Source organism: Salmonella sp. SAL04196 (assembly GCF_046550835.1).
GTDB lineage: Bacteria > Pseudomonadota > Gammaproteobacteria > Enterobacterales > Enterobacteriaceae > Salmonella > Salmonella enterica.
The window spans coordinates 1-104,182 of the sequence record NZ_JBGDXE010000009.1; the positions used below are offsets into that span (position 1 = coordinate 1).

The 104,182-nt window shown below is 53.4% G+C and carries 101 protein-coding genes and 1 tRNA gene; 57 read left to right on the forward strand and 45 right to left on the reverse strand.

The features are described from left to right. The coding region (locus ACLJPE_RS20950) for a hypothetical protein (protein WP_212568286.1) at positions 1–344 on the forward strand (344 nt) is incomplete at its 5' end. A 518-nt stretch (positions 345–862) separates the two neighbouring features. On the opposite strand, the gene ACLJPE_RS20955 is transcribed toward ACLJPE_RS20950, so the two are convergent. From ACLJPE_RS20955 to ACLJPE_RS20965, 3 genes are all read right to left on the reverse strand, one after another. After that, positions 863–1,084, reverse strand: coding sequence for a membrane protein (locus ACLJPE_RS20955; RefSeq protein ID WP_000825645.1), 222 nt, complete (start codon positions 1,082–1,084; stop codon positions 863–865). A 235-nt stretch (positions 1,085–1,319) separates the two neighbouring features. Beyond that, the gene (locus ACLJPE_RS20960; protein ID WP_001273283.1) at positions 1,320–4,433 is read right to left on the reverse strand and encodes an efflux RND transporter permease subunit; all 3,114 of its coding nucleotides are present in this window, start codon (positions 4,431–4,433) and stop codon (positions 1,320–1,322) included. Positions 4,434–4,444: 11 nt separating this feature from the next. Next, positions 4,445–5,602: an efflux RND transporter periplasmic adaptor subunit gene (locus tag ACLJPE_RS20965; protein ID WP_000160383.1), complete on the reverse strand. Its 1,158-nt coding sequence runs from the start codon at positions 5,600–5,602 to the stop codon at positions 4,445–4,447. Positions 5,603–6,014: 412 nt separating this feature from the next. On the opposite strand from ACLJPE_RS20965, the gene envR reads away from it, so the two are divergent. Beyond that, on the forward strand, positions 6,015–6,677 hold the full coding sequence (envR, locus tag ACLJPE_RS20970) for an acrEF/envCD operon transcriptional regulator (RefSeq protein ID WP_001085721.1): 663 nt from the start codon (positions 6,015–6,017) through the stop codon (positions 6,675–6,677). 2 nt (positions 6,678–6,679) lie between these two features. On the opposite strand, the gene ACLJPE_RS20975 is transcribed toward envR, so the two are convergent. The 13 genes from ACLJPE_RS20975 to ACLJPE_RS21035 all read right to left on the reverse strand — a co-directional run bounded on the left by ACLJPE_RS20975 (position 6,680) and on the right by ACLJPE_RS21035 (position 19,694). After that, on the reverse strand, positions 6,680–8,779 hold the full coding sequence (locus ACLJPE_RS20975; RefSeq protein WP_023214450.1) for a putative bifunctional diguanylate cyclase/phosphodiesterase: 2,100 nt from the start codon (positions 8,777–8,779) through the stop codon (positions 6,680–6,682). A gap of 150 nt (positions 8,780–8,929) precedes the next feature. After that, positions 8,930–9,094, reverse strand: a complete 165-nt coding sequence (locus ACLJPE_RS20980; protein ID WP_000620015.1) for a DUF2556 family protein — start codon at positions 9,092–9,094, stop codon at positions 8,930–8,932. Positions 9,095–9,176: 82 nt separating this feature from the next. Further along, positions 9,177–10,061, reverse strand: coding sequence for an adenine-specific DNA-methyltransferase (yhdJ, locus tag ACLJPE_RS20985; RefSeq protein ID WP_000642611.1), 885 nt, complete (start codon positions 10,059–10,061; stop codon positions 9,177–9,179). Positions 10,062–10,146: 85 nt separating this feature from the next. Then, positions 10,147–10,443 carry a DNA-binding transcriptional regulator Fis gene (gene fis / locus ACLJPE_RS20990; protein ID WP_000462905.1) on the reverse strand — a complete coding sequence of 99 codons (297 nt, stop codon included), beginning with the start codon at positions 10,441–10,443 and terminating at the stop codon, positions 10,147–10,149. Between the two features lie 25 nt (positions 10,444–10,468). Next, positions 10,469–11,434 (reverse strand): tRNA dihydrouridine synthase DusB, encoded by a 966-nt coding sequence (dusB, locus tag ACLJPE_RS20995; RefSeq protein WP_031602129.1) that lies wholly within the window; start codon positions 11,432–11,434, stop codon positions 10,469–10,471. A gap of 660 nt (positions 11,435–12,094) precedes the next feature. Continuing rightward, positions 12,095–12,976 (reverse strand): 50S ribosomal protein L11 methyltransferase, encoded by an 882-nt coding sequence (gene prmA / locus ACLJPE_RS21000; protein WP_001145853.1) that lies wholly within the window; start codon positions 12,974–12,976, stop codon positions 12,095–12,097. 11 nt (positions 12,977–12,987) lie between these two features. Then, on the reverse strand, positions 12,988–14,439 hold the full coding sequence (gene panF / locus ACLJPE_RS21005; protein WP_001175682.1) for a sodium/pantothenate symporter: 1,452 nt from the start codon (positions 14,437–14,439) through the stop codon (positions 12,988–12,990). After that, a complete protein-coding gene (locus ACLJPE_RS21010; RefSeq protein WP_000340018.1) occupies positions 14,429–14,671 on the reverse strand; it encodes a YhdT family protein in 243 nt (80 codons plus the stop codon). Before ACLJPE_RS21010 ends, panF begins: the two co-directional genes overlap by 11 nt. 108 nt (positions 14,672–14,779) lie before the next feature. Beyond that, entirely contained in the window at positions 14,780–16,129 is a 1,350-nt protein-coding gene (gene accC, locus ACLJPE_RS21015) for an acetyl-CoA carboxylase biotin carboxylase subunit (RefSeq protein ID WP_000884627.1), read from the reverse strand. Between the two features lie 10 nt (positions 16,130–16,139). Beyond that, positions 16,140–16,610, reverse strand: a complete 471-nt coding sequence (gene accB / locus ACLJPE_RS21020) for an acetyl-CoA carboxylase biotin carboxyl carrier protein (RefSeq protein ID WP_000354628.1) — start codon at positions 16,608–16,610, stop codon at positions 16,140–16,142. 392 nt (positions 16,611–17,002) lie between these two features. Further along, on the reverse strand, positions 17,003–17,602 hold the full coding sequence (gene msrQ / locus ACLJPE_RS21025; protein ID WP_001529296.1) for a protein-methionine-sulfoxide reductase heme-binding subunit MsrQ: 600 nt from the start codon (positions 17,600–17,602) through the stop codon (positions 17,003–17,005). Further along, positions 17,603–18,607, reverse strand: coding sequence for a protein-methionine-sulfoxide reductase catalytic subunit MsrP (msrP, locus tag ACLJPE_RS21030; protein WP_000723877.1), 1,005 nt, complete (start codon positions 18,605–18,607; stop codon positions 17,603–17,605). It lies immediately after the preceding gene. Positions 18,608–18,719: 112 nt separating this feature from the next. Next, the gene (locus ACLJPE_RS21035) at positions 18,720–19,694 is read right to left on the reverse strand and encodes an MDR family oxidoreductase (RefSeq protein ID WP_001148254.1); all 975 of its coding nucleotides are present in this window, start codon (positions 19,692–19,694) and stop codon (positions 18,720–18,722) included. 203 nt (positions 19,695–19,897) lie between these two features. On the opposite strand from ACLJPE_RS21035, the gene csrD reads away from it, so the two are divergent. From csrD to tldD, 8 genes are all read left to right on the forward strand, one after another. Then, entirely contained in the window at positions 19,898–21,838 is a 1,941-nt protein-coding gene (gene csrD, locus ACLJPE_RS21040) for an RNase E specificity factor CsrD (protein ID WP_001241381.1), read from the forward strand. A 307-nt stretch (positions 21,839–22,145) separates the two neighbouring features. After that, a complete protein-coding gene (gene mreB, locus ACLJPE_RS21045) occupies positions 22,146–23,189 on the forward strand; it encodes a rod shape-determining protein MreB (RefSeq protein WP_000913396.1) in 1,044 nt (347 codons plus the stop codon). Between the two features lie 64 nt (positions 23,190–23,253). Continuing rightward, positions 23,254–24,306, forward strand: coding sequence for a rod shape-determining protein MreC (gene mreC / locus ACLJPE_RS21050; protein WP_000802538.1), 1,053 nt, complete (start codon positions 23,254–23,256; stop codon positions 24,304–24,306). 2 nt (positions 24,307–24,308) lie between these two features. Then, positions 24,309–24,797: a rod shape-determining protein MreD gene (mreD, locus tag ACLJPE_RS21055; protein ID WP_000179403.1), complete on the forward strand. Its 489-nt coding sequence runs from the start codon at positions 24,309–24,311 to the stop codon at positions 24,795–24,797. An 8-nt stretch (positions 24,798–24,805) separates the two neighbouring features. Further along, positions 24,806–25,399 carry a Maf family protein gene (locus ACLJPE_RS21060; protein WP_000210306.1) on the forward strand — a complete coding sequence of 198 codons (594 nt, stop codon included), beginning with the start codon at positions 24,806–24,808 and terminating at the stop codon, positions 25,397–25,399. Then, positions 25,389–26,858, forward strand: coding sequence for a ribonuclease G (gene rng, locus ACLJPE_RS21065; RefSeq protein ID WP_000123188.1), 1,470 nt, complete (start codon positions 25,389–25,391; stop codon positions 26,856–26,858). Before ACLJPE_RS21060 ends, rng begins: the two co-directional genes overlap by 11 nt. Positions 26,859–26,968: 110 nt before the next feature. Further along, the gene (gene yhdP, locus ACLJPE_RS21070) at positions 26,969–30,769 is read left to right on the forward strand and encodes an AsmA2 domain-containing protein YhdP (protein ID WP_001253503.1); all 3,801 of its coding nucleotides are present in this window, start codon (positions 26,969–26,971) and stop codon (positions 30,767–30,769) included. 144 nt (positions 30,770–30,913) lie between these two features. Continuing rightward, on the forward strand, positions 30,914–32,359 hold the full coding sequence (gene tldD / locus ACLJPE_RS21075; RefSeq protein ID WP_000055936.1) for a metalloprotease TldD: 1,446 nt from the start codon (positions 30,914–30,916) through the stop codon (positions 32,357–32,359). A gap of 121 nt (positions 32,360–32,480) precedes the next feature. Here the strand turns inward: tldD and aaeR are convergent, their stop codons facing one another. Next, positions 32,481–33,410 (reverse strand): HTH-type transcriptional activator AaeR, encoded by a 930-nt coding sequence (gene aaeR / locus ACLJPE_RS21080; RefSeq protein WP_000440300.1) that lies wholly within the window; start codon positions 33,408–33,410, stop codon positions 32,481–32,483. Between the two features lie 181 nt (positions 33,411–33,591). On the opposite strand from aaeR, the gene aaeX reads away from it, so the two are divergent. From aaeX to ACLJPE_RS21100, 4 genes are all read left to right on the forward strand, one after another. After that, positions 33,592–33,795: a p-hydroxybenzoic acid efflux pump operon protein AaeX gene (gene aaeX, locus ACLJPE_RS21085; protein ID WP_000051840.1), complete on the forward strand. Its 204-nt coding sequence runs from the start codon at positions 33,592–33,594 to the stop codon at positions 33,793–33,795. Between the two features lie 7 nt (positions 33,796–33,802). Then, positions 33,803–34,735, forward strand: a complete 933-nt coding sequence (gene aaeA, locus ACLJPE_RS21090; protein ID WP_024155350.1) for a p-hydroxybenzoic acid efflux pump subunit AaeA — start codon at positions 33,803–33,805, stop codon at positions 34,733–34,735. A gap of 5 nt (positions 34,736–34,740) precedes the next feature. After that, positions 34,741–36,708: a p-hydroxybenzoic acid efflux pump subunit AaeB gene (aaeB, locus tag ACLJPE_RS21095; protein WP_000510913.1), complete on the forward strand. Its 1,968-nt coding sequence runs from the start codon at positions 34,741–34,743 to the stop codon at positions 36,706–36,708. Between the two features lie 171 nt (positions 36,709–36,879). Then, complete coding sequence (locus ACLJPE_RS21100) at positions 36,880–37,152, forward strand: hypothetical protein (RefSeq protein WP_001103887.1); 273 nt, start codon at positions 36,880–36,882, stop codon at positions 37,150–37,152. Between the two features lie 59 nt (positions 37,153–37,211). Here the strand turns inward: ACLJPE_RS21100 and yhcN-B are convergent, their stop codons facing one another. From yhcN-B to argR, 3 genes are all read right to left on the reverse strand, one after another. After that, complete coding sequence (gene yhcN-B / locus ACLJPE_RS21105; RefSeq protein ID WP_000853277.1) at positions 37,212–37,478, reverse strand: DUF1471 family stress response protein YhcN-B; 267 nt, start codon at positions 37,476–37,478, stop codon at positions 37,212–37,214. A gap of 103 nt (positions 37,479–37,581) precedes the next feature. Continuing rightward, the gene (gene yhcN, locus ACLJPE_RS21110; protein WP_001022820.1) at positions 37,582–37,845 is read right to left on the reverse strand and encodes a peroxide/acid stress response protein YhcN; all 264 of its coding nucleotides are present in this window, start codon (positions 37,843–37,845) and stop codon (positions 37,582–37,584) included. A gap of 364 nt (positions 37,846–38,209) precedes the next feature. Continuing rightward, the gene (gene argR / locus ACLJPE_RS21115; protein ID WP_001257852.1) at positions 38,210–38,680 is read right to left on the reverse strand and encodes a transcriptional regulator ArgR; all 471 of its coding nucleotides are present in this window, start codon (positions 38,678–38,680) and stop codon (positions 38,210–38,212) included. Positions 38,681–39,094: 414 nt separating this feature from the next. On the opposite strand from argR, the gene mdh reads away from it, so the two are divergent. The 10 genes from mdh to ACLJPE_RS21165 all read left to right on the forward strand — a co-directional run bounded on the left by mdh (position 39,095) and on the right by ACLJPE_RS21165 (position 48,711). Next, positions 39,095–40,033 carry a malate dehydrogenase gene (gene mdh / locus ACLJPE_RS21120; RefSeq protein WP_000861586.1) on the forward strand — a complete coding sequence of 313 codons (939 nt, stop codon included), beginning with the start codon at positions 39,095–39,097 and terminating at the stop codon, positions 40,031–40,033. A gap of 119 nt (positions 40,034–40,152) precedes the next feature. Continuing rightward, entirely contained in the window at positions 40,153–40,782 is a 630-nt protein-coding gene (locus tag ACLJPE_RS21125; protein ID WP_000723776.1) for a GntR family transcriptional regulator, read from the forward strand. Further along, positions 40,769–41,434, forward strand: coding sequence for a GntR family transcriptional regulator (locus tag ACLJPE_RS21130; protein WP_001171581.1), 666 nt, complete (start codon positions 40,769–40,771; stop codon positions 41,432–41,434). The genes ACLJPE_RS21125 and ACLJPE_RS21130 overlap by 14 nt, the downstream gene beginning before the upstream one ends. 210 nt (positions 41,435–41,644) lie before the next feature. Next, the gene (locus ACLJPE_RS21135; RefSeq protein WP_000433390.1) at positions 41,645–42,913 is read left to right on the forward strand and encodes an SLC13 family permease; all 1,269 of its coding nucleotides are present in this window, start codon (positions 41,645–41,647) and stop codon (positions 42,911–42,913) included. A gap of 32 nt (positions 42,914–42,945) precedes the next feature. Next, a complete protein-coding gene (gene ttdA / locus ACLJPE_RS21140) occupies positions 42,946–43,845 on the forward strand; it encodes a L(+)-tartrate dehydratase subunit alpha (protein WP_000045349.1) in 900 nt (299 codons plus the stop codon). Next, positions 43,845–44,462 carry a L(+)-tartrate dehydratase subunit beta gene (gene ttdB, locus ACLJPE_RS21145; protein ID WP_000162405.1) on the forward strand — a complete coding sequence of 206 codons (618 nt, stop codon included), beginning with the start codon at positions 43,845–43,847 and terminating at the stop codon, positions 44,460–44,462. Before ttdA ends, ttdB begins: the two co-directional genes overlap by 1 nt. 156 nt (positions 44,463–44,618) lie before the next feature. Beyond that, positions 44,619–44,861 carry an oxaloacetate decarboxylase subunit gamma gene (locus tag ACLJPE_RS21150; RefSeq protein WP_000128598.1) on the forward strand — a complete coding sequence of 81 codons (243 nt, stop codon included), beginning with the start codon at positions 44,619–44,621 and terminating at the stop codon, positions 44,859–44,861. Between the two features lie 15 nt (positions 44,862–44,876). Beyond that, positions 44,877–46,646, forward strand: coding sequence for a sodium-extruding oxaloacetate decarboxylase subunit alpha (gene oadA, locus ACLJPE_RS21155; RefSeq protein ID WP_052905118.1), 1,770 nt, complete (start codon positions 44,877–44,879; stop codon positions 46,644–46,646). Positions 46,647–46,658: 12 nt separating this feature from the next. Further along, a complete protein-coding gene (locus ACLJPE_RS21160; RefSeq protein WP_000444868.1) occupies positions 46,659–47,960 on the forward strand; it encodes an oxalacetate decarboxylase subunit beta in 1,302 nt (433 codons plus the stop codon). A gap of 19 nt (positions 47,961–47,979) precedes the next feature. Continuing rightward, the gene (locus tag ACLJPE_RS21165) at positions 47,980–48,711 is read left to right on the forward strand and encodes a triphosphoribosyl-dephospho-CoA synthase (RefSeq protein WP_000602024.1); all 732 of its coding nucleotides are present in this window, start codon (positions 47,980–47,982) and stop codon (positions 48,709–48,711) included. A 33-nt stretch (positions 48,712–48,744) separates the two neighbouring features. Here the strand turns inward: ACLJPE_RS21165 and degS are convergent, their stop codons facing one another. From degS to zapG, 3 genes are all read right to left on the reverse strand, one after another. Continuing rightward, entirely contained in the window at positions 48,745–49,815 is a 1,071-nt protein-coding gene (degS, locus tag ACLJPE_RS21170) for an outer membrane-stress sensor serine endopeptidase DegS (protein WP_000497705.1), read from the reverse strand. Positions 49,816–49,907: 92 nt separating this feature from the next. Continuing rightward, the gene (degQ, locus tag ACLJPE_RS21175) at positions 49,908–51,275 is read right to left on the reverse strand and encodes a serine endoprotease DegQ (protein WP_023208355.1); all 1,368 of its coding nucleotides are present in this window, start codon (positions 51,273–51,275) and stop codon (positions 49,908–49,910) included. A gap of 156 nt (positions 51,276–51,431) precedes the next feature. Next, positions 51,432–51,830: a Z-ring associated protein ZapG gene (gene zapG, locus ACLJPE_RS21180; RefSeq protein ID WP_001519074.1), complete on the reverse strand. Its 399-nt coding sequence runs from the start codon at positions 51,828–51,830 to the stop codon at positions 51,432–51,434. A gap of 192 nt (positions 51,831–52,022) precedes the next feature. On the opposite strand from zapG, the gene zapE reads away from it, so the two are divergent. From zapE to rpsI, 3 genes are all read left to right on the forward strand, one after another. Then, entirely contained in the window at positions 52,023–53,147 is a 1,125-nt protein-coding gene (gene zapE, locus ACLJPE_RS21185) for a cell division protein ZapE (RefSeq protein WP_031602201.1), read from the forward strand. A gap of 301 nt (positions 53,148–53,448) precedes the next feature. Then, entirely contained in the window at positions 53,449–53,877 is a 429-nt protein-coding gene (gene rplM, locus ACLJPE_RS21190) for a 50S ribosomal protein L13 (protein WP_000847559.1), read from the forward strand. 15 nt (positions 53,878–53,892) lie between these two features. Continuing rightward, positions 53,893–54,285, forward strand: a complete 393-nt coding sequence (gene rpsI / locus ACLJPE_RS21195; protein ID WP_000829815.1) for a 30S ribosomal protein S9 — start codon at positions 53,893–53,895, stop codon at positions 54,283–54,285. Between the two features lie 26 nt (positions 54,286–54,311). Here the strand turns inward: rpsI and ACLJPE_RS21200 are convergent, their stop codons facing one another. Continuing rightward, entirely contained in the window at positions 54,312–54,485 is a 174-nt protein-coding gene (locus ACLJPE_RS21200; protein WP_001518027.1) for a hypothetical protein, read from the reverse strand. 114 nt (positions 54,486–54,599) lie between these two features. Between ACLJPE_RS21200 and sspA the strand changes: the two genes are divergently transcribed. The 8 genes from sspA (at position 54,600) to nanQ (ending at position 61,349) form a co-directional block, all read left to right on the forward strand. Continuing rightward, the gene (gene sspA, locus ACLJPE_RS21205) at positions 54,600–55,238 is read left to right on the forward strand and encodes a stringent starvation protein SspA (protein ID WP_000257298.1); all 639 of its coding nucleotides are present in this window, start codon (positions 54,600–54,602) and stop codon (positions 55,236–55,238) included. Positions 55,239–55,243: 5 nt separating this feature from the next. Then, positions 55,244–55,744: a ClpXP protease specificity-enhancing factor gene (gene sspB, locus ACLJPE_RS21210; protein ID WP_039514255.1), complete on the forward strand. Its 501-nt coding sequence runs from the start codon at positions 55,244–55,246 to the stop codon at positions 55,742–55,744. Positions 55,745–55,852: 108 nt separating this feature from the next. Next, entirely contained in the window at positions 55,853–56,644 is a 792-nt protein-coding gene (gene nanR / locus ACLJPE_RS21215) for a transcriptional regulator NanR (RefSeq protein WP_000382926.1), read from the forward strand. A 134-nt stretch (positions 56,645–56,778) separates the two neighbouring features. Next, the gene (nanA, locus tag ACLJPE_RS21220; RefSeq protein ID WP_031602202.1) at positions 56,779–57,672 is read left to right on the forward strand and encodes an N-acetylneuraminate lyase; all 894 of its coding nucleotides are present in this window, start codon (positions 56,779–56,781) and stop codon (positions 57,670–57,672) included. Between the two features lie 115 nt (positions 57,673–57,787). Further along, complete coding sequence (gene nanT, locus ACLJPE_RS21225; RefSeq protein WP_000108071.1) at positions 57,788–59,278, forward strand: sialic acid transporter NanT; 1,491 nt, start codon at positions 57,788–57,790, stop codon at positions 59,276–59,278. Between the two features lie 45 nt (positions 59,279–59,323). Then, positions 59,324–60,013: an N-acetylmannosamine-6-phosphate 2-epimerase gene (locus ACLJPE_RS21230; protein ID WP_000054449.1), complete on the forward strand. Its 690-nt coding sequence runs from the start codon at positions 59,324–59,326 to the stop codon at positions 60,011–60,013. Next, the gene (gene nanK / locus ACLJPE_RS21235) at positions 60,010–60,885 is read left to right on the forward strand and encodes an N-acetylmannosamine kinase (protein WP_000208968.1); all 876 of its coding nucleotides are present in this window, start codon (positions 60,010–60,012) and stop codon (positions 60,883–60,885) included. Before ACLJPE_RS21230 ends, nanK begins: the two co-directional genes overlap by 4 nt. After that, positions 60,882–61,349, forward strand: a complete 468-nt coding sequence (gene nanQ / locus ACLJPE_RS21240) for an N-acetylneuraminate anomerase (protein WP_000979901.1) — start codon at positions 60,882–60,884, stop codon at positions 61,347–61,349. The genes nanK and nanQ overlap by 4 nt, the downstream gene beginning before the upstream one ends. A gap of 81 nt (positions 61,350–61,430) precedes the next feature. Here the strand turns inward: nanQ and ACLJPE_RS21245 are convergent, their stop codons facing one another. From ACLJPE_RS21245 to gltB, 5 genes are all read right to left on the reverse strand, one after another. Further along, positions 61,431–62,711 (reverse strand): cytosine deaminase, encoded by a 1,281-nt coding sequence (locus ACLJPE_RS21245; protein ID WP_001180677.1) that lies wholly within the window; start codon positions 62,709–62,711, stop codon positions 61,431–61,433. Then, positions 62,698–63,951 (reverse strand): cytosine permease, encoded by a 1,254-nt coding sequence (codB, locus tag ACLJPE_RS21250; RefSeq protein ID WP_001542969.1) that lies wholly within the window; start codon positions 63,949–63,951, stop codon positions 62,698–62,700. The genes ACLJPE_RS21245 and codB overlap by 14 nt, the downstream gene beginning before the upstream one ends. 115 nt (positions 63,952–64,066) lie before the next feature. Then, positions 64,067–65,170 carry a YhcG family protein gene (locus ACLJPE_RS21255; protein WP_000184316.1) on the reverse strand — a complete coding sequence of 368 codons (1,104 nt, stop codon included), beginning with the start codon at positions 65,168–65,170 and terminating at the stop codon, positions 64,067–64,069. A 207-nt stretch (positions 65,171–65,377) separates the two neighbouring features. Beyond that, positions 65,378–66,796, reverse strand: coding sequence for a glutamate synthase subunit GltD (gene gltD, locus ACLJPE_RS21260; protein ID WP_000081633.1), 1,419 nt, complete (start codon positions 66,794–66,796; stop codon positions 65,378–65,380). Between the two features lie 9 nt (positions 66,797–66,805). Then, complete coding sequence (gene gltB / locus ACLJPE_RS21265) at positions 66,806–71,266, reverse strand: glutamate synthase large subunit (RefSeq protein WP_023233443.1); 4,461 nt, start codon at positions 71,264–71,266, stop codon at positions 66,806–66,808. A 671-nt stretch (positions 71,267–71,937) separates the two neighbouring features. On the opposite strand from gltB, the gene ACLJPE_RS21270 reads away from it, so the two are divergent. The 4 genes from ACLJPE_RS21270 (at position 71,938) to mtgA (ending at position 76,902) form a co-directional block, all read left to right on the forward strand. After that, the gene (locus ACLJPE_RS21270; RefSeq protein WP_001176881.1) at positions 71,938–72,867 is read left to right on the forward strand and encodes a TIGR01212 family radical SAM protein; all 930 of its coding nucleotides are present in this window, start codon (positions 71,938–71,940) and stop codon (positions 72,865–72,867) included. Positions 72,868–72,960: 93 nt separating this feature from the next. After that, positions 72,961–75,297, forward strand: a complete 2,337-nt coding sequence (gene arcB, locus ACLJPE_RS21275) for an aerobic respiration two-component sensor histidine kinase ArcB (protein WP_000809807.1) — start codon at positions 72,961–72,963, stop codon at positions 75,295–75,297. Positions 75,298–75,523: 226 nt separating this feature from the next. Beyond that, the gene (gene elbB / locus ACLJPE_RS21280; RefSeq protein WP_000719811.1) at positions 75,524–76,177 is read left to right on the forward strand and encodes an isoprenoid biosynthesis glyoxalase ElbB; all 654 of its coding nucleotides are present in this window, start codon (positions 75,524–75,526) and stop codon (positions 76,175–76,177) included. Then, positions 76,174–76,902, forward strand: a complete 729-nt coding sequence (gene mtgA, locus ACLJPE_RS21285; protein ID WP_001646420.1) for a monofunctional biosynthetic peptidoglycan transglycosylase — start codon at positions 76,174–76,176, stop codon at positions 76,900–76,902. The genes elbB and mtgA overlap by 4 nt, the downstream gene beginning before the upstream one ends. Before the next feature lie 74 nt (positions 76,903–76,976). Here mtgA and yrbL read toward each other — a convergent pair whose 3' ends face one another. The 12 genes from yrbL to ACLJPE_RS21345 all read right to left on the reverse strand — a co-directional run bounded on the left by yrbL (position 76,977) and on the right by ACLJPE_RS21345 (position 85,819). Further along, positions 76,977–77,609, reverse strand: coding sequence for a PhoP regulatory network protein YrbL (gene yrbL / locus ACLJPE_RS21290; protein WP_000576801.1), 633 nt, complete (start codon positions 77,607–77,609; stop codon positions 76,977–76,979). A gap of 249 nt (positions 77,610–77,858) precedes the next feature. Continuing rightward, positions 77,859–78,131: a PTS phosphocarrier protein NPr gene (npr, locus tag ACLJPE_RS21295; protein WP_000216797.1), complete on the reverse strand. Its 273-nt coding sequence runs from the start codon at positions 78,129–78,131 to the stop codon at positions 77,859–77,861. Continuing rightward, positions 78,128–78,982 carry an RNase adapter RapZ gene (gene rapZ, locus ACLJPE_RS21300; RefSeq protein ID WP_000243749.1) on the reverse strand — a complete coding sequence of 285 codons (855 nt, stop codon included), beginning with the start codon at positions 78,980–78,982 and terminating at the stop codon, positions 78,128–78,130. The genes npr and rapZ overlap by 4 nt, the downstream gene beginning before the upstream one ends. Before the next feature lie 45 nt (positions 78,983–79,027). Continuing rightward, positions 79,028–79,519 carry a PTS IIA-like nitrogen regulatory protein PtsN gene (ptsN, locus tag ACLJPE_RS21305; protein ID WP_000609332.1) on the reverse strand — a complete coding sequence of 164 codons (492 nt, stop codon included), beginning with the start codon at positions 79,517–79,519 and terminating at the stop codon, positions 79,028–79,030. A 117-nt stretch (positions 79,520–79,636) separates the two neighbouring features. After that, complete coding sequence (gene hpf / locus ACLJPE_RS21310) at positions 79,637–79,924, reverse strand: ribosome hibernation promoting factor (protein ID WP_001176589.1); 288 nt, start codon at positions 79,922–79,924, stop codon at positions 79,637–79,639. Between the two features lie 22 nt (positions 79,925–79,946). Continuing rightward, the gene (gene rpoN / locus ACLJPE_RS21315) at positions 79,947–81,380 is read right to left on the reverse strand and encodes an RNA polymerase factor sigma-54 (RefSeq protein ID WP_000809020.1); all 1,434 of its coding nucleotides are present in this window, start codon (positions 81,378–81,380) and stop codon (positions 79,947–79,949) included. A 47-nt stretch (positions 81,381–81,427) separates the two neighbouring features. After that, positions 81,428–82,153, reverse strand: coding sequence for an LPS export ABC transporter ATP-binding protein (lptB, locus tag ACLJPE_RS21320; protein WP_000224104.1), 726 nt, complete (start codon positions 82,151–82,153; stop codon positions 81,428–81,430). Between the two features lie 6 nt (positions 82,154–82,159). Beyond that, a complete protein-coding gene (gene lptA / locus ACLJPE_RS21325) occupies positions 82,160–82,714 on the reverse strand; it encodes a lipopolysaccharide ABC transporter substrate-binding protein LptA (RefSeq protein WP_000669770.1) in 555 nt (184 codons plus the stop codon). Beyond that, positions 82,683–83,258 carry an LPS export ABC transporter periplasmic protein LptC gene (gene lptC / locus ACLJPE_RS21330; protein ID WP_000047845.1) on the reverse strand — a complete coding sequence of 192 codons (576 nt, stop codon included), beginning with the start codon at positions 83,256–83,258 and terminating at the stop codon, positions 82,683–82,685. Before lptC ends, lptA begins: the two co-directional genes overlap by 32 nt. Next, positions 83,255–83,821, reverse strand: coding sequence for a 3-deoxy-manno-octulosonate-8-phosphatase KdsC (gene kdsC, locus ACLJPE_RS21335; RefSeq protein ID WP_000030029.1), 567 nt, complete (start codon positions 83,819–83,821; stop codon positions 83,255–83,257). Before kdsC ends, lptC begins: the two co-directional genes overlap by 4 nt. A 20-nt stretch (positions 83,822–83,841) precedes the next feature. Next, positions 83,842–84,828, reverse strand: a complete 987-nt coding sequence (gene kdsD, locus ACLJPE_RS21340) for an arabinose-5-phosphate isomerase KdsD (protein WP_000018617.1) — start codon at positions 84,826–84,828, stop codon at positions 83,842–83,844. Positions 84,829–84,841: 13 nt separating this feature from the next. After that, the gene (locus ACLJPE_RS21345; RefSeq protein WP_000922742.1) at positions 84,842–85,819 is read right to left on the reverse strand and encodes a calcium/sodium antiporter; all 978 of its coding nucleotides are present in this window, start codon (positions 85,817–85,819) and stop codon (positions 84,842–84,844) included. 212 nt (positions 85,820–86,031) lie between these two features. Between ACLJPE_RS21345 and mlaF the strand changes: the two genes are divergently transcribed. From mlaF to murA, 7 genes are all read left to right on the forward strand, one after another. Continuing rightward, positions 86,032–86,844: a phospholipid ABC transporter ATP-binding protein MlaF gene (mlaF, locus tag ACLJPE_RS21350; protein WP_000531566.1), complete on the forward strand. Its 813-nt coding sequence runs from the start codon at positions 86,032–86,034 to the stop codon at positions 86,842–86,844. A gap of 7 nt (positions 86,845–86,851) precedes the next feature. Continuing rightward, the gene (gene mlaE, locus ACLJPE_RS21355) at positions 86,852–87,634 is read left to right on the forward strand and encodes a lipid asymmetry maintenance ABC transporter permease subunit MlaE (RefSeq protein ID WP_000925786.1); all 783 of its coding nucleotides are present in this window, start codon (positions 86,852–86,854) and stop codon (positions 87,632–87,634) included. A gap of 4 nt (positions 87,635–87,638) precedes the next feature. Further along, positions 87,639–88,190, forward strand: a complete 552-nt coding sequence (gene mlaD / locus ACLJPE_RS21360) for an outer membrane lipid asymmetry maintenance protein MlaD (protein ID WP_001193591.1) — start codon at positions 87,639–87,641, stop codon at positions 88,188–88,190. A gap of 18 nt (positions 88,191–88,208) precedes the next feature. Further along, positions 88,209–88,844 (forward strand): phospholipid-binding protein MlaC, encoded by a 636-nt coding sequence (mlaC, locus tag ACLJPE_RS21365; protein ID WP_000476475.1) that lies wholly within the window; start codon positions 88,209–88,211, stop codon positions 88,842–88,844. Next, positions 88,844–89,140 (forward strand): lipid asymmetry maintenance protein MlaB, encoded by a 297-nt coding sequence (gene mlaB, locus ACLJPE_RS21370; protein ID WP_000188843.1) that lies wholly within the window; start codon positions 88,844–88,846, stop codon positions 89,138–89,140. The genes mlaC and mlaB overlap by 1 nt, the downstream gene beginning before the upstream one ends. 187 nt (positions 89,141–89,327) lie before the next feature. Next, positions 89,328–89,582, forward strand: coding sequence for a BolA family iron metabolism protein IbaG (gene ibaG / locus ACLJPE_RS21375; protein ID WP_001518349.1), 255 nt, complete (start codon positions 89,328–89,330; stop codon positions 89,580–89,582). A gap of 53 nt (positions 89,583–89,635) precedes the next feature. Continuing rightward, positions 89,636–90,895, forward strand: a complete 1,260-nt coding sequence (gene murA / locus ACLJPE_RS21380) for a UDP-N-acetylglucosamine 1-carboxyvinyltransferase (protein ID WP_000357288.1) — start codon at positions 89,636–89,638, stop codon at positions 90,893–90,895. A gap of 57 nt (positions 90,896–90,952) precedes the next feature. Here the strand turns inward: murA and sfsB are convergent, their stop codons facing one another. Together sfsB and ispB are read right to left on the reverse strand one after the other, a co-directional pair. Further along, positions 90,953–91,240 carry a DNA-binding transcriptional regulator SfsB gene (sfsB, locus tag ACLJPE_RS21385; protein ID WP_000444168.1) on the reverse strand — a complete coding sequence of 96 codons (288 nt, stop codon included), beginning with the start codon at positions 91,238–91,240 and terminating at the stop codon, positions 90,953–90,955. A gap of 232 nt (positions 91,241–91,472) precedes the next feature. Continuing rightward, positions 91,473–92,444 carry an octaprenyl diphosphate synthase gene (gene ispB / locus ACLJPE_RS21390; RefSeq protein ID WP_001047354.1) on the reverse strand — a complete coding sequence of 324 codons (972 nt, stop codon included), beginning with the start codon at positions 92,442–92,444 and terminating at the stop codon, positions 91,473–91,475. 257 nt (positions 92,445–92,701) lie between these two features. On the opposite strand from ispB, the gene rplU reads away from it, so the two are divergent. The 4 genes from rplU to cgtA all read left to right on the forward strand — a co-directional run bounded on the left by rplU (position 92,702) and on the right by cgtA (position 95,573). Further along, complete coding sequence (gene rplU / locus ACLJPE_RS21395; protein ID WP_000271398.1) at positions 92,702–93,013, forward strand: 50S ribosomal protein L21; 312 nt, start codon at positions 92,702–92,704, stop codon at positions 93,011–93,013. A 19-nt stretch (positions 93,014–93,032) separates the two neighbouring features. Continuing rightward, on the forward strand, positions 93,033–93,290 hold the full coding sequence (gene rpmA / locus ACLJPE_RS21400; RefSeq protein ID WP_000940593.1) for a 50S ribosomal protein L27: 258 nt from the start codon (positions 93,033–93,035) through the stop codon (positions 93,288–93,290). 129 nt (positions 93,291–93,419) lie between these two features. Beyond that, a complete protein-coding gene (locus ACLJPE_RS21405) occupies positions 93,420–94,385 on the forward strand; it encodes a DMT family transporter (RefSeq protein WP_000813052.1) in 966 nt (321 codons plus the stop codon). Positions 94,386–94,400: 15 nt separating this feature from the next. Further along, on the forward strand, positions 94,401–95,573 hold the full coding sequence (gene cgtA / locus ACLJPE_RS21410; RefSeq protein ID WP_000673556.1) for an Obg family GTPase CgtA: 1,173 nt from the start codon (positions 94,401–94,403) through the stop codon (positions 95,571–95,573). Positions 95,574–95,706: 133 nt separating this feature from the next. Here cgtA and dacB read toward each other — a convergent pair whose 3' ends face one another. Then, positions 95,707–97,140, reverse strand: coding sequence for a serine-type D-Ala-D-Ala carboxypeptidase (gene dacB, locus ACLJPE_RS21415; protein ID WP_023219999.1), 1,434 nt, complete (start codon positions 97,138–97,140; stop codon positions 95,707–95,709). Between the two features lie 247 nt (positions 97,141–97,387). Between dacB and greA the strand changes: the two genes are divergently transcribed. Further along, positions 97,388–97,864, forward strand: coding sequence for a transcription elongation factor GreA (gene greA, locus ACLJPE_RS21420; protein ID WP_001148008.1), 477 nt, complete (start codon positions 97,388–97,390; stop codon positions 97,862–97,864). 155 nt (positions 97,865–98,019) lie between these two features. Here the strand turns inward: greA and yhbY are convergent, their stop codons facing one another. Beyond that, positions 98,020–98,313: a ribosome assembly RNA-binding protein YhbY gene (yhbY, locus tag ACLJPE_RS21425; protein ID WP_001592995.1), complete on the reverse strand. Its 294-nt coding sequence runs from the start codon at positions 98,311–98,313 to the stop codon at positions 98,020–98,022. A 126-nt stretch (positions 98,314–98,439) separates the two neighbouring features. Between yhbY and rlmE the strand changes: the two genes are divergently transcribed. The 6 genes from rlmE (at position 98,440) to ACLJPE_RS21455 (ending at position 104,034) form a co-directional block, all read left to right on the forward strand. After that, positions 98,440–99,066: a 23S rRNA (uridine(2552)-2'-O)-methyltransferase RlmE gene (gene rlmE / locus ACLJPE_RS21430; protein ID WP_000145974.1), complete on the forward strand. Its 627-nt coding sequence runs from the start codon at positions 98,440–98,442 to the stop codon at positions 99,064–99,066. Between the two features lie 103 nt (positions 99,067–99,169). After that, positions 99,170–101,104: an ATP-dependent zinc metalloprotease FtsH gene (gene ftsH, locus ACLJPE_RS21435; RefSeq protein WP_023137153.1), complete on the forward strand. Its 1,935-nt coding sequence runs from the start codon at positions 99,170–99,172 to the stop codon at positions 101,102–101,104. A gap of 104 nt (positions 101,105–101,208) precedes the next feature. Further along, positions 101,209–102,057, forward strand: a complete 849-nt coding sequence (gene folP, locus ACLJPE_RS21440; protein ID WP_000764711.1) for a dihydropteroate synthase — start codon at positions 101,209–101,211, stop codon at positions 102,055–102,057. Further along, positions 102,050–103,387: a phosphoglucosamine mutase gene (gene glmM, locus ACLJPE_RS21445; protein WP_000071169.1), complete on the forward strand. Its 1,338-nt coding sequence runs from the start codon at positions 102,050–102,052 to the stop codon at positions 103,385–103,387. Before folP ends, glmM begins: the two co-directional genes overlap by 8 nt. Positions 103,388–103,601: 214 nt before the next feature. Beyond that, a complete protein-coding gene (secG, locus tag ACLJPE_RS21450; protein WP_000272680.1) occupies positions 103,602–103,934 on the forward strand; it encodes a preprotein translocase subunit SecG in 333 nt (110 codons plus the stop codon). A 13-nt stretch (positions 103,935–103,947) separates the two neighbouring features. Continuing rightward, a tRNA-Leu gene (locus ACLJPE_RS21455) sits at positions 103,948–104,034 on the forward strand. Positions 104,035–104,182: the final 148 nt, after the last annotated feature.

The following is a 104,182-nucleotide window of genomic DNA, read 5'->3' on the forward strand; positions in this document are numbered from 1 at the left end:
TGCCGAACTCAGAAGTGAAACGCCGTAGCGCCGATGGTAGTGTGGGGTCTCCCCATGCGAGAGTAGGGAACTGCCAGACATCAAATAAAACAAAAGGCTCAGTCGAAAGACTGGGCCTTTTGTTTTATCTGTTGTTTGTCGGTGGGCACTCTCCTGAGGAGGAGAAATCCGCCGGGAGCGGATTTGAACGTTGCGCAGCAACGGCCCGTAGGGTGGCGGGCAGGACGCCCGCCATAAACTGCCAGACATCAAATAAAGCAAAGGGCCCAATCGAAAGACTGGGCCTTTTTGCATTTATCTTTCTATGGAAAAAGTTATCGGGTAATGACGCCGACGCGTTTTAAACATCTTCGTAGAGTGGATAAAAACCGTTTTAGTAAACGTGATTTCCCGCCATATATCCGCCTGAACCATCGAATGTGAACCGTGCTGAAGTAGATGTACAAACGGCTTTTACTTACGCCACTAATAAGCAATAGAGATATTCGCTGAGGACTGAGAATCTGGCCTATTTGGCTATTTTATTTGCCAGTTTGGCCCTGGGACAGTGCTCAAAATCCTCATGTATTACGTGTATGCTCCGGTTTATATCCAGACTGTCTGTAATAATTACGCCTAATGACCACGCTCTAAGTCTTACTGTATAAAGCCTGTTTGTAATGCGGCTTACGATGCTATCAAGCTACAATTTTGTTTGCATCGGACAAGGAATAGAATAAATACCATCGGGATGGGCGAGTAAGAAAAGAGAGCGTTTTATCGTGTTAACTTTCGGGGGACAGGCTGAACAGATTACGTCGCTGAGTATCCTTACGACCTTTATATTATTACTGAAAGCGCGGCATTGCCGCGCCTGCATGTATCATTTAGAAAGCGCAATGATACCCATCGTCAACCCTGCTACCGCCGCAGCGCCGCCAGCAATAGCGCCTGCTGTCTCCCAGTTATCCTGCGTAGTACCTTTCATACATGTATTGGTATGAACCAGCCGCCCTTGATCGTCATAAACCGGTACGCAGGGAGAATCATGTGCACAACCTGCCAATAAGGTGGTAAGCAATGCAACTGGAATTAGTCTTTTCATGGTGTTACCTCATTAATCAGCGTTTCGCGAAGTACAGCAACGTAAATGCTGGCTCTAACCGCTGCGAAAACGAGAGTTATTTTACCACCACAGAAAAAATGGCCGACATGAGGAATCATCTCAATTCATGTGAATTGTAAAAACTATGGAGAATGCAGAGGTAAGCGGAGAGGGGAATAGCGGAGATAAAGATGTACCGTTTAAAAAGGCGTCCGAAGACGCCTCTGTTTACCGGTTAATCATGATGGCGATTAAATCGGCGTTTTACAACAACGAAGAATACTGGCACGAAGAAGATAGCTAATAAGGTTGCGGTTAACATTCCCCCCATAACCCCTGTGCCTACTGCGTTCTGTGCACCACTACCTGCGCCACGACTGATAACTAACGGCATTACCCCGAGAATAAAGGCCAGCGAGGTCATTAGAATAGGACGTAAACGCATACGGGATGCTTCCAGCGTCGCTTCAATCAATCCACGTCCTTCTTTTTCCATGAGATCTTTGGCGAACTCGACAATCAGGATGGCGTTTTTAGCAGAAAGGCCAATTGTGGTTAACAAGCCAACCTGGAAGTAAACGTCATTGTTCAGACCGCGCAATGACGCTGCAAGCAGAGCGCCAACCACGCCGAGCGGTACGACCAGCATTACCGAGAACGGAATTGACCAGCTTTCATACAGAGCGGCAAGGCAGAGGAAAACGACAATGAGTGAGATTGCGTACAGCGCCGGCGCCTGGTTACCTGACAACCGTTCCTGATACGACATACCTGTCCAGTCATAGCCAATACCGTTTGGCAGCTGTGAAGCCAGGTTTTCCATTAACGACATGGCTTCACCGGTGCTTCGTCCGGGTGCTGCTTCGCCGAGCAGTTCCATTGACGGCATCCCGTTATAGCGTTCCAGGCGTGGCGAACCATAAATCCACCGTGCTGAGCTAAAGGTAGAGAAGGGCACCATCTCGCCATTAGCGCTGCGAACATAAAGATTGTTGATATCTCCCGGCAGCATACGGAACTGAGCGTCAGCCTGAACGTATACTTTTTTCACTCGTCCGCGATCGATAAAGTCGTTAACGTAATAGCCGCCCAACGCCGCGGAGATGGTTTCGTTGATATCAGACAGCGAAACACCGAGCGCCTGCGCTTTTTCTTGATCGACATCCAGCTTGAACTGTGGCGTGTCTTCCAGCCCGTTCGGGCGTACGCGCACTAATAGGTCAGGATGCTTCGCGACCATACCCAGGAGTTGATTACGCGCTTTTGTTAACGCATCGTGACCGAGTCCTCCCTGATCAATCAGCTCAAAGTCGAAACCTGTCGCGGTACCTAACTCGACAATTGCCGGCATGTTGAAGGGGAACACCAACCCGTCGCGAATCTGGCTAAAGGCGCGTGTCGCTCTGGCGATAACGGCTTCGACGCTATTTTCTTCACCGTTACGCTCTTCCCAGGGTTTAAGGCTGACAAATGCCATCCCTGAGTTTTGTCCCTGACCGCTAAAGCTAAAGCCGTTTACGGTAAACACACTTTCGACGTTCGCTTTTTCATTATTCAGGTAGTAATGAGTGACTTGATCCAGCACTTTCTGCGTACGTTCTTGTGTAGCGCCAGAGGGGAGCTGAATCATGGTCAGGAATACCCCCTGATCTTCTTCCGGCAGGAAGGAGGTCGGGAGGCGTAAAAACAGAACCGCCATTCCGACTACAATAAGTAGATAGATAATGAGATAGCGACCCGTATTACGCACGATACCGCTTACGCTGTTAGTATAGTGGTTAACGCTGTGATCAAACCTGGTATTGAACCAGCCAAAGAAGCCACTTTTTTTCTCGTGATGTTCAGCAGATACGGGTTTAAGTAGCGTAGCGCACAGCGCTGGCGTCAGAATCAACGCAACCAGAACGGATAGCGCCATTGCTGAAACAATAGTAATAGAGAACTGGCGATAAATTGCCCCGGTCGAGCCGCCAAAAAAGGCCATCGGGATAAATACCGCAGACAGTACCATCGCGATACCTACCAGCGCTCCCTGAATCTGCGACATGGATTTTTCCGTCGCCTCTCGGGGAGAAAGGTTATCCTCCATCATTACACGTTCAACGTTTTCTACGACCACTATCGCATCGTCAACCAATAGCCCTATCGCCAGTACCATACCAAACATCGTCAGGGTATTGATGGAGTAGCCAAAGGCGGCGAGTACCGCAAAAGTGCCTAGCAACACGACAGGAACAGCAATGGTAGGAATCAGAGTTGCCCGGATATTCTGTAAGAACAGATACATTACCAGGAACACCAGAATAATCGCTTCAAACAGCGTTTTTACCACTTCGTGGATAGATATTTTTACGAAGGGCGTTGTGTCATAAGGATAAACTACCTTCATTCCCTGAGGGAAGAAAGGCTGCAGTTCCGCCAGTTTTGCTTTGATTGCGGTTGCGGTATCCAGCGCGTTAGCGCCGGTCGCCAGTTTAATACCGAGACCGGAGGCCGGTTTACCGTTAATGCGCGCTACAACGTTATAGTTTTCACCGCCAAGCTCAATACGCGCGACATCTTTGAGATGGACGACAGAGCCGTCGGTATTGACGCGCAACGTAACTTTGCCGAACTCTTCCGGATCTTTCAGACGCGTTTGGGCGATGATTGAGGCGTTAAGCTGCTGGCCCGGTAATGCTGGCGTGCCGCCCAGTTGGCCTGCCGCAATCTGGTCGTTCTGTACTTTTAACTGGTTGATGACATCAACTGGCGTGAGCTGGTATTTATTTAGCAGATTCGCATCCAGCCAGATACGCATGGCGTACTGTGCGCCAAATAGCTGAACGTCGCCCACACCATTCAGACGGCTGATAGAATCCTTAATGTTAGAGGCGACATAGTCAGAGATGTCGTCCTGGGTAGTGTTCGGATTATCCGAGACGAACCCGGCGACCATCAAAAAGCTGCTGCTGGACTTTTCAACGCTAATCCCCTGCTGCTGGACTTCTTGCGGCAGTAAAGGCGTGGCGAGCTGCAATTTATTTTGCACCTGAACCTGCGCGATATCCGGATCGGTTCCGGACTGGAAGGTCAGGGTGATGGTCACGCTACCAGCAGAGTCGCTGGTAGAGGACATATACATCAGGTTATCGATACCGTTCATATTTTGTTCGATAACCTGAGTAACCGTATCCTGTACCGTCTGCGCATCCGCGCCAGGATAGGTTGCAGAAATAGAAACCGCTGGCGGCGCAATGGTTGGATACTGCGCAACGGGAAGTTGCATTATTGCCAGTGCGCCAGCCATCATCAGGATAATGGCCAGAACCCAGGCGAAAATAGGACGTCTAATAAAAAAGTTTGCCATGTACGGTTACCTTATTGCGCCGTTTTCGCTGCAGGAGCATCGGTAGTGGCTTTCACCTGGACGCCTGGTCGCGCTTTTTGTAAGCCGCTGACGATGACCTTATCGCCCGGTTTTAACCCTTCGCTGATGAGCCATTTATCGCCAATAGCCTGAGCCGCCACGACATTGCGGGCTTCAACCTGGCTTTTATCGTTAACCACCATCACCATTGCGTCGCCGCGCGGCGTGCGGGTTACGCCCTGCTGGGGGACAAGGATGGCATTGGGCTGGACGCCTTCATCAATGCGGGCGCGCACAAACATACCGGGAAGCAGACTGTGTTGCGGGTTAGGGAAAACTGCCCTGAGCGTGATAGAGCCGGTGCTTTCATCTACGGTAACGTCGGAAAATTGCAGCGTGCCTTTAATCGGGTAGACCTGACCATTTTCCATTACCAGTTGAACCGTGCTACTGGCGCTGTCTTTATGCAGGTTACCTTGTTCGACGGATTGCTTGAGTCGCATAAAGTCGTTGCTTGATTGCGTCACGTCGACATAAATCGGGTCGAGTTGTTGCACGGTAGCCAGTTCAGTTGACTGACCATTAGTCACCAGCGCGCCTTCAGTCACATTAGATTTTCCTATACGCCCGCTGATGGGCGAGGTGACTTTGGTATACGCAAGGTTAATACGCGCGCTTTCAACAGCGGCTTTTGCCGCCACAACGGCGGCATCGGCCTGGCGGGCGTCGGCAATCGCCTGATCATATTCCTGTTGGCTGATATATTTTGTGCCGACCAGTGGAACATAGCGTTTGACCGTCAGGTGCGCGATAGCCGCAGCCGCTTCGCTTTTAGCAAGTTCGCCTTTAGCGCTGTCATAATCGGCCTGATAGGTGGCAGGATCGATCTGATAAAGCGACTGCCCGGCCTCTACATCGCTACCTTCGGTGAAGTTTCTTTTAAGCACGATCCCGCTCACCTGGGGGCGAACTTCCGCAATGCGAAATGCGGACGTACGTCCGGGAAGTTCGGTCGTTACGGCTAGCGGCGCTGTTTCGACCACATGGACGGTGACTTGCGGCTCGCCGGCATGAGCCTGGGTATCTCCCTGGTCATTACAACCGGCCAGCAGCGCAGCAGAGAATATGATGAATGAGGGCAGGAGTGAAAACCTGGCATGTTTCGTCATTACTGTTCCTTAAAAAACCGAAAGCTCGTTATTCACCGGATAACGGTAAGGCGTTAACGCGCGAAAAATAGAATAGCAGTGGGGTATCCTACAAATTATTAGCTTGTGATGTAAGCAATACTTATTTTGGGATGGGGTTCACGGCACATAAAAGCAAAAAAAAGAACTATTCCCTGTCGTTTCATAATGTTCCGATTAGTAAAATCATGATGTTGAATAACATGATTCGAAATATATATTTTATATGAATGTGTTTTATTAATTTATTTGTTTTTATTATTGATTTGGCGGTGTTGTGCGAAATAAAAATAGCTGTCTCTCGTCTGACTAAAAAGGACATGGTAAAGTTGTTTTTTATGCTGAGTATTTTATCAGCGTATTTATCGTTTTTATGGTCCAGGATATCTTAATTATGGCGAAGAAAACGAAGGCGGATGCGCTTAAAACGCGGCAACACTTGATTGAAACCGCTATTGCGCAGTTCGCTTTGCGCGGCGTTGCCAACACGACGCTGAATGATATCGCTGATGCCGCTGATGTCACGCGGGGCGCCATCTACTGGCACTTTGAGAATAAAACGCAGTTGTTTAATGAGGTTTGGTTACAGCAACCACCTTTACGCGAACTTATTCAGGATAGGCTTACGGGATGCTGGAATGATAATCCTTTACAGGATCTACGAGAGAAATTTATTGCAGCCTTACAATATATTGCGGCAGTGCCTCGTCAGCAGGCATTAATGCAGATTTTATATCATAAATGTGAATTCCATAATGGTATGATATCGGAACAGGCCATTCGGGAGAAGATTGGTTTCCATCATCAGTCGCTGCTTGAAGTATTACAGCGATGTATGGATAAAAAGCTGATCTCAGGCAGTCTTGATCTGGATGTCATATTAATTATTCTGCATGGTAGTTTTAGCGGAATAGTAAAGAACTGGTTAATGAATCCCACAAGTTATGATCTTTATAAGCAGGCGCCTGCATTAGTCGATAATGTATTAAAAATGCTAAGCCCGGATGGCAGTGTGAGGCAATTAATGCCAAATGAACAACAGGCGGAAGAAGCCTGAGATTATTTTGAGTTGATATTATATATTGACCTTGTGAATATATTGGCAGGGTCCCGAATATCGCGAGCAATTTCCTCTGCCGTACGCGGCTTGCCAAGCAGGAACCCCTGAAGTGTATGGCATCCTAACTGGGTCAAAAATTGTTGCTGCGTTTCATTTTCTACCCCTTCTGCCACAATTTGCAGATTTAACGCTTTCGCCAGCGCGACAATAGCCGCAACAATGGTCGCGCCGTCGCTTGCCTCGCTGAGTTCATGTACGAAAGCGCGATCAATTTTTAGTTCGCACGCCGGAAGACGTTTCAGATAGAGAAGGCTGGAATAACCGGTGCCAAAGTCGTCAATAGAGGCCTTAACCCCCATTTCCGTTAATCTGGTGAGTATAGCGACGCTTTGCTCTGGCTTGTTCATCGCCGTGGTTTCGGTGATTTCCAGAATCAATAAATCGGGACGGATACTGTGTCGGGCCAGGCTCCGCGTAATGGTGTCCACAAGGCCGGGCTGCTCAAATTGTAAGGCGGAAAGATTTACCGCCACTGACCATAAGGCGTATCCCTGTAAGTGCCACTCGCGTAGCTGTCGACACGCCTCGTCTATCACCCAGCTACCGATAGTGACGATAAGACCCGTTTTTTCCGCCAGCGGTAAAAACTGGTCAGGATTCAGTACGCCTTGTTTTGGATGATACCAGCGCAACAGGGCCTCAAATCCTACAATGGGGCCGGCAGGAGCCTGAAATTTAGGCTGATACACCAGCCTGAGCTCTTGTCTTTCCAGCGCCAGCCACAGATCATTCATTAGCTGAAGCTGGGTTTGCGCCAACATATTCATTGATGGCTGAAAGAAATGGTATCCGTTACGCCCTGTATGCTTCGTGTGGTACATCGCGGCATCGGCGTTGAACATCAGTTCCCGTTCGTTTTTTCCGTCCAGCGGATAGAGCGCTATTCCCACGCTAAGGGTGACGACCAGTTCATACGGATCTATCGTAAAGGGCGCATCTATCGAATGTACCAGCGCGCTGGCAAGGGAAGCCGCTTCGTCAGGCGCGCTGACTTCTGCAAGCAGCACAAATTCGTCGCCGCCAATCCGCGCCAGGGTAAACTGACCGCTCAGCGGGTGGTTCAGACGATGCGTGACCGCTACCAGTAGCTTATCGCCAATATCATGACCATAAGCGTCATTAACGGCTTTAAAGCCATCCAGATCCATAAACAGTAGCGCGAAAGACGTGCCTTCCCGATTCGCTTTGCTGATGGCCTGTTCCAGACGATCCTCAAGGAGTACCCGGTTTGGTAAACGGGTGAGCGTATCATGCAGCGCCAACTGCGCCAGTTCCTGGTTCGCCTGCGCCAGTGAAGAGGCAAGTAGTGCGGTACGGGCCTGAAGCCGGGCGTCAAATAAAGAAACCAGCAGAGTAATGCCCAGGATAGTCAGCGCGACCACGCTGACAAGAACAGCCAGCCAGTTGCTATCGACGCCACGATGCTCCATCGGCCAGTTTTGGGGAAAGTGTGCGGCCTTCATACCGGCGTAATGCATGCCGGCGATAGCTATCCCCATTAATACCGCGGCGCCTGCTCGCCTCAGGGCGACATCTGTTCCCTCATGACGCAGGCGGAACGTGAGCCACAGCGCGCCGCAGGACGCCAGTAGCGCGATAATGATAGAGAGGGCAACCCACGCGCTATTCCAGACGATAATGGAAGCAAATTGCAGCGCCGCCATCCCGGTATAATGCATTGCGCTGATGCCCAGTCCCATCACCAGCGCGCCCGGCAGTAAACGGCGCAGGCGCAGTTTTTCAGCGCTGACCAGCCATAGCGCAAACAGGGAGGAGCCGATCGCGATCAGCATGGAGAGGCCGGTGAGGAACGGATCGAAGCGCATGTTCATCGCGTGATCCATCGCCAGCATCCCGACAAAATGCATCGCCCAAATACCGACGCCCAGCGCGAAGCCGCCGCCCATTAGCCATATTCTGGCGTTTGATCGGGCGCTTCCGGCTACGCGTCCGGCCATATTTAATGCGGTATAGGACGCAAAAATAGCGACAGCAAATGAAACCGCCACAAGGATGTGGTTGTACTCACTAACCGGCATGTATCATTAGCTCATTGGTTATGCAGGAAAAGAAAAGGACGAGACAGTATCACCCCTTCTTTTATCCTCAACGTGTTTTAATTCCCTGTTTTTATAAGGGATAAAAGAAATCCGGGTGATAAATAATCATAGGTTAAATCGCCCGGTTCGCTACTCCAGATCGGTACAATTGATCAATTTGAGAGGGTTAACCGAATCCATGTTTCGGCACTTATCCTGTTCAGTTGCCATCAATTCGATCCATTGCATCAAAAGCGCATCAAAAAGAAAAACGGAGACGGCAAAAACAACCAGCCACCAATACTTACGTATCATCGTCAAATCCTGTGTATTCATGCCCATGCGTGCTGGGAATATACATGAAATTTTGACGCTGAAAAGCGGACTTACAATGCTTTTACTTCTCTGAAGATAGCGCGTTTATCCCGACATTTCGCTGCTTTTTGGACAGGTTTTGTGTTTTTCTCTTTTTGACTTTTGCAAGTTCATTTTCTGAATAATGCGAAGTGACGCTCAATCTTCTGAGCCCCATTTTTACGTACTCATTATTGAGTTCAATACCGATAAACTTACGACCTGACGCCGCTGCGACAGCGCCTGTGGTGAAACTGCCCGCGAAAGGGTCCAATACGGTATCGCTCGGGTTAGAAGAGGCCAGTATGATCCGTTTTAACAGCGCGCTGGGCTTTTGCGTAGGATGGTTTTCATATTCATCCATCAGATAACGTACGCGAGGAAATGACCAGACGTTGCCCGGCACTTTTTTCTGATTGTATGGTTGGGGCGGGTTTTTTCGATAATCGATTAGCGCGCGCTTAGCGCCCGTGGTGGTCTCGACCAGAATCGCGTCACGGTTAAAGGTATAGCTTTTCGGGTTCTTTACCATCATCAGGATCGGTTCATACATAGAACCAAAGTATTTTTTCGCCTGCACCCCGGAACTATCATAGGACCAGACGATACGGCTTTTGATGGTAAAAAGCGTTCGGCATTTGAGATCGATATACGGCATATTTTCTGTGCTATTCATGATGTACATGGTGCCGTGTTTCTTCAGTACGCGGTGGCACTCATCAATGCATTCATACAGCCAGGCCAGAAAAGACGCTTCGTCCCAGGATTCGACCATACCGTCGAAATCTTTTCCGATATTGTAAGGCGGATCGGCAAAAATTAAGTCAATGCTTTCAGAAGGCAGTTTTTTAAGTTCTGTTAGCGCGTCACCGTGAATAATCTTCTTCGATTCATCGCCAAAGTACTGAGGTTCACATTCCGCTTTCATGACCAAATTCCATGTGATGCGTATAAAAAAGGCGCTTCCCCATGCCGAGTAGCGCCTTTTTAAACAAGCAGTTAGCTAATCGAAATTAGTTCATGCCGTATTTTTTTAATTTTTTACGCAGCGTACCACGGTTGATGCCCATCATCAGAGCAGCACGGGTCTGGTTACCACGGGTGTATTGCATCACCATGTCCAACAGGGGCTGTTCTACTTCAGCCAGTACCAGCTCATACAGGTCATTAACGTCCTGACCATTCAGTTGAGCAAAATAGTTCTTCAGTGCCTGTTTAACCGAGTCACGCAGGGGTTTTTGGGTTACCTGATCCTGAGAGTTAACGGTAGAAACGGTCAGTACGTCAGAATTTACGCGTTGTTCGAACATAGTTCTGTCAGCTCTTTATTTCTGTTTACGCAAAATTTTCGAAGTATGCCTCCAACGCCTCCAGCTGTTCGCTGGCGTCCTCAATAGCGTTGAATGTGCGCCGAAACTGGTCGTCTGGAGCGTGCTCCTGGAGATACCAGGAGACGTGTTTACGCGCGATTCGGTACCCTTTTGCCTGACCGTAAAAGTCATGCAGTTCCCGAACATGCGTGCAAAGCAAGCGCTTTACCTCTGTCAGCGGCAGCGGCGGAAGCAGCTCCCCAGTGTCCAGATAATGCTGGATTTCCCGAAAGATCCAGGGTCTTCCCTGAGCTGCGCGGCCTATCATCAGGGCATCCGCCCCTGTATAGTCGAGAACAGCTCTGGCTTTATGCGGGTTAGTAATGTCGCCATTCGCGATAATCGGAATGGAAACTTTCTGCTTAACTGCCCGAATACTGTCGTATTCAGCTTCTCCGTTGAACAAACAGGCGCGGGTGCGGCCATGGATGGTCAGAGCCTGAATACCACAATCTTCAGCCAGTTGGGCAATCTCTACGCAGTTACGGTGTTCCGGCGCCCAGCCGGTGCGAATCTTGAGAGTCACAGGAACGTCCACCGCGTTTACGACCCCGATGAGTATAGACTTCACTAAATCCGGGTACTGCAAGAGGGCTGAACCTGCCAGCTTACGATTCACTTTCTTCGCCGGGCACCCCATATTGATATCAATAATCTGGGCGCCGCTTTCCACGTTAATACGTGCGGCATCGGCCATCTCAACAGGGTCGCTACCGGCAATTTGCACCGTGCGAATTCCTGGCTCATCAACGTGCACCATCCGTAAACGAGATTTATCGCTTTCCCACACTTGCGGGTTAGAAGACATCATCTCGGATACTGTCAATCCTGCTCCCATCTCATAGCACAGCGTCCGGAAAGGTCTGTCAGTAATGCCAGCCATGGGCGCTGCGATCAGGCGATTTCTGAGCTGATATTGTCCGATGCGCATGAGTTAAGAAATGACCATACTGTGACTGCAAGGCGGCGTATATTACGCATTTTTTGCACGAGATGAAAGGCCAAACTTTGAACAATCCACTGTTGTAGATCAATGAATCGTGCTTAAAAACAGCAAAATAAATTTATAATTCAGTAAAATCATAGAGTTATTTATTGTCGGCGGTTTTGTACGCGCTTACAAATTCCCGTAACTTCTCTCTATTTCTTCGACCAGAAACAAGATAAACGGAATAATCTGCTTTTTTTATAAGCTAATTACCCCAAATGAATGGGATCGCCGTCTCGTTTCAGGACAAGATCACTTCCCGCTGCGCGTGACTTTTCTCCATTGCCAGTCGGAAGGGGGCACACAGATGCGCTTTTGTGTTCATGAATGGCACGCATAAATTTTTCCAGCTGTGCTGAAGAGCGCGTTAGCGGATGCTGCAGAACAACCCGGACAGCATTACTAAGTACGAGGGCGATGGCTGCGACCCGTTAAAACGCCAGTACCTTTTGTCCGCTGGTAGCAGCTGTTTATCCAGACGGATAGTGACAAAGAAGTCATTTCAGGCATTCATTTGATGAATTTAATGATGTCTCGGTGCCTGAAAGGCGTTAAGGCAGTTGTGTGGAGAAAAGCGTGGCCGGGCGACCACGCTGACAAGAATTATTTCTTACGGCCAGTAATGCGGCACCACTCTTCTTTTTCGACGACCGGGTCGAGAGTAAAAAGCTCGGCGTAAGCATCGCAGACGCTTTCCGCCTGGCTGGCGAGAATACCTGAAAGCCCCAGCAGACCGCCCTCAACGGGCAGTACGCTGATTAACGGAGCCAGTTCGCGTAATGGGCCTGCCAGGATGTTAGCGACGACCACGTCGGCTTTCATGGCTTCTGGCTGGTCTTTCGGCAGGTACAGCTCCAGCCGGTCAGACACGCCGTTGCGTTCGGCATTATCGCGACTGGCCTGAATAGCTTGCGGATCGATATCAATACCAATCGCCTTTGCCGCTCCCAGCTTCAGCGCGGCAATCGCCAGAATGCCTGAACCGCAGCCAAAGTCGATCACGGTTTTGCCGTTGAGATCGAGCCCGTCCAGCCATTGCAGACATAAAGAAGTGGTGGGGTGCGTACCCGTACCGAACGCCAGTCCCGGGTCGAGCATCACGTTGACGGCATTCTCGTCCGGAATGTCACGCCAGCTGGGACAAATCCACAGACGCTCGCCAAAACGCATCGGATGGAAATTATCCATCCATTCGCGTTCCCAGTCTTTATCTTCCAGTTGTTCGATTTTATGGGCAAATCCGGCACCCAGCAGCGGATGTTGCTCCAGAATCGCGACAACTTCTTTCATGTCGGTTTCGGCGTCGAACAGACCGATCACATCGGTATCGCCCCACAGACGGGTTTCGCCCGGCAACGGCTCAAAAACCGGCGTATCGTGCGTATCCTGAAAGGTAATGGAAACGGCGCCCGCTTCCATCAGCGCATCACTCAGCTCTTCAGCATTCGCGCCGGTGGTATTCAGTTTCAATTGGATCCATGGCATGGCAAAACTCTTTATTTATCAGTAGACAATACGGTGGCTTGCGAAGCGGAAGAGCCGAATCGGTTTCCGATCAGAAAAGCCAATAAACTTAACAGTAACGCGGGCACAATCGGATGAAAGCCCAGGTACTGAATATTAAATGTGGCAAGTAGGGCATATAGCACGCCGCCCACGATCATGGCGCTTAGCGCGCCTGCCGCGTTTGCCCGCTCCCAGTAAAGGCCCAATACCAGCGGCCATAAGAACACCGCTTCCAGGCCGCCAAACGCCAGCAGGTTGAGCCAAATGATCATCTCTGGCGGTTTCCATGCGGCCAGCAGCAACAGCGCGCCTAGCAGTAAAGTAATCGCTGCCGACATACGCTTCAGCCGGATCTCATTTTGCATCTGATCGGGGCGTAGATTGAGATAGAGATCTTTAATGATCGTCGCGGAACTTTGCAGCAGTTGGGCGTTAATTGTTGACATGATCGCCGCCATTGGCGCAGCGAGGAAGATCCCGGCGGCAAACGGCGGCAAAACTTTCACCATTAGCGTTGGGATCACCAGATCCGGCACCGTCAGATCCGGAAGCACCGCGCGACCCAGCGCGCCGGCAAGGTGCATCCCGAACATTAAAATCGCCACGACAATCGTACCGATAATAATGCCCCGGTGTACCGCTTTACTGTCTTTATAGGAGATGCAGCGCACCGCCGTATGCGGCAGGCCAATCACACCAAAACAGACCAGTACCCAAAAAGAGGTCATAAAGGCGGGAGAAAGTATGTCATCGGCGCCCTGCGGCGTTACCAGTTTGGGGTCGAGAGCGTGCAGCGTGTCAACGGCCTGACTTAGACCGCCCGCCGCATGGATCACGCCCACCAGCAGCACTATCGTGCCGACCAGCATCACCAGGCCCTGTAGCGTATCGTTAAGTACGCTGGCGCGAAAGCCGCCAAACGCCGTATAGAGTGCGATACTGACGCCAAATATCAGCAGGCCGGTTTCGTAGGGAATTCCCGCCGCAGTTTCCAGCAGTCGCGCGCCGCCGATAAATTGTACGGTCATTGCGCCAATAAACGCGACCAATAAACTCAGGCTTGCCAACCACACCAGCAGGCGGCTTTGGTAACGAGCGAATAGCATATCGTTAAGCGTGACGGCATTATAGCGACGCGCCAGGATAGCGAATTTTTTACCCAGAATACCCAGTGAAAGCCAGACGGCGGGAAGCTGGATCATCGCCAGCAAGACCCAGCCCAGACCGTATTTATAAGCCGCGCCGGGACCGCCGATAAATGAACTGGCGCTAATATAGGTGGCGGTAAGCGTCATCGCGAGCACGATCCCGCCCATCGAACGGCTGCCAAGAAAATATTCGTTTAAAAAGGTGCCGGCGGTACGCTTGCGCATAGCGTAAATCGAGACCCCGAAGACCACGATCAGATAGGCTACCAGCGGTAGAATGACCTCAAGCTGCATCGTCATCCTCCAGCGAAATATCGCGATAAATGAATTTCACCATCGCCCAGCACAGCAAAATAAAGACCAGCGGCGTCAATAAGCAGGCCATCTCGAACCAGTGCGGCAGACCGGTAATTCCCGGCGAGTCTCCAGGTAAGTAAGCAGCCACTAACCATGCTGCCAGATAGCAAAGGGTCAGCCACAGCGCCCAGCGCGCCTCTTTATGGGCCTGAACAAAACGAGCGTCCATTTTTTGTCCCTTATGGGTGAAGAAAGCGGGAATTGTACATGATGGGGCATCGCTATCCCCAGAAATAAAAAAGGCCGGATTCACCGGCCTTTTGAGATTAACGTGCGATTACTTTTCCTGAAGACCGAGTTTTTTCTCCAGATAGTGGATGTTAGTTCCACCGTGCTGGAAGTGTTCGTCATTCATGATGCGGGTCTGCAGATCGATATTGGTTTTGATACCATCGATAATCAGTTCCTGCAGGGCATTTTTCATACGGGCAATCGCCACGTCGCGGTTTTCACCGTAGCAGATGAGTTTGCCGATCATGGAATCATAGTACGGCGGCACCGTGTAGCCCGCGTAGATATGAGATTCCCAGCGAACGCCAAAGCCGCCAGGCGCATGGAAGCGCGTGATTTTGCCAGGGCTTGGCAGGAAGGTGTTCGGATCTTCGGCATTGATACGGCATTCTACCGCATGGCCTCGAACGACAACTTCGTCCTGTGTGATCGACAGCGGCTGACCCGCCGCGATGCGCAACTGCTCTTTGATCAAATCGACGCCGGTAATCATTTCAGTCACCGGGTGTTCAACCTGAATACGGGTGTTCATTTCGATGAAATAGAACTCGCCGTTTTCGAACAGGAATTCGAACGTCCCTGCGCCGCGATAGCCGATGTCTACGCACGCTTTCGCGCAGCGTTCGCCGATATAGCGACGCAGTTCCGGCGTAATGCCTGGCGCCGGGGCTTCTTCAACCACTTTCTGGTGGCGACGCTGCATGGAACAGTCGCGTTCCGCCAGATAGATAGCGTTGCCCTGGCCGTCCGCCAGCACCTGAATTTCGATGTGGCGTGGATTTTCCAGGTATTTTTCCATGTATACCATGTCGTTGCTGAAAGCCGCTTTCGCTTCCGCTTTGGTCATGGAGATGGACTGCGCCAGTTCAGCATCGCTACGAACCACGCGCATACCGCGGCCGCCGCCGCCGCCGGACGCTTTGATGATCACCGGATAGCCAATACGTTTGGCATGAGCGCGGTTCGCATTCATATCGTCGCCCAGCGGGCCGTCAGATCCTGGTACGGTCGGCACGCCCGCTTTTTTCATCGCGGTAATCGCGGACACTTTATCGCCCATCAGGCGGATGGTGTCCGCTTTCGGGCCGATAAAGATAAAGCCGGAGCGTTCAACCTGCTCGGCAAAATTGGCGTTCTCAGAAAGGAAGCCGTAACCCGGGTGGATTGCCACCGCGCCGGTGATTTCAGCGGCGCTAATGATAGCCGGGATGTTCAGATAACTTTTTACGGACGGTGCCGGGCCAATACAGACCGTCTCATCCGCCAGCAATACGTGTTTTAAATCGCGATCCGCGCTTGAGTGCACAGCGACGGTCTTGATGCCGAGTTCTTTACAGGCTCGAAGAATACGTAGTGCGATCTCGCCGCGGTTGGCGATGACAATTTTATCCAACATGTTCGCCTCGTTACTCGATGACGACCAGTGGCTCGTCAAATTCTACCGGTTGACCACTTTCGACCAGAATCGCTTTCACAGTACCTGCTTTGTCTGCTTCGATCTGGTTCATCATTTTCATGGCTTCAACGATGCACAGGGTATCGCCCACGTTCACTTTCTGGCCCACTTCGATGAACGCTTTCGCGTCCGGGCTTGGGGTGCGGTAGAAAGTACCAACCATTGGGGAGCGTACGATGTGACCACTGATTTCCGCTGCGGCAGGCGCTTCCATTGCTGGAGTAGCCGTTGGCGCGACAGCGTTAGACAGAGCGGGTTGCTGCATCATCGGCGCCGCATAAGCCTGCTGCATCACCGGAAAACCGGCGTTTGCCGTTGTGCGGCTGATGCGAACAGATTCTTCGCCTTCAGAAATTTCCAGTTCGGAGATACCTGATTCTTCAACCAGCTCGATCAGTTTTTTAATCTTACGAATATCCATGAGTGGGTTCCGTACTCTTTGTTTAGTGTGATTGTGACAGGCGTTTTAGCGCCGTCTGTAAAGCATGTGAATGACTGCCGCGGGTAAAATACCGCGCATCTTTGATTTGCCTGTTATGCCGTAGCACCCGAAGGTGAAATTCATGATTTGCCAGTCATTGTGTGGCTATCTTCTGCCATTTTCGGGCAAAAAACAAAATATACCTTCATTGCACGATTGTCACCCTTTCTGCGAACGAAAATCGCCGTTGGGCAATGTAAAGTCGCACATTATAACTATTTCGTCGCAATTGGCAGCTAAATACTGGTCTTATCAGGGAAGATAATCAACCCGAAACATAAAAAGGACATTACCTGTTTTGCGTTTTGCAATCGACCGCACAGTTCACCAAACTAGCGCCACCACTGGCGAAACTTCCGGTAACGCAAAGCTAAAAGGGCTAACGCTAATGCCGCGTAGATGACCGGTTGCGGTGATAAAATCTTTACCGACCACAGGTAATGTATGGGAGCCAGGATCGCGACAAGATAGACGACGTTATGCAATGTTTGCCAGCGTTTGCCCAATTTACGCTGCGCAAATTGCGTTGAGGTCAACGTCAGCGCCAATAACACCAGCCAGCTAATGATCCCAAGCGTCAAATAAGGGCGTGAAATCAACTCGCTTCCTAACAGCGCCAGGTTATGTATCCCCAGTTCCAGTAAGGCATAGCTGGTTAAATGCAGCGTAGCCCAAACGAAACACCATAACCCCAACAGGCGGCGTGTGCGTATCAATAATGGCTGTTTAGCGTAGCGCGCCAGCGGTGAAACCAGCAAGGTGGCGAGCAAAAATTTGAGTGCGGTTCTGCCGGTAAAGTGTTGGATATCCTTTACCGGGTCTGCGCTGAGTCCACCGTGATTTATCGCCCAAAAGAGCCACAGAAGCGGCAAAAAACCGGCAAGATGCAGACAAAATTTTAGCCAGGTTATCTGTTTTGCTGTCAGACGCACTTAAAAATTCTCCCGCAAATTGAGACCGCGATACAGCGAAGCGACTTCATTGGCGTAGCCGTTAAACAGCAGCGTCGGCTGCCTTTGCACATCAAGGATACCGCCTGAACCAATAAAGCGTTCGGTAGCCTGAGACCAGCGTGGATGATCCACATGCGGGTTCACATTGGCGTAAAAACCATATTCGTTGGGAGCCGACAAATTCCAGGTGGTTGGCGGACGTTCGCGGGTGAGTTTAATGCTAACAACAGATTTAATACCTTTGAAACCATACTTCCATGGAACGATGAGTCGAATGGGCGCGCCGTTTTGCGGGGGTAACGCCTTACCATAGACGCCAACGGTCATCAGAGTCAGCGGATGCATGGCTTCGTCCAGACGTAGCCCTTCGACATAAGGGTATTTCAGTCCGCCGCCAATAAAGCGATCTTTCTGTCCAGGCATATCATCCGGCGCGTATAGCGTTTCGAATGCCACATATTTAGCGTGGCTGGTGGGCTGTGCCTGCGCGAGTAGCTTATATAAAGGGAAACCAATCCACGGCACGACCATGGACCACGCTTCGACGCAGCGCATTCGATAGATACGCTCTTCTAATGGAAAACGATGTGTTAAATCGTCGTAATCCAGCGTAAATGGCTTCGCGACTTCCCCGCTGATTTTCAACGTCCACGGTTCGGTTTTCAGACTTCCGGCATTGGCCGCCGGGTCGGCTTTATCAAGGCCAAACTCATAGAAATTGTTGTAGCCCGTCACCTTATCTTCCGGCGTTAACGCTAAATCGCTTCGCCAGGCGGCAGGCTGACTAAACTCAAGCGGTTTACCGGCAGGCGCTTTCGGACGATCGTTGCCTTTAAACCAACTGAAGAGATCGGCCTGCGCCGTTGAGGGTAAGGATAAGGCGGCCGCGCTGATGCCTAATGCTTTTAGCACCTGTCGGCGCTGCATAAAAAAAGCCGATTCCGCAGTCACATCGGCTTCTGTTAATGGACGTATCTTTTTCATCACAGACTCCCGGTCTACCCACCACAACATGGCGTGTAGTGAATATGACAGGGAGTGTGTCAATGTGTAAAAATAAATAGTTAATTAAGTGTAAATTTTTTTATACGTGACGTTATTTTATCTTCACCAGCGTACGGCCCTGAACCTGATTATTGATGATGGCATCGGCGAACTTCGGCGCATCCGCCAGCGTAATCTCTGTGGCGGCCTGAGCATAGAACGATTCCGGCAGATCCTTAACCAAACGCGCCCAGGCTTCTGCGCGACGTGCCGGTGGGGTCATCACCGAGTCCACCCCTTGCAAACGCACATTACGCAGAATGAATGGCATAACGGTGGTCGGCAGTGCGAAGCCGCCCGCCAGGCCGCAGGCGGCCACGCAACCGCCATAGTTCATCTGTGCCAGCACTTTCGCCAGCACTTTATCGCCAACGGTATCAATTGCACCGGCCCACAGCTGTTTTTCCAACGGGCGAGATTCAGCAAACTCATCGCGGCTGAGAATACGGTTAGCTCCCAGGCTCTTAAGATAGCCGTGGGTGCTTTCACGTCCTGATACTGCTGCAACCTGATAGCCCAGCTTATGCAGTAATGCAACGGCAGTGCTGCCCACGCCTCCGCTGGCGCCGGTGACGACAATCTCACCGTCTTGCGGGCGAATACCTGCATCTTCAAGCGCCATGACGCACAGCATGGCGGTAAAACCGGCGGTGCCGATGATCATGGCGTTACGGCTGCTCAGTCCCGCAGGCAGCGCGACCAGCCAGTCGCCTTTAACGCGTGCGCGTTCGGCCAGGCCGCCCCAGTGGTTTTCGCCCACGCCCCAGCCAGTCAGTAGTACTTCCTGGCCTGCATGAAAGCGAGGATCTTCGCTTGCGTGAACGGTGCCGGCGAAATCAATACCAGGAATCATCGGAAAATGACGGATAATTTTCCCTGTTCCGGTGATAGCCAGAGCATCTTTATAATTCAGGCTGGACCAGTGGACATCCACCGTCACATCACCTGCCGGCAGTTGACTCTCTTCGAGATGTTGCACGGATGCGAGGGTTTTACCGTCCTGCTGTTCTAAGATCAACGCCTGCATAACCTGTCCTCACTTTACATGGTAGATTGGAAAAATAGCTACGAAGACTATACTCGCTAATTAAAACGTGATGCCGATGCAACGCAATAAATTGCCAGATAGATCCATTTTGGTAGTATGCCTGCTTCATTGCGCGCCGTGGCGAATTCCGCCTTCAGATTCGCTTTTTCATACTGTTTATAACCGTCGGAGTTAACTCAAGGATGCGATTAACGACGAAATTCTCAGCTTTTATCACGCTGCTCACGGGGTTAACGATCTTCGTGACTCTGATAGGTTGCTCGCTAAGCTTTTATAACGCCGTACAGTATAAGTATGTCAGCCGTGTGCAGGCGACGGCGACAGCCATTGATACGCACCTGGTGACCCATGATATTGTCTCGCTGACGCCGCAAATCGACGAACTCATGATCGCTTCCGATATTGTGCGTGTCGATCTGTTGCAGGGGGAGCGCAGCGTCTACAGCCATTCTCGTGCCAGAGGTTATCGGCCAGCCGGCACCAGCGACATGTATCGCGAGCTGGTCGTACCGCTGATAAAACATCCAGGAATGTCGCTACGTCTGGTTTATCAGGACCCGATGGGTAACTATTTTCACTCACTGATCACCACGGCGCCGCTGACGCTGGCGATCGGTTTTATCGTTCTGATTTTGTTTTTATCGGTGCGCTGGCTGCAGCGGCAGCTTTCCGGGCAAGAGCTTCTGGAAATTCGCTCAACGCGCATTCTGAACGGCGAACGCGGGGCGAATGTCCGCGGTTCTGTTTACGAATGGCCAGCGCGCACCAGTAGCGCGCTTGATGTATTGCTTTCCGAAATTCAGTTTGCTCACGAACAGCGTAGCCGCCTGGACACCCTCATTCGCTCCTACGCCGCGCAGGACACCAAAACCGGACTCGGTAACCGTCTGTTCTTTGATAACCAACTGGCGACGCTGCTGGAAGATCAGGAAAAAGTGGGAGTGCATGGCGTGGTGATGATGATCCGCTTGCCAGACTTCAATCTTCTGCGCGACAGCCTGGGAGGCAATCAGGCGGAAGAGCAGATGTTTATGCTTATCAATCTGCTATCGACATTTATTATGCGTTACCCAGGCTCGCTGCTGGCGCGTTATCACCGCAGCGACTTTGCCGTGCTGCTACCGCATCGAACGCTGAAAGAAGCGGAAAGTATTGCCGGACAACTTTTAAAAGCTGTCGATGCGCTACCGGCTAACAAAATGCTCGATCGTGACGATATGGTACATATCGGCATTTGCGCCTGGCGCAGCGGACAGTCCACCGAGCAGGTGATGGAACATGCTGAAGCCGCGGCGCGGAATGCCGCCCTGCAGGGGGGAAATAGCTGGGCTATTTACGACGACACTCTGCCGGAAAAAGGGCGCGGCAATGTGCGCTGGCGCACATTGATTGAGCAGATGCTGAACCGGGGCGGACCGCGACTTTATCAAAAACCAGCGGTCACGCGAGAAGGTCGCGTACATCATCGGGAATTGATGTGTCGCATCTATGACGGTAAAGAAGAGGTGAGCTCGGCGGAGTATATGCCGATGGTGTTGCAATTTGGTTTATCGGAAGAGTATGACAGATTACAAATTAGCCGCCTGATTACGTTGCTGGGCTACTGGCCGGATGAAAATCTGGCAATGCAGTTGACGGTTGAGTCGCTGATTCGTCCGCGTTTTCAGCGCTGGTTGCGCGATACGTTAATGCAGTGTGAAAAATCACAGCGAAATCGCATAATTATTGAACTTGCGGAGGCAGATGTTTGTCAACACATCAGCCGGTTACAACCCATCCTTCGCTTAGTCAATGCGCTTGGCGTTCGGGTGGCGGTGACACAGGCGGGTTTGACGCTGGTTAGCACGAGCTGGATTAAAGCGCTCAATGTGGAATTACTCAAGCTGCATCCGAGTCTGGTCAGAAACATTGAGAAGCGAACGGAAAACCAGCTTCTGGTTCAAAGTCTGGTAGAGGCCTGCGCGGGTACGCCTACGCAGGTTTACGCGACGGGCGTCCGTTCGCGCGGCGAGTGGCAGACGCTGACAAAACGCGGCGTGGCTGGCGGGCAGGGTGATTTTTTTGCCTCCTCCCAACTACTTGACACAAACGTGAAAAAATATTCGCAAAGATACTCGGTTTAACCTGCCGTTTAATTTGTTTTCACGTAGAATAACGCGCGCTGCGCCTCATGGGGGTGTGCTTGTCTGCTCGCCAGATTGTTGCAGCAAATATGCAGGTGAATGACCTTTGACAGGTTGCAAACGAAGGCGAGGATTGCTGCTGATTTTTTCAGCCCTGAGGGACTCAGGCCGAGATTTGTAACAAAGGAAACGAACTGCACTAATTTTCACCGTAGCAGATGATTTTTGCGCCTTGTCGCTGCTGCGTGTGGTTGGTAAAGTAAGCGGATTTTGTTTTCCGCCCCAGCTTTCAGGATTATCCCTTAGTATGTTGAAAAAATTTCGTGGCATGTTTTCCAATGACCTGTCCATTGACCTGGGTACCGCGAATACCCTCATTTATGTAAAAGGACAAGGCATCGTATTGAATGAGCCTTCCGTTGTGGCCATTCGTCAGGATCGTGCCGGTTCGCCGAAAAGCGTGGCTGCAGTCGGTCATGATGCGAAGCAGATGCTGGGCCGTACGCCGGGCAATATCGCTGCGATCCGTCCGATGAAAGATGGCGTTATCGCTGACTTCTTTGTGACCGAAAAAATGCTCCAGCACTTTATTAAACAAGTGCATAGCAACAGCTTTATGCGCCCAAGCCCGCGCGTACTGGTATGCGTGCCGGTCGGCGCGACGCAGGTAGAACGCCGCGCGATTCGTGAATCCGCTCAGGGCGCAGGCGCCCGTGAAGTCTTTTTGATCGAAGAGCCGATGGCGGCCGCGATCGGCGCAGGTCTGCCAGTTTCTGAAGCAACCGGTTCAATGGTTGTGGATATCGGTGGTGGTACCACTGAAGTTGCCGTTATCTCCCTGAACGGCGTGGTTTACTCTTCTTCTGTCCGTATTGGTGGTGATCGCTTCGACGAAGCCATCATTAATTACGTTCGTCGTAACTACGGTTCTCTGATCGGTGAAGCCACCGCAGAACGTATTAAACACGAAATCGGTTCCGCTTATCCGGGCGACGAAGTCCGCGAGATCGAAGTGCGTGGCCGTAACCTGGCGGAAGGCGTTCCACGCGGCTTTACCCTGAACTCAAACGAGATTCTGGAAGCGTTGCAGGAACCGTTGACCGGTATCGTCAGCGCGGTAATGGTGGCGCTGGAACAGTGTCCGCCGGAGCTGGCGTCAGACATCTCCGAGCGCGGTATGGTGCTCACCGGCGGCGGCGCGCTGCTGCGTAACCTTGACCGTCTGTTAATGGAAGAGACGGGCATTCCTGTCGTGGTTGCTGAAGATCCGCTGACCTGTGTGGCGCGCGGCGGCGGCAAGGCGCTGGAAATGATCGATATGCACGGCGGCGACCTGTTCAGCGAAGAGTAGTTGGATACGGGCAGGATTATCCCTGGATTGTCCTGCCTCTCCGACGCGAGAATACGCATAGCCTATGAAGCCAATTTTTAGCCGTGGCCCGTCGCTACAGATTCGCCTTATTCTGGCGGTGCTGGTGGCGCTCGGCGTTATCATTGCCGACAGCCGCCTGGGGACGTTCAGTCAAATCCGAACGTACATGGACACTGCCGTCAGTCCTTTCTATTTTATTTCAAACGGCCCTCGTGAACTGCTCGACAGCGTGTCACAAACGCTGGCTTCTCGCGACCAGCTTGAACTGGAAAACCGGGCGCTGCGCCAGGAATTACTGCTAAAAAACAGCGACCTGCTGATGCTGGGGCAGTACAAACAGGAGAACGCGCGGTTGCGCGAGCTGCTGGGGTCTCCGCTGCGTCAGGACGAGCAGAAAATGGTGACTCAGGTTATTTCAACGGTTAACGATCCTTACAGCGATCAGGTCGTTATCGATAAAGGCAGCGTTAATGGCGTATATGAAGGTCAACCGGTCATTAGCGACAAAGGCGTCGTAGGGCAGGTTGTCGCCGTGGCGAAACTGACCAGCCGCGTACTGCTGATTTGCGATGCGACTCATGCGCTGCCGATTCAGGTACTGCGCAATGACATCCGCGTGATTGCCGCCGGTAACGGCTGTACTGACGATCTTCAGCTTGAACATCTGCCCGCCAATACCGATATTCGCGTCGGCGATGTGCTGGTAACGTCCGGACTTGGTGGGCGTTTCCCGGAAGGGTATCCGGTGGCGGTGGTCTCCTCCGTCAAGCTGGATACTCAGCGTGCCTATACCGTCATTCAGGCACGTCCAACCGCGGGTTTGCAGCGTTTACGCTATCTGCTGCTGTTGTGGGGAGCCGATCGTAACGGCGCCAATCCGATGACGCCGGAAGAGGTTCACCGCGTCGCCAATGAGCGCCTGATGCAGATGATGCCGCAGGTGTTGCCTTCTCCGGATGCGATGGGGCCGCCGGCGCCAGTGCCGGACCCGGCGACGGGGATTACTCAGCCATCTGCGGGCCAGACTGCGCCGGTATCAACGCAACCATCGCCTTCGGGCGCGACCACGCCGCCTGCGCGTGCGCCGGGAGGGTAATGGTGGCGAGCTATCGTAGCCAGGGGCGCTGGGTTATCTGGCTCTCGTTTCTTATTGCGCTGTTGCTGCAAATCATGCCCTGGCCGGACGACATCATTGTTTTCCGGCCAAACTGGGTTTTGCTCATCTTACTGTACTGGATTCTGGCCCTGCCGCACCGCGTAAATGTGGGGACGGGATTTGTGATGGGTGCCATACTTGATCTCATCAGCGGTTCCACACTTGGCGTGCGCGCTCTGTCGATGAGTATTGTCGCCTATCTGGTCGCTCTGAAATTCCAGCTCTTCCGTAACCTGGCGCTCTGGCAGCAGGCGCTGGTGGTAATGTTGCTTTCACTGGCCGTGGACATTATTGTTTTCTGGGCCGAGTTTTTAGTGATCAACGTCTCTTTCAGACCGGAAGTGTTCTGGAGTAGTGTAGTCAATGGCGTGCTGTGGCCCTGGCTCTTTTTGCTGATGCGTAAAGTACGCCAGCAGTTTGCTGTGCAATAAAGGTCGATATGACAACTCTGTATCTTGCTTCCGGTTCCCCGCGTCGCCAGGAATTATTGACTCAACTTGGATTTTCATTCGAGCAGGTCGTGCCTGGTATTGAAGAGCAACGGCGTGCTCAGGAAAGCGCGCAGCAGTATGTTGTTCGGCTGGCGCGCGAAAAGGCGCAGGCTGGCGTGGCGCTGGTTCCCCGTGATCTGCCGGTGTTGGGCGCGGATACGATAGTCGTGTTAAACGGCGAGGTGCTGGAAAAGCCGCGCGACGCCGCTCATGCCGCAGAAATGCTGCGTTTGCTTTCCGGAAATACGCATCAGGTGATGACTGCTGTTGCGCTTGCGGACTCGCAGCAGACGCTGGATTGTCTGGTGGTAACGGAGGTGACTTTCCGCACGCTTTCTGCGCAGGATATTACTGGCTATGTCGCCAGCGGCGAGCCTTTAGATAAAGCAGGTGCATACGGTATTCAGGGGCGGGGTGGCTGTTTTGTCAGGAAGATAAATGGCAGCTATCACGCCGTGGTCGGCTTACCGCTGGTTGAAACGTATGAGTTGTTGAGTCATTTTAACGCACTGCGTGATAAAAGGGATAAACATGACGGCTGAATTGTTGGTAAACGTAACGCCATCGGAAACGCGCGTGGCGTACATTGATGGCGGTATTCTTCAGGAAATCCATATTGAGCGCGAAGCGCGACGCGGAATCGTAGGCAATATCTACAAAGGTCGTGTAAGTCGTGTACTTCCAGGTATGCAGGCGGCTTTTGTAGATATTGGGCTGGATAAAGCCGCATTTCTTCACGCTTCCGACATTATGCCGCATACCGAATGCGTGGCGGGCGACGAGCAAAAACAGTTTACCGTGCGCGATATCTCCGAACTGGTGCGTCAGGGACAGGATCTGATGGTGCAGGTAGTGAAAGATCCGCTCGGCACGAAAGGCGCGCGTTTGACCACGGACATCACGTTGCCCTCCCGTTACCTTGTTTTTATGCCCGGCGCGTCACACGTTGGCGTTTCCCAGCGTATCGAAAGCGAAAGTGAACGCGAGCGCCTGAAAAAGGTGGTGGCGGAATACTGCGACGAACAGGGCGGGTTTATTATCCGCACCGCGGCGGAAGGCGTGTGTGAAGAGGATCTCGCGTCTGACGCCGCCTATCTCAAGCGCGTCTGGACGAAAGTCATGGAGCGCAAAAAGCGTCCGCAAACGCGCTACCAGATGTATGGCGAACTGGCGCTGGCGCAGCGCGTGCTGCGCGATTTCGCCGATGCGCAGTTGGACCGAATTCGCGTCGACTCACGTCTGACCTATGAGTCGCTGCTGGAGTTTACCGCAGAATACATCCCGGAAATGACCAGTAAGCTGGAGCATTACAGTGGCCATCAGCCGATCTTCGATCTTTATGACGTGGAAAATGAAATCCAGCGCGCGCTGGAGCGTAAGGTTGAACTCAAGTCCGGCGGTTATCTGATTATTGACCAAACCGAAGCGATGACGACGGTAGATATCAATACCGGCGCGTTTGTCGGACACCGTAATCTCGACGACACCATTTTTAATACCAATATTGAAGCGACTCAGGCCATTGCCCGCCAGCTACGCCTGCGTAATCTGGGCGGCATTATCATTATCGATTTTATCGACATGAATAATGAAGATCATCGCCGCCGGGTGCTGCATTCGCTGGAACAGGCGTTAAGTAAGGATCGCGTGAAAACCAGTATTAACGGTTTTTCGCCGCTGGGGCTGGTGGAAATGACCCGTAAACGGACTCGTGAAAGCGTGGAACATGTGCTTTGTAACGAGTGTCCAACCTGTCATGGCCGCGGGACGGTAAAAACGGTGGAAACCGTCTGCTATGAGATCATGCGTGAAATTGTACGTGTTCATCACGCTTATGACTCCGATCGCTTCCTGGTTTATGCTTCTCCTGCGGTGGCGGAAGCGCTGAAAGGCGAAGAATCACACGCGCTGGCGGAAGTCGAAATCTTTGTCGGCAAACAGGTTAAAGTTCAGGTCGAACCGCTTTATAACCAGGAGCAGTTTGACGTCGTAATGATGTAATTGAGTAGTAGCACCAGCGCATGTAGGCCGGATAAGGCGCAAGCGCCGCCATCCGGCAATATACCTTCAAGGGGTGTGAGTCGTATTTTTTGGCAGACAAGGAGAGACGCGTGAGGCGATTGCCGGGGATTTTATTGCTCACTGGAGCCGCGCTCATCGTCATTGCAGCGCTGCTGGTTAGCGGGTTGCGCCTGGCGTTGCCTCATCTTGACGCCTGGCGTCCAGCTATCCTGAATAAAATTGAGTCTGTGACCGGCGTGCCGGTGGCCGCTAGCCAACTCTCCGCAAGCTGGCAAAATTTTGGCCCTACGCTGGAAGCGCATAATATTCATGCCGCCCTGAAAGATGGCGGCGAACTGTCGATAAAACGCGTTACGTTGGCGCTGGACGTCTGGCAAAGCCTGTTGCATATGCGCTGGCAGTTTCGCGACCTGACCTTCTGGCAACTCAATTTCCGCACCAACACGCCTCTTCAAAGCAGCGACGGCGAAGGCATCGAAACCAGCCGTTTAAGCGATCTTTTCCTGCGTCAGTTCGATCATTTCGATCTGCGCGATAGCCAAATCAGTTTTCTGACGCTTTCCGGACAACGCGCGGAGCTGGCGATCCCACAGCTTACCTGGCTAAACGGCAAAGAGCGGCACCGCGCCGAAGGCGAGGTCAGTCTCTCCAGCCTGACCGGGCAGCACGGCGTGATGCAGGTGCGGATGGATTTACGCGATGACGACGGTTTGCTGAATAACGGCAGAGTCTGGTTACAGGCCGACGATATTGACGTCAAGCCGTGGCTGGGCAAATGGATGCAGGATAATGTGGCGCTCCAGACGGCGCGTTTCAGTCTGGAAGGCTGGATGACGCTCAGCAAAGGCGAAATCGCCGGAGGAGACGTCTGGCTGAAACAGGGCGGCGCAAGCTGGCTGGGTGATAACACGACGCACACGCTGTCTGTCGATAACCTGACGGCGCAGATTAGCCGCGAGCAGCCGGGCTGGCAGTTTTATATTCCGGACACACGGATTACGCTTGATGGTAAACCCTGGCCGAGCGGAGCCTTAACCGTGGCCTGGCTCCCGCAGCAGGATGTCGGCGGCGAGAATCACACACGTAGCGATGAACTACGCATTCGCGCCAGTAATCTTGAACTGGCGGGGCTGGAAGCATTACGGCCGCTGGCGGCTAAACTGTCGCCTGTGCTGGGCGAAATATGGCAGGCTACGCAGCCGAGCGGAAAGATCGCCACACTGGCGTTGGATATTCCGCTACAGGCGACCGAAAAAACGCGTTTTCAGGCATCGTGGGAAAATCTTGCCTGGAAACAGTGGAAGCTGTTGCCCGGCGCGGAACATTTTTCCGGTACGCTGGCGGGAAGCGTAGAAGACGGGCAGATGAAGGTTGCGATGCAGCAGGCTAAAATGCCCTATGAAACCGTTTTTCGCGCGCCGCTGGAAATTGAAAACGGCGTCGCGACGCTTAGTTGGTTGAAGAATGAGAACGGCTTTCAGCTTGATGGCCGCGACATTGACGTCAAAGCAAAGGCGGTACATGCGCGCGGCGGGTTCCGCTATCTGCAACCGACGGGCGACGAACCGTGGCTGGGTATTCTGGCCGGAATCAGTACCGACGATGGATCTCAGGCGTGGCGCTATTTTCCGGAAAACCTGATGGGCAAAGCGCTGGTCGATTACCTTAGCGGCGCGATTCAGGGCGGCGAGGCGGATAACGCCACGTTGGTTTACGGTGGTAACCCGCACCTCTTTCCCTATAAGCATAACGAAGGTCAGTTTGAAGTGCTGGTGCCGCTACGCAATGCGACGTTTGCTTTTCAACCCGACTGGCCGGCGCTAAAAAATCTCAACATTGAACTGGATTTCCTGAACGACGGCCTGTGGATGCGTTCGGATAGCGTCGATTTGGGCGGGGTGAAGGCCAGCAAACTCGCGGCGGCGATTCCGGATTATTCCAAAGAGAAACTGCTCATTGATGCCGATATTAACGGGCCGGGAAAAGCCGTTGGGCCTTATTTCGACGAGACGCCACTAAAAGACTCGCTTGGCTCGACGCTGGCGGAGCTCCAATTAGATGGCGATGTGAATGCTCGCTTACATCTTGATATTCCGCTGGATGGCGAACAGGTTACCGCTGAGGGCGATGTCTCGTTGCGTAATAACAGTCTGTTTATTAAGCCGCTAAACAGCACGCTCAAAAATCTGAACGGTAAATTCAGCTTTGTGAATGGCGCGCTAAAAAGCGGGCCGCTGACGGCAAACTGGTTTAATCAGCCGCTTAACCTGGATTTCAGTACGACGGAAGGGGCAAAAGCCTATCAGGTCGCCGTCAACCTGAACGGTAACTGGCAGCCAACGCGTATGGGCGTCTTACCGCCGCAACTGAATGACGCCCTGAGCGGCAGCGTGACGTGGAATGGTAAAGTCGGCATCGATCTTCCGTATCACGCTGACACCACTTATCACATCGAGCTGAACGGCGATCTGAGAAATGTGAGCAGTCACTTACCTTCTCCGCTAAATAAACCCGCAGGCGAAGCCATTCCGGTGAACATTCAGGCTGACGGCAACCTGAAAAGTTTTGCGCTAACGGGGAGCGCAGGGAGTAAAAATCACTTTAACAGCCGCTGGTTATTAAATCAGAAGCTGACGTTGGATCGGGCTATCTGGACGACGGACAGCCGGACGATTCCGCCATTACCTGCTCAACAAGGCGTTGAGCTCAATCTGCCGGCGCTGGATGGCGCGCAGTGGCTGGCGTTATTCCAGAAAGGCGCGGCGGATAACGTGAGCAGTTCGGCCGAGTTTCCTCAACGCGTCACGTTGCGTACTCCCGCGCTATCGCTGGGCGGCCAGCAGTGGAACAATTTGAGCGTCGTTTCAGCCCCCTCGCTGAACGGAACAAAAATTGAAGCGCAGGGCCGTGAGGTGAACGCCACGCTGCTCATGCGCAACCATGCGCCGTGGCTGGCGAACATTAAGTACCTTTACTACAACCCTGGCGTCGCAAAAACGCACGCCTCGTCACCCACGCCGACATCGCCGTTGGCTTCGGCGAACACGATTAGCTTCCGCGGCTGGCCGGACTTACAGCTTCGCTGCGAAGAGTGCTGGCTGTGGGGGCAAAAATATGGGCGTATTGATGGCGATTTCGCCATCAAAGGCAATACGCTGACTCTGGCGAATGGCCTGATCGATACCGGATTCGCCCGTTTGAAAGCGAACGGCGAGTGGGTGAATGCGCCGGGTAATGAACGAACCTCGCTGAAAGGTAGTCTGCATGGTAGTAACCTCGACACGGCAGCCGGGTTCTTCGGTATCTCGACGCCAATCCAGAACGCGTCTTTTAACGTAGATTACGATCTGCACTGGCGAAACCCGCCCTGGCAACCTGAGGAAGCCACGCTCAACGGGATTTTACGTACGCGTCTGGGCAAAGGCGAGTTTACTGATCTCAGTAGCGGTCATGCCGGACAGCTACTGCGGCTGCTCAGTTTTGATGCGTTGCTGCGTAAGCTGCGGTTTGACTTCAGAGATACCTTTAGCGAGGGCTTCTATTTCGACTCTATTCATAGTACCGCGTGGATTAAAGATGGCGTCCTGCATACTGACGATACGCTGGTGGATGGGCTGGAAGCGGATATTGCAATGAAAGGTTCTGTTGATCTGGTGCGTCGTCGTCTTGATATGGAGGCCGTTGTCGCGCCGGAAATTTCCGCCACCGTGGGCGTCGCTGCCGCGTTTGCCGTTAACCCGATTGTCGGCGCGGCGGTATTTGCCGCCAGTAAAGTGTTGGGGCCGCTATGGAGCAAGGTCTCCATTTTGCGTTATCGCATTACCGGTCCGGTCGATGCGCCGCAGATCAACGAAGTTCTGCGCCAACCGAGAAAAGAAAGCCAGCAATGATTTGACGGGGGCGAGGAATTGCCCCACTCTCAGTAAATAGTCATGCCGGACGGCGCTGCGTTTATCCGGTTTGTACAATCTAACAACGTAGTCCGGATAAGGCGTGAACCGCCATCCGGCAGAAATCAACGAGTAGCAAAAACGATGAGTCTGAACCTGGTAAGTGAACAATTGCTAGCGGCGAATGGCCTGAACCATCAGGATCTGTTCGCTATTTTGGGCCAACTGGCCGAACGCCGTCTTGATTATGGCGACCTCTATTTTCAGTCGAGCTATCACGAATCCTGGGTTTTAGAAGACCGCATCATTAAAGATGGTTCATATAATATCGACCAGGGCGTTGGCGTTCGCGCCATTAGCGGCGAAAAAACCGGTTTTGCTTATGCTGACCAGATAAGCCTCCTGGCGCTGGAGCAGAGTGCGCAGGCAGCGCGAACCATTGTACGCGAGAACGGCGAAGGCAAGGTAAAAACGCTCGCCGCCGTAGCGCATCAGCCGCTCTACACCACCCTTGATCCGCTGCAAAGTATGAGCCGCGAAGAGAAGCTGGATATCCTCAGACGCGTTGATAAAGCGGCGCGAGAAGCCGATAAACGCGTGCAGGAAGTTAACGCCAGCCTGACCGGCGTATATGAATTAATCCTCGTGGCGGCGACCGACGGGACGCTGGCGGCGGATGTCCGTCCACTGGTGCGGTTGTCCGTTAGCGTGCAGGTGGAAGAAGACGGTAAACGCGAGCGCGGCGCCAGCGGCGGCGGCGGTCGCTTTGGTTATGAGTATTTTCTTGCCGATCTCGACGGCGAGGTTCGCGCCGACGCGTGGGCGAAAGAAGCGGTACGCATGGCGCTGGTTAATCTCTCCGCGGTCGCTGCGCCAGCGGGGACGTTACCGGTGGTTCTGGGCGCCGGGTGGCCGGGCGTATTGCTGCACGAAGCGGTCGGGCACGGGCTGGAAGGTGATTTCAACCGTCGTGGGACGTCTGTGTTTAGCGGTCAGATCGGCGAGCAGGTTGCCTCCGCGCTTTGCACCGTAGTGGATGACGGCACAATGATGAACCGTCGTGGCTCCGTTGCTATCGATGATGAAGGTACGCCAGGCCAGTACAACGTATTGATTGAAAATGGCGTGCTGAAAGGATACATGCAGGACAAGCTGAACGCGCGCCTGATGGGCGCTGCGCCGACCGGTAACGGGCGTCGCGAATCTTACGCGCATCTGCCAATGCCGCGTATGACGAATACCTATATGTTGGCGGGGCAGTCAACGCCGCAGGAAATTATCGAATCCGTTGAATACGGCATCTATGCGCCTAACTTTGGCGGTGGTCAGGTGGATATCACCTCCGGCAAGTTTGTGTTCTCTACCTCGGAAGCGTATCTGATTGAAAACGGCAAAGTCACGACGCCGGTGAAGGGCGCGACGTTGATTGGATCAGGCATTGAAACGATGCAACAGATCTCCATGGTCGGCAACGACCTTAAGCTGGATAACGGGGTGGGGGTTTGCGGTAAAGAGGGTCAAAGTCTGCCGGTAGGCGTAGGCCAGCCGACGCTGAAAGTCGATAACCTGACGGTTGGCGGCACCGCATAACTGTCCGCCTTATCAGGCCTGCGGTGTGTGCCGCCCAGGCCTGATAAGCGCAGCGCCATCAGGCAATGTCTGCGTCGGGTGGCATCTGGCTACAATCGTCTTCAGCAATTACCCGGTGTTTTTATTTTTCTTTCCCTCGCCCGTGCATCCCCTGAAACAGGTGTGCGACATCGACAAAATAGTCAGTTAACGCGTTAATCACTACCTGCACTTTAAGCGGCAGCTTATCTTTTTCGGTGTACAGCGCGTACACCGGACGGGGATCGGACTGATAGCGAGGCAGCAGGATCTCCAGATCGCCACGATTGATCTCATCGATCACCCACATCAGCGGCACATAGGCGATTCCGGTTCCGGCGGTCAGCCAGCGTACCAGCGTCATCGGATCGTTAGTGACGAACCGCCCCTGTGGAATCAATCGGGTAGAAATTCCTTCCGGCGCGATAAGTTCAAACTCATTATCCGGGCGCACGCTATATTCCAGCCAGGAATGGCTACTGAGATCGGCGGGTTTTTCCGGGACGCCGTACTGAGCGAGGTAGGGCTTGGCGGCGCACACAACCATCGGCATCGCGCCGAGTCGACGGGAAAACAGGCTGGAGTCTTGCAGCGCGCCCACGCGGATCACCACGTCCAGCCCGTCGGCAATTAAATCCGGAGCCGGAATTCCTGTCACCAGATTGACCGCCAGACCGGGATACTCTTTTAATAATTTTGCGGTAAGCCCGGCCAGCACATTTTGCGCCATGGTTGAAGAACAGCCGATACGCAATGTACCGATAGGCGTGTTATTAAAAGCGTAAAGCTGCTCATGAACATCCTGCACTTCATGCAGCATACGACGACAGCCCTGATAATAGATTTTTCCAGCTTCGGTGAGCCCAATGCTGCGTGTGCTGCGGTTGAGCAATTTAACCTGAAGCTCATCTTCCAGTTTCGCCACAGTCTGGCTGATGGACGATACGCTCATTTGCAGCTGTCTGGCTGCGGCGGTAAAAGAGCCAAACTCGACAACTTTGGCGAATACCGACATTCGTTTTAATCGTTCCATTATTCACTCTGGCTTAAAAGTGATTTAGATCACATAATATAGATAACAGCATAACAATTACGTTAATATACTATTATTCGAATAAGAGCTATGTCGCTCTCGCCTGGCGTCTCTTGCCCTTCTCTGCGGCGATGTAGCTTAACAATCTATCGCCTGCTCTCTCTCAGAAATCAAGGTCAACATGAGTCTGTTTCCCGTTATCGTGGTGTTTGGTCTTTCCTTCCCACCGATATTTTTCGAATTGCTTTTGTCACTGGCTATTTTTTGGCTGGTGCGTCGGATGCTTGTGCCGACGGGTATCTATGATTTTGTCTGGCATCCGGCTTTGTTCAATACCGCGCTGTATTGTTGTCTGTTTTATTTAATATCGCGCCTGTTCGTTTGAGGTTGAAGTGAAAACACTAACAAGAAAACTCTCCCGTACGGCCATTACCCTCGTACTGGTTATTCTGGCCTTTATCGCCATTTTCCGCGCCTGGGTGTATTACACCGAATCTCCCTGGACGCGCGACGCGCGTTTTAGCGCCGATGTCGTCGCTATTGCCCCGGATGTCGCGGGCCTGATTACCCATGTAAACGTGCATGATAACCAACTGGTGAAAAAGGATCAGGTCCTGTTTACCATCGATCAGCCACGCTATCAAAAAGCGCTGGCGGAAGCGGAAGCTGATGTAGCCTATTATCAGGTCCTGGCGCAGGAAAAACGCCAGGAAGCCGGTCGCCGTAATCGCCTCGGCGTACAGGCGATGTCCCGGGAAGAGATCGATCAGGCGAACAATGTTTTGCAGACTGTACTGCATCAACTGGCTAAAGCCCAGGCGACGCGCGATCTGGCTAAACTCGATCTGGAACGCACCGTCATTCGCGCGCCTGCCGACGGCTGGGTGACTAACCTCAATGTTTATGCCGGTGAATTTATTACCCGCGGTTCCACAGCCGTCGCCCTGGTGAAAAAGAACTCTTTTTACGTGCAGGCCTATATGGAAGAGACCAAGCTGGAAGGCGTGCGTCCGGGATATCGTGCCGAAATCACGCCGCTTGGCAGCAACCGGGTATTAAAAGGTACCGTCGATAGCGTGGCGGCAGGGGTAACGAATGCCAGCAGTACCAGCGATGCGAAAGGGATGGCGACGATAGACTCTAACCTCGAATGGGTGCGTCTGGCCCAGCGTGTTCCGGTGCGCATCCGGCTTGACGAGCAGCAGGGAAATTTGTGGCCTGCCGGTACGACGGCAACCGTCGTGATCACCGGTAAGCAGGATCGTGACGCAAGCCAGGACTCCTTCTTCCGTAAAATGGCGCACCGGCTGCGCGAATTCGGTTAATTGTCATGGGCATTTTCTCCATTGCCAACCAGCACATTCGTTTTGCGGTAAAGCTGGCGTGCGCCATTGTGCTGGCATTGTTTATCGGCTTCCATTTTCAACTGGAGACGCCGCGTTGGGCGGTGCTGACCGCCGCGATCGTGGCGGCAGGCCCGGCATTTGCCGCCGGCGGGGAACCCTATTCCGGCGCTATCCGTTATCGCGGAATGTTGCGTATTATCGGGACGTTTATTGGCTGTATCGCCGCGCTTATCATTATTATCTCTATGATCCGCGCGCCGCTATTGATGATTCTGGTGTGCTGTGTCTGGGCCGGTTTTTGTACCTGGATCTCCTCTTTAGTACGGATCGAAAACTCTTATGCGTGGGGACTGTCAGGTTATACTGCGCTGATCATTGTGATTACCATTCAGACGGAGCCGCTGCTCACGCCGCAATTTGCGCTTGAGCGCTGTAGCGAAATCGTCATCGGCATTGGCTGCGCTATTTTAGCGGATCTGCTTTTCTCGCCGCGATCGATAAAGCAGGAGGTTGATCGCGAACTGGACAGTTTACTGGTAGCGCAATATCAGCTAATGCAACTTTGTATTAAGCATGGCGACAGCGAAGAAGTCGACAACGCCTGGGGCGATCTGGTGCGACGCACGGCGGCGCTGGAGGGGATGCGAAGTAATCTGAATATGGAATCTTCGCGCTGGGTACGCGCTAACCGCCGCCTGAAAGCGTTGAATACGCTTTCGCTCACGCTGATTACGCAATCCTGTGAAACTTATCTTATTCAAAACACGCGGCCGGAACTGATTACCGATACATTCCGGGAACTGTTCGAGACGCCGGTTGAAACGGTACAGGACGTCCACAGGCAGTTAAAACGGATGCGGCGTGTCATTGTCTGGACCGGCGAGCGCGAAACGCCCGTCACGCTTTATAGCTGGGTAGGCGCTGCGACGCGCTATCTGCTGCTTAAACGCGGCGTGATCAGCAACACCAAAATCAGCGCGACGGAAGAAGAGATCCTGCAAGGCGAACCCGTAGTTAAAGTGGAATCCGCTGAACGCCACCATGCGATGGTGAACTTCTGGCGCACCACGCTTTCCTGCATACTGGGGACATTATTCTGGCTATGGACCGGCTGGACATCGGGTAATGGCGCGATGGTGATGATTGCCGTGGTGACCTCGCTGGCGATGCGTTTACCCAATCCGCGCATGGTCTGCATTGATTTTATTTATGGCACTCTGGCGGCGTTGCCGCTGGGATTGCTCTATTTCCTGGTGATTATTCCCAATACGCAGCAAAGTATGCTGTTGTTATGTTTGAGCCTGGCGGTATTGGGGTTCTTTATCGGCATTGAGGTCCAGAAACGACGTCTGGGGTCGATGGGGGCGCTGGCCAGTACGATTAACATTATTGTGTTGGATAATCCGATGACGTTCCATTTCAGCCAGTTCCTCGACAGCGCGTTGGGGCAAATTGTCGGCTGTATGCTGGCGTTTATCGTCATCCTGCTGGTGCGTGATAAATCCAAAGATCGAACCGGTCGCGTGCTGCTTAATCAGTTTGTTTCCGCTGCGGTCTCGGCAATGACGACCAACGTGGTTCGTCGTAAAGAAAACCGTCTGCCTGCGTTATATCAGCAACTCTTTTTGCTGATGAATAAATTCCCTGGCGATTTGCCGAAGTTTCGCCTGGCGCTAACGATGATCATTGCTCATCAACGTCTGCGCGACGCGCCGATACCGGTTAATGAAGACCTGTCAGTGTTCCACCGCCAGCTTCGTCGTACCGCAGACCATGTTATTTCCGCCGGAAGCGATGATAAACGGCGACGCTACTTTGGTCAGTTGCTGGATGAGCTGGATATCTATCAGGAGAAATTACGTATCTGGGAGGCGCCGCCGCAGGTGACGGAACCGGTTAAACGCCTGACGGGCATGTTACATAAATACCAGAACGCGCTTACCGATAGCTAACCCACAAGAACCGATGCCAAAAGCGTCGGTTTTTTTATGACTATACTTATTTGAGATACAAAAACAGCGCAAGAGTGCTCCGGGGCTAAAAGCGTTTCTGGAAGTGAAACCTCTGCATAATGATGCTTAGTAGTAAAACAGACAATTGTCTGTCGGGGATGGTGGCTGGCTATGAATGTCTATACTTTTGATTTTAATGATATTAAAAACCAAAGCGATTTTTATCGCGAGTTTACGCAGACGTTTGGTCTTGCCAGTGAGAAAGTAAGCGATCTTGATACATTATGGGATGCGGTAATGAGCGATATCTTACCTCTACCGCTAGAGATTGAGTTCGTTCACCTGCCTGATAAACTGCGCAGGCGCTACGGGGCGCTGATTTTACTCTTTGATGAAGCGGAAGAAGAGCTGGAGGGGCGGCTACGGTTTAATGTCCGGCATTGAAAAAGCATAAAAAAGCCCCCGGCAGGCGGGGGCAAGTCGTCGGGTTAGACGACGAGGGTTTACTTATACAACTCGGCGGTGGCGTGCCAGTTATCACCTTCTTTTAATTCGATGATGCGATAGCTATTAGCGCCTGCTTTTTCGGCTTTAGCGACGATCTCCTGGCGCATATCCATTGGCGTACTGCCAATCTGCGAGACGGAAATGGTGCCCATCGGTTGCAGATTCTGCGCCTGTTCCGCGTTGACCTGGTGTACTGCGGCATTTGCGCCGAAAGAGAGCAGAGTGGCCAGGCCGAGTGATGCGATAATGTATTTCGTTTTCATGGTCTTTTATTCCTTTATAGGGTCAACCTCGCGGATTAATGGGCTTTTCTTATGCGATATCTCCGCGAAGTAACGACACGTTATATGCGATGGCAGGTGAATTTTATTTGTACAGTTCGGCAGTGGCGTGCCAGTTGCTGCCGCTACGCGCTTCGGTAATGTGGTAGGCCGTAGCGCCTTGTTCATCCGCTTTTTTGCTCAGCATGGCGTTCATATCCATAGGCGATGAGCCGATAGCGCTGACTGAAACCGATCCGATTGCTTCACGATTTTGCGCTTGCTCTGCGCTGATAGGTTCTGCGGCGAAAGCGCCAAAAGAGAGAACGGACAGAACACTTAATGTTGCAACAGTGGTTTTGATATTCATGATTTTTACCTCGTCGAATTCCTTTACTGGGGTCTTTGTTTCGTGACCCTCATCACAAAATTAAGTATACACTAATCACGCGATTAATTAATACCACGCTAATTGTTTCTGCTTTTTAAAGACATTAAAAATTTTATTTTTTATAACGTTATGGAATTAAAATTGCTGTTTTTCGCCGCTGTCTTTTAAAAAATAAAAGAAAATCAATTGGTTAAGAAATTTGGCATTTTGTGCGTTTTTTTGATTTGTCATTCACGTGGTGAATGTTTAAGGGCATGATTTGCCAAATGATAGCCGTACAGGAAAGCGGCGAGGGGAGAGGACAAAAAGGTGCCTCCGCCGTACGACGACGGAGGAAGTGGGACTAGAGCTCTTGTTCAAAAAGTTCCAGAATGGCTTCGTACAGATCTCTTACGGAAAATCCGCTGGCAGGCGTAGTGAAGATAGTATCGTCGCCGGCAATCGTGCCGAGAATACCTTCTGCTTTCCCCAGTGAATCCAGCAGGCGCGCAATGAGTTGTGCCGCGCCGGGGCTGGTATGAATCACCACGACAGCGTCGTTATAGTCGATATCCAGCACCAGATTTTTCAACGGACTGGATGTTGTTGGGACGCCCAGTTCAGCCGGAAGACAGTACACCATTTCCATTTTTGCGTTACGTGTACGCACTGCGCCGAACTTAGTCAACATGCGCGAGACCTTGGACTGATTGATATTTTCAAAGCCCTGATCCTGCAACGCGAGGACGATTTCGCCCTGTGAGCTGAATTTTTCTTCTTTGAGGAGCGCTTTAAACGCTCTTACTAGTTCTTCTTGTTTAGCCGAGCTTCGCATAAGTCACCCGTAATATGGCGGTAGAAACAACATTATTGTGCATACAGATGAATTTTTATGCAAACAGTCTGCCTTGTTTAAGGCTGAAATAATGTTATGAAAGAGCGGAATTTTATCAAATTTCGTTATCAAGAAACATGCCTGTGTCACGCCTCGCAAATAAGATTAAAAGTAAATTAATTGTTATCAAAATGATGTTGTTTTGAGAGGATAGTAGGGTATATTGTCACCACCTGTAGGAACGTTGCTCTCTGGTTGCAGTCGATCCGGATTACGCAAATTAAATGCATAAAAGCCAAAATTGCGCGACTCCGCATTCTTGATGAGTGAGGATTGTAATCATTGAATTTGTGAATTAAGGTCGCCGCCGCGGAGCAATAGACACTTAGCTAATCATATAATAAGGAGTTTAGGATGAAAGTCGCAGTCCTCGGCGCTGCTGGTGGTATCGGTCAGGCGCTGGCATTACTTTTAAAAAACCAACTGCCTTCAGGTTCAGAACTCTCCCTGTACGACATCGCTCCAGTGACTCCCGGTGTGGCCGTTGATTTGAGCCATATCCCCACCGCTGTAAAAATCAAAGGTTTCTCCGGTGAAGACGCAACCCCGGCGCTTGAAGGCGCTGACGTAGTACTGATTTCTGCGGGTGTGGCGCGTAAGCCGGGTATGGACCGTTCCGACCTGTTTAACGTTAACGCCGGCATCGTGAAAAACCTGGTGCAGCAGATCGCTAAAACCTGCCCGAAAGCGTGCGTGGGCATTATCACCAACCCGGTGAACACCACCGTTGCGATTGCGGCGGAAGTGCTGAAAAAAGCAGGCGTATACGACAAAAACAAACTGTTTGGCGTCACCACGCTGGATATCATCCGCTCTAATACCTTTGTTGCAGAGCTGAAAGGTAAGCTGCCAACGGAAGTTGAAGTCCCGGTGATTGGCGGGCACTCCGGCGTGACGATTCTGCCGCTGCTGTCGCAGATTCCAGGCGTAAGTTTTACCGAACAAGAAGCGGCCGAGCTGACTAAACGTATTCAGAACGCCGGTACTGAAGTCGTCGAGGCGAAAGCCGGCGGCGGATCGGCAACCCTCTCTATGGGTCAGGCTGCCGCACGTTTCGGTCTTTCTCTGGTTCGCGCTCTGCAGGGCGAAAAAGGCGTGGTGGAATGCGCCTATGTGGAAGGCGACGGTCAGTATGCCCGTTTCTTCTCTCAGCCGCTGCTGCTGGGTAAAAACGGTGTAGAAGAGCGTAAATCCATCGGCACACTGAGCGCTTTTGAGCAACATTCGCTGGACGCTATGCTGGATACGCTGAAAAAAGATATTCAGTTGGGTGAAGATTTTATTAATAAATAAGCTGTTCCTGCCCGATGCCGGGGCTTTTGCTCCGGCTTCTTTGACTGTAAACAAGCCACGAAATCAAGTACTAAATCTGCTAAACTCCTCACGTCTTATCGGTTATTAACGAGAACGTCGTGAAAAAGATCCAAAGAACGCAAACCCGCGATCACATTACGCAAATGCTTCGCTATGAAATTCTTTCCGGCAATATAAAAGCGGGAGAAGAACTCGCGCAGGAAAGTATTGCGGAGCAGCTTGGTCTTTCACGAATGCCGGTTCGAGAAGCGCTACAGTCACTCGAACAGGAAGGTTTTTTAATCCGACTGCCCAACAGGCACATGCAGGTCGCGCATCTTGAGGCCGATCGCGTGAGTCATATTTTTCGCGTAATTGCCGCGATGGCCGCCGAAATGTTTTCGCTGATACCCAGCGAAGTAGGCGATGCCCTTCTGATACGTGCGCAAGCGCTGGCTGTCGCAGAAGACAAATCCTGCGAACTGGAGTGTCATGCGATGCTGATTTCTTATGTGAATAACCGCTATCTGGAAAAGGTGTATCAGCAGTTCCTGGACGGCTATGTTTCTTATGTTATTTTGCATCTGAAAAAAGATAATCAGGAGTCGGCGCAGCTTTTCGCTGAACTGGCTGACGTCATACGCCAGGGGCGGCGTGATGAGATTGGGCAAGTTATGCAGCGTTATTTCCTCTCTTTAGCAGAAATAATGCGTCAACATATGAAGGATTGGGAAAGTGCAGAAGCCTAAATTAGGGAAGATTAAGCTTCTTTCAGCGAAAGAACAGGTCGCGGCGGTGCTGCGTAAAGCGATTCTTTCGAGGGAGTTAGTGGAAGGGCAGGAGATTACGTTAGAAGGCATTGCCGGAATGGTCGGCGTGTCCAGTATGCCAGTGCGCGAGGCGTTTCAGATTCTGGCGGCGGATGGGCTGATAAAAGTGCGCCCTAATAAAGGGGCGGTGGTGTTGGGCATCAATGAACAAACGATCCGTGAACACTATGAAATTCGCGCGCTGTTAGAAAGTGAGGCGGTGGCTAAAGCTTCTCGTCCCGGCACCGATATCTCGCGGATAGCCCAGGTGCATTATGCCGCTGAAAAGGCTCTCGCGGAAAATAACTCGGCGGAATACTCCGACCTGAATCAGGCATTTCATATGGAAATCTGGAATGTTGCTGGCAACGAAAAAATGAAAATGTTGCTCTGTAATATGTGGAACGGCCTTTCGATGGGCCATAAGGTCACCGAAGAAGAGTATGCCGTGATTTCCATTCAGGAACATAAAAGTATTCTGCAAGCTCTTGAACTTCATGATGAAACATTGGCACGCCAGCGCATGCGCGAACACATTATTCGCTCGATGGAGAATATGCTGACCCGCTATGTTGGTGACCCTTCTGCCTGATCTTTTCGCCTGCGTGAGCATCGCAGGCGCTTCAACCAATTCTTCAATTCTATTAATCACGTCCAGTAACGATCTAACCACGATCTTGATGTAGATCCCACTCCTGCATCTTTCCTGAGAAACGATTTGACTTAGTTTTTGTATGGGAATAATTTCTCCCTGTCAATATTGGATACAATATCATATATCATTGATTGGATAATTATAAATATGGAACCCATTACCCTTACCCTATGTTTATTGGTGTTCGCTATCGTCATGTTTGTATGGGAAAAAGTGCCGCTGGCCGTCACTTCCATGATTGTCTGCGTGGCCTTAGTTATCACCGGCGTTCTGAATATCAAACAGGCCTTTGCTGGCTTTATCGACACTAACGTCATCCTCTTTGTCGCGATGTTTATCGTGGGCGGTGCGTTGTTCGAGACCGGTATGGCAAACAAAGTGGGCGGCGTCATCACGCGCTTCGCGAAAACAGAAAAACAGCTGATCTTCACCATTATGGTGGTGGTGGGTTTGATGTCTGGCGTCCTCTCTAACACCGGTACCGCTGCGGTTTTGATTCCGGTGGTGATCGGCGTGGCGGCAAAATCGGGCTTCTCGCGTTCTCGTCTACTGATGCCGCTGGTTTTCGCCGCTGCGTTGGGCGGTAACCTGTCGTTAATTGGCGCGCCGGGAAATCTTATCGCGCAGTCTGCGCTACAGAATATTGGCGGCGGCTTTGGCTTTTTTGAATACGCAAAAATCGGTCTCCCGATGCTCATCTGCGGCATTCTCTACTTCCTGACTATTGGCTATCGCTTTCTGCCGAATAATGCGACCGGCGGTGAGGTGGGGAGCGTCGGGGAGCAACGTGACTACAGCCATGTTCCACAGTGGAAACAACGGCTCTCACTCGTGGTGTTGATCGCAACGATCCTCGGCATGATCTTTGAGAAGAAGATCGGTGTCAGCCTGGCCGTGACCGGTTGTATTGGCGCTCTGGTGCTGGTAGTAAGCGGCGTACTCACGGAAAAACAGGCCTATAAAGCCATTGATTCACAGACTATTTTTATCTTTGGCGGCACCCTGGCGCTGGCAAAAGCGCTGGAAATGACCGGGGCAGGCAAGCTGGTTGCGGACTATGTAATCGGCATGCTGGGGCAAAACTCCTCACCGTTCATGTTGCTGATCGCCGTTTTCGCCTTATCCGTTGTGATGACCAACTTTATGTCCAATACCGCAACGACAGCGCTGTTGGTGCCGGTGAGTTTGTCCATTGCCGCAGGTATGGGGGCCGACCCGCGTGCGGTTCTGATGGCGACGGTCATTGGCGGTTCCTGCGCCTACGCAACCCCTATCGGTATGCCTGCCAACATGATGGTGCTCTCTGCGGGTGGCTATAAATTTGTCGACTACGCTAAGGCCGGTATCCCCCTGATTATCGTTTCAACCATTGTCAGCTTGATCCTGCTGCCAATCCTTTTCCCTTTTCATCCGTAATTAACGGAAGCTGTTCTGACTAAGGAGCATTTATGAGCAAAAGTGAACAGATATCCCATATGACCGACGTTATGGCCAAGTTTGTGGGATATACCGGCAAAGTTTTGCCTGATGATGTCACTGCAAAACTGGAAGATTTGCATAAGAAAGAGACCAGTAAACTGGCCGACGTCATCTTTACTACCATGATTGAGAACCAGCGTCTGGCGAAAGAGCTGGATCGACCTTCCTGCCAGGACACCGGTGTCATTCAGTTTCTGGTGGAGTGCGGGACGAACTTTCCGCTGATTGGCGAGCTGGAAGCGTTGTTGCGTGAGGCGGTGATCAAAGCAACTGTAGATTCTCCGCTGCGCCACAACAGCGTAGAAACTTTTGATGAATACAACACCGGTAAAAACGTGGGTAAAGGTACGCCGACGGTCTTCTGGGAGATCGTTCCCAACTCCGATCAGTGCAGCATTTATACCTATATGGCGGGCGGTGGTTGTTCTCTGCCGGGGAAAGCGATGGTGCTGATGCCGGGTGCAGGCTATGAAGGTGTGACCCGCTTTGTACTGGATGTGATGACCAGCTACGGCCTCAACGCTTGTCCGCCGCTGCTGGTTGGCGTGGGCGTAGCGACCTCTGTTGAAACGGCGGCACTGCTATCGAAAAAAGCGCTGATGCGTCCGATCGGTTCGCATAACGAGAATGAGCGTGCAGCCTCGCTGGAAAAAATGCTGGAAGACGGCATTAACAAAATTGGCCTGGGGCCGCAGGGGATGTCCGGTAATACCTCCGTTATGGGCGTGAACATTGAAAACACCGCGCGTCATCCTTCTACCATCGGCGTAGCGGTAAACGTCGGCTGCTGGTCGCACCGTAAAGGGCACATCGTTTTCGATAAAGATTTGAATTACACCATTACGTCTCACAGCGGAGTGAATTTCTGATGACTAAAAAAATCCTGACTACGCCAATTAAAGATGAAGATTTAGCGGATATTAAGGCTGGCGATATTATTTATCTCAACGGTCATATTGTTACCTGCCGTGACGTAGCTCATCGCCGTTTAATTGAAGGTGGTCGCGAACTTCCGGTAGATGTTCGCGGCGGCGCTATTTTACACGCTGGCCCAATTGTCCGCCCAATTAAAGGCGAAGACGATAAGTTTGAAATGGTCTCCGTTGGACCAACCACCAGCATGCGTATGGAGAAATTCGAAAAAGAATTTATTGCGCAGACCGGCGTGAAATTAATTGTGGGTAAAGGCGGTATGGGTAAAGGTACCGAAGAGGGCTGTGCTGAACACAAAGCGCTGCACTGCGTATTCCCTGCCGGTTGTGCGGTTGTAGCCGCCGTGTGCGTGGAAGAAATTGAAGATGCCCAATGGCGCGATCTGGGGATGCCGGAAACGCTGTGGGTCTGCCGGGTTAAAGAGTTTGGCCCGCTGATTGTTTCTATTGATACCCATGGGAATAATCTGTTTGAACAGAACAAAATTATTTTTAATCAGCGTAAAGAGATCGTCGCTGATGAAATATGCCAGAACGTAAGTTTCATCAAATAAACCTGATTACGTAAATTGCACGATAATGGTGGTAATACGTTATGACGATAATAATAACCAAGGGCTCTGGCCGGGGGCGGCTCAGGGAAATCCACCCTTATTATTTCATCGTCATAAATAGCACCATTATCGTGCCTCCTGCCTGAAGGCTATTTTATGACTGATGCAGCTCTGCTATTAGGTGAAGGCTTCACCCTGATGTTCCTCGGCATGGGGTTCGTGCTGGCGTTTCTGTTCCTGCTGATTTTCGCCATCCGCGGCATGTCCGCCGCCGTCAACCGCTTCTTCCCCGAACCGGTCGCCGCACCCGCACCGCGCGCCGTTCCCGTCGTGGACGACTTCACCCGCTTAAAGCCGGTGATTGCCGCCGCCATTCACCATCACCGCCTTAACGCTTAATTTCCGGAGGGATCCATGACTATTGCCATTACCGATGTCGTCCTGCGCGACGCCCACCAGTCTCTGTTCGCCACCCGCCTGCGCCTTGACGATATGCTGCCGATTGCCACTCAGCTTGACGATGTCGGCTACGGCTCCCTCGAATGCTGGGGCGGCGCCACCTTTGACGCCTGCATTCGCTTTCTCGGCGAAGACCCGTGGCTGCGCCTGCACGAACTCAAAAAAGCCATGCCCAAAACCCCGCTGCAGATGCTGCTGCGTGGCCAGAACCTGCTCGGCTACCGCCACTACGCCGATGACGTGGTGGAGCGTTTTGTCGAACGCGCGGTGAAAAACGGCATGGACGTGTTCCGCGTGTTTGATGCCATGAACGACCCGCGCAATATGAAAGCCGCCCTGCAGGCGGTGCGCAGCCACGGCGCACACGCCCAGGGCACGCTCTCTTACACCACCAGCCCGGCGCACACCCTGCAGACCTGGCTGGATTTAACGGAGCAACTGCTGGAAACCGGCGTTGACTCGATTGCCATCAAGGATATGTCCGGCATCCTGACGCCGATGGTCGCCTTTGAGCTGGTCAGTGAAATCAAAAAACGTTTTGAGGTGCGCCTGCACCTGCACTGTCACGCCACCACCGGGATGGCGGAGATGGCGCTGCTGAAGGCCATCGAGGCGGGCGTTGACGGCGTCGACACGGCGATTTCCTCCATGAGCGCCACCTACGGCCACCCGGCCACCGAGGCGCTGGTGGCGACGTTGGCAGGTACTGAGCACGACACCGGGCTGGATATCCTGAAACTGGAAAACATCGCCGCGTACTTCCGCGAGGTGCGCAAGAAATACCACGCCTTTGAAGGCCAGCTGAAGGGCTACGACAGCCGCATTCTGGTGGCGCAGGTGCCGGGCGGAATGCTGACCAACCTCGAAAGCCAGCTGAAGCAGCAGAACGCGGCGGACAAACTCGACCAGGTGCTGGCGGAAATCCCCCGCGTGCGCGAGGACCTCGGTTTTATCCCGCTGGTGACCCCCACCTCGCAGATTGTCGGCACCCAGGCGGTGCTCAACGTCCTGACCGGCGAACGCTACAAAACCATTGCCAAAGAAACGGCGGGCATTCTGAAAGGCGAATACGGCCACACCCCGGTGCCGGTTAACGCCGCGTTACAGGCCCGCGTGCTGGAAGGGGCAGCCCCGGTGACCTGCCGTCCGGCGGACCTGCTGAAGCCGGAACTGGCTGAACTGGAAGCGGACGTCAGGCGCCAGGCGCAGGAGAAGGGCATCCAGCTTGCGGGAAACGCCATCGACGACGTGCTCACCGTGGCGCTGTTCCCGCAACCCGGCCTCAAATTCCTTGAGAACCGCCACAACCCGGCGGCGTTTGAGCCACTGCCGCAGGCGGAAGCCGCGCAGCCGGTGGCAAAAGCAGAGAAGCCTGCCGCCTCCGGTATCTACACCGTGGAAGTGGAAGGCAAAGCCTTTGTGGTGAAGGTCAGCGACGGCGGCGATATCAGCCAGCTCACTGCTGCCACCCCGTCTTCCGCACCGGTTCAGGCAGCCGCCCCGGCGGGCGCAGGCACACCGGTCACCGCGCCGCTGGCGGGCAACATCTGGAAGGTGATTGCCACCGAGGGCCAGACGGTGGCCGAAGGCGACGTGCTGCTGATTCTGGAAGCCATGAAGATGGAGACCGAAATCCGCGCCGCGCAGGCCGGGACGGTACGCGGTATTGCGGTGAAGTCCGGGGACGCGGTTTCCGTCGGCGACACCCTGATGACGCTGGCGTAACGGAGAACTGAAATGGAAAGTCTGAACGCCCTGCTTCAGGGCATGGGGCTGATGCACCTTGGCGCAGGCCAGGCCATCATGCTGCTGGTCAGCCTGCTGCTGCTGTGGCTGGCGATTGCGAAAAAGTTCGAGCCGCTGCTGCTGCTGCCGATTGGCTTCGGCGGCCTGCTCTCCAACATCCCGGAAGCGGGCATGGCGCTGACCGCGCTGGAAAGCCTGCTGGCACATCACGACGCCGGGCAGCTGGCGGTGATTGCCGCGAAGCTGAACTGCGCGCCGGACGTGCACGCGATTAAAGAGGCATTAGCGCTGGCGCTGCCCTCCGTCCAGAGCCAGATGGAGAACCTGGCGGTGGACATGGGCTACACGCCGGGGGTGCTGGCGCTGTTCTATAAAGTGGCGATTGGCTCCGGCGTCGCGCCGCTGGTCATCTTTATGGGCGTCGGGGCGATGACCGACTTTGGCCCGCTGCTGGCCAACCCGCGCACCCTGCTGCTGGGGGCGGCGGCGCAGTTCGGCATCTTCGCCACCGTGCTGGGGGCGCTGACGCTGAACTACTTCGGCCTGATTTCCTTCACCCTGCCGCAGGCGGCGGCGATAGGCATTATCGGCGGCGCGGACGGTCCGACGGCCATTTACCTGTCGGGCAAGCTGGCGCCGGAGCTGCTGGGGGCCATCGCGGTGGCGGCGTACTCATATATGGCGCTGGTGCCGTTAATCCAGCCGCCGATTATGAAAGCGCTGACCACGGAGAAGGAGCGGAAAATCCGCATGGTGCAGCTGCGCACGGTGAGCAAGCGGGAGAAGATTCTGTTCCCGGCGGTGCTGTTGCTGCTGGTGGCGCTGCTGCTGCCGGACGCCGCCCCGCTGCTGGGGATGTTCTGCTTCGGCAACCTGATGCGCGAGAGCGGGGTGGTGGAGCGTCTGAGCGACACGGTGCAGAACGGGCTGATTAATATCGTGACCATTTTCCTCGGATTGTCCGTTGGCGCGAAGCTGGTGGCGGACAAGTTCCTGCAGCCGCAGACGCTGGGCATCCTGGTGCTGGGGGTGATTGCCTTTGGTATCGGGACGGCGGCCGGGGTACTGATGGCGAAGCTGCTGAACCTGTGCAGTAAGAACAAAATCAACCCGCTTATCGGTTCGGCGGGGGTGTCGGCGGTGCCGATGGCGGCCCGCGTATCGAACAAGGTGGGGCTGGAGTCGGACGCACAGAACTTCCTGCTGATGCACGCGATGGGCCCGAACGTGGCGGGTGTTATCGGTTCGGCGATTGCGGCGGGCGTGATGCTCAAGTACGTGCTGGCGATGTAATCCAATCTAATCGGGAGCAGTGATTCTGCTCCCGCAAAATGAGGACACAGTAATGAGTGAAATGGTTGCGTTTCGGCAAGGTACATCCATGCCATCCAGAGAAACCATCTTGCATTATGTTGTTGAGACGGTGAATCAGATAACTGAGCTTGAGCCAGCGCTGCATTTGCTGCCGTGGTCTGGCGTCAACTCAGCAATATATGAGCAACGTTTTGCACAGTGTTACGACGAGGGGCTTTGTGCCGCACAGACGTCGGCACCGAATGTTCCGCAGGGGATTCTGCCATCGACCGATTGGGCTCAGGGTATCGGGTTACTCTGTTTTGCCGCAGGGTATATGAGCGCAGGCGAGCGGCCATTAACACACAATCAGTTATGCGATTTCGTCAAACAGGCGGCTGTTGGTTTATCGCCGATTGAGGAGGAAGCGGCGAGCGGTTTCTCGACGGTACGTAGTATTGCATTACCCGTATTCAGGCGATTACAACGCGATGGTCACGCGTCTCGGATCCTGCTGTTACAAACGTTGCTGCATCTGGTTGCCTGGAAAAGCGCATCGCAGTATGCGCGTCAACAGGCGCAACGACTGCTCTGGATGGGCGGCATTCTGGGGGAAGGAGGCGAGTCTGGCTTATTGGCACTCGATAAGGCGCTGCGTGAAGAGGCCGTCGGGGAGAAAAGTCTCCCCGCTCTGCTGATTTTCACGAGTTTCCTGGCACATTTTCCGGCAGGGCCAGTCTTTATTGACTAGCCGTCGAACGACGCGGGCAAAAGCCGCGTCGTTTTAGTTCGACGCCGGGTATTCCTGCACCGTCACCTGGAACGTGAGCTGCTTATCATCCCGCATTACCACGACCGGAATGACGGAGCCCGGACGGATTTCCGCCACCTGATCCATCGTTTCCAGTGCGGACACAGCGGGTTTATTATTGACCGAAATAATCAAATCATTAACCTGAATACCGGCAAGCGCGGCGGGGCCGTTTGGCGTCACTTCATTAACGACAATGCCCTGAATCGGGTCCATGCCGCTACCCTGCTGCGCGTGCAGCGGCGCGATTTCTCGTCCGCCAATACCGATATAGCCGCGAATCACGCGACCGTCGCGGATAAGCTTATCCATAATTTTCGTGGCTAGCTGGAAGGGAATCGCAAAACCAAGGCCTTCCGGCGTTTCGCCATCGTTACTCTTATCAAAAGAGAGGGTGTTGATCCCCATCAGTTCGCCTAACGAGTTGACCAGCGCGCCGCCGGAATTACCGTGGTTAATCGAGGCGTCGGTCTGGAGAAAATTCTGTCGCCCCGTCGGGTTCAGGCCGATACGACCCGTTGCGCTGATGATCCCCTGGGTGATGGTCTGTCCCAGATTATATGGGTTGCCGATAGCCAGTACGACGTCGCCAATATGCGGTGTACGCTTTGTATTAATCGGGATGGTAGGCAGCCCGCCAGTGGCGTTGATCTTCAGCACCGCCAGATCGGTAAGCGAATCGGAGCCAACCAGTAGCGCTTCAAAGACGCGGCCATCCTGTAGCGCGACGATAATCTGATCGGCATCGTTAATCACGTGCTTGTTGGTAATAATATAACCGCGTTGATCCATGATCACGCCGGAACCCAGCGTGCGGATCTCCAGTTGATTATGCGCGGTACTGTTCATACTGCGGTTATAGACATTGACGACGGCAGGCGCGGCGCGGCGAACCGCAAAATTATAACTGGCTGGCGTCTCATCGGTACTGTCGAATTGCGGGACGGCGATAGGATTAATTTTGCGCAAAGAAGGCATGACGGCCAACAGAATAGCGCCGACAATTAAACCTATTGCGACCGAACGTAAGAGCTTCACAAACATGATGGAGGCGTCGTTAAAAAAGGGAACGGCAGCAGCATACCATGAGTTAACCGGACATCACATCGCAGGCTGATGCCCGGTTTAAGACAGGATTAGCGCAGCAATAGATAAATGTTCTCGTTGCCGCGTACTACCTGAAGAGCAATGATGGACGGTTTTGCCGCCATCACTTTGCGCATTTCGGCGATAGAACTGATACGATCGCGGTTAACGCCGATGATAACATCATCTTTTTGCAAACCGGCCTGCGCGGCAGGACTGCTTTTTTCGACGCTATCAACCTTAACGCCTTTCGTCCCGTCTTTCAGCTGGCCGTCACTCAACGTCGCGCCTTGCAACGCCGGGGCGATCATTTCGGCGCTGGCGGAAGAAGAGGTATTGGAATCCAGCGTGACTTCCACCTCCAGCGGCTTACCATCGCGCAGCAGGCCCAGCTTCACTTTCGTGCCCGGTTCGGTGGTGGCGATACGTGAACGCAGTTCGGCAAAGCTATTCAGCGGCTTACCGTTAAGACTGATAATCACGTCTCCGGATTTCACCCCGGCCTTCGCCGAACCTGAATTGGGTAAAACCTCGCTGACAAAAGCGCCACGCTGAACGTTCAGTTTGAATGCCTTGGCGATATCAGCGGTCATTTCAGTGCCTTTAATTCCCAGCAATCCGCGTTTGATTTCGCCGAACTGAATCAACTGCTGCGCCAGCGTCTGCGCCATATTGGAAGGAATAGCAAAGCCAATGCCGATACTCCCGCCACCTGGCGCGAGGATCGCGGTATTAATCCCGATCAGCTCGCCGTTCAGGTTAAGCAGCGCGCCGCCGGAGTTGCCGCGGTTAATAGAGGCATCGGTTTGAATAAAGTTCTCAAGCCCTTCCAGATTAAGCCCGCTGCGTCCCAGCGCTGAAATAATCCCGGAGGTGGCGGTTTGCCCAAGACCAAACGGATTACCGACCGCTACGGCGAAATCGCCGACGCGGAGTTTGTCGGAATCGGCGATGGTAATTTGCGTTAACTTGCTGGGATTCTGAATTTGTAACAGAGCGATATCGCTCTGGTCGTCGCCGCCGATCAGCTTCGCGTCGAATTCGCGTCCGTCATTCAGTTGAATGCTGATCTTTTGTGCCTGATTAATCACATGATTATTGGTTAATACATAGCCTTTCGCGGCATCGATAATCACCCCCGAACCGAGTCCTTCAAACGGCTGGGACGGCTGGTCTGGCAGATCCTCGCCAAAGAATTTTTTAAACTCCTCCGGCACTTTTTGGCTCTGGGCGGCGGTTCCCTCGACTTTTACGCTGACGACAGCAGGCAGCACTTTCTCCAGCATAGGGGCAAGGCTTGGCAGCGTCGCCTGGCCTGGCACCTGGCCTGGTATCGATGCAAGGGCTGGAAACGGCGCCGAAAGAGTTAACCCGACACTTAACGCTAATGCACTTAACAGCTGGGTGTGTTTTTTCATGGATGCTGCTCTCGTACCTTGGATGAACGGATAGACAATTCAAAACAGATTGATGTTATTGAATTTTCAGCCTGGTAACAATGATAATAGCTGGGACAGGAAAGATAGAGAGAGGGCGCAAGCGATGCGCCCGATAAATTTCTTAACGGCGTGCGATTAATCGCGCTTTGCGCCGCTACGTAACAGGCCAGACGCGCCTTCAGAATAATCACGTGGCATTTGTACTGGCGCCTGATCGTTGCTCGCCTCAGACTCCGCCAGACGGTTACGGAACGGATTCGACTCCGCAGACATTTCCGGCAGCAGGCTGCTGGAGCTTTTCGCCATATGCTGATACAGCTGGCGGTAATCATGCGCCATGGTATCCAGCAGTTCCGCGCTGCGGGCAAAGTGGCTAACCAGCTCTTCACGGTACTCTTCCAGCTCAGCTTTGTTTTTTTCCAGTTCGTACTGCAATGCCTGCTGTTGACGTAACTTACGATTACCAAAACGCATGGCCACGGCACCAATGATGATACCGACGACTAATCCAATTAGCGCATATTCCCAGGTCATGAACATCTCCCGTTGTCTTATGTTTCCGTAGGGTGTTGGCTCCAGGCTCCATGCCCGCGCCTGATTATGCCACTATAACCGCTAATTCCGTAGAAGTGGAATCCCGACAGCATATCGCGTAGTGTAGAACGGCCTTTTTTTCGTCAGCCGTGAACGACGGCACATCGATTTTCAAGGAATAACAATAACATTATGCAAAGCCTTTCCCCTACATCGCGTTATCTCCAGGCACTCAACGAAGGCACCCATCAGCCTGACGACGTACAGAAAGAGGCGGTCGACCGTCTGGAAACCCTTTATCAAGCGCTCACCGCGAAAAAATCGTCGGCTACGCCACCCGGCGGACTGATAGCGCGACTGGGGAAATTATTAGGCAAAAACGAACCGGACGCGCAAATACCGGTTCGCGGGCTGTATATGTGGGGGGGCGTGGGGCGCGGCAAAACATGGCTCATGGATCTCTTCTACCACAGCCTGCCGGGCGAGCGAAAACTACGCCTGCATTTTCATCGGTTTATGCTGCGCGTGCATGAAGAACTTACTGCGCTACAGGGACAGATCGATCCGTTAGACATTATTGCCGATCGGTTTAAAACCGAGACGGACGTACTGTGTTTCGATGAGTTTTTCGTCACCGATATTACCGACGCCATGCTGCTGGGCGGTTTAATGAAGGCGCTGTTTGCACGCGGCATTACGCTGGTCGCGACCTCCAATATTCCGCCGGATGAACTCTACCGCAACGGTTTGCAACGCGCCCGCTTCCTGCCGGCTATCGATGCCATTAAACAGCACTGCGATATTATGAATGTGGACGCCGGCGTCGATTACCGACTGCGGACGCTGACGCAGGCCCATTTATGGCTAACGCCGCTTAATGATGAAACCCGGCGGCAAATGGATAAACTGTGGCTGGCGTTAGCAGGGGCCGCGCGCGCGCGCGCTCCGACGCTGGAAATCAATCATCGTCCTTTATCCACCCTGGGCGTTGAAAACCAAACGCTAGCGGTCTCTTTCGCTACGCTGTGCGTCGAGGCCCGCAGCCAGCATGATTACATTGCGCTCTCAAGGTTATTTCACACGGTTCTGCTGTTTGACGTGCCGGTCATGACGCCGCTGATGGAGAACGAAGCGCGCCGCTTTATTGCGCTGGTGGATGAGTTTTACGAGCGCCACGTTAAGTTGGTGGTCAGCGCCGCCGCGCCGTTATATGAGATTTATCAGGGGGAGCGGCTCAAGTTTGAATTTCAGCGCTGTCTGTCGCGCCTGCAAGAGATGCAGAGTGCGGAGTACCTCAAGCGGAAGCATATGCCGTAAGCCGGACAAGCGCAGCGCCCCGGCATTGTGCGGTATTATATCTGTGCAACCTCCCCGACCGAGGGGGAACCAGGCCTGAACAAAACCCGCGGCAAATCGCAAAAAGGGGTCGATCTTTGACCTGGACTTCTCTATAATCCTGCGACCCCACGTTACAAGAGAGTTTTTTCCCAAACTTTCTCTGTGCCGGCCAAACATATCCGAGGGGGTAGGTTTACCGGACTTTGTCGTGTGAACCTCAACTATTTAAAACGTTTGGGTGTTCACCAACGTGTAACTTATTTATTTGGGTAAGCTTTTAATGAAAACTTTTACAGCTAAACCAGAAACCGTAAAACGCGACTGGTATGTTGTTGACGCGACCGGTAAAACTCTGGGCCGTCTGGCTACTGAACTGGCTCGTCGCCTGCGCGGTAAGCACAAAGCGGAATACACTCCGCACGTAGATACCGGTGATTACATCATCGTTCTGAACGCTGACAAAGTTGCTGTAACCGGCAACAAGCGTACTGACAAAGTGTACTATCACCACACCGGCCACATCGGTGGTATCAAACAAGCGACCTTTGAAGAGATGATTGCCCGCCGTCCTGAGCGTGTGATTGAAATCGCGGTTAAAGGCATGCTGCCAAAAGGCCCGCTGGGTCGTGCTATGTTCCGTAAACTGAAAGTTTACGCGGGCAACGAGCACAACCACGCGGCACAGCAACCGCAAGTTCTTGACATCTAATCGGGATTATAGGCAATGGCTGAAAATCAATACTACGGCACTGGTCGCCGCAAAAGTTCCGCAGCTCGCGTTTTCATCAAACCGGGCAACGGTAAAATCGTTATCAACCAACGTTCTCTGGAACAGTACTTCGGTCGTGAAACTGCCCGCATGGTAGTTCGTCAGCCGCTGGAACTGGTCGACATGGTTGAGAAACTGGATCTGTACATCACTGTTAAAGGTGGTGGTATCTCTGGTCAGGCTGGTGCGATCCGTCACGGTATCACCCGCGCTCTGATGGAGTACGACGAGTCCCTGCGTGGCGAACTGCGTAAAGCTGGCTTCGTTACTCGTGACGCTCGTCAGGTTGAACGTAAGAAAGTCGGCCTGCGTAAAGCACGTCGTCGTCCGCAGTTCTCCAAACGTTAATGGGTTTCTGCTTCGGCAGACAACTGTTAGCGAAAAAACCCGCTTCGGCGGGTTTTTTTATGGGCAATGCATTTATCTGTCACAATGAAATGCGGATTGTTGTCTCTTTTTCCCCAATTCCAGAATCGACTCACCACAAAGGTCACAAAATCTGGTAAACTATCATCCAATTTTCTGCCCAAATAGCGGGGAATGTTCATTTTTTGTCTCGTTTCTGAGCAATGATGGCTTTTTTCGCCCTGGGTGACATAACATCTGGCTGGTCACATTGTGGCTGGTAGCAGTAAAAATTCTGAATATACCTGGAGGTTTTCATGGCTGTCGCTGCCAACAAACGTTCGGTAATGACGCTGTTTTCTGGTCCTACTGACATCTATAGCCATCAGGTCCGCATTGTGTTGGCTGAAAAGGGTGTTAGTTTTGAGATCGAACATGTGGAAAAGGACAATCCACCTCAGGATCTGATTGACCTCAACCCGAATCAAAGCGTTCCGACACTGGTGGATCGTGAGCTGACCCTGTGGGAATCTCGCATCATTATGGAATATCTGGATGAGCGTTTCCCTCATCCGCCGCTGATGCCGGTTTATCCGGTCGCGCGCGGTGAAAGCCGTCTGTACATGCACCGTATTGAAAAAGACTGGTATACGCTGATGAACGTCATCGTAAACGGGTCTGCTTCCGAGGCCGACTCTGCGCGTAAACAACTGCGTGAAGAGCTGCTGGCGATTGCGCCGGTATTTGGTCAGAAACCGTATTTCCTGAGCGACGAATTCAGCCTGGTTGATTGCTACCTGGCGCCTCTCCTGTGGCGTTTACCGCAGTTGGGTATTGAATTCAGTGGCGCAGGGGCGAAAGAGCTGAAAGGCTATATGACCCGCGTCTTTGAACGTGATTCTTTCCTGGCTTCTTTAACCGAAGCTGAACGTGAAATGCGCCTCGGTCGGGGTTAACCTGTATGGATTTGTCACAGTTGACGCCGCGTCGTCCCTATCTGTTGCGTGCTTTCTACGAGTGGTTGCTGGATAACCAGTTGACCCCGCATCTGGTGGTGGATGTGATGCTGCCTGGCGTGCATGTCCCTATGGAATATGCGCGCGATGGGCAAATCGTCCTCAATATTGCGCCGCGGGCGGTAGGTAATCTGGAGCTGTCTAATGATGAAGTGCGTTTTAATGCGCGCTTCGGCGGCGTTCCCCGTCAGGTTTCTGTGCCTTTGGCTGCGGTGCTGGCGATTTACGCCCGTGAAAACGGCGCAGGCACCATGTTTGAGCCTGAAGCCGCCTATGATGAAGACGTTGTCAGCTTAAATGGTGATGACAATACCGCAGGCGCGGAAAGCGAGACCGTGATGTCCGTCATTGATGGCGATAAGCCCGACCACGATGACGACAGTAGTCCTGATGACGAGCCGCCTCCGCCGCGTGGCGGACGTCCGGCGCTACGCGTAGTAAAATAATCAACAGGCCCGGAAGGGCCTGTTTTGTTTGGTCTCCTCGCGGGTTCACCCTGCTTTTGAAGCTGTGTTACGATAAGCTTGCTATTATTTGCCACCGACCACTCATGAATGGACGTTATGAACGCATTTGATTCGCAAGCAGAAGATTCACCGACATCCCTCGGGCGTAGTTTGCGCCGCCGTCCGCTGGCGCGTAAAAAACTGTCTGAAATGGTTGAGGAAGAGCTGGAGCAGATGATCCGCCGTCATGAGTTTGGCGAGGGAGAACAGCTACCGTCTGAACGTGAATTAATGGCCTTCTTCAATGTGGGACGTCCCTCTGTGCGTGAAGCGTTAGCTGCGCTGAAGCGTAAAGGCCTGGTGCAAATCAATAACGGCGAACGCGCCCGCGTCTCGCGCCCCTCTGCTGATACCATCATCAGCGAACTGTCGGGTATGGCGAAAGATTTTCTTACTCATCCTGGCGGCATCGCTCACTTTGAACAGCTACGGCTTTTCTTTGAATCCAGCCTGGTACGCTATGCGGCGGAACATGCCACCGACGAGCAGATCGCGTTGTTAACGAAAGCGCTGGAAATTAATAGCCAGTCGCTGGATGACAACGCGCTGTTTATTCGTTCGGATGTCGAGTTTCACCGGGTGCTGGCTGAAATTCCCGGCAATCCGATCTTTATGGCTATTCATGTTGCTCTGCTGGACTGGCTAATCGCCGCTCGCCCAAGCGTTCCCGATCGTGAGCTGCATGAACATAATAACGTGAGTTATCAACAGCATATTGTGATTGTTGATGCCATTCGCCAGCGAGATCCCGATAAAGCGGATCGCGCTCTGCAAACCCACCTCAATAGCGTTTCCGCTACCTGGCACGCGCTCGGTAAAAAAAGTCAAAAAATGCGGTAGCGATCGCACCTCCGATCCCGGTTTAGTGAAGCAGATCGCACTATAAGCGTTCTGTATTATTTGCTGCTTATTTAGTCTGGTATAACAGGTATAAAGGTAGGTAGTTAATATATTCATCATCCGTAGAGGTAGGTATGGCAAAAGCATTGCAAGGCGTAATGGCGGCGTTGTTGACCCCATTTGATCATCAGCAGCAACTGGATAGCGAAAGCCTGCGCCGTCTGGTGCGTTTTAACATCGGGCAGGGTATCGACGGGCTGTACGTTGGCGGTTCCACCGGGGAAGCATTCGTACAGAGCCTTGCTGAAAGAGAGCAGGTACTGGAGATTGTCGCCGAAGAGGCGAAGGGAAAAATCACGCTGATCGCCCATGTCGGGACGGTAAGCACCGCAGAAAGCCAGCAGCTTGCCAGCACCGCAAAGCGTTACGGTTTTGATGCGGTCTCTGCGGTGACGCCTTTTTATTACCCTTTCAGTTTTGAAGAGCACTGTGACCATTATCGGGCAATCATTGATTCCGCAGATGGATTGCCGATGGTGGTATACAACATTCCGGCGTTAAGCGGTGTAAAACTTACCCTCGATCAGATCAATACGCTGGTGACATTACCGGGCGTGAGCGCGCTGAAGCAAACCTCCGGCGATCTCTTCCAGATGGAGCAGATCCGCCGCGCGCATCCGGATCTGGTGCTGTACAACGGTTATGACGAAATCTTCGCTTCCGGCCTGCTGGCGGGCGCGGACGGCGGTATCGGCAGCACATACAACATTATGGGCTGGCGTTATCAGGGGATTGTGCAGGCATTACGTGAGGGCGATGTGGCGAAAGCGCAGCGTCTGCAAACCGAGTGCAATAAGGTTATTGATTTACTGATTAAAACCGGCGTATTCCGCGGCCTGAAAACGGTCCTGCATTATATGGACGTGGTATCGGTGCCGCTGTGTCGTAAACCGTTCGCGCCTGTTGATGAAAAATACCTGCCGGTGCTCAAGGCGCTGGCTCAACAACTGATGGAAGAAAAGGCGTAACAGCATAATGCCGGGGGCGCTACGCTTGCCCGGCCTACAACAGTGTGAGCGGTAGGCCGGATAAGGCGGAGCCGCCATTCGGCATAACGACAACAAAAATCGTCGGGAGAGTAAAATGAGTACTTCTACCCAGAACATCCCGTGGTATCGCCATCTCAACCGGGCGCAGTGGCGGGCATTTTCCGCTGCCTGGCTGGGATATCTGCTTGATGGTTTTGATTTTGTGTTGATTGCTCTTGTACTGACTGAGGTACAAAGCGAATTTGGGCTGACGACAGTACAGGCGGCAAGCCTGATTTCTGCGGCTTTTATCTCTCGCTGGTTCGGCGGGTTATTACTGGGCGCGATGGGCGATCGCTATGGGCGTCGTCTGGCGATGGTCAGCAGCATCATCCTGTTTTCAGTGGGAACCCTGGCCTGCGGGTTTGCGCCCGGTTACACCACCATGTTCATCGCCCGACTGGTGATTGGTATGGGCATGGCGGGCGAATATGGTTCCAGCGCGACCTATGTGATTGAAAGCTGGCCAAAACATTTACGCAATAAAGCCAGCGGTTTTCTGATTTCCGGCTTCTCCGTCGGTGCGGTCGTTGCCGCGCAGGTGTACAGCCTGGTGGTGCCTGTCTGGGGCTGGCGCGCGCTGTTTTTCATTGGCATCTTGCCAATTATCTTCGCCCTCTGGCTGCGGAAAAACATTCCGGAAGCGGAAGACTGGAAAGAGAAACACGCGGGTAAAGCGCCGGTACGCACGATGGTTGACATTCTTTATCGGGGCGAACATCGCATCATCAACATTTTAATGACCTTCGCCGCCGCTGCTGCGCTGTGGTTCTGCTTTGCCGGTAACCTACAAAATGCTGCGATTGTGGCGGGGCTGGGACTACTGTGCGCGGTTATCTTTATCAGTTTTATGGTGCAGAGCAGCGGTAAACGCTGGCCCACTGGCGTCATGCTGATGCTGGTGGTACTGTTTGCTTTCCTCTATTCCTGGCCGATTCAGGCGCTATTACCTACTTATCTGAAAACCGAGCTGGCCTACGATCCGCATACGGTGGCGAATGTCCTGTTCTTTAGCGGATTTGGCGCGGCGGTTGGTTGCTGCGTAGGCGGTTTTCTTGGCGACTGGCTGGGAACGCGTAAAGCCTATGTCTGTAGCCTGCTGGCCTCGCAAATCCTCATTATTCCGGTCTTTGCGATTGGCGGCACAAACGTCTGGGTTCTGGGTCTGCTACTGTTTTTCCAACAGATGTTGGGGCAGGGGATTGCCGGGATTCTGCCGAAACTGATCGGCGGTTACTTCGATACCGATCAGCGCGCGGCGGGGCTGGGCTTTACTTATAACGTCGGCGCGCTCGGCGGCGCGTTGGCGCCGATCCTGGGAGCGCTGATCGCTCAACGTCTGGATCTGGGTACTGCGCTGGCATCGCTCTCTTTCAGCCTGACGTTTGTCGTGATCCTGCTTATTGGGCTTGATATGCCGTCTCGCGTACAGCGTTGGCTACGTCCGGAAGCGTTACGCACCCACGATGCTATCGACGACAAACCGTTCAGCGGAGCCGTACCGCTTGGCAGTGGCAAAGGTGCCTTTGTAAAAACGAAAAGTTAATCCGCTTGCCCGGTTTTAAACCGGGCATATTTGTAAGGGAGTAGTATGTCGTTACTTGAACAACTGGATAAAAATATTGCCGCTTCTGGCGGCCTGATTGTCTCCTGCCAGCCCGTTCCGGGCAGTCCGCTGGATAAGCCGGAGATTGTAGCGGCAATGGCGTTGGCGGCGGAACAGGCGGGCGCGGTTGCGGTGCGTATTGAAGGCATAGACAACCTGCGTGTGGCCCGCTCGCTCGTTTCGGTACCCATTATCGGCATTATCAAACGCGACCTGGATGAGTCTCCAGTGCGCATTACCCCTTTTCTCGACGATGTAGATGCGCTGGCGCAGGCCGGCGCAAATATTATCGCCGTTGATGGAACCGCTCGGCAACGGCCGGTAGCCGTTGAGGCGTTGTTGACGCGCATTCATCACCACCATCTACTGGCGATGGCCGACTGCTCATCCGTGGACGATGGTCTCGCCTGTCAACGGTTGGGCGCGGACATTATCGGCACGACAATGTCCGGCTACACCACCCCCGATACGCCGGAGGAACCCGATCTGCCCTTAGTCAAAGCGTTGCATGACGCCGGATGCCGGGTAATAGCCGAAGGGCGCTATAACTCGCCAGCACTGGCGGCGGAGGCGATCCGTTATGGCGCATGGGCGGTGACGGTGGGGTCCGCCATTACCCGTCTGGAACATATCTGTGGATGGTATAACGACGCATTAAAAAAGGCGGCGTCATGACTACGTTAGCAATCGATATTGGCGGTACTAAACTTGCCGCCGCGCTCATCGACAAAAACTTGCGCATTAGCCAGCGTCGCGAGCTGCCGACCCCCGCAAGCAAAACGCCGGATGCGTTACGTGAAGCATTAAAGGCGCTGGTTGAACCACTACGGGCAGAGGCGCGTCAGGTAGCGATAGCTTCTACCGGGATCATTCAGGAAGGGATGCTGCTGGCGCTAAACCCCCATAATCTGGGCGGCTTGCTACACTTTCCGTTAGTACAAACACTGGAAACGATAGCAGGCCTGCCGACGCTGGCGGTGAACGACGCGCAGGCGGCGGCCTGGGCGGAGTATCACGCGCTCCCTGATGATATTCGCGATATGGTATTTATCACCGTTTCAACCGGCGTTGGCGGCGGCGTTGTCTGCGACGGCAAGCTCCTTACCGGAAAAGGCGGTCTGGCCGGGCACCTGGGACACACCCTGGCGGACCCACACGGGCCCGTATGCGGCTGTGGACGCGTTGGCTGCGTAGAGGCCATCGCCTCCGGACGAGGGATGGCCGCGGCGGCGCGGGACGATCTGGCGGGATGCGACGCCAAAACCCTATTTATTCGCGCTGGCGAAGGTCATCAGCAGGCGCAACATCTGGTAAGCCAATCCGCGCAGGTAATAGCGCGAATGATCGCCGATGTGAAAGCGATTACCGACTGCCAGTGTGTGGTCATTGGCGGCAGCGTAGGGTTAGCTGAGGGTTACCTGGAGCAGGTTCGCGCGTTTTTGATGCAAGAGCCTGCGCCTTATCACGTGGCGCTGAGCGCCGCTCGCTATCGGCATGACGCAGGATTATTAGGCGCTGCTTTGTTAGCTCAAGGAGACACATTATGATGATGGGGGAAGTACAGTCGTTGCCTTCTTGCGGGTTGCATCCGCGACTGCTGGATGCCTTGACTCTCGCGCTGGCGGCAAGGCCGCAGGAGAAAGCGCCGGGGCGCTATGAATTGCAGGGCGACAATATCTTTATGAATGTAATGCAGTTAACGACGCAAATGCCGGCCGAGAAGAAAGCGGAATTGCATGAACAATACATTGATATTCAGCTACTACTAACCGGCGTCGAGCGTATTGCGTTTGGGATGTCCGGTGCCGCTCGCCAGTGCGAGGAGATGCACGTTGAAGAGGATTACCAGCTTTGTAGTCAAATTGTCGACGAGCAGACTATTACGCTGCAAGCGGGGATGTTTGCTGTGTTTATGCCGGGAGAACCGCATAAACCGGGATGTGCAGTGGGTGAGCCGGATGACATCAAGAAAGTGGTAGTGAAAGTACGCGCCAGTCTGCTGGCGGCCTGAATCTCTTGCCGGAGCAGTCTTCCGAACGCAGCCCCTTACGGGCTGCGTGGTGAATGTGCCGGAGAGCGCGGGTATGACGGGTTAACGCTTAAACGTCACGGCTTCCGGCTGGGGCAGGTGCAGCGTCGTCTGGCTCGGCACCGTCTCGGCAATTACCCGCCCGTGGCGAATCGAGTAACGGGCAGGCGTCTGGCGACGTACCGCATCGAATCCATTCTCAGCGGGTAAGATAACCAGATTCGCGGCATTGCCGACGCTCAGACTGTAGTCCTGTAAATGCAGGGTTTTTGCGCTGTGGGTAGTGATCAGATTTAACCCATCGTTGATTTGCCCATACCCCATCAACTGGCAAACGTGTAACCCCATATGCAGCACCTGCAGCATATTTGCCGTGCCTAATGGATACCACGGATCGAAGACGTCATCATGGCCAAAGCAGACGTTGATCCCCGCTTCCAGCATCTCTTTCACTCGCGTGACGCCACGACGTTTCGGGTAAGTATCAAACCGCCCTTGCAGATGAATATTCACCAGCGGGTTGGCGACGAAGTTAATCCCCGACATTTTCAACAGGCGGAACAGGCGTGACGCATACGCGCCGTTGTACGAGTGCATAGCCGTGGTGTGGCTGGCGGTCACGCGCGACCCCATGCCATCACGATGCGCCAGCGCCGCGACCGTTTCGACAAAGCGAGACTGCTCGTCATCAATTTCGTCGCAGTGCACATCGATCAAGCGATCGTATTTCTGCGCCAGGGCGAAGGTTTTGTGCAGCGATTCAACGCCATATTCCCGCGTGAACTCAAAGTGCGGAATGGCGCCAATAACGTCAGCGCCCAAACGCACGGCTTCCTCTAACAGCGCTTCACCGTTGGGATAAGACAGAATACCTTCTTGCGGAAAGGCGACAATTTGCAGGTCTACCCACGGCGCAACCTCTTGCTTCACTTCCAGCATGGCTTTCAGCGCGGTGAGCGTAGGATCTGAAACGTCAACGTGAGTACGAACGTACTGGATGCCGTTAGCCATCTGCCATTTCAGGGTCTGCATCGCGCGCGCTTTCACATCTTCATGCGTGAGCATTGCTTTACGTTCTGCCCAGCGCTCAATCCCTTCAAACAGTGTGCCGGACTGGTTCCAGCTCGGTTCACCCGCCGTTTGCGTGGTATCCAGGTGGATATGTGGCTCAACAAACGGTGGAATAGCCAGACCGCCTTCGGCATCAAGCACTTCGCCCTGCGGTAACGATGCGGCTTCTTGAGGCTCAATCCGGCTAAAGCGCCCGTTTTCAATCGTAATCTGCCATAATCCTTCGTGTCCCTGCAGACGCGCCTGACGAATGGTGATGTTATTGTTCTGCATGGCTGACCTCTGGTGATTTAGCAAGGCTGCGGTTGAAAAGTGGATTCAGCAGGATATAGCTGAAGACGCCGCCGAGTACGGCGTTGACGGGCACAATACCAGGAACATAATGTCCGGCGGCGATGCCCAGCGCGACGGAAAGAATAGCAATCCAGTTAACGGGAATAAAGCGCACGGTGTTGAAGTCAGCATAGCGGCGGCGGTTCAACAGATAGTCGGCAATAATCACTCCGCCAATCGGTGGGATGGCAGATGACAGGAACGTCAGCCAGCCGACAAAATTATTATAAAGCCACAGCGCGCACACGGTACCGATAATCCCGTTCACCACCGACAGCGTGCGGCTGGAAAGACCGGTAATATTGGCGAAGCCCAGACCCGATGCGTACAGCGCGTTATCGTTGGTAGTCCAGATATTCAGGCCGAGCACCACAATCGCGGGCAGCAGCAGCCCCTGCGCTATCATCACGTCAGAGATATCCGCCTGACCGACGGCGGCAGCGCCTGCCGCGCCAAAGATAAACATCAGCGAGTTGCCGAGGAAAAAAGCGACCATCGCAATCAGTACGGCGCTTTTGGCATGACGCCCGAAGCGGACGAAGTCGGCGGTTAATGTACCGGCGCTGACAAACGAGCCCACCACCAGCGCCAGCGCGCTGGAAAAATCCAGCGGCGTCTGCGGCACTATCGTTTTTAAATGCTCCAGCCCACCCACGCCGCTGACCGCCAGCCAGACGGAGTAGCTGCCCAGAATCACGATCGCGGGTACGGCAATGATAGACAAAATGGTCAACGCCGAGATGCCGAAAAAAATGGTCAGGGTCATCAGCAGACCCGAAACGGCAATCAGAATATTGGCATCAATGCCCGTCGCTTTACTGACCGGAATAGCGAACATCGCTACGCCAACGCCAAACCAGCCTACCTGTGTGCCGCCAAGCAGCAAGGAGGGAAGCCATGAGCCTTTAACGCCAAAGGAGTAACGTGCAAGGAGGTGGGTGGAGAGTCCGGTTTTTGCGCCGATGTAACCAAGAAATGCAGTGTAGATACCGAGGAGGAGATTACCGAAGAGAACTGCGAGGAAGAAATCGTGATAGGTAAGACCGGTGCCGAGTGTCCCTCCGGTCCACATACTGGCGGAAAAAAACGTTAAACCCAACATGACAAACGTCAGTGGAATCACGCCCTTCCGCGCCGCCAGAGGGACGGGGCCCTGGCTATAATTGTTGTCCTGCGACACAACGCCTCCATGAATTTTGCCCAAAAAATCCGCCGCATAATATACAGTTCTCAGAATAAAGCAAACGTTTTCGTGTGATATTTTTTTGATAATCATTCATGACACTAATGGTTCGCTAGTTTTTCTCCGTTGTCCGTGAACCACCGCGAGTGAGTTGAGTTTCCAGCATGGTTTGCGAACGAATAAGTTCGTCTGTGAGTAATTTTTCGTCGGGCAACTGCACTTTGTACTCGCTCGCCATGATGGTGTTTGGCAGGCCAGTCAGCGCGTAATGCGCTTCCCCCGCGCCTTTCCCTGCGCACAAAACCAAGCCGACTGGCGGGTTTTCTCCAGGCATTGTCCAGTGCTCTTTGGCATAGTTCAGGTACATATTCATCTGCCCGGCATCCGCATAACCGAATTTGCCTACCTTCAGGTCAACGAGCAACAGGCAGCGCAAGCGACGATGGAAGAACAGCAGATCGACGCGGAACCAGCTATCGTCTATGCGTAGTCGGCGTTGACGGCCAACAAAAGCAAAATCGTCACCGAGCTCCAGCATAAAGTCCATCAGGTGGCTGAGCAGCGCGTCTTCGAGATCTGATTCGGAATACTCGTCCTTCAGGTTAAGAAATTCCAGAATGAACGGGTCGCGTATGGCTTGCTCCGGCAAAACGTTTGGCTCGGCGGGTGCAGGCTGCTGCAACATGGCGGATTTGTCGTGGGACAGTAGCGTTCGTTCGTAAAACTGCGTCGCGATTTGCCTGTCGAGCTGCCTAACTGACCAGCCGTTACGTAGCGTCTCTTTCTCGTAAAAAGTGCGGGCATTGGGATTTTTTACCGACAAGAGGCGGACATACGCCGACCAGGGGAGTGGGAAAGATTTAGCCAGTTGCGCCAAATGGAGAGATTCTCCAGACACTGTCTGGAGAATCTCAATTTTTTGAAAATAAAGATAAAACTTTTTAAATTGCCATAGATTACTGGCAGAAAAACCTCGTTTATATCTTTGGCTTAAATCCTGTGATAAACGATCAATTAGCTGTTCACCATAAGCAGCTCTGGCTTCACCGCCTTGTTCAAATTCAACAATGCGTCGACCCATTTCCCAATAGGTTGCTGTCATGATGGTGTTGATGCTGCGAACGGTTTGTGTCCGCGCTGTATCCAGCAGTTGAACAATTCCGTTATGAATTTGCTGATATTCATCAGACTGTGGCGCTAAAGTTGGATTCGTCATGTCATCCCTTACGTGATAGTTTCATTGTGAAATTAGAACGCTATCAATACGCTTCAGGCGTAAACGGATCAATCCATGAACGGATTTTACATGGCATTACATCTCGATTTACGAGCGGGTTTCCAGAATCGGCAGGAGAGATATTGAGGAGAGGAATATCGGCTCCCCAGCCATCAGCACAAGGCATTAACCGGGGAGCCGGAAGGGTTATACTTCGAGGTAGTTCATAATCCCGTCAGCCGCTTTACGGCCTTCCGCAATCGCCGTCACCACCAGATCGGAACCGCGCACGATGTCGCCACCGGCGAAGATTTTCGGGTTGCTGGTCTGGAAAGCATTATCGCTGCGTTCCGGCGCGATAATTCGTCCCTGCGAGTCCAGTTCCACGCTGTGTTTCGCCAGCCATTCCATGCTGTGTGGACGAAAACCAAACGCCATCACCACCGCATCAGCCGGAACCACATGCTCGGAACCGGCGACGATCTCCGCCCGCCGACGGCCTTTGGCATCCGGTTCGCCCATTTCAGTGCGCACCATTTTTACGCCGCTCACTTTGCCGTTGGCATTGACTTCAATGCCCAGCGGTTGAACGTTAAACTGAAATTCGACACCTTCCTCGCGCGCATTTTTCACTTCGCGTCTGGAACCCGGCATGTTCTCTTCATCACGACGATAAGCACAGGTTACGTGCGTTGCGCCCTGACGAATGGAGGTACGTACGCAGTCCATTGCGGTATCGCCGCCGCCCAGCACCACCACGCGTTTGCCTTCCATGCTGACATATGGTTCGTCGCTGGTTTCGCCAAACCCCATGATCTGCTTCGTATTGGCGATCAGGAACGGCAGAGCGTCGAATACGCCGTCCGCATTTTCATTTTCCAGCCCGCCGCGCATCGACTGATAGGTGCCGACGCCAAGGAATACCGCGTCGTACTCTTTCAACAGCTCGTCAAGTTCGACGTCGCGGCCCACTTCGGTATTAAGTTTGAACTCAATACCCATGCCGGTGAAGATCTCGCGACGGCGGGTCATCACCTCTTTTTCCAGTTTGAAAGCTGGAATACCGAAGGTCAGCAGGCCGCCGATTTCCGGATGGCGATCAAAGACTACCGCCTTCACGCCGTTGCGGGTCAGCACGTCGGCGCACGCCAGCCCTGCCGGACCTGCGCCGATAATCGCTACCCGTTTGTCCGTCTGGCGCACGCCGGTCATATCCGGGCGCCAGCCCATTTCGAACGCTTTATCGTTGATATAGCGCTCAATGTTACCGATGGTCACCGCGCCGAACTCATCGTGCAGCGTACAGGAGCCTTCACACAGGCGGTCCTGCGGGCAGACGCGGCCACACACTTCCGGCAGGGTGTTGGTCTGGTGCGATAGCTCAGCCGCCTCAAAAATACGCCCTTCATTAGCCAGTTTCAGCCAGTTCGGGATGTAGTTATGTACCGGACATTTCCACTCGCAGTAGGGGTTACCGCAGGACAAACAGCGATCCGCCTGGGCTTTCGCCTGACCTTCAGAAAACGGTTCGTAGATTTCAACAAATTCGATCTTACGGATCTTCAGCGGTTTTTTCGGCGGATCAACGCGCTGCAGGTCGATAAATTGATAAACATTCTGGCTCATTTCAATTCCTTACTGCGCCTGCACGCGCAATTCTGCCGCACTACGACTACGGTGGCCCAACAGGGCTTTGACATCGCTGGACTTGGGCTTAACTAACGCGAATTGGGTTGAGAAGCTTGACCACCTGGACAGGATCTCTTCGCCGCGTTGCGAACCAGTATGTTGCACGTGCTCGGTGATCAGGCCGCGCAGATGCTCTTCGTGGATAGCCAGCGAATCAACGTCCAGTACTTCTACCAGTTCCGGGTTCACGCGTTTACGGAATTCGCCATCTTCGTCCAGCACATAGGCGAAGCCGCCGGTCATTCCCGCGCCGAAGTTAACGCCGGTTTTACCCAGCACGCAGACGATGCCGCCGGTCATGTATTCACAGCCGTTGTCGCCGATACCCTCTACTACGGTAATCGCCCCGGAGTTACGCACGCCGAAACGTTCGCCCGCGCGGCCCGCTGCGTACAGACGACCACCGGTTGCTCCATACAGGCAGGTGTTGCCGATAATGCTGGCTTTATGGCTGAGGAAGGCGGAACCTACCGGCGGTCTGATGGCGATCAAACCGCCTGCCATACCTTTACCGACATAGTCGTTGGCATCGCCAGTCAGATATAACTCCACGCCGCCCGCGTTCCACACGCCAAAGCTCTGGCCTGCGGTACCGCTGAAGTGCGCTTTAATCGGATCGGAAGCCAGCCCCTGATCGCCGTGGGTCTGTGCGATGTAGCCGGAAAGCGACGCGCCGACGGAACGATCGGTGTTGCGGATGTCGAACCAGAAGGTTTTGCTCTGGCGCGCATCGATAAACGGTTTCGCCTGCTGCAACAGTTGCGCATTCAGCACGCCGTTATCAAACGGCGGGTTATTCTCGGTGCAGTACAGCGCTTTACCCGGATGAGGTTCAGCGGTTTCCAGTAGACGAGACAGCGCCAGCTTCTGCTGTTTCGCCGTAAAGCCCTCCAGCTCTTTCAGCAGGTCGGTGCGGCCAATCAAATCCACCAGGCGGGTCACGCCAAGCGAAGCCATCAGCTCGCGCACTTCGCGGGCGATAAATTCAAAGTAGTTGGTCACTTTGAACGGCAGGCCGTGATAGTGGTTCTTACGCAGTTTTTCATCCTGCGTCGCTACGCCGGTTGCGCAGTTATTCAGGTGGCAGATACGCAGATATTTACAGCCCAGCGCCACCATCGGGCCGGTGCCGAAGCCGAAACTTTCCGCACCGAGAATCGCCGCTTTAATGATGTCGACGCCGGTTTTCAGACCGCCGTCCACCTGCAGACGAATCTTGTGACGCAGACCGTTGGCGACCAGCGCCTGCTGGGTTTCAACAAGTCCGAGTTCCCACGGGCAGCCAGCGTATTTCACCGAAGAGAGCGGGCTGGCGCCAGTACCGCCGTCGTAACCGGCGATAGTAATCAGATCCGCATAGGCTTTCGCCACGCCGGTCGCGATGGTGCCAACGCCCGGTTCGGACACCAGCTTCACGGAGATCATCGCCTTCGGGTTGACCTGCTTGAGGTCGAAAATGAGCTGCGCTAAGTCCTCGATAGAGTAGATATCGTGGTGCGGCGGCGGGGAGATCAGCGTCACGCCCGGCACTGAATAACGCAGTTTAGCGATATACGGAGTGACTTTATCCCCCGGCAACTGACCGCCTTCGCCCGGTTTCGCGCCCTGCGCGACTTTAATCTGAATCACATCGGCATTGACCAGGTACGCTGGCGTCACGCCAAAACGGCCGGAAGCCACCTGCTTGATACGCGACACTTTATTGGTGCCGTAGCGCGCCGGGTCTTCGCCGCCTTCGCCGGAGTTGGAGTTGCCGCCGAGGCTGTTCATCGCTTCCGCCAGCGCTTCGTGCGCTTCCGGACTTAATGCGCCGATAGACATGGCTGCGGTATCAAAGCGTTTAAACAGCTCACTGGCGGGTTCAACCTCGTCAATAGTCACCGCCTCGCCGTCTGGATGTATCGCCAGCAGATCGCGCAGCGTTGCCGCCGGACGCTCATTGACCAGTTTGGCGTATTCCTGATAATCGCTGTACTCGCCGCTCTGTACCGCCTGTTGCAGGGTACGCACGACATCCGGGTTATAGGCGTGATATTCGCCGCCGTGGACGTACTTCAGCAGGCCGCCCGGGCTAATGGGTTTGCGCGCCAGCCAGGCGCGTTTGGAGAGATTCAGCAGATCCTGCTGGAAGTCATCAAAGCTCGCGCCGCCGATACGGCTGACCACTCCCTGGAAGCACAGGTTTACCACATCATCGTGCAGTCCGACCGCTTCAAATAGTTTGGAGCAACGGTAAGAGGCAATGGTCGAAATGCCCATTTTGGACATAATCTTGTACAGCCCCTTGTTGATGCCGTTACGGTAGTTCTGCATCACGGTACGGTAGTTTTTGGCGATGGCCTGGGTATCAATCAGACGCCCCAGCGTTTCGTAGGCCAGGTACGGATAGATGGCCGTTGCGCCAAAGCCGAGCAGTACCGCAAAGTGATGCGGATCGCGGGCGCTTCCGGTTTCTACGATGATGTTGGCGTCGCAGCGCAGGCTTTGTTCTACCAGACGAGTCTGCACCGCGCCCACCGCCATCGGCGCGGGGACCGGCAGGCGATTCTTACCGATATTGCGATCCGAGAGGACCAGCAGCACGGTACCGTTACGCACCATCTGTTCCGCTTTATCGCACAGCGCTTTAACCGTCGCGTCCAGTGTGGTTTCGGTGACATCAAAGGTAATATCAAGCCAGTCGGCGCGGTAGTGATGCTCGCTCATGGTGGTGAGCTGTTTGAAATCGGAGTACAGCAGAATTGGCGATTTAAAACTCAGGCGATGGGCCTGACCTTCCGCTTCGCAGAAGACGTTCATTTCGCGACCGATGCTGGTGGCGAGCGACATGACGTGCGCTTCACGCAGCGGGTCGATAGGCGGGTTAGTGACCTGCGCGAACTGCTGGCGGAAGTAGTCGTAAATAATACGCGGCTGGCTGGAGAGCACGGCAAAGGGGGTATCGTCGCCCATTGAACCGACGGCTTCCTGGCCGTTTTCGCCCAAAACGCGGATAACCGAGTCCAGCTCTTCGGCGCTGTAGTTAAACTGTTTTTGATAGCTGGCGAGCAGGTCATCGTCCAGTTCGCGGCTACCGACTTCTTCATCAGGCAGCTCTTCAAACGGCACCAGACGGCGAACATTCTTTTCCATCCACGCTTTATACGGATGGCGGCTTTTCAGATCGTCATCGGTTTCCGCGGAATGCAGAATACGTCCGCCGCGGGTGTCGATCACCATCAGCTCGCCTGGACCGACGCGGCCTTTCTCGACCACTTCATCCGGCTGATAGTCCCAGATACCGACTTCGGAGGCGCAGGTGATCAGCTTGTCTTTGGTAATGACATAGCGTGCCGGGCGCAGGCCGTTACGGTCAAGGTTACAGGCGGCGAAGCGCCCGTCGGACATCACGATGCCTGCCGGACCGTCCCACGGCTCCATATGCATGGAGTTAAAGTCAAAGAAGGCGCGCAGATCCTGGTCCATATCGGGGTTGTTCTGCCAGGCGGGCGGCACCAACAGGCGCATGGCGCGGATGATGTCCATCCCGCCTGCCAGCAGCAGTTCCAGCATGTTGTCCAGCGAGCTGGAATCCGAACCGGTTTCGTTAACAAACGGCGCAGCGGACTGTAAATCCGGGATCAGCGGCGTCTGGAATTTATAGGTACGGGCGCGCGCCCACTGGCGGTTGCCGGTGATGGTGTTAATCTCGCCGTTATGCGCCAGGTAGCGGAACGGCTGCGCCAGCGGCCAACGCGGCACGGTGTTAGTGGAAAAGCGCTGGTGGAACAGGCAGATGGCCGATTCCAGACGCAGATCCGCAAGATCCAAGTAGAAGCGCGGCAGATCCGCCGGCATACACAGACCTTTATAAATGTTGACCAGATTCGACAGGCTGCATACGTAGAAATCTTTGTCGTCCTGCAGACGTTTTTCAATACGTCGGCGGGCGATAAACAGACGGCGCTCCATATCGCGCGGACGCCAGCCCGCCGGAGCGTTGACAAAAATCTGCTCAATACGCGGCAGGGAGGAGAGGGCGATTTCACCGAGCACGCCTTCATTGGTTGGCACATCGCGCCAGCCGACAATCGACAGGGTTTCCTGCTGTAATTCTTCTTCGACAATATGGCGTGACGCGGCGGCCAGTTCAGGATCTTTATTCAAAAAGATCATCCCGACGGCGTAGTTTTTGGCTAAGCGCCAGCCGCGCTCTTCGGCCACGATGCGAAAGAAACGGTCAGGTTTTTGTAACAGCAAGCCGCAACCGTCGCCGGTTTTACCGTCGGCAAGGATCGCCCCACGGTGCTGCATCCGGGCCAGCGCGTGTATGGCGGTACGCACTACCTTGTGGCTAGGTTCGCCTTCTATGTGGGCGATCAGGCCGAAACCACAGTTATCCTTCTCAAGGGATTTATCGTACAACATATCAGTGAACCTCCCCAGGCTCTACGGGACGCTCTCCCAACCGACGGCGCGCGGGCACAGCAAGAGCATGGCGACGGGGCTGGCGCATCATACGCTTACCTCGCATTCGCCCTCTTTGTGTCCTTTGCGCATTGGTAAATACGGTTAAGAGGGAATCTCAATTACTGCATAAATATGATGAGCAGACGGCTCATCCAGAAAGCTTCCAGCGGATCCCCAACTTATCGGGAATCCACACCCAGGTCAAATGGCAAACTGATTTATGCAAAAGTGTGCTGTAGCACAGATAACTTTTTGAATATATTGAAATTAAAAGGTTTTTTATAGAGTGGCTGCTAATACGGAGCGGCAGAAAGCCTGTGATCTGTCTCACTATAAGAGCCGCTCGCCAGACGTTATCTGACCTTGCTTTTTCAAAAATCTTGGCATTTTATGCTGTTTTAAGCGTGAGCAGTATTGAATGCTACTGTTTTTATCGATGACCCAGCAAACGCTGAAAAAAGAGGGGAATATCAGGAAAAATCATCAGCGGGATTATGAATGAAATATCGTTTATTTTGCTTGATTATGCAATGGATAAAAGCCTTCCGGGACGATTGATCCAGGTCATCGCCAAAGGAGACTAAAAATGGCAGGCTTTGGCCTCTTTTTAAGAGGCGGTCTATCAGATTATGCAGTTACAGAAATTAGTCAATATGTTTGGTGGGGATCTTTTACGTCGGTATGGGCAAAAGGTTCATAAGCTGACGCTTCATGGCGGTTTTAGCTGCCCTAATCGCGACGGTACCATCGGGCGTGGCGGTTGCACCTTCTGTAATGTCGCCTCTTTTGCCGATGAGGCGCAGCAGCATCATTCGATTGCCGAGCAGCTTGCGCATCAGGCGCATCTGGTGAACCGCGCTAAACGCTATCTGGCCTATTTCCAGGCCTACACCAGCACCTTTGCGGAAGTGCAGGTGCTGCGTTCCATGTATCAACAGGCGGTCAGCCAGGCCAGTATCGTCGGGTTATGTGTCGGTACGCGTCCGGATTGCGTCCCTCAGGCAGTAGTAGATTTACTGTGTGAATATAAAGATCAAGGCTACGAGGTGTGGCTGGAACTGGGATTGCAAACCGCGCACGATAAAACCCTGCACCGAATTAACCGCGGGCATGACTTCGCCTGCTATCAGCGTACCACCCGGATTGCCCGGGAGCGCGGGCTGAAAGTGTGCGCGCATCTGATTGTGGGGCTGCCGGGAGAAGGGCAGGCAGAATGCCTGCAAACCATGGAGCGTGTGGTGGAGACGGGCGTAGACGGTATTAAACTGCATCCGCTACATATTGTGAAAGGCAGTACGATGGCCAAAGCCTGGGAAGCGGGGCGGCTGAACGGCATCGAACTGGAAGACTACACGCTAACGGCAGGTGAGATGATTCGTCATACGCCGCCGGAGATAATTTATCACCGGATTTCAGCCAGCGCTCGCCGTCCGACGCTGCTTGCCCCGCTGTGGTGTGAGAATCGCTGGACGGGGATGGTTGAGCTGGACAAATACCTGAATGAGCATGGCGTACAGGGCTCTGCGCTGGCCCGTCCCTGGATACCACCTGTAGCGTAGCGTGATGAGGGGCGCTACGCATATTTCGCACAATATTCAACGCGGTTCCCATAATTGGGTATTATGTGCGAAGTTGTGGTGAAGGAATCCTCTATGAAGCAAATTCGTATGCTGGCGCAATACTATGTCGACCTGATGATGAAATTGGGTCTGGTGCGCTTTTCCATGCTCCTGGCGTTGGCATTGGTGGTGCTGGCGATTGTCGTGCAGATGGCGGTGACCATGGTGCTGCATGGTCAGGTTGAAAGTATCGACGTCATTCGCTCCATCTTTTTTGGCCTGTTAATTACGCCCTGGGCGGTCTATTTCTTATCCGTTGTTGTTGAACAACTGGAAGAGTCAAGGCAGCGACTGTCGCGTTTGGTGCAAAAGCTGGAGGAGATGCGCGAGCGCGATCTCAAGCTTAACGTACAGTTGAAGGACAATATTGCCCAGCTTAATCAGGAAATTGCCGATCGCGAAAAAGCGGAAGCGGAGCTGCATGAGACATTTGAACAGCTAAAAGTAGAAATTAAAGAGCGTGAAGAAGCGCAAATCCAGCTAGAACAGCAATCCTCTTTTCTGCGCTCCTTTCTGGACGCCTCGCCGGATTTGGTTTTTTATCGTAATGAGGATAAAGAATTTTCCGGCTGTAACCGCGCAATGGAATTGCTAACCGGCAAGAGCGAAAAACAGCTGGTGCATTTGAAGCCGGAAGATGTGTACTCTCCCGAAGCGGCGGAGAAAGTCATTGAAACCGATGAAAAAGTATTCCGCCATAACGTCTCCCTGACCTACGAACAGTGGCTGGATTACCCGGACGGACGAAAAGCCTGCTTTGAAATTCGTAAAGTGCCTTATTACGACCGTGTCGGTAAACGTCATGGCCTGATGGGATTTGGCCGTGATATTACCGAACGTAAGCGTTATCAGGACGCGCTGGAGCGCGCCAGCCGCGACAAGACCACGTTTATCTCTACCATCAGTCATGAGCTGCGCACCCCGCTTAACGGCATCGTCGGTTTAAGCCGCATCCTGCTGGATACCGATCTCACCGCCGAACAGGAAAAATACCTTAAGACAATCCATGTCTCCGCCGTGACGTTAGGCAATATTTTCAATGATATCATTGATATGGATAAGATGGAGCGGCGTAAGGTTCAGCTTGATAACCAACCGGTTGATTTCACCAGCTTTATGGCCGATCTGGAAAACCTTTCCGGTTTGCAGGCGCAGCAAAAAGGGCTACGTTTTGTGCTTGAGCCGACGCTGCCGCTGCCGCACAAAGTTATTACCGACGGAACGCGTCTGCGCCAGATTTTATGGAATTTGATCAGCAATGCGGTGAAGTTTACTCAGCAGGGCCAGGTGACGGTGCGGGCGCGCTATGATGAAGGCGACATGCTGCACTTTGAAGTGGAAGATTCCGGGATCGGCATTCCGCAGGATGAGCAGGATAAAATTTTCGCCATGTATTATCAGGTGAAAGACAGTCATGGCGGTAAGCCGGCGACGGGTACCGGTATCGGGCTGGCGGTCTCCCGTCGGCTGGCGAAAAATATGGGCGGCGATATTACCGTCTCCAGTCTGCCGGGCAAAGGATCGACCTTTACGCTAACGGTTCATGCGCCAGCGGTGGCGGAAGAGGTGGAGGACGCCTTTGATGAAGACGACATGCCGCTGCCCGCGCTGCATGTTCTGCTGGTCGAAGATATTGAACTGAACGTGATCGTAGCGCGTTCGGTACTGGAAAAACTGGGGAACAGCGTGGATGTCGCGATGACCGGCAAGGCGGCGCTGGAGATGTTCGCGCCGGGCGAATATGACCTGGTCTTACTAGATATTCAGCTACCGGATATGACGGGTCTGGATATCGCCAGAGAACTGACCCGTCGCCACACGCGAGAAGATTTACCGCCGCTGGTAGCGCTTACGGCTAACGTTCTGAAAGATAAAAAAGAGTATCTGGACGCTGGTATGGACGATGTGCTGAGTAAGCCGCTGTCGGTGCCGGCCTTAACCGCGATGATTAAAAAATTCTGGGATGCCACCGATAAAGAGGAGAGTACCGTGACGCCTGAAGAGAGCGATAAAGCGCAAGCGCTGCTGGATATCCCGATGCTGGAACAATACATCGAGTTGGTCGGGCCTAAATTGATTACCGACGGTCTCGCGGTGTTTGAAAAAATGATGCCTGGCTATTTAAGCGTGCTGGAGTCCAATCTGACGGCGCGTGACAAAAAAGGCGTCGTTGAGGAAGGGCATAAGATTAAAGGCGCCGCCGGTTCGGTAGGGCTGCGTCATCTGCAACAACTTGGCCAGCAAATCCAGTCGCCGGATCTTCCCGCCTGGGAAGATAATGTCGCGGAATGGATTGAAGAGATGAAGCAGGAGTGGCAGCACGATGTCGCGGTGCTGAAAGCCTGGGTGGCAAACGCGGAAAAAAAATGACCCCGGTTTGACCGGGGTGCGCGAATACTGCGCCAACACCAGGGAAATCGTGGCTGCGCCGTGCTTATTATGATGATGTCAAAGGCGCAGTCCTGTTTTCAGGCCGCACGCAGTTAAGATAGCAAATCCTAAATGATTTGTTACATGAATCATTTAAATGTGTGAAGCGTAGCATTTTAATCAAAATTATTAATGGGCTTGAGTCGGTTGCAGGAGGATGTTCACCATGAAAAAAATTGGCGTAGTGCTCAGCGGATGCGGCGTCTATGACGGCGCCGAAATTCATGAGGCCGTTCTGACGCTGTTGGCCATTGCCCGCAGCGGCGCGCAGGCTGTCTGCTTCGCGCCGGATAAACCACAAGCGGATGTTATTAATCACCTGACCGGCGAAGCGATGGCTGAAACGCGTAACGTTCTGATTGAGGCGGCGCGTATTACGCGGGGCGATATTCGTCCCCTGTCCCAGGCTCAGCCAGAGGAACTGGATGCGCTCATTGTGCCCGGCGGTTTCGGCGCGGCGAAGAACCTGAGTAATTTCGCCAGCCAGGGGAGCGAATGCCGGGTGGATAGCGATGTCGTCGCGCTGGCGAAGGCCATGCACCAGTCCGGCAAGCCGCTGGGATTCATCTGTATCGCGCCCGCAATGTTGCCGAAAATCTTTGACTTCCCGCTACGTCTGACAATAGGGACGGATATTGATACCGCTGAAGTACTTGAAGAGATGGGCGCCGAACACGTACCTTGCCCGGTTGATGATATCGTTGTGGACGAGGATAACAAGGTCGTGACCACCCCTGCCTATATGCTGGCGCAGGATATCGCCCAGGCGGCAAGCGGCATTGATAAATTAGTGTCGCGCGTGCTGGTTCTGGCGGAATGAGCAAACGACGCATCGCGCCGTTAAGGTTTTTGCGCCGTCTACTTTTACGTATCCTTGCTGCGCTCGCCGTCTTTTGGGGCGGCGGCATTGCGCTGTTTAGCGTGGTTCCGGTGCCTTTTTCGGCGGTGATGGCGGAACGGCAGATTAGCGCCTGGCTGAGTGGAGAGTTCGGTTATGTGGCGCATTCTGACTGGGTCAGTATGGCGGATATCTCGCCGTGGATGGGGCTGGCGGTAATTGCGGCGGAAGACCAGAAGTTCCCTGAGCACTGGGGCTTTGATGTTCCGGCGATTGAAAAAGCGCTGGCGCATAATGAGCGGAATGAGAGCCGTATTCGCGGCGCCTCTACGCTTTCGCAGCAAACGGCGAAAAATCTCTTTTTATGGGATGGACGCAGTTGGCTGCGCAAAGGTCTGGAGGCTGGGCTAACGCTGGGCATTGAAACTGTCTGGAGCAAAAAGCGCATCCTCACGGTTTATCTGAATATCGCGGAGTTTGGCGATGGTATTTTTGGCGTGGAGGCTGCGGCACAACGGTATTTTCATAAACCCGCCAGCCGCTTAAATATGTCCGAAGCCGCGTTACTGGCGGCCGTGCTGCCTAACCCGATTCGCTATAAGGCGAATGCGCCTTCTGGCTATGTGCGTAGCCGGCAGGCGTGGATTATGCGCCAGATGCGCCAACTGGGCGGGGAATCTTTTATGACGCGCAACCAGCTTAATTAATTTTGCCGATTGGCGGCGCGAACGCCTTATCCGGCCTGCGATCTGTGTCGTCCAGGCCTGATAAGTACAGGCCATTAAGCTTCGTGAGAAGTAAGCGCCAGCCGTTTCTTGTCTTTTGGCTGCGCGCCCCTCTCCAGGGCAACGGCCAGCGCAGGCTGGGCGATAAACCGCTGCCACACTCTCTCCAGTTTGCGTTCACAGCACCATGTTGACCAGGTCGCCAGCGGGATAAAGGTACTTTCCCCCAGATTGTCGCAAACCACCGGAACCACTTCTGACTCGCTGATACGCTGGCACAGGATGTTTTGCGGCTTCAGCGACATCGTCACAATATGGTTATCCAGCAGGTAACGTTTCAGTTTTTTCAGTAGCCGCCGCAGGACAGCGACATCCTCTTCATAACGACATTGCGCGGCGAACTCGGTCAGGGTAATAGAGGGCGCGCCGTTGAAATCGGTAATCATGTCGTAGACATAGCCGGTGCCGCAATCGGTTTCTACCGTGCCGTAATAACGGGGGATAGCGCTCCAGTCTGTCAGATAGCGGGACAGATGCGCATAGTAGCTCAGTTCACGCCGAATCTCTTTATCACCGCCGTGGTCACGGTTGTAAATGACTTTTATGCAACGCCGGGCATTATCCGGATGCGTATAGCATTTACGATGTCGACCGGCGCCCAGCGGAGTCTGTTTGGATAAGAAGATCATGGCAAGTCCTGGAAAAATTTATTCACATAAATTTAGTATGGACAAAGAACTTAAACAAAACCTAAACGAAATTTTTTAAGGTTTTCTTAATGTTTTTATGCATAGGTAAAGCGCACGAAATGTACAAATCTTACGAAAGGGTGGGGCTGCGGGACAAGTGGCAGGCAGGCGTAACACGCCCGGTTTTGGGGTGACTGTCATCAAATACCGGGACGGCGTTGGGGGAAAATAGGGTATAGAGGGGGAGGTTTAGTCTTCGTCAAAGCCGGAATTGAACAGCGCGATAACCGCCGCCAGCGCTTCAACTTCTTGCGGGCCGGTGGCTTCAATTTCGATCTGACGCCCTTTGGCGGAGTCGAGCATTAACAGAGCGATGACGCTATTTGCTTCCGCTTCGGTGCCTTCGTCATTGCGTAATAGCACCTCGGCGTCAAAACCCTGCATCAGTTCGAAAAGCTTCATGGCAGGCCGGGCATGCATGCCCAGCTTATTGGTGACTTCAACAGTTTGCTTTACGGTCATGTTTTGCGTTTTTCCAGCGTGCGATGGCGAGACTGGACATTTTTACCGCGCGAGCGGAAGTAGTCTGCCAGCTGTTCTGCAATATACACCGAACGGTGTTTCCCGCCGGTACAACCGATAGCGACGGTAAGGTAGCTGCGGTTGTTGGTCTCCAGCATCGGTAACCATAGCTCAAGATAGCTGCGAGTCTGATAGATAAAATTGTGAACTTCTGTGTGTCGGTCAAGAAACGCGGCTACCGGCTTATCAAGCCCGGTCATGGGGCGCAGTTTTGGATCCCAGTGCGGGTTGGGCAGAAAGCGGACATCAAACACATAGTCCGCATCAATCGGGATACCATGTTTAAAGCCGAAGGACTCAAATACCATCGTCAGTTCGCGCTCGCGTTTGCCCAACAGCCGGGTACGCAGCATCTCCGCCAGCTCATGGACGGACATTTCTGAAGTGTCGACGATCAGATCCGCACGTGAGCGTAACGGCTCCAGCAAGTCACTCTCTTTATCGATCGCACTCTCTAAAGAAAGGTTTTTGCTGGAAAGCGGATGCAAACGGCGCGTGTCGCTGTAGCGGCGAATCAAGGTATTGCGGTCGGCATCAAGAAACAGCAATTGCGGCGAGAAAGCGCCAGGCAGATTATTCATCGCCTGTTCAAAAATCTCAGGTGATTCAGGCATATTGCGCACATCAATGCTGACGGCGGCGGAAATCTGGCGATCGGCCAGCGTTCGCGCCAGATCGGGCAACAGCACGACGGGGAGGTTATCCACGCAGTAAAATCCCATATCTTCCAGCGCGCGCAGAGCGACAGATTTACCTGATCCGGAACGCCCGCTGACGATCATCAGTACCATGTACCGTTTCTCCTCACAACGACAGAAAGAAATGCCATTGAGTTGTTATGCCTCATTCTGCTCACCTTCGGTGTCAGTAATGATTTGATACAGCTCTTCATCATTCAGCGCCGCGCGCAGGCGGCGGCAGATCGTTTTATCCGCCAGACGTTTCGCCACCAGCGACAGCGTGTGCAGATGCGTTTTAGTTTGATCGGCGGGCACCAGCAGGGCGAAGAGGAGATCGACCGGCTGGTTATCGATGGCGTCGAACGCGATCGGCGTTTCGAGCTGAACGAACACGCCGACGGCGCGTAAGGTATCTTCTTCCAGTTTCCCGTGCGGGATGGCGATACCATTACCAATACCGGTACTGCCCATTTTTTCGCGTGTCAGAATGGCTTCAAACACGACCTGAGGAGGTAAACTGAGCTGTTTTGCCGCCAGTTCGCTGATGATTTCCAGCGCGCGTTTCTTACTCTGACAATGAACGCCGCTACGCGTACACTCCTGGTTAAGTACACTGCTCAGTTGTAGAGTCGTATCGTTATTTATCATAATTTCACCTAAGAACCTGTCCTGTCAGGTTGATGGCCAGGTTCGGAGCGCTAACTGTACAAATGGCCCGTTGTGTCACACAACAGGCCGTCCTGCACTGGCTAACTGCCCGGACAATTAGTGTTGTTTCAGTTTATCTTTATGCCTGGTTAACTGCCTTGCCAGTTTATCAATCAAGCCGTCAATGGCGGCATACATATCCTGGCCTTCCGCGCTGGCGTGAATTTCGCCGCCGTTAACGTGTAGCGTCGCATCCGAGATATGCGTGACCTTCTCCACTTTCAACACCACGTATACCTGATTAATCCGCTCAAAATACTGTTCAAGTTTGGCGAATTTTGTCGTCACAAATTCACGCAGGGCTTCAGTAATTTCGACATTATGTCCGGTGATATTGAGCTGCATAGTGTCTTCCTTATCGGTTGGGTCAAACCAGCTGTTTGCGTTGGTTTGACGGCGGAATGGATAAAGACTCTCGGTACTTCGCAACAGTGCGGCGCGCCACCATGATACCTTGTTCTGACAGCAGAGAGGTTAACTTGCTGTCGCTCAGTGGTTTCGCGGGGTTTTCCGCCGCAATTAACTTCTTCACCAGCGCGCGAATCGCGGTGGAAGAGGCTTCGCCTCCGCCTTCGGTATTGACGTGGCTGGAAAAGAAATATTTGAGTTCAAAAATACCGCGCGGGCTGTGCAAATACTTCTGCGTGGTCACGCGGGATATAGTGGATTCGTGCATCTCGACGGCCTGGGCGATATCCGCCAGTACCATCGGTTTCATATATTCTTCGCCCTGTTCAAAAAAGGCTTGCTGTTGCTCGACGATGCAGCGACTGACGCGCAGCAGCGTGTCGTTGCGGCTTTCAAGGCTTTTTATCAGCCACTTCGCATCCTGTAAATTACTGCGGATGAACTGGCTGTCGGCATCGTTGCGCGCGCTATTGCACATGGCGGCATAGTGCTGGTTAATCTGTAAACGGGGAATACTGTCGCTATTAAGCTCCACCGTCCAGCGACCGTTATGCTTGCGTACCAGCACATCCGGGATAACGTACTCCGGCTCACCGGTCTGGATCGATTGACCGGGTCTGGGATCGAGCGACTGAATCAGGTTTACCGCCTCTTTCAGCACCTCTTCTTTTAGTCGGGTAACGCGCATCAACGTGCGGAAATCGTGGTTGGCCAGCAGATCAAGGTGATCGCAGATAATAAGCCGCGCCTCTTCCAGCCACGGCGTGGATTTGTCGAATTGTGAAAGCTGGATCAGCAGACAGTCGCGAAGATCTTTTGCCGCGACGCCTACCGGATCAAAACGCTGAATGCGCTTCAGAACGGCTTCAACCTCATCGAGATCCACCTCTACATCGCCCATGCTTTCGCGAATTTCGTCCAGGGATACGGTGAGATAACCGGTATCATCTACCGCGTCGACAATGGATGTCGCAATAGCGCGATCGGTGTCCGAGAAGGGCGTTAGCTCAACCTGCCACATCAGATAATCCTGCAACGACTGCGTCGTTTCGCCCTGATAGACGGGCAGCTCATCGTCGATATAATCGCCGCTGGGGCCGGACGGCGTCCCGGCGGTGTAAATTTCATCCCAACTGGCGTCAAGCGGCAGCTCTTCCGGCATCTCTTTTTGTTCGAGCGCGTCGGCGGTATCGAGAGGATCGTTATCCTGAGGTTGCTGAGTGTCGATTTCGTCATGAAGATCGGTTTGCTCAAGCAGCGGGTTATTTTCCAGCGCTTGCTGGAGTTCCTGCTGAAGTTCCAGCGTAGACAACTGCAACAGACGGATGGCCTGTTGTAGCTGAGGCGTCATCGCCAGTTGTTGGCTAAGCCTGAGTTGCAAACCTTGCTTCATATTCAGAGTCGTTTTCTCCCGCTAGAGCAGCATAGCCCTCTACCCTATCAGAGTCTGAAGTCTTCCCCAAGATATACACGCTTAACGTGTTCGTCTTGCAGGATTTCTGTCGGCGTACCGTGGGCAATAAGGTGGCCCTGGCTCACGATATAGGCGCGTTCACAGACTGCCAGCGTCTCACGGACGTTATGGTCGGTGATCAGCACGCCGAGCCCGCTATCGCGCAGATGCTCGATAATGCGTTTGATGTCGATAACGGAAATCGGGTCAACGCCGGCAAACGGTTCATCCAGCAGGATAAATTTGGGATTAGCGGCCAACGCGCGGGCTATTTCTACACGACGGCGTTCACCACCGGACAGCGCCTGTCCCATACTGTCGCGCAGATGCTCAATATGAAACTCTTCCATCAGCTCGTTGGCGCGGTCTTCTCGCTGTTCTGCGGTCAAATCGTCACGAATTTGCAGTACCGCCATCAGGTTATCAAATACGCTGAGACGGCGGAAAATAGAGGCTTCCTGCGGCAAATAGCCGATACCGCGGCGCGCGCGCGCGTGCAGCGGCAGCAGACTGATATCTTCATCATCGATGATGATATTGCCCGCGTCACGCGGCACGATACCGACGACCATATAAAAGGTGGTGGTTTTACCCGCGCCGTTTGGACCGAGCAGCCCGACAATCTCCCCGGAGTTAACGGTCAGACTGACATCTTCCACTACGCGACGGCCTTTATAGGCCTTCGCCAGATTCTTTGCAGTTAATGTTGCCATAACGAATTAGTTACTCTTCTTTTGCGCCGGAGTCTGGCCTTTGTTTTTGTCTTGCAACTGCGACGGCACCAGAACGGTGGTGACGCGTTTGCCTTTCTCGCTGAAGGCCTGCATTTTCTGCTCTTTCACCAGGTAGGTGATTTTGTCGCCGGTAATGTTGCTGTCAAGCTGCTCCAGATAAGCGTTGCCGGTCAGCACCACAAAATCTTTCGCCAGCTCGTAATGCATATGGGAAGCGTGGCCTTTCACCGGCTTACCGTTGTCCTGCATCTGGTAGAAGGTGGCCGGATTGCCGTAACCGTCGATCACCTCTTTCCCCTGTTCGCCGCCAGGGCGGGTAACCACGACTTTATCGGCGTTGATCTTAATCGTGCCCTGGGTCATCACCACGTTGCCCGTAAAGGTCACGACGTTGCCTTGCATATCCAGCGACTGTTGATCCGAGTCAATATGAATAGGCTGTTCGGTATCGCCCGTGACGGCGAAAGCCGGAATGCTGGCGGCCAGCAGCGAGCCGGCAAGCATAAGATTAAGGCTGAGTTTGTTTGTTTTGAATTTCATAAGAGGTTCTAACCTTTTCAATCAGCTCGGCGTTCTTGCTGCGTAAGTTACCGCGCATTTTCAGTCCGCTGGAGTTAAATGTTGTGCCGTATAACGTCACCAGATCGTTCGAGGTAACATCCTGCGTCACCAGATTAATCTGCGCGTTATCGGTGGTAATTCTGCGTAATTGAGCGTCAGGCACTAGGGCGTTGACTTCAACATGGCCATACAGATAGAGCATCCGATCGTTAGTCAATTTGGCTTTATCGGCCTTGATCGACCATGTCGGCACTTTATCCTTATCAAAGGTGGTTAATACCGGTTGCGTAAACCATGAGACCGCCTGATCGGAAAAATATTCAACGTGCTGCGCGATCAGACGATAGCTCAACGCGCCTTCCGGACTGTACACGACGGTATCCGTATGCTCGCTTTTATACGTGGGATCGTTGCTGTTGACCATCACGGCAGCAGGATCGTCTTTATCCGCCAGATTGATACCAATCAGTACCAGAATGGCCAGCGACAGTAGAATGATAACCCAACGTCTGGTTTTACTCATATCGATTGCCCTTTGGCCTCATCCAGCTTGCCCTGCGCCAGCAGCAGCAAATCGCACACCTCACGTACCGCGCCGCGCCCGCCGGCAATGTGCGTCACATAGTCAGCGCGGGGGATCAGCAGCGGATGCGCATCCGCAACGGCAACGCTTAATCCCACTTTTTCCATCACCGGCCAGTCAATCAGATCATCGCCGACATAGGCAACATTTTCCGGCGCAATGGCCAGTTTTTCCAGCAGATCGCTAAAGGCGATCAGCTTATTCGACTGTCCCTGATAAAGATGGACAATCCCCAGCGTGGCGCAGCGATCTTCTACAAGTTTAGCCTTTCGTCCGGTAATAATGGCAACCTCGATATTGGAGGTCAAAGCACAGCGAATACCATAGCCGTCACGAACGTTGAAAGCCTTCAGCTCTTCGCCGTTATTGCCCATATAAATCAGGCCGTCAGACAATACGCCATCCACGTCCAGGATGAGCAGGCGGATATTCTCCGCTTTGGTCATGACATGGGTGCTGACGGGGCCATAACAGGTCGCAAGCGACGCACCTGCTTTACTCATCGTTAATTATCCTTGAGTTTCTACACGACGCCTGCACGCAGGAGATCATGCATATGTAACACACCGAGTAACTGGTCGCCATCAGCAACCAGTACGGAGGTGATATGGCGGGACTGCATTAAATTCAGCGCATCGACAGCGAGAATACCGGGACGCACGCGAATGCCCCCTGGCGTCATCACCTCGGCGATCCCCAACTGGCGCATATCGCCGCCCATATCGAACACGCGACGTAAATCGCCGTCGGTGAAGATACCGTCGATCTTCATGGATTCATCGCAAATGACGGTCATACCGAGATTTTTACGCGTAATTTCTAGCAGCGCATCACGCAGGGTGGCATGTTTATTAACATGCGGGATCTCATCGCCAGTATGCATAATATCGCTTACGCGCAGCAGTAGCTTACGTCCCAGCGCGCCGCCAGGATGCGACAGAGCGAAATCCTCGGCGGTAAAGCCGCGCGCTTTTAACAATGCCACGGCGAGCGCGTCGCCCATCACCAGCGTTGCGGTGGTACTACTGGTAGGCGCCAGTCCTAACGGACACGCTTCTTTGGGCACTTTAACACACAGATGCACATCTGCCGCACGCGCCATGCTGCTTTCCGGTCGCCCGGTAATGCAAATTAACGGTACGTGCAGACGTTTAAGCACCGGTATTAGCGCCGCGATCTCGCTGGATTCGCCGGAGTTGGAGATAGCGATAACCACATCCTGCGGCGTAACCATCCCCAAATCGCCGTGCGCGGCTTCGCCCGGATGTACAAAAAAGGAAGAGGTGCCGGTACTGGCGAACGTGGCGGCCATTTTCCGTCCGATATGACCGGATTTTCCCATCCCCATGACCACCACTTTTCCGGTGCAGTTGAACATTTTTTCACAGGCCAGCGTGAAATGCTGGTTGATATATTGATCAAGCTCCGCCAGGCCTTCACGTTCAATTTCCAGGACTTCTTTGCCTGCCTGCTGAAAGTCAAACCCCGGTTGCAACGCTAAATGCGACATAATCCGTTTCCAGTTATCCAACAAGAAGTGGCGATAGCCAATAGAGCATCGCCAGCCATACGATAAACCCGCCGGTCAGCAGTATACCTGCGCCCCGACCAATCTGACGCGGATGCCGCCAGCAAAGTAAAGCGAAAACCACGCTAACCAGCAACATCACGCTATAATCACGCCCAAACGCCAGCGGGTTGATCTCTCCCGGCGCGATCAGCGCAGGCAGTCCCAGCACGATGGCGAGATTAAAAATATTGGCGCCAATGAGATTACCAACGGCAATATCATTTTCGCCTTTTCGCACGCCGGCAATCGCCGTCGCCAGCTCTGGCAGACTGGTGCCGACGGCGATGACTGTCAGACCGAGCGTTAATTCACTCATGGCGAAATAGTTCGCCAGCACCGTAGCGTTATCGATTACCATGCGCGTCGCCATCGGCATGATGACCAGCGCAATGCCCAGCCATAAGAACGCGACGGGGAGCCCGCCTTCGCGCGGCAGCTCCGCCAGTTGTTCGCGGGTGAGGCTGTCATTCCCCTGGCGTTCGGCCAGACGCGCGATTTTAACAATGAATAACAGCCATAGCACAGCCAGAAGCAGAAGAAAGATACCATCACTGCGGCTTAACTGTCCGTCATGCAGTACGGAACCGGCTACCACGCTAACAAATAACATTAACGGCAATTCGCGACGTAAAACATCGGAATGCACGGTAAATGGACGAACCAGCGCCGCCAGCCCTAAGATCAGCAAAATATTGGTGATGTTAGAACCGAGCGCCGCGCCGACGGCCAAATCGAGCTGACCGTGTAGCGATGCGGCGACCGACACAATAATTTCCGGCAGCGAGGTGCCGATACTCACGACCGTCATCCCGATGATCAGCGGGGGAATACCGAATGTACGGCATAAAATAGAGGCCGCAAACACCAGACGATCGGCGCCGTAGGCCACCAGAAGCAAACCAATTATGAGTAGCGCCATCGCTAAAAGCATCTAAAGTCCTTTCTTCAGGTATACTCGCCGGTCCCCTGGAAGGGATATCTGGAAGCCGTAACGAAGTCCTAATTTTGACTTTATGCGGCTAAAAAGTAAAACGAATGCCAGCTTTCGCTAACCCTGTCAGTTAATATTCTGTAATTATGTCGAACCCATGGTTAAATTCAGCGCCATGGTTACCTCAACAAGGCAATACGAAGGATGAATCAATGGGTCAGTCTGCGGCCAATTTAGTCGATATGCGCGACGTCAGCTTTTCCCGTGGCGAACGCTGCATTTTCGATAATATTTCCCTGACGGTGCCGCGCGGGAAGATCACGGCGATCATGGGGCCGTCGGGCATCGGTAAAACCACGCTGTTGCGCCTGATTGGCGGACAGATCCCGCCGGATAAGGGCGAGATCTTATTTGATGGCGAGAATGTGCCGGCCATGTCCCGTTCGCGGCTCTACACCGTCCGCAAACGTATGAGTATGCTGTTTCAGTCGGGAGCGCTGTTTACCGACATGAACGTGTTTGACAATGTGGCCTATCCGCTACGGGAGCACACCAATTTACCCGCGCCGCTGCTAAAAAGCGTTGTGATGATGAAACTGGAAGCTGTCGGGCTGCGCGGTGCGGCAAAACTGATGCCTTCCGAGCTCTCCGGTGGGATGGCGCGTCGCGCCGCGTTGGCGCGCGCCATCGCTCTGGAACCGGATCTCATCATGTTCGATGAGCCGTTTGTCGGCCAGGACCCGATTACCATGGGCGTTCTGGTGAAGCTGATTTCAGAATTGAACAGCGCGCTGGGCGTGACCTGCGTGGTGGTCTCGCATGATGTGCCAGAGGTGCTCAGTATTGCGGATCACGCCTGGATCATGGCGGACAAAAAAATCGTCGCTCACGGTAGCGCTCAGGCGTTGCAGGAGAATACGGACCCGCGCGTGCGTCAGTTCCTTGACGGTATTGCCGACGGGCCGGTTCCGTTCCGCTATCCGGCGGGCGACTATCACCTTGATTTACTCGAAACAGGGAGTTAAGCCACTCATGCTGTTAAATGCGCTGGCAGCACTCGGACACAGCGGGATCAAAACCGTCAGGACGTTCGGGCGCGCCGGGTTAATGTTATTCAATGCGATTATCGGTAAGCCGGAGTTTCGCAAACATGCGCCGCTGCTGGTGCGCCAGCTTTATAATGTGGGCGTCTTGTCGATGCTTATCATTATTGTCTCCGGCGTATTCATCGGTATGGTGCTGGGGCTGCAAGGCTATCTGGTTCTGACTACTTACAGCGCGGAGACCAGTCTTGGCATGTTAGTGGCGCTTTCGCTGCTGCGCGAGCTGGGGCCGGTGGTCGCGGCGTTGCTGTTTGCCGGGCGGGCCGGGTCGGCGTTGACGGCGGAAATCGGCCTGATGCGGGCGACGGAGCAGCTCTCCAGTATGGAGATGATGGCGGTCGATCCATTGCGCCGGGTGATTTCGCCGCGCTTCTGGGCGGGCGTGATTTCGTTGCCGCTACTGACCATTATCTTTGTGGCGGTCGGTATCTGGGGCGGCTCGCTGGTCGGCGTAAGCTGGAAGGGAATCGACGCCGGGTTCTTCTGGTCCGCGATGCAGAATGCCGTCGACTGGCGTATGGATCTGGTGAACTGTCTGATAAAGAGCGTGGTGTTCGCCATTACGGTAACATGGATTGCGTTATTCAACGGTTATGACGCAATACCGACTTCTGCCGGGATTAGCCGGGCAACGACGCGTACCGTGGTTCACGCATCGTTGGCCGTTCTGGGGCTGGATTTTGTGCTGACCGCACTGATGTTTGGGAATTGAGTTCATGCAAACGAAAAAAAATGAAATTTGGGTAGGCGTTTTTTTGCTGGTAGCGTTGCTGGCGGCGCTGTTTGTTTGCCTGAAGGCGGCAAATGTGACCTCTATGCGCACGGAGCCGACCTATAAGGTTTATGCGACCTTCGATAACATCGGCGGTCTGAAAGTGCGTTCCCCGGTACGCATCGGCGGGGTGGTTGTCGGGCGGGTTGAAGATATCTCGCTTGATCCGAAAACATACCTGCCGCGCGTAACGCTCGACATCGAAGAGCGTTATAACCATATTCCCGATACCAGCTCGTTGAGTATTCGTACTTCCGGGCTGCTGGGGGAGCAATATCTGGCATTAAACGTCGGTTTTGAAGATCCTGAGCTGGGAACGTCTATCCTCAAAGATGGGAGTACGATTCAGGACACCAAGTCTGCAATGGTGCTGGAAGATATGATTGGTCAGTTCCTTTATAACAGCAAAGGCGACGACAATAAGAATTCTGGCGATGCGCCAGCCGCAACGGAAGGCCATACTGAAGCCACAACGCCCGCGGGCGAAACGAAATAATCTCAGGAGAATTGAGGCATGTTTAAACGACTGATGATGGTGGCCCTGCTGGTCATTGCGCCATTAAGCGCAGCAACGGCAGCGGATCAGAGCAATCCTTATAAACTGATGAACGAGGCGGCGCAGAAAACTTTTGATCGCCTGAAAAACGAACAGCCGAAAATTCGTGCCAACCCGGATTACCTGCGCGACGTTGTTGATCAGGAACTTCTGCCGTACGTGCAGGTAAAATATGCCGGCGCGCTGGTGCTGGGCCGCTACTACAAAGAGGCGACCCCGGCGCAGCGTGAAGCCTATTTTGCAGCGTTTCGCGAATACCTGAAACAGGCCTACGGTCAGGCGCTGGCGATGTACCACGGCCAGACTTACCAGATAGCGCCTGAGCAACCGCTGGGCGATGCGACCATTGTGCCTATCCGTGTAACGATTATCGATCCCAACGGTCGTCCGCCGGTACGCCTGGATTTCCAGTGGCGCAAAAACACCCAGACCGGCAACTGGCAGGCGTATGACATGATTGCGGAAGGCGTCAGCATGATCACCACCAAGCAAAATGAGTGGAGCGACCTGCTGCGTACTAAAGGCATCGACGGCCTGACCGCACAACTGAAATCTATCTCTCAACAGAAAATTACTTTGGACGAGAAACAGTAATGACGCCGCAACTCACCTGGACGCGTGAGGCGGACACTCTGGTGCTGGCGGGAGAGCTGGATCAGGACGTGTTGGCGCCGCTATGGGACGCGCGCGTAGAAGCGATGAATGGCGTTACCCGTATCGACCTGAGCCAGATCTCCAGGGTGGATACAGGGGGACTGGCGCTGCTGGCGCACCTTGTGAACCAGGCAAAAAAGCAGGGCAATGCCGTGTCGCTGTCTGGCGTTAACGACAAGGTTTACGCGCTGGCGCAATTATATAACTTGCCCGAAGACGTACTTCCCCGTATGTAATGAATGCCGGATGGTTTATCCGGCCTACACTTCGCATGATCCCCGTAGGCCGGATAAGTTGCGTTAGCAGCACCATCCGGCACTTTTACCGCGCTGATTTATCAGCGTAATCTTTTGCTTATTTAAGACGGCGCGACTTTGCTCTAAGATGTTGGGCTGTTTTCACTATTTGACGAATAAAGAACCCATGGAAAATCATGAAATTCAGAGTGTGCTGATGAATGCCCTCTCCCTCCAGGAAGTCCACGTCTCCGGCGATGGCAGTCACTTTCAGGTTATTGCCGTGGGCGAGATGTTTGACGGCATGAGCCGGGTCAAGAAACAGCAAACGGTCTATGGGCCGCTAATGGAGTACATTGCGGACAACCGTATCCATGCCGTATCGATCAAAGCATATACCCCGGCGGAATGGGCGCGCGATCGTAAACTTAACGGATTTTAAGCTACGGGTAACCTGCCGGTAGCGGAGATGAATGCTTAACTGAGAATACAATAATGGATAAATTTCGTGTACAGGGGCCAACGACGCTCCAGGGCGAAGTCACAATTTCCGGCGCCAAAAACGCCGCGCTGCCGATCCTGTTCGCCGCTCTGCTGGCAGAAGAACCGGTAGAGATCCAAAACGTTCCAAAACTGAAAGACGTGGATACGTCGATGAAGCTCCTGAGCCAATTAGGCGCGAAAGTGGAACGCAATGGATCGGTACACATTGACGCCAGCCAGGTGAACGTGTTCTGCGCGCCTTATGATCTGGTTAAGACCATGCGCGCCTCGATATGGGCGCTGGGGCCGCTGGTTGCCCGTTTTGGTCAGGGACAAGTCTCTCTGCCGGGGGGCTGTACTATCGGCGCGCGTCCGGTTGATCTGCATATTACCGGTCTGGAACAACTGGGTGCGACCATCAAGCTGGAAGAGGGCTACGTAAAGGCCTCCGTCGAAGGACGTCTTAAAGGGGCGCATATCGTGATGGATAAGGTCAGCGTCGGCGCGACCGTCACCATTATGTGCGCCGCTACGCTGGCGGAAGGGACGACCATCATTGAAAACGCCGCGCGCGAGCCGGAAATTGTCGACACCGCTAACTTCCTGGTTACGCTGGGGGCGAAGATCGCCGGGCAGGGCACCGATCGTATTACGATCGAGGGCGTAGAGCGTCTGGGCGGCGGCGTTTATCGTGTGCTGCCGGATCGTATCGAAACGGGGACTTTCCTGGTGGCGGCAGCGATCTCTCGCGGCAAAATCCTCTGCCGTAACGCGCAACCGGACACACTGGACGCGGTACTGGCGAAACTGCGCGATGCTGGCGCGGATATCGAAGTGGGCGAGGACTGGATTAGTCTGGACATGCACGGCAAACGACCGAAGGCGGTCAATGTCCGTACCGCGCCGCACCCGGCATTCCCGACCGATATGCAGGCGCAGTTCACGTTGCTGAACCTGGTGGCGGAAGGGACGGGCTTTATCACTGAAACCGTCTTTGAAAACCGTTTTATGCACGTGCCTGAACTCAGCCGCATGGGCGCGCGTGCGGAAATTGAAAGCAATACCGTCATATGCCATGGCGTAGAAACGCTCTCTGGCGCCCAGGTCATGGCGACAGATCTGCGGGCATCTGCGAGCCTGGTGCTGGCGGGCTGTATTGCGGAAGGCACGACGATTGTGGATCGCATTTATCACATCGATCGCGGTTATGAGCGCATCGAAGACAAACTGCGCGCGCTAGGCGCGAATATTGAACGCGTGAAAGGCGAATAACCTTCTGTACGCTGAATAACCCCCGCGAACGCGATGCGGGGGTTGTTTTACAGGCACTTACTCTACATTCTGTTTGTTTTTATTACGCGCTCTCATAAGCCGCGTTCTGTCGATAAACTCATGCGTGCGCGGATCGTGATAACGCGATGGCCAAATAACCCAGGGTTCCGTTCCCAATGCTTTCGCGATAATCAACTCTCCTTTCGGCCACGGGCGCGTTAATGCATTGGCCAGCGTGGATGAACTCAATCCATTCCGACGTGACTCAGCGGCCATTGAAGTCCCTTTTTTACGTAGTCCGGCAATGATATCGGCCGGATGCCAGTCAATAAGCTTGCTTTCCATACATCCATCACTCCTTAGGTTAATCACTTACGGTTTTAACAACCCGACGACGTTCGATACTATAACGCTTCGTGAAAGAATGTTCTAAAAAGTTCATGTAAGTGGCGGCAATATTCAGAATATGCCAGGGGAAGCCCTATATGGCTATATGAAAAGACAGGGAACAAAGTATCTGGAGTTTATTGGAACTTAATGGGATATCCCGCGTAGTACGCGGGATAAGAGAACGGCATTAACGATCGCGCTGCACCGCGATGTGTGCGAGACCGATTAGCGCCTCACGCCAGGGAGTATCCGGCAATATCTGCAACGCGGATATCGCTTTGTCGGCTTCTTCTTCAGCTCGCTGACGCGTCCATTCCAGCGAGCCGCAGGTGGTCATCGCTTCCAGAACCGGTTCCAGAAGATGACGGCCATTACCTTGTTCAATAGCGGTACGGATCATCGCTGACTGTTCTGGCGTACCGTGGCGCATGGCGTGAAGCAACGGTAAGGTGGGTTTGCCCTCATTGAGGTCATCACCCACATTTTTACCGAGATGCTCGCCGTCGGCGCTGTAATCCAGCAGATCGTCAATGAGCTGGAAAGCCGTACCAAGGTAGCGGCCATAGTCCTGCAACCCTTTCTCTTGCTCAGGCGTACAACCGGCAAGAATACCGGAGCACTGGGCGGCGGCTTCGAACAGACGGGCCGTTTTACTGTAAATCACCCGCATGTAATTTTCTTCGGTAATGTCCGGGTCATTCACGTTCATCAATTGCAGCACTTCGCCTTCTGCAATCACGTTGACCGCTTCCGACATCACTTCCAGCACTTTTAACGAGCCGAGGCTGGTCATCATCTGGAAGGCGCGGGTATAGATAAAGTCGCCGACCAACACGCTGGCAGCATTACCGAAGGCGGCATTTGCCGTCGCTTTGCCGCGACGCATATCGGATTCATCCACCACATCATCATGTAGCAGCGTCGCCGTGTGGATAAACTCGATCAGAGCGGCGATAGTCACGTGCGCGTTACCCTGATAACCCACCGCGCGTGCGGCAAGAACGGCAATCATCGGACGAATGCGTTTTCCGCCGCCGCTAATAATGTAATATCCTAGCTGATTAATCAGTTGAACGTCGGAATTAAGCTGTTCAAGGATTGTCGCATTGACACCCGCCATATCTTGCGCGGTTAACTCGTTGATTTTTTCTAAATTCATCGCAAAAGCCGGGCTTATCGCCCCGATTATCCCATGTCTGAATGAGGTAACGTAGGGTTTATGGTTAGAAATATACCCTGATTGTACTGAAAAAACGCCGCAGATAAACGTTACCGTATGCGTTGTGTTTTTTTTCTTCATGTATTGATGGTAGCACTTGTCAAAGCCGTGCAATTTGCGTAATATTCGCGCCCTATTGTGAATATTTATAGCGCGCTCTGAATCATTGAAAGGTGTGCGCGGAAGCGGAGTTTTTTATGTACGCGGTTTTCCAAAGTGGTGGTAAACAACACCGAGTAAGCGAAGGTCAGACCGTTCGCCTGGAAAAGCTGGACATCGCAACTGGCGAAACTATCGAGTTCGCTGAAGTTCTGATGGTCGCAAACGGTGAAGAAGTCAAAATCGGCGTTCCTTTCGTTGATGGCGGCGTAATCAAAGCTGAAGTTGTTGCCCACGGTCGTGGCGAGAAAGTTAAAATCGTTAAGTTTCGTCGCCGTAAACACTACCGTAAGCAGCAGGGCCATCGTCAGTGGTTCACTGATGTGAAAATTACCGGCATCAGCGCTTAAGATTAGGGGAGCAGATTAAATGGCACATAAAAAGGCTGGCGGCTCGACTCGTAACGGTCGCGATTCTGAAGCTAAACGTCTGGGCGTAAAACGCTTTGGCGGTGAAGCAGTTCTGGCAGGCAGCATCATCGTTCGTCAACGTGGTACTAAATTCCACGCTGGCACCAATGTTGGTTGCGGTCGTGACCACACTCTGTTTGCTAAAGCAGACGGTAAAGTGAAATTCGAAGTTAAAGGCCCGAAAAACCGTAAATACATCAGCATCGTTGCTGAGTAAGTTTTTTGTGGTCCGGTAACGGATGAAAGCCCCGCACCTGTTGCGGGGCTTTTTACATTCGATGGCCGACTAAAATATACCCGTGTGGCTGTGCGAATGCCGTTAACGGGTCTTTGCAGGGAACACGGCATGAAGCAGCAGGCAGGCATTGGCATTCTTTTAGCGCTCACTACCGCGATGTGCTGGGGAGCGTTGCCAATAGCAATGAAGCAAGTGCTGGAGGTGATGGAGCCTTCAACCATTGTCTTCTACCGCTTCTTAATGGCCAGTATTGGCCTCGGGGCGATACTGGCAGTAAAAAGAAAGCTGCCGCCGCTGCGTATTTTTCGTAAGCCGCGCTGGTTGGTGTTATTGGCGATAGCGACCTGCGGACTGTTCGGTAATTTCATTTTGTTCAGTTCTTCCCTGCAATATTTAAGCCCAACCGCGTCGCAGGTTATCGGCCAGCTTTCGCCGGTTGGCATGATGGTCGCCAGCGTCTTTATTCTGAAAGAAAAGATGCGCGGTACGCAGGTGATTGGCGCGCTGATGTTATTGAGCGGGCTGGTGATGTTTTTTAACACCAGTCTGATCGAGATTTTTACCCGACTGACCGACTACACCTGGGGCGTTATTTTTGGCGTAGGCGCGGCGATGGTGTGGGTGAGCTATGGCGTGGCGCAAAAAGTATTATTGCGACGTCTGGCCTCGCAGCAGATCCTGTTTTTACTGTACACTTTATGTACGATAGCGCTCTTGCCGCTGGCAAAACCGATGGTGATAGCGCAACTGAGCGACTGGCAGCTCGCCTGTTTGATTTTCTGCGGGCTAAATACGCTGGTAGGATATGGCGCCCTGGCGGAAGCGATGGCGCGTTGGCAGGCGGCGCAGGTGAGCGCGATAATCACGCTTACACCGCTATTTACCCTGCTGTTTTCAGATCTTTTATCTATGGCCTGGCCCGATTTCTTCGCCAGACCGATGTTAAACCTTTTAGGTTATCTCGGTGCGTTTGTCGTGGTTGCGGGCGCGATGTATTCCGCCATTGGTCATCGTATTTGGGGCGGTTTACGCAAGCATGAAACGGTGGTTTCGCAACCCCGCTCAGGCGAATGATTTACGGAGAATAAAATGAAGTTTGTTGATGAAGCATCGATTCTGGTCGTTGCAGGCGATGGCGGTAATGGCTGTGTGAGCTTCCGCCGCGAAAAATATATCCCGAAAGGCGGCCCGGACGGCGGTGATGGCGGCGACGGCGGCGACGTCTGGATGGAAGCCGATGAAAACCTGAATACGCTGATCGATTACCGCTTTGAAAAATCGTTCCGCGCTGAACGTGGTCAGAATGGCGCGAGCCGCGACTGTACCGGTAAACGCGGTAAAGACGTGACCATCAAAGTGCCGGTCGGTACGCGCGTTATCGACCAAGGAACCGGTGAAACGATGGGCGACATGACCAAACACGGTCAGCGTCTGTTGGTCGCGAAGGGCGGCTGGCATGGGTTAGGCAATACCCGTTTTAAATCCTCGGTTAACCGTACGCCGCGCCAGAAAACCAATGGTACGCCGGGCGATAAGCGCGACCTGCTGCTGGAACTGATGCTGCTGGCGGATGTCGGGATGCTGGGGATGCCAAACGCCGGTAAATCAACGTTCATTCGCGCGGTATCGGCAGCAAAACCGAAAGTCGCGGACTATCCGTTTACCACGCTGGTGCCGAGCCTGGGCGTGGTACGTATGGACAGCGAAAAGAGTTTTGTGGTGGCCGACATTCCGGGGTTGATCGAAGGCGCGGCGGAAGGCGCGGGCCTGGGGATTCGCTTCCTGAAGCACCTCGAACGTTGCCGCGTACTGCTGCACCTCATTGATATCGATCCGATCGACGGTTCCGATCCGGTGGAAAACGCCCGTATCATTATTGGCGAACTGGAAAAATACAGCCAGGATCTGGCGGCTAAACCGCGCTGGTTAGTGTTCAACAAGATCGATCTGATGGATAAAACCGAAGCGGAAGAGAAAGCGAAAGCGATCGCCGAAGCGTTGGGCTGGGAAGGGAAATACTATCTGATTTCCGCCGCCAGTCAGCTGGGGGTGAAAGATCTCTGCTGGGATGTGATGACCTTTATCATCGAGAATCCGATCGCGCAGGCTGAAGAAGCAAAACAGCCGGAAAAAGTCGAGTTCATGTGGGACGATTATCATCGCCAGCAGTTGGCTGAAGTGGAAGAAGACGCAGACGATGACTGGGATGACGACTGGGATGAAGACGACGAAGAAGGCGTCGAGTTCATCTACAAACGTTAATCTCGTAGCCGGATGGCGCTAACGCTTATCCGGCCTACAAAAGCCAACGGGCCGCATTTGCGGCCCGTTTTATTATTATGTTCTTTGTAGGCCGGATAAGACGCGTTAGCGCCGCCATCCGGCAATAATGCACTCAGTTATTCTGATAAATATCCTTATACAACCGACTCTCGAAGCGTACCAGCGGGATTCGGCGATTACGCTGATCGGCAGGTGGAACCGCGTAGCCGGACAAATACTGTACAAATGCCATCCGTTGCCCGCTTGCGGTGGTAATAAAGCCCGCCAGGTTGTACACGCCCTGCAGTGACCCGGTTTTCGCCGAAACCTTACCGTCTACGCCCGCCTGATGCAGGCCGGCGCGGTATTGCAATGAACCATCATAGCCCGCCAGCGGCAGCATAGAGATAAAGTTCAGCTCGTTATCGTGTTGGGCGATATATTGCAGCACCTGCATCATCGTGGCGGGAGCGATCAGGTTATGGCGAGAAAGACCGGAACCGTCGGCAATAATGGTATTGCCGATATCAATTCCCGCCTGTTGGCGTAGGATCTGGCGAACGGCATCCGATCCCGCCCGCCAGGTGCCAGGCACGTTAAACCTGACATGACCAATCATCCGAAAAACAGTATCGGCGATCATGTTGTCTGACTTTTTCAGCATAATCTTAAGCAGATCGTGCAGTGGCGCCGACTGTTTACTGGCGACGATCGTTCCGGGCTCGTTAACCTGCGTCTGGCGCAGCAGCGTGCCGCGGTAAGTTATCCCGGCCTCTTTCAGTTCCTGCTTGAGGATCGCGCCCGCGTAGCTGGCGCCGTCCTGAATAGCAAAGGCCAGCGGCAGCGGGTCGGCGCGCTGTGGTAAACAGCCGGTAAGCGTATAACGGTTCAAATCGCCAGGCACCACATCCAGCTCGCAATACTGCGCGTCTGCCGAACCGCGCGGCAGAGTCCGTACCTGGCTGAACATCGTTACCGGATAATAAGAGGCCACGCGAATAAAGGCTAAATCGTTTGGTTTTTGCGCGCTATAAAGCGACACAGAAAAACAGTTGCGGTCAACAATGGCGGCGGCGGGAGGCGCGCTGAAACACTGCGTCAGGTCGTTCCACGGCCAGCCTGGCGCTTTATCGTGGCTAGCGAAAATCGACGTGTCGATAAGCACATTGCCGTCGATTTGCGTGACGCCTGACTTTTTCAGCGTCGCGACCATATTGCGAATATCCTGACGTCTTAGCGTTGGATCGCCACCGAATCGCGCAATTAAGTCACCTTTCAGGATGCCGTTATCGACGTTGCCTTTAGTCTCCAGCGTGGTCGTAAAACGGAAATCCGGGCCGAGTTGAATCAGCGCCGCCAGCGCGGTAATCACCTTTTGGGTACTGGCGGGAAGCGCCATCTGCTGACTATGATAATCAATAGTCGGCGCGGGCGCGCCAATCTTTTGTACCATCAGCGCGAGGTTGGCGCCGGCCGGAAGCTGTTTGATGTATTCGTCAATATTCGCGGCCTGAACGCTGAACGCTATACTGGTGGTCAATCCGATGATAAATCTGGAAAATCGCATAATCTCGCGCTAACACCCTGGAAACAAGCCGTCATACTACGGCGCAACGCCCTAAAAAGTAAACGATGACCCATAGGGAACTCCAGGGTAAAATGGTTATCAAAGAGGAAATTGTAGCTGACCTGGGACTGCGCGCCCGGGTTGGTGTTTTTTTGCTTCTGACCCTGGTATGGCATATGCCGGGGCTGGCTTAGCAGCCGGGGTAGAGTTCATTGCCCCCTACAGGAATGTTCAAGAGGTATAACAAATGCAAGCTATTCCGATGACCTTACGCGGAGCCGAAAAACTGCGCGAAGAGCTGGATTTTCTGAAATCTGTGCGCCGTCCTGAAATCATCGCCGCTATCGCCGAAGCGCGCGAACATGGCGATTTAAAAGAAAACGCGGAGTATCATGCTGCACGCGAACAGCAGGGTTTCTGCGAAGGGCGCATTAAAGATATCGAAGCAAAACTGTCGAATGCGCAGGTGATTGACGTCACCAAAATGCCGAACAATGGTCGCGTGATTTTCGGCGCTACCGTCACGGTGCTGAACCTGGACACCGACGAAGAGCAGACCTATCGTATTGTTGGCGATGATGAGGCGGATTTTAAGCAAAATCTCATTTCGGTAAACTCGCCAATCGCTCGCGGTCTGATCGGCAAAGAGCAGGATGACGTCGTGGTGATCAAAACGCCTGGCGGCGATGTGGAATACGAAGTGCTTAAAGTGGAATACCTTTAAGCAGTACCCAATACGCAAATTGTTGGTGTATTGTAAAGAAAGGAAAAAGGCCGCATAGCGGCCTTTTATCAACGGAGAGAGCGTGGCATTTTGCTCTCCTGCTCGTGGAAAACCCCTCGTTTTACACAGATTTTGTGTTCGACTTTAGGATATCCTTAACGCGGCAGCGAGATTTTACGCTCTTTAGTTGGGCGATACAGCACCAGCGTTTTACCGATGACCTGTACGTTACAGGCGCCGGTTTCGCGCACGATAGCGTCCACGATCAAGGTTTTTGTTTCGCGATCTTCCGAGGCGATTTTCACCTTGATAAGTTCATGGTGCTCTAACGCTTGTTCAATCTCGGCCAGTACCCCTTCGGTCAAACCATTATTGCCAAGCATAACAACAGGCTTGAGCGGATGTGCCAGACCTTTTAGGTGCTGTTTTTGTTTAGTACTCAGATTCATCGTATATTTTTGCTTACGTTGGGATTGAAAACGGGTCATTCTACCGCCATCTCCCTTATATCGCCAAATAGGCGTGTAGAAATTTACGCCATTGGCTACGATGAACTGCCCCGACGGGAAAGTTAAATGACAGGTAAAAAGCGTTCTGCCAGCTCAAGCCGCTGGCTTCAGGAACACTTTAGCGATAAATATGTTCAACAGGCGCAGAAAAAGGGGCTACGCTCCCGTGCCTGGTTTAAACTTGATGAAATACAGCAAAGTGACAAACTTTTTAAGCCGGGAATGACGGTAGTCGATCTCGGCGCTGCGCCAGGAGGCTGGTCACAGTATGTGGTCACGCAGATTGGCGGCAAAGGCCGCATCATCGCTTGTGATCTTTTACCTATGGATCCTATCGTTGGTGTGGACTTTCTTCAGGGCGATTTTCGTGATGAACTTGTCATGAAAGCGTTACTGGAACGCGTGGGTGACAGTAAAGTACAAGTTGTCATGTCGGATATGGCACCAAACATGAGCGGAACACCGGCGGTGGATATCCCCCGCGCCATGTATCTGGTGGAGCTGGCGTTAGAGATGTGCCGCGATGTGCTGGCGCCAGGCGGAAGTTTTGTAGTGAAGGTGTTCCAGGGCGAAGGTTTCGATGAGTATCTAAGGGAAATTCGCTCCCTGTTTACGAAGGTTAAAGTTCGTAAGCCGGACTCTTCGCGTGCGCGTTCGCGTGAAGTGTACATTGTAGCGACCGGGCGAAAGTGATAACCGGCAGATTTCAGACGTAAGGTTTGAAAGAAACTGGATATAGAGTATCCTGACGCTGTTTTTAACACAGTTGTAATAAGAGGTTAATCCCTTGAGTGACATGGCGAAAAACCTAATACTCTGGCTGGTCATTGCCGTTGTGCTGATGTCAGTATTCCAGAGCTTTGGGCCCAGCGAGTCTAATGGCCGTAAGGTGGATTACTCTACCTTCCTGCAAGAGGTCAATCAGGACCAGGTTCGCGAAGCGCGTATCAACGGACGTGAGATCAACGTTACCAAGAAAGATAGTAACCGTTACACGACTTACATTCCGATTAATGATCCGAAGCTGCTTGATAACCTGCTGACTAAAAACGTCAAGGTTGTTGGCGAACCACCTGAAGAGCCAAGCCTGCTGGCTTCTATCTTCATTTCCTGGTTCCCGATGCTGTTGCTGATCGGCGTCTGGATCTTCTTCATGCGTCAGATGCAGGGCGGCGGTGGCAAAGGCGCCATGTCGTTCGGTAAGAGCAAGGCGCGTATGCTGACGGAAGATCAGATCAAAACCACGTTTGCTGACGTCGCGGGCTGTGACGAAGCGAAAGAAGAAGTGGCGGAACTGGTTGAATACCTGCGTGAACCGAGCCGTTTCCAGAAGCTGGGCGGTAAAATTCCGAAAGGCGTCCTGATGGTCGGCCCGCCGGGTACCGGTAAAACCCTGCTGGCAAAAGCCATTGCGGGTGAAGCGAAGGTGCCATTCTTTACGATTTCCGGTTCTGACTTTGTGGAAATGTTCGTCGGTGTCGGCGCGTCTCGTGTGCGTGACATGTTCGAACAGGCCAAAAAAGCGGCGCCGTGCATTATCTTCATCGATGAAATCGACGCCGTAGGCCGCCAGCGTGGCGCAGGTCTTGGCGGTGGTCACGATGAACGTGAGCAGACGTTGAACCAGATGCTGGTTGAGATGGACGGCTTCGAAGGTAACGAAGGTATCATCGTTATCGCCGCAACTAACCGTCCGGACGTCCTTGACCCGGCGCTGCTGCGTCCTGGTCGTTTCGACCGTCAGGTGGTGGTAGGCCTGCCGGACGTTCGCGGTCGTGAGCAGATTCTGAAGGTGCATATGCGTCGCGTACCGTTAGCGACGGATATTGATGCGGCGATCATTGCGCGCGGTACGCCGGGCTTCTCCGGTGCGGACCTGGCGAACCTGGTCAACGAAGCGGCGCTGTTTGCGGCTCGTGGTAACAAGCGCGTTGTGTCGATGGTTGAGTTCGAGAAAGCGAAAGACAAAATCATGATGGGTGCCGAACGTCGCTCCATGGTGATGACGGAAGCGCAGAAAGAGTCGACCGCGTACCACGAAGCGGGCCACGCGATTATCGGTCGCCTGGTGCCGGAACACGATCCAGTGCACAAAGTGACGATTATCCCGCGCGGTCGTGCGCTGGGCGTGACCTTCTTCCTGCCTGAAGGCGACGCAATCAGCGCTAGCCGTCAGAAGCTGGAAAGCCAGATCTCCACCCTGTACGGCGGTCGTCTGGCGGAAGAGATCATCTACGGCGTTGAGCATGTTTCTACCGGGGCGTCGAACGACATTAAAGTCGCGACTAACCTGGCGCGTAACATGGTGACTCAGTGGGGCTTCTCCGACAAACTCGGTCCGCTGCTGTATGCGGAAGAAGAGGGCGAAGTGTTCCTCGGCCGTAGCGTCGCAAAAGCGAAACATATGTCTGATGAAACTGCGCGTATCATCGACCAGGAAGTGAAAGCGCTGATTGAACGTAACTACAATCGCGCTCGTCAGATCCTGACTGACAATATGGATATTCTGCACGCGATGAAAGATGCGCTGATGAAATATGAAACCATCGATGCGCCGCAGATTGATGACCTGATGGCGCGTCGTGAAGTGCGTCCGCCTGCGGGCTGGGAAGATCCAAACGGCACCAATAACTCTGACAGCAATGGTACGCCTCAGGCGCCGCGTCCGGTTGATGAACCACGCACGCCGAACCCGGGCAACACGATGTCAGAGCAGCTGGGCGACAAATAAGCGTTTGTTGTACAACATTATGTTTAGCGCTCACCGAAACCCTGGGGCTTGCCCCGGGGTTTTTCTTTTTTTAACTCACCACAAATAAAACAGGGATTTTGACCATGAAACTCTTCGCTCAGGGCGCCACGCTCGATCTCACTCATCCGCATGTTATGGGTATCCTGAACGTAACGCCGGATTCGTTCTCCGACGGCGGCGCGCATAACACGCTGATTGAGGCGGTGAAACATGCGAATTTAATGGTGAATGCCGGGGCGACAATTATTGATGTGGGGGGGGAATCAACGCGACCAGGCGCGGCGGAAGTGAGCGTGGAAGAAGAGCTGGATCGCGTTATTCCGGTACTGGAAGCAATCGCGCAACGTTTTGAAGTGTGGATTTCTGTGGATACCTCTAAACCCGAGGTGATCCGTGAAGCGGCAAGGGCGGGCGCGCATATTATCAATGATGTCCGTTCGCTCTCCGAACCCGGCGCGTTGGAAGCGGCAGCGGAAACCGGCTTGCCGGTCAGTCTTATGCACATGCAGGGCAACCCCAAAACCATGCAGGAGGCGCCGAAATATGACGATGTCTTTGCCGAGGTGAATCGCTACTTTATTGAGCAAATAGCACGTTGTGAGAAGGCCGGCATCGCAAAAGAGAAATTGTTGCTCGACCCCGGATTCGGTTTCGGTAAAAATCTCTCTCACAATTATACCTTACTGGCGCGACTGGGTGAGTTTCATCATTTTAACCTGCCGCTGCTGGTGGGAATGTCACGTAAAACGATGGTTGGTCAGTTACTTAACGTGGGACCATCAGACCGTCTGAACGGCAGCCTTGCGTGCGCGGTAATTGCCGCGATGCAGGGCGCGCAGATCATTCGCGTCCATGACGTCAAAGAAACCGTAGAGGCGATGCGGGTGGTGGAAGCCACTCTGTCTGCAAAGGGAAACAAACGCTATGAGTAATCGTAAATATTTCGGTACCGATGGGATTCGCGGACGTGTAGGCAATGCCCCCATTACACCTGATTTCGTGCTTAAACTGGGTTGGGCTGCCGGAAAAGTGCTGGCGCGTCATGGCTCGCGTAAAATCATTATCGGTAAAGATACGCGTATTTCCGGCTATATGCTGGAGTCCGCGCTGGAGGCGGGCCTTGCCGCTGCGGGGCTGTCGGCCTCGTTTACCGGACCTATGCCAACGCCAGCCGTCGCCTATCTGACGCGGACTTTCCGCGCGGAGGCGGGTATCGTTATCTCGGCTTCGCATAACCCGTTCTATGATAACGGCATTAAATTCTTCTCTATCGACGGTACGAAACTGCCTGACGATGTGGAAGAAGCCATCGAAGCCGAAATGGAAAAAGAGATCACCTGCGTAGACTCCGCCGAGCTGGGGAAAGCGAGCCGCATCGTCGACGCCGCCGGACGCTATATTGAGTTCTGTAAAGGCACCTTCCCGAACGAACTGAGCCTCAACGGTCTGAAAGTGGTTGTGGATTGCGCCAACGGCGCTACCTACCATATCGCACCGAATGTGCTGCGCGAGCTGGGCGCGACCGTTATCGCCATCGGCTGTGAGCCAAACGGCGTCAACATTAACGAAGAAGTGGGCGCGACCGACGTGCGCGCGTTGCAGGCGCGCGTGTTAGCGGAGAAGGCGGACCTCGGCATTGCGCTTGACGGCGACGGCGACCGGGTCATCATGGTTGACCATGAAGGCAATAAAGTCGATGGCGATCAGATTATGTATATCATCGCGCGCGAAGGGCTGCGCCAGGGGCAACTGCGCGGCGGCGCGGTGGGGACGCTGATGAGCAATATGGGGCTGGAGCTGGCGCTCAAGCAGCTTGGCATTCCGTTTGCCCGGGCGAAAGTGGGCGACCGCTACGTGCTGGAAAAATTGCAGGAAAAAGGTTGGCGCATCGGCGCGGAAAACTCTGGTCACGTTATTCTGCTGGATAAAACGACCACTGGCGACGGTATTGTGGCGGGGCTACAAGTTCTGGCGGCGATGGTGCGTAATCATATGAGTCTGCACGATCTGTGCAGCGGTATGAAAATGTTCCCGCAGATTCTGGTTAACGTGCGTTACACCGCCGGTAGCGGCGATCCGTTGGAAAATGAAGCGGTGAAAGCGGTAACGGCGGACGTAGAAGCCACACTCGGCAATCGTGGGCGGGTACTGCTACGTAAATCCGGTACCGAACCGCTGATTCGCGTGATGGTGGAAGGCGAGGATGAAGCGCAGGTTACGGCATTCGCCCATCGTATCGCGGATGCGGTAAAAGCCGTTTAAGTGACTAAAAAGGCGGCGGTTGCCGCCTTACCGCCCGCAAAAAACAACGCTTTTGCTGTTTTTTTCCGCAGTTGATACAATGCGCTTAAATTGCCCTTGCGAAGGTCATTCGCTTTGGTTAGTATTCACACCCGCTTCAGTGGGAAACAGTAAAAATCCCGCTTTATTGGTAGAAGCATTGGTACGCGGCAACTCCGCAAGGAACAGGTTGATTATGTACGAAGCTCTTTTAGTTGTTTTCCTTATTGTGGCAATTGGCCTTGTAGGTCTGATCATGCTGCAGCAAGGTAAAGGCGCTGATATGGGAGCCTCCTTCGGAGCAGGCGCTTCCGCTACGCTATTTGGTTCAAGTGGTTCTGGTAACTTCATGACCCGAATGACGGCGGTATTGGCGACGCTGTTCTTCATCATCAGTCTGGTGTTGGGTAATATCAATAGCAATAAAACCAATAAAGGAAGCGAGTGGGAAAATCTGAGCGCGCCGGCGAAGACCGAGCAGACTCAACCTGCTGCACCGGCCCAGCCGACCAGCGATATCCCGCGCTAATAGCAGTATCCGTGCCGAGGTGGTGGAATTGGTAGACACGCTACCTTGAGGTGGTAGTGCCCAATAGGGCTTACGGGTTCAAGTCCCGTCCTCGGTACCAATATTCCGAAAGAAAGACGCTGAAAAGCGTCTTTTTTTGTCTATGGAAAACCCCCAGCTAGGCTGGGGGGGCCGGAAAGCTTTCAGCTTTAAGCCAGTTATTAAAACCCCTTTTGATTTGTTAAAACATCTTGCGGTCTGGCAACTGC

What these genes read in the sequence shown, in the direction of transcription:
- ACLJPE_RS20955 (WP_000825645.1), bottom strand. Translation starts at nt 1,084, where the DNA reads ATGAAAAGACTAATTCCAGTTGCATTGCTTACCACCTTATTGGCAGGT.
- ACLJPE_RS20960 (WP_001273283.1), bottom strand. Translation starts at nt 4,433, where the DNA reads ATGGCAAACTTTTTTATTAGACGTCCTATTTTCGCCTGGGTTCTGGCC.
- ACLJPE_RS20965 (WP_000160383.1), bottom strand. Translation starts at nt 5,602, where the DNA reads ATGACGAAACATGCCAGGTTTTCACTCCTGCCCTCATTCATCATATTC.
- envR (WP_001085721.1), top strand. Translation starts at nt 6,015, where the DNA reads ATGGCGAAGAAAACGAAGGCGGATGCGCTTAAAACGCGGCAACACTTG.
- ACLJPE_RS20975 (WP_023214450.1), bottom strand. Translation starts at nt 8,779, where the DNA reads ATGCCGGTTAGTGAGTACAACCACATCCTTGTGGCGGTTTCATTTGCT.
- ACLJPE_RS20980 (WP_000620015.1), bottom strand. Translation starts at nt 9,094, where the DNA reads ATGATACGTAAGTATTGGTGGCTGGTTGTTTTTGCCGTCTCCGTTTTT.
- yhdJ (WP_000642611.1), bottom strand. Translation starts at nt 10,061, where the DNA reads ATGAAAGCGGAATGTGAACCTCAGTACTTTGGCGATGAATCGAAGAAG.
- fis (WP_000462905.1), bottom strand. Translation starts at nt 10,443, where the DNA reads ATGTTCGAACAACGCGTAAATTCTGACGTACTGACCGTTTCTACCGTT.
- dusB (WP_031602129.1), bottom strand. Translation starts at nt 11,434, where the DNA reads ATGCGCATCGGACAATATCAGCTCAGAAATCGCCTGATCGCAGCGCCC.
- prmA (WP_001145853.1), bottom strand. Translation starts at nt 12,976, where the DNA reads ATGCCATGGATCCAATTGAAACTGAATACCACCGGCGCGAATGCTGAA.
- panF (WP_001175682.1), bottom strand. Translation starts at nt 14,439, where the DNA reads ATGCAGCTTGAGGTCATTCTACCGCTGGTAGCCTATCTGATCGTGGTC.
- ACLJPE_RS21010 (WP_000340018.1), bottom strand. Translation starts at nt 14,671, where the DNA reads ATGGACGCTCGTTTTGTTCAGGCCCATAAAGAGGCGCGCTGGGCGCTG.
- accC (WP_000884627.1), bottom strand. Translation starts at nt 16,129, where the DNA reads ATGTTGGATAAAATTGTCATCGCCAACCGCGGCGAGATCGCACTACGT.
- accB (WP_000354628.1), bottom strand. Translation starts at nt 16,610, where the DNA reads ATGGATATTCGTAAGATTAAAAAACTGATCGAGCTGGTTGAAGAATCA.
- msrP (WP_000723877.1), bottom strand. Translation starts at nt 18,607, where the DNA reads ATGAAAAAGATACGTCCATTAACAGAAGCCGATGTGACTGCGGAATCG.
- ACLJPE_RS21035 (WP_001148254.1), bottom strand. Translation starts at nt 19,694, where the DNA reads ATGCAGGCGTTGATCTTAGAACAGCAGGACGGTAAAACCCTCGCATCC.
- csrD (WP_001241381.1), top strand. Translation starts at nt 19,898, where the DNA reads ATGCGATTAACGACGAAATTCTCAGCTTTTATCACGCTGCTCACGGGG.
- mreB (WP_000913396.1), top strand. Translation starts at nt 22,146, where the DNA reads ATGTTGAAAAAATTTCGTGGCATGTTTTCCAATGACCTGTCCATTGAC.
- mreC (WP_000802538.1), top strand. Translation starts at nt 23,254, where the DNA reads ATGAAGCCAATTTTTAGCCGTGGCCCGTCGCTACAGATTCGCCTTATT.
- ACLJPE_RS21060 (WP_000210306.1), top strand. Translation starts at nt 24,806, where the DNA reads ATGACAACTCTGTATCTTGCTTCCGGTTCCCCGCGTCGCCAGGAATTA.
- rng (WP_000123188.1), top strand. Translation starts at nt 25,389, where the DNA reads ATGACGGCTGAATTGTTGGTAAACGTAACGCCATCGGAAACGCGCGTG.
- tldD (WP_000055936.1), top strand. Translation starts at nt 30,914, where the DNA reads ATGAGTCTGAACCTGGTAAGTGAACAATTGCTAGCGGCGAATGGCCTG.
- aaeR (WP_000440300.1), bottom strand. Translation starts at nt 33,410, where the DNA reads ATGGAACGATTAAAACGAATGTCGGTATTCGCCAAAGTTGTCGAGTTT.
- aaeX (WP_000051840.1), top strand. Translation starts at nt 33,592, where the DNA reads ATGAGTCTGTTTCCCGTTATCGTGGTGTTTGGTCTTTCCTTCCCACCG.
- aaeB (WP_000510913.1), top strand. Translation starts at nt 34,741, where the DNA reads ATGGGCATTTTCTCCATTGCCAACCAGCACATTCGTTTTGCGGTAAAG.
- ACLJPE_RS21100 (WP_001103887.1), top strand. Translation starts at nt 36,880, where the DNA reads ATGAATGTCTATACTTTTGATTTTAATGATATTAAAAACCAAAGCGAT.
- yhcN-B (WP_000853277.1), bottom strand. Translation starts at nt 37,478, where the DNA reads ATGAAAACGAAATACATTATCGCATCACTCGGCCTGGCCACTCTGCTC.
- yhcN (WP_001022820.1), bottom strand. Translation starts at nt 37,845, where the DNA reads ATGAATATCAAAACCACTGTTGCAACATTAAGTGTTCTGTCCGTTCTC.
- argR (WP_001257852.1), bottom strand. Translation starts at nt 38,680, where the DNA reads ATGCGAAGCTCGGCTAAACAAGAAGAACTAGTAAGAGCGTTTAAAGCG.
- mdh (WP_000861586.1), top strand. Translation starts at nt 39,095, where the DNA reads ATGAAAGTCGCAGTCCTCGGCGCTGCTGGTGGTATCGGTCAGGCGCTG.
- ACLJPE_RS21135 (WP_000433390.1), top strand. Translation starts at nt 41,645, where the DNA reads ATGGAACCCATTACCCTTACCCTATGTTTATTGGTGTTCGCTATCGTC.
- ttdA (WP_000045349.1), top strand. Translation starts at nt 42,946, where the DNA reads ATGAGCAAAAGTGAACAGATATCCCATATGACCGACGTTATGGCCAAG.
- ttdB (WP_000162405.1), top strand. Translation starts at nt 43,845, where the DNA reads ATGACTAAAAAAATCCTGACTACGCCAATTAAAGATGAAGATTTAGCG.
- ACLJPE_RS21150 (WP_000128598.1), top strand. Translation starts at nt 44,619, where the DNA reads ATGACTGATGCAGCTCTGCTATTAGGTGAAGGCTTCACCCTGATGTTC.
- oadA (WP_052905118.1), top strand. Translation starts at nt 44,877, where the DNA reads ATGACTATTGCCATTACCGATGTCGTCCTGCGCGACGCCCACCAGTCT.
- ACLJPE_RS21160 (WP_000444868.1), top strand. Translation starts at nt 46,659, where the DNA reads ATGGAAAGTCTGAACGCCCTGCTTCAGGGCATGGGGCTGATGCACCTT.
- degS (WP_000497705.1), bottom strand. Translation starts at nt 49,815, where the DNA reads ATGTTTGTGAAGCTCTTACGTTCGGTCGCAATAGGTTTAATTGTCGGC.
- degQ (WP_023208355.1), bottom strand. Translation starts at nt 51,275, where the DNA reads ATGAAAAAACACACCCAGCTGTTAAGTGCATTAGCGTTAAGTGTCGGG.
- zapG (WP_001519074.1), bottom strand. Translation starts at nt 51,830, where the DNA reads ATGACCTGGGAATATGCGCTAATTGGATTAGTCGTCGGTATCATCATT.
- zapE (WP_031602201.1), top strand. Translation starts at nt 52,023, where the DNA reads ATGCAAAGCCTTTCCCCTACATCGCGTTATCTCCAGGCACTCAACGAA.
- rplM (WP_000847559.1), top strand. Translation starts at nt 53,449, where the DNA reads ATGAAAACTTTTACAGCTAAACCAGAAACCGTAAAACGCGACTGGTAT.
- rpsI (WP_000829815.1), top strand. Translation starts at nt 53,893, where the DNA reads ATGGCTGAAAATCAATACTACGGCACTGGTCGCCGCAAAAGTTCCGCA.
- ACLJPE_RS21200 (WP_001518027.1), bottom strand. Translation starts at nt 54,485, where the DNA reads ATGAACATTCCCCGCTATTTGGGCAGAAAATTGGATGATAGTTTACCA.
- sspA (WP_000257298.1), top strand. Translation starts at nt 54,600, where the DNA reads ATGGCTGTCGCTGCCAACAAACGTTCGGTAATGACGCTGTTTTCTGGT.
- sspB (WP_039514255.1), top strand. Translation starts at nt 55,244, where the DNA reads ATGGATTTGTCACAGTTGACGCCGCGTCGTCCCTATCTGTTGCGTGCT.
- nanR (WP_000382926.1), top strand. Translation starts at nt 55,853, where the DNA reads ATGGACGTTATGAACGCATTTGATTCGCAAGCAGAAGATTCACCGACA.
- nanA (WP_031602202.1), top strand. Translation starts at nt 56,779, where the DNA reads ATGGCAAAAGCATTGCAAGGCGTAATGGCGGCGTTGTTGACCCCATTT.
- nanT (WP_000108071.1), top strand. Translation starts at nt 57,788, where the DNA reads ATGAGTACTTCTACCCAGAACATCCCGTGGTATCGCCATCTCAACCGG.
- ACLJPE_RS21230 (WP_000054449.1), top strand. Translation starts at nt 59,324, where the DNA reads ATGTCGTTACTTGAACAACTGGATAAAAATATTGCCGCTTCTGGCGGC.
- nanK (WP_000208968.1), top strand. Translation starts at nt 60,010, where the DNA reads ATGACTACGTTAGCAATCGATATTGGCGGTACTAAACTTGCCGCCGCG.
- nanQ (WP_000979901.1), top strand. Translation starts at nt 60,882, where the DNA reads ATGATGATGGGGGAAGTACAGTCGTTGCCTTCTTGCGGGTTGCATCCG.
- ACLJPE_RS21245 (WP_001180677.1), bottom strand. Translation starts at nt 62,711, where the DNA reads ATGCAGAACAATAACATCACCATTCGTCAGGCGCGTCTGCAGGGACAC.
- ACLJPE_RS21255 (WP_000184316.1), bottom strand. Translation starts at nt 65,170, where the DNA reads ATGACGAATCCAACTTTAGCGCCACAGTCTGATGAATATCAGCAAATT.
- gltD (WP_000081633.1), bottom strand. Translation starts at nt 66,796, where the DNA reads ATGAGCCAGAATGTTTATCAATTTATCGACCTGCAGCGCGTTGATCCG.
- gltB (WP_023233443.1), bottom strand. Translation starts at nt 71,266, where the DNA reads ATGTTGTACGATAAATCCCTTGAGAAGGATAACTGTGGTTTCGGCCTG.
- ACLJPE_RS21270 (WP_001176881.1), top strand. Translation starts at nt 71,938, where the DNA reads ATGCAGTTACAGAAATTAGTCAATATGTTTGGTGGGGATCTTTTACGT.
- arcB (WP_000809807.1), top strand. Translation starts at nt 72,961, where the DNA reads ATGAAGCAAATTCGTATGCTGGCGCAATACTATGTCGACCTGATGATG.
- elbB (WP_000719811.1), top strand. Translation starts at nt 75,524, where the DNA reads ATGAAAAAAATTGGCGTAGTGCTCAGCGGATGCGGCGTCTATGACGGC.
- mtgA (WP_001646420.1), top strand. Translation starts at nt 76,174, where the DNA reads ATGAGCAAACGACGCATCGCGCCGTTAAGGTTTTTGCGCCGTCTACTT.
- yrbL (WP_000576801.1), bottom strand. Translation starts at nt 77,609, where the DNA reads ATGATCTTCTTATCCAAACAGACTCCGCTGGGCGCCGGTCGACATCGT.
- npr (WP_000216797.1), bottom strand. Translation starts at nt 78,131, where the DNA reads ATGACCGTAAAGCAAACTGTTGAAGTCACCAATAAGCTGGGCATGCAT.
- rapZ (WP_000243749.1), bottom strand. Translation starts at nt 78,982, where the DNA reads ATGGTACTGATGATCGTCAGCGGGCGTTCCGGATCAGGTAAATCTGTC.
- ptsN (WP_000609332.1), bottom strand. Translation starts at nt 79,519, where the DNA reads ATGATAAATAACGATACGACTCTACAACTGAGCAGTGTACTTAACCAG.
- hpf (WP_001176589.1), bottom strand. Translation starts at nt 79,924, where the DNA reads ATGCAGCTCAATATCACCGGACATAATGTCGAAATTACTGAAGCCCTG.
- rpoN (WP_000809020.1), bottom strand. Translation starts at nt 81,380, where the DNA reads ATGAAGCAAGGTTTGCAACTCAGGCTTAGCCAACAACTGGCGATGACG.
- lptB (WP_000224104.1), bottom strand. Translation starts at nt 82,153, where the DNA reads ATGGCAACATTAACTGCAAAGAATCTGGCGAAGGCCTATAAAGGCCGT.
- lptA (WP_000669770.1), bottom strand. Translation starts at nt 82,714, where the DNA reads ATGAAATTCAAAACAAACAAACTCAGCCTTAATCTTATGCTTGCCGGC.
- lptC (WP_000047845.1), bottom strand. Translation starts at nt 83,258, where the DNA reads ATGAGTAAAACCAGACGTTGGGTTATCATTCTACTGTCGCTGGCCATT.
- kdsC (WP_000030029.1), bottom strand. Translation starts at nt 83,821, where the DNA reads ATGAGTAAAGCAGGTGCGTCGCTTGCGACCTGTTATGGCCCCGTCAGC.
- kdsD (WP_000018617.1), bottom strand. Translation starts at nt 84,828, where the DNA reads ATGTCGCATTTAGCGTTGCAACCGGGGTTTGACTTTCAGCAGGCAGGC.
- ACLJPE_RS21345 (WP_000922742.1), bottom strand. Translation starts at nt 85,819, where the DNA reads ATGCTTTTAGCGATGGCGCTACTCATAATTGGTTTGCTTCTGGTGGCC.
- mlaF (WP_000531566.1), top strand. Translation starts at nt 86,032, where the DNA reads ATGGGTCAGTCTGCGGCCAATTTAGTCGATATGCGCGACGTCAGCTTT.
- mlaE (WP_000925786.1), top strand. Translation starts at nt 86,852, where the DNA reads ATGCTGTTAAATGCGCTGGCAGCACTCGGACACAGCGGGATCAAAACC.
- mlaD (WP_001193591.1), top strand. Translation starts at nt 87,639, where the DNA reads ATGCAAACGAAAAAAAATGAAATTTGGGTAGGCGTTTTTTTGCTGGTA.
- mlaC (WP_000476475.1), top strand. Translation starts at nt 88,209, where the DNA reads ATGTTTAAACGACTGATGATGGTGGCCCTGCTGGTCATTGCGCCATTA.
- mlaB (WP_000188843.1), top strand. Translation starts at nt 88,844, where the DNA reads ATGACGCCGCAACTCACCTGGACGCGTGAGGCGGACACTCTGGTGCTG.
- ibaG (WP_001518349.1), top strand. Translation starts at nt 89,328, where the DNA reads ATGGAAAATCATGAAATTCAGAGTGTGCTGATGAATGCCCTCTCCCTC.
- murA (WP_000357288.1), top strand. Translation starts at nt 89,636, where the DNA reads ATGGATAAATTTCGTGTACAGGGGCCAACGACGCTCCAGGGCGAAGTC.
- sfsB (WP_000444168.1), bottom strand. Translation starts at nt 91,240, where the DNA reads ATGGAAAGCAAGCTTATTGACTGGCATCCGGCCGATATCATTGCCGGA.
- ispB (WP_001047354.1), bottom strand. Translation starts at nt 92,444, where the DNA reads ATGAATTTAGAAAAAATCAACGAGTTAACCGCGCAAGATATGGCGGGT.
- rplU (WP_000271398.1), top strand. Translation starts at nt 92,702, where the DNA reads ATGTACGCGGTTTTCCAAAGTGGTGGTAAACAACACCGAGTAAGCGAA.
- rpmA (WP_000940593.1), top strand. Translation starts at nt 93,033, where the DNA reads ATGGCACATAAAAAGGCTGGCGGCTCGACTCGTAACGGTCGCGATTCT.
- ACLJPE_RS21405 (WP_000813052.1), top strand. Translation starts at nt 93,420, where the DNA reads ATGAAGCAGCAGGCAGGCATTGGCATTCTTTTAGCGCTCACTACCGCG.
- cgtA (WP_000673556.1), top strand. Translation starts at nt 94,401, where the DNA reads ATGAAGTTTGTTGATGAAGCATCGATTCTGGTCGTTGCAGGCGATGGC.
- dacB (WP_023219999.1), bottom strand. Translation starts at nt 97,140, where the DNA reads ATGCGATTTTCCAGATTTATCATCGGATTGACCACCAGTATAGCGTTC.
- greA (WP_001148008.1), top strand. Translation starts at nt 97,388, where the DNA reads ATGCAAGCTATTCCGATGACCTTACGCGGAGCCGAAAAACTGCGCGAA.
- yhbY (WP_001592995.1), bottom strand. Translation starts at nt 98,313, where the DNA reads ATGAATCTGAGTACTAAACAAAAACAGCACCTAAAAGGTCTGGCACAT.
- rlmE (WP_000145974.1), top strand. Translation starts at nt 98,440, where the DNA reads ATGACAGGTAAAAAGCGTTCTGCCAGCTCAAGCCGCTGGCTTCAGGAA.
- ftsH (WP_023137153.1), top strand. Translation starts at nt 99,170, where the DNA reads ATGGCGAAAAACCTAATACTCTGGCTGGTCATTGCCGTTGTGCTGATG.
- folP (WP_000764711.1), top strand. Translation starts at nt 101,209, where the DNA reads ATGAAACTCTTCGCTCAGGGCGCCACGCTCGATCTCACTCATCCGCAT.
- glmM (WP_000071169.1), top strand. Translation starts at nt 102,050, where the DNA reads ATGAGTAATCGTAAATATTTCGGTACCGATGGGATTCGCGGACGTGTA.
- secG (WP_000272680.1), top strand. Translation starts at nt 103,602, where the DNA reads ATGTACGAAGCTCTTTTAGTTGTTTTCCTTATTGTGGCAATTGGCCTT.